Source organism: Schaalia sp. 19OD2882 (assembly GCF_018986735.1).
Lineage (GTDB): Bacteria > Actinomycetota > Actinomycetes > Actinomycetales > Actinomycetaceae > Pauljensenia.
Genome location: NZ_CP065521.1, coordinates 1,436,326 through 1,551,668, shown reverse-complemented (window position 1 = coordinate 1,551,668; position 115,343 = coordinate 1,436,326). Strand labels below are relative to the sequence as shown.

The 115,343-nt window shown below is 67.4% G+C and carries 100 protein-coding genes, 1 tRNA gene, 1 other RNA gene and 3 pseudogenes (2 of these 105 only partly in view); 78 read left to right on the top strand and 27 right to left on the bottom strand.

Annotation, left to right across the window (positions count from 1 at the left end):
- On the top strand, positions 1-595 hold the final stretch of the coding sequence (locus I6B53_RS06860) for an RNA polymerase sigma factor (protein ID WP_216763548.1). Its footprint begins 1,028 nt before the window's first position; only the last 595 of its 1,623 coding nucleotides appear in the window; the start codon falls outside the window, past its left edge; the stop codon is at positions 593-595.
- Between the two features lie 424 nt (positions 596-1,019).
- Here I6B53_RS06860 and I6B53_RS06855 read toward each other — a convergent pair whose 3' ends face one another.
- The 3 genes from I6B53_RS06855 to I6B53_RS06845 all read right to left on the bottom strand — a co-directional run bounded on the left by I6B53_RS06855 (position 1,020) and on the right by I6B53_RS06845 (position 2,387).
- Positions 1,020-1,496 carry a YbjN domain-containing protein gene (locus I6B53_RS06855; protein WP_216763547.1) on the bottom strand — a complete coding sequence of 159 codons (477 nt, stop codon included), beginning with the start codon at positions 1,494-1,496 and terminating at the stop codon, positions 1,020-1,022.
- Positions 1,497-1,606: 110 nt separating this feature from the next.
- Positions 1,607-2,053 carry a YbjN domain-containing protein gene (locus tag I6B53_RS06850; RefSeq protein WP_216763546.1) on the bottom strand — a complete coding sequence of 149 codons (447 nt, stop codon included), beginning with the start codon at positions 2,051-2,053 and terminating at the stop codon, positions 1,607-1,609.
- Between the two features lie 115 nt (positions 2,054-2,168).
- Complete coding sequence (locus tag I6B53_RS06845) at positions 2,169-2,387, bottom strand: hypothetical protein (RefSeq protein WP_216763545.1); 219 nt, start codon at positions 2,385-2,387, stop codon at positions 2,169-2,171.
- Between the two features lie 228 nt (positions 2,388-2,615).
- On the opposite strand from I6B53_RS06845, the gene I6B53_RS06840 reads away from it, so the two are divergent.
- From I6B53_RS06840 to I6B53_RS06830, 3 genes are all read left to right on the top strand, one after another.
- Positions 2,616-4,724, top strand: a complete 2,109-nt coding sequence (locus I6B53_RS06840) for a type IIA DNA topoisomerase subunit B (RefSeq protein WP_216763544.1) — start codon at positions 2,616-2,618, stop codon at positions 4,722-4,724.
- Positions 4,725-4,813: 89 nt separating this feature from the next.
- Complete coding sequence (locus I6B53_RS06835) at positions 4,814-5,833, top strand: GNAT family N-acetyltransferase (protein WP_216763543.1); 1,020 nt, start codon at positions 4,814-4,816, stop codon at positions 5,831-5,833.
- A 51-nt stretch (positions 5,834-5,884) separates the two neighbouring features.
- The gene (locus tag I6B53_RS06830; RefSeq protein WP_253953803.1) at positions 5,885-6,925 is read left to right on the top strand and encodes a GNAT family N-acetyltransferase; all 1,041 of its coding nucleotides are present in this window, start codon (positions 5,885-5,887) and stop codon (positions 6,923-6,925) included.
- 88 nt (positions 6,926-7,013) lie between these two features.
- Here I6B53_RS06830 and I6B53_RS06825 read toward each other — a convergent pair whose 3' ends face one another.
- Positions 7,014-9,527 (bottom strand): DNA topoisomerase (ATP-hydrolyzing) subunit A, encoded by a 2,514-nt coding sequence (locus tag I6B53_RS06825; protein ID WP_216763542.1) that lies wholly within the window; start codon positions 9,525-9,527, stop codon positions 7,014-7,016.
- A 70-nt stretch (positions 9,528-9,597) separates the two neighbouring features.
- On the opposite strand from I6B53_RS06825, the gene I6B53_RS06820 reads away from it, so the two are divergent.
- Positions 9,598-10,170: a DUF5998 family protein gene (locus I6B53_RS06820; protein WP_253953802.1), complete on the top strand. Its 573-nt coding sequence runs from the start codon at positions 9,598-9,600 to the stop codon at positions 10,168-10,170.
- Between the two features lies 1 nt (position 10,171).
- Positions 10,172-11,338, top strand: coding sequence for an alkaline phosphatase family protein (locus tag I6B53_RS06815; RefSeq protein WP_253954014.1), 1,167 nt, complete (start codon positions 10,172-10,174; stop codon positions 11,336-11,338).
- 61 nt (positions 11,339-11,399) lie between these two features.
- On the opposite strand, the gene I6B53_RS06810 is transcribed toward I6B53_RS06815, so the two are convergent.
- Positions 11,400-12,170 carry an alpha/beta fold hydrolase gene (locus tag I6B53_RS06810; protein ID WP_216763540.1) on the bottom strand — a complete coding sequence of 257 codons (771 nt, stop codon included), beginning with the start codon at positions 12,168-12,170 and terminating at the stop codon, positions 11,400-11,402.
- A gap of 42 nt (positions 12,171-12,212) precedes the next feature.
- Here I6B53_RS06810 and I6B53_RS06805 point away from each other — a divergent pair, with 42 nt between their 5' ends.
- Positions 12,213-13,256 carry an LD-carboxypeptidase gene (locus tag I6B53_RS06805; RefSeq protein ID WP_216763539.1) on the top strand — a complete coding sequence of 348 codons (1,044 nt, stop codon included), beginning with the start codon at positions 12,213-12,215 and terminating at the stop codon, positions 13,254-13,256.
- Positions 13,257-13,266: 10 nt separating this feature from the next.
- Entirely contained in the window at positions 13,267-14,709 is a 1,443-nt protein-coding gene (locus I6B53_RS06800) for a site-specific DNA-methyltransferase (protein WP_216763538.1), read from the top strand.
- A gap of 19 nt (positions 14,710-14,728) precedes the next feature.
- Here I6B53_RS06800 and I6B53_RS06795 read toward each other — a convergent pair whose 3' ends face one another.
- The gene (locus I6B53_RS06795; protein WP_216763536.1) at positions 14,729-15,007 is read right to left on the bottom strand and encodes an Lrp/AsnC family transcriptional regulator; all 279 of its coding nucleotides are present in this window, start codon (positions 15,005-15,007) and stop codon (positions 14,729-14,731) included.
- Positions 15,008-15,407: 400 nt separating this feature from the next.
- Here I6B53_RS06795 and I6B53_RS06790 point away from each other — a divergent pair, with 400 nt between their 5' ends.
- The 4 genes from I6B53_RS06790 (at position 15,408) to ptsP (ending at position 20,322) form a co-directional block, all read left to right on the top strand.
- Positions 15,408-17,402 carry a glucose PTS transporter subunit IIA gene (locus tag I6B53_RS06790; RefSeq protein ID WP_216763534.1) on the top strand — a complete coding sequence of 665 codons (1,995 nt, stop codon included), beginning with the start codon at positions 15,408-15,410 and terminating at the stop codon, positions 17,400-17,402.
- 51 nt (positions 17,403-17,453) lie between these two features.
- Entirely contained in the window at positions 17,454-18,293 is an 840-nt protein-coding gene (locus tag I6B53_RS06785) for a PRD domain-containing protein (RefSeq protein WP_216763533.1), read from the top strand.
- A 72-nt stretch (positions 18,294-18,365) separates the two neighbouring features.
- A complete protein-coding gene (locus tag I6B53_RS06780; protein ID WP_216763532.1) occupies positions 18,366-18,632 on the top strand; it encodes an HPr family phosphocarrier protein in 267 nt (88 codons plus the stop codon).
- Between the two features lie 4 nt (positions 18,633-18,636).
- Complete coding sequence (gene ptsP, locus I6B53_RS06775; protein WP_216763530.1) at positions 18,637-20,322, top strand: phosphoenolpyruvate--protein phosphotransferase; 1,686 nt, start codon at positions 18,637-18,639, stop codon at positions 20,320-20,322.
- 114 nt (positions 20,323-20,436) lie between these two features.
- Here the strand turns inward: ptsP and pepN are convergent, their stop codons facing one another.
- Entirely contained in the window at positions 20,437-23,007 is a 2,571-nt protein-coding gene (gene pepN / locus I6B53_RS06770) for an aminopeptidase N (RefSeq protein ID WP_216763529.1), read from the bottom strand.
- Between the two features lie 126 nt (positions 23,008-23,133).
- Positions 23,134-25,110, bottom strand: a complete 1,977-nt coding sequence (locus I6B53_RS06765; protein ID WP_216763528.1) for a M13 family metallopeptidase — start codon at positions 25,108-25,110, stop codon at positions 23,134-23,136.
- A gap of 243 nt (positions 25,111-25,353) precedes the next feature.
- On the opposite strand from I6B53_RS06765, the gene glpA reads away from it, so the two are divergent.
- Genes glpA through I6B53_RS06740 form a run of 5 tightly spaced genes read left to right on the top strand, consistent with a single transcriptional unit; the run spans position 25,354 to position 30,607 of the window.
- Complete coding sequence (gene glpA, locus I6B53_RS06760; protein WP_216763527.1) at positions 25,354-26,940, top strand: anaerobic glycerol-3-phosphate dehydrogenase subunit GlpA; 1,587 nt, start codon at positions 25,354-25,356, stop codon at positions 26,938-26,940.
- Positions 26,937-28,181, top strand: a complete 1,245-nt coding sequence (gene glpB, locus I6B53_RS06755) for a glycerol-3-phosphate dehydrogenase subunit GlpB (protein ID WP_216763525.1) — start codon at positions 26,937-26,939, stop codon at positions 28,179-28,181. The genes glpA and glpB overlap by 4 nt, the downstream gene beginning before the upstream one ends.
- Positions 28,181-29,449: an anaerobic glycerol-3-phosphate dehydrogenase subunit C gene (locus tag I6B53_RS06750; protein WP_216763524.1), complete on the top strand. Its 1,269-nt coding sequence runs from the start codon at positions 28,181-28,183 to the stop codon at positions 29,447-29,449. Before glpB ends, I6B53_RS06750 begins: the two co-directional genes overlap by 1 nt.
- Positions 29,450-29,470: 21 nt before the next feature.
- A complete protein-coding gene (locus I6B53_RS06745) occupies positions 29,471-30,244 on the top strand; it encodes an SDR family oxidoreductase (protein WP_216763523.1) in 774 nt (257 codons plus the stop codon).
- Positions 30,245-30,247: 3 nt separating this feature from the next.
- Complete coding sequence (locus tag I6B53_RS06740; RefSeq protein ID WP_216763522.1) at positions 30,248-30,607, top strand: hypothetical protein; 360 nt, start codon at positions 30,248-30,250, stop codon at positions 30,605-30,607.
- Here the strand turns inward: I6B53_RS06740 and arfB are convergent.
- Entirely contained in the window at positions 30,604-31,044 is a 441-nt protein-coding gene (gene arfB / locus I6B53_RS06735) for an alternative ribosome rescue aminoacyl-tRNA hydrolase ArfB (RefSeq protein ID WP_216763520.1), read from the bottom strand. The two genes, I6B53_RS06740 and arfB, sit on opposite strands and share 4 nt — an antisense overlap.
- Before the next feature lie 58 nt (positions 31,045-31,102).
- A pseudogene (gene trpB / locus I6B53_RS06730) lies at positions 31,103-32,311 on the bottom strand (tryptophan synthase subunit beta); the annotation flags it as partial.
- A gap of 615 nt (positions 32,312-32,926) precedes the next feature.
- Between trpB and I6B53_RS06725 the strand changes: the two are divergent.
- Positions 32,927-34,009, top strand: coding sequence for a DUF4349 domain-containing protein (locus I6B53_RS06725; RefSeq protein WP_216763517.1), 1,083 nt, complete (start codon positions 32,927-32,929; stop codon positions 34,007-34,009).
- A gap of 425 nt (positions 34,010-34,434) precedes the next feature.
- On the top strand, positions 34,435-37,740 hold the full coding sequence (gene ileS, locus I6B53_RS06720; RefSeq protein WP_216763516.1) for an isoleucine--tRNA ligase: 3,306 nt from the start codon (positions 34,435-34,437) through the stop codon (positions 37,738-37,740).
- 136 nt (positions 37,741-37,876) lie between these two features.
- Here the strand turns inward: ileS and I6B53_RS06715 are convergent, their stop codons facing one another.
- Positions 37,877-38,908, bottom strand: a complete 1,032-nt coding sequence (locus I6B53_RS06715; protein WP_216763514.1) for an LppP/LprE family lipoprotein — start codon at positions 38,906-38,908, stop codon at positions 37,877-37,879.
- A gap of 396 nt (positions 38,909-39,304) precedes the next feature.
- Between I6B53_RS06715 and I6B53_RS06710 the strand changes: the two genes are divergently transcribed.
- From I6B53_RS06710 to I6B53_RS06635, 17 genes and pseudogenes are all read left to right on the top strand, one after another.
- Positions 39,305-39,967: a hypothetical protein gene (locus I6B53_RS06710; RefSeq protein WP_216763513.1), complete on the top strand. Its 663-nt coding sequence runs from the start codon at positions 39,305-39,307 to the stop codon at positions 39,965-39,967.
- 1 nt (position 39,968) lies between these two features.
- Positions 39,969-40,271: a hypothetical protein gene (locus I6B53_RS06705; protein WP_216763511.1), complete on the top strand. Its 303-nt coding sequence runs from the start codon at positions 39,969-39,971 to the stop codon at positions 40,269-40,271.
- 14 nt (positions 40,272-40,285) lie between these two features.
- Positions 40,286-40,783: a hypothetical protein gene (locus I6B53_RS06700; RefSeq protein WP_216763510.1), complete on the top strand. Its 498-nt coding sequence runs from the start codon at positions 40,286-40,288 to the stop codon at positions 40,781-40,783.
- 271 nt (positions 40,784-41,054) lie between these two features.
- Positions 41,055-41,201: a hypothetical protein gene (locus tag I6B53_RS06695; RefSeq protein ID WP_216764519.1), complete on the top strand. Its 147-nt coding sequence runs from the start codon at positions 41,055-41,057 to the stop codon at positions 41,199-41,201.
- Positions 41,202-41,246: 45 nt separating this feature from the next.
- Positions 41,247-41,385: pseudogene (locus tag I6B53_RS11090) on the top strand (ISL3 family transposase); the annotation flags it as partial.
- A 497-nt stretch (positions 41,386-41,882) separates the two neighbouring features.
- Positions 41,883-42,114 (top strand): annotated as a pseudogene (locus I6B53_RS11085) (IS110 family transposase); the annotation flags it as partial.
- A 200-nt stretch (positions 42,115-42,314) separates the two neighbouring features.
- Positions 42,315-43,988, top strand: coding sequence for a folylpolyglutamate synthase/dihydrofolate synthase family protein (locus tag I6B53_RS06685; RefSeq protein ID WP_216763507.1), 1,674 nt, complete (start codon positions 42,315-42,317; stop codon positions 43,986-43,988).
- Positions 43,989-44,079: 91 nt separating this feature from the next.
- Entirely contained in the window at positions 44,080-45,072 is a 993-nt protein-coding gene (gene dhaK / locus I6B53_RS06680) for a dihydroxyacetone kinase subunit DhaK (protein ID WP_216763506.1), read from the top strand.
- Positions 45,073-45,079: 7 nt separating this feature from the next.
- Positions 45,080-45,718, top strand: coding sequence for a dihydroxyacetone kinase subunit DhaL (gene dhaL, locus I6B53_RS06675; RefSeq protein WP_216763504.1), 639 nt, complete (start codon positions 45,080-45,082; stop codon positions 45,716-45,718).
- On the top strand, positions 45,715-46,449 hold the full coding sequence (gene dhaM / locus I6B53_RS06670; RefSeq protein ID WP_216763502.1) for a dihydroxyacetone kinase phosphoryl donor subunit DhaM: 735 nt from the start codon (positions 45,715-45,717) through the stop codon (positions 46,447-46,449). The genes dhaL and dhaM overlap by 4 nt, the downstream gene beginning before the upstream one ends.
- Positions 46,450-46,660: 211 nt before the next feature.
- The gene (locus I6B53_RS06665) at positions 46,661-48,481 is read left to right on the top strand and encodes a cell wall-binding repeat-containing protein (protein ID WP_216763501.1); all 1,821 of its coding nucleotides are present in this window, start codon (positions 46,661-46,663) and stop codon (positions 48,479-48,481) included.
- Positions 48,482-48,592: 111 nt separating this feature from the next.
- On the top strand, positions 48,593-49,051 hold the full coding sequence (gene ndk, locus I6B53_RS06660) for a nucleoside-diphosphate kinase (protein WP_216763500.1): 459 nt from the start codon (positions 48,593-48,595) through the stop codon (positions 49,049-49,051).
- A gap of 71 nt (positions 49,052-49,122) precedes the next feature.
- Positions 49,123-52,671 (top strand): chromosome segregation protein SMC, encoded by a 3,549-nt coding sequence (smc, locus tag I6B53_RS06655; RefSeq protein ID WP_216763499.1) that lies wholly within the window; start codon positions 49,123-49,125, stop codon positions 52,669-52,671.
- Between the two features lie 79 nt (positions 52,672-52,750).
- Entirely contained in the window at positions 52,751-53,074 is a 324-nt protein-coding gene (locus I6B53_RS06650) for a hypothetical protein (RefSeq protein ID WP_216763498.1), read from the top strand.
- Positions 53,075-53,154: 80 nt separating this feature from the next.
- Complete coding sequence (gene ftsY, locus I6B53_RS06645) at positions 53,155-54,441, top strand: signal recognition particle-docking protein FtsY (RefSeq protein WP_216763496.1); 1,287 nt, start codon at positions 53,155-53,157, stop codon at positions 54,439-54,441.
- 143 nt (positions 54,442-54,584) lie between these two features.
- Complete coding sequence (ffh, locus tag I6B53_RS06640; RefSeq protein ID WP_216763494.1) at positions 54,585-56,204, top strand: signal recognition particle protein; 1,620 nt, start codon at positions 54,585-54,587, stop codon at positions 56,202-56,204.
- A gap of 68 nt (positions 56,205-56,272) precedes the next feature.
- Positions 56,273-57,388, top strand: coding sequence for an amidohydrolase family protein (locus I6B53_RS06635; protein WP_216763492.1), 1,116 nt, complete (start codon positions 56,273-56,275; stop codon positions 57,386-57,388).
- A gap of 18 nt (positions 57,389-57,406) precedes the next feature.
- On the opposite strand, the gene I6B53_RS06630 is transcribed toward I6B53_RS06635, so the two are convergent.
- The gene (locus I6B53_RS06630) at positions 57,407-58,336 is read right to left on the bottom strand and encodes an inositol monophosphatase (protein ID WP_216763490.1); all 930 of its coding nucleotides are present in this window, start codon (positions 58,334-58,336) and stop codon (positions 57,407-57,409) included.
- Positions 58,337-58,560: 224 nt separating this feature from the next.
- On the opposite strand from I6B53_RS06630, the gene rpsP reads away from it, so the two are divergent.
- From rpsP to I6B53_RS06570, 12 genes are all read left to right on the top strand, one after another.
- The gene (gene rpsP, locus I6B53_RS06625; RefSeq protein WP_216763489.1) at positions 58,561-59,019 is read left to right on the top strand and encodes a 30S ribosomal protein S16; all 459 of its coding nucleotides are present in this window, start codon (positions 58,561-58,563) and stop codon (positions 59,017-59,019) included.
- Positions 59,020-59,021: 2 nt separating this feature from the next.
- Positions 59,022-59,261: an RNA-binding protein gene (locus I6B53_RS06620; RefSeq protein WP_216763487.1), complete on the top strand. Its 240-nt coding sequence runs from the start codon at positions 59,022-59,024 to the stop codon at positions 59,259-59,261.
- A 218-nt stretch (positions 59,262-59,479) separates the two neighbouring features.
- The gene (gene rimM, locus I6B53_RS06615; protein WP_216763486.1) at positions 59,480-60,004 is read left to right on the top strand and encodes a ribosome maturation factor RimM; all 525 of its coding nucleotides are present in this window, start codon (positions 59,480-59,482) and stop codon (positions 60,002-60,004) included.
- Positions 60,004-61,371, top strand: coding sequence for a tRNA (guanosine(37)-N1)-methyltransferase TrmD (gene trmD, locus I6B53_RS06610; RefSeq protein WP_216763478.1), 1,368 nt, complete (start codon positions 60,004-60,006; stop codon positions 61,369-61,371). The genes rimM and trmD overlap by 1 nt, the downstream gene beginning before the upstream one ends.
- A gap of 176 nt (positions 61,372-61,547) precedes the next feature.
- On the top strand, positions 61,548-61,904 hold the full coding sequence (gene rplS / locus I6B53_RS06605; protein ID WP_216763476.1) for a 50S ribosomal protein L19: 357 nt from the start codon (positions 61,548-61,550) through the stop codon (positions 61,902-61,904).
- 101 nt (positions 61,905-62,005) lie between these two features.
- Positions 62,006-62,752 (top strand): signal peptidase I, encoded by a 747-nt coding sequence (gene lepB, locus I6B53_RS06600; RefSeq protein ID WP_253953801.1) that lies wholly within the window; start codon positions 62,006-62,008, stop codon positions 62,750-62,752.
- Between the two features lies 1 nt (position 62,753).
- Positions 62,754-63,437, top strand: a complete 684-nt coding sequence (locus I6B53_RS06595; protein ID WP_216763475.1) for a ribonuclease HII — start codon at positions 62,754-62,756, stop codon at positions 63,435-63,437.
- Between the two features lie 7 nt (positions 63,438-63,444).
- Positions 63,445-63,753, top strand: a complete 309-nt coding sequence (locus tag I6B53_RS06590) for a DUF2469 domain-containing protein (protein ID WP_216763474.1) — start codon at positions 63,445-63,447, stop codon at positions 63,751-63,753.
- Between the two features lie 324 nt (positions 63,754-64,077).
- The gene (locus I6B53_RS06585) at positions 64,078-64,494 is read left to right on the top strand and encodes a YraN family protein (RefSeq protein WP_216763473.1); all 417 of its coding nucleotides are present in this window, start codon (positions 64,078-64,080) and stop codon (positions 64,492-64,494) included.
- On the top strand, positions 64,491-66,047 hold the full coding sequence (locus tag I6B53_RS06580) for a YifB family Mg chelatase-like AAA ATPase (RefSeq protein WP_216763472.1): 1,557 nt from the start codon (positions 64,491-64,493) through the stop codon (positions 66,045-66,047). The genes I6B53_RS06585 and I6B53_RS06580 overlap by 4 nt, the downstream gene beginning before the upstream one ends.
- Positions 66,034-67,221 carry a DNA-processing protein DprA gene (gene dprA, locus I6B53_RS06575; RefSeq protein ID WP_216763470.1) on the top strand — a complete coding sequence of 396 codons (1,188 nt, stop codon included), beginning with the start codon at positions 66,034-66,036 and terminating at the stop codon, positions 67,219-67,221. Before I6B53_RS06580 ends, dprA begins: the two co-directional genes overlap by 14 nt.
- Positions 67,218-68,153: a tyrosine recombinase XerC gene (locus I6B53_RS06570; protein ID WP_216763469.1), complete on the top strand. Its 936-nt coding sequence runs from the start codon at positions 67,218-67,220 to the stop codon at positions 68,151-68,153. Before dprA ends, I6B53_RS06570 begins: the two co-directional genes overlap by 4 nt.
- Here I6B53_RS06570 and I6B53_RS06565 read toward each other — a convergent pair.
- The gene (locus I6B53_RS06565; RefSeq protein WP_216763467.1) at positions 68,126-68,770 is read right to left on the bottom strand and encodes a M23 family metallopeptidase; all 645 of its coding nucleotides are present in this window, start codon (positions 68,768-68,770) and stop codon (positions 68,126-68,128) included. The two genes, I6B53_RS06570 and I6B53_RS06565, sit on opposite strands and share 28 nt — an antisense overlap.
- Before the next feature lie 398 nt (positions 68,771-69,168).
- On the opposite strand from I6B53_RS06565, the gene rpsB reads away from it, so the two are divergent.
- The 9 genes from rpsB (at position 69,169) to I6B53_RS06520 (ending at position 77,455) form a co-directional block, all read left to right on the top strand.
- Complete coding sequence (rpsB, locus tag I6B53_RS06560) at positions 69,169-70,026, top strand: 30S ribosomal protein S2 (RefSeq protein ID WP_216763465.1); 858 nt, start codon at positions 69,169-69,171, stop codon at positions 70,024-70,026.
- 23 nt (positions 70,027-70,049) lie between these two features.
- On the top strand, positions 70,050-70,877 hold the full coding sequence (gene tsf / locus I6B53_RS06555) for a translation elongation factor Ts (RefSeq protein ID WP_216763464.1): 828 nt from the start codon (positions 70,050-70,052) through the stop codon (positions 70,875-70,877).
- Positions 70,878-70,990: 113 nt separating this feature from the next.
- Positions 70,991-71,713: a UMP kinase gene (gene pyrH / locus I6B53_RS06550; protein WP_216763462.1), complete on the top strand. Its 723-nt coding sequence runs from the start codon at positions 70,991-70,993 to the stop codon at positions 71,711-71,713.
- Positions 71,714-71,727: 14 nt separating this feature from the next.
- Complete coding sequence (frr, locus tag I6B53_RS06545; protein WP_216763460.1) at positions 71,728-72,285, top strand: ribosome recycling factor; 558 nt, start codon at positions 71,728-71,730, stop codon at positions 72,283-72,285.
- Positions 72,285-73,181 (top strand): phosphatidate cytidylyltransferase, encoded by an 897-nt coding sequence (locus I6B53_RS06540; RefSeq protein WP_216763459.1) that lies wholly within the window; start codon positions 72,285-72,287, stop codon positions 73,179-73,181. Before frr ends, I6B53_RS06540 begins: the two co-directional genes overlap by 1 nt.
- Entirely contained in the window at positions 73,178-74,404 is a 1,227-nt protein-coding gene (gene rlmN / locus I6B53_RS06535; protein WP_216763458.1) for a 23S rRNA (adenine(2503)-C(2))-methyltransferase RlmN, read from the top strand. Before I6B53_RS06540 ends, rlmN begins: the two co-directional genes overlap by 4 nt.
- A complete protein-coding gene (locus tag I6B53_RS06530; RefSeq protein WP_216763457.1) occupies positions 74,404-74,955 on the top strand; it encodes a DivIVA domain-containing protein in 552 nt (183 codons plus the stop codon). The genes rlmN and I6B53_RS06530 overlap by 1 nt, the downstream gene beginning before the upstream one ends.
- Positions 74,955-76,208, top strand: a complete 1,254-nt coding sequence (gene dxr / locus I6B53_RS06525; RefSeq protein ID WP_216763456.1) for a 1-deoxy-D-xylulose-5-phosphate reductoisomerase — start codon at positions 74,955-74,957, stop codon at positions 76,206-76,208. The genes I6B53_RS06530 and dxr overlap by 1 nt, the downstream gene beginning before the upstream one ends.
- The gene (locus I6B53_RS06520; RefSeq protein ID WP_367880376.1) at positions 76,205-77,455 is read left to right on the top strand and encodes an RIP metalloprotease; all 1,251 of its coding nucleotides are present in this window, start codon (positions 76,205-76,207) and stop codon (positions 77,453-77,455) included. Before dxr ends, I6B53_RS06520 begins: the two co-directional genes overlap by 4 nt.
- Before the next feature lie 15 nt (positions 77,456-77,470).
- Here the strand turns inward: I6B53_RS06520 and I6B53_RS06515 are convergent, their stop codons facing one another.
- Positions 77,471-78,508, bottom strand: coding sequence for an aldo/keto reductase (locus I6B53_RS06515; protein ID WP_253953800.1), 1,038 nt, complete (start codon positions 78,506-78,508; stop codon positions 77,471-77,473).
- Between the two features lie 105 nt (positions 78,509-78,613).
- On the opposite strand from I6B53_RS06515, the gene ispG reads away from it, so the two are divergent.
- The 4 genes from ispG (at position 78,614) to def (ending at position 82,719) form a co-directional block, all read left to right on the top strand.
- Positions 78,614-79,753 carry a flavodoxin-dependent (E)-4-hydroxy-3-methylbut-2-enyl-diphosphate synthase gene (ispG, locus tag I6B53_RS06510; protein WP_216765382.1) on the top strand — a complete coding sequence of 380 codons (1,140 nt, stop codon included), beginning with the start codon at positions 78,614-78,616 and terminating at the stop codon, positions 79,751-79,753.
- Between the two features lie 18 nt (positions 79,754-79,771).
- Complete coding sequence (locus tag I6B53_RS06505; RefSeq protein ID WP_216763455.1) at positions 79,772-80,266, top strand: hypothetical protein; 495 nt, start codon at positions 79,772-79,774, stop codon at positions 80,264-80,266.
- A gap of 124 nt (positions 80,267-80,390) precedes the next feature.
- Positions 80,391-82,226: a proline--tRNA ligase gene (locus I6B53_RS06500; protein WP_216765381.1), complete on the top strand. Its 1,836-nt coding sequence runs from the start codon at positions 80,391-80,393 to the stop codon at positions 82,224-82,226.
- A 1-nt stretch (position 82,227) separates the two neighbouring features.
- Positions 82,228-82,719, top strand: a complete 492-nt coding sequence (gene def / locus I6B53_RS06495; RefSeq protein ID WP_216763453.1) for a peptide deformylase — start codon at positions 82,228-82,230, stop codon at positions 82,717-82,719.
- A gap of 73 nt (positions 82,720-82,792) precedes the next feature.
- Here def and I6B53_RS06490 read toward each other — a convergent pair whose 3' ends face one another.
- The gene (locus I6B53_RS06490; RefSeq protein WP_216763452.1) at positions 82,793-83,848 is read right to left on the bottom strand and encodes a LacI family DNA-binding transcriptional regulator; all 1,056 of its coding nucleotides are present in this window, start codon (positions 83,846-83,848) and stop codon (positions 82,793-82,795) included.
- 193 nt (positions 83,849-84,041) lie between these two features.
- Here I6B53_RS06490 and I6B53_RS06485 point away from each other — a divergent pair, with 193 nt between their 5' ends.
- From I6B53_RS06485 to aspA, 9 genes are all read left to right on the top strand, one after another.
- Entirely contained in the window at positions 84,042-85,553 is a 1,512-nt protein-coding gene (locus I6B53_RS06485) for a sugar ABC transporter ATP-binding protein (RefSeq protein ID WP_216763450.1), read from the top strand.
- On the top strand, positions 85,550-86,530 hold the full coding sequence (locus I6B53_RS06480) for an ABC transporter permease (protein WP_216763449.1): 981 nt from the start codon (positions 85,550-85,552) through the stop codon (positions 86,528-86,530). Before I6B53_RS06485 ends, I6B53_RS06480 begins: the two co-directional genes overlap by 4 nt.
- Positions 86,531-86,590: 60 nt before the next feature.
- The gene (locus I6B53_RS06475; protein ID WP_216763447.1) at positions 86,591-87,706 is read left to right on the top strand and encodes a substrate-binding domain-containing protein; all 1,116 of its coding nucleotides are present in this window, start codon (positions 86,591-86,593) and stop codon (positions 87,704-87,706) included.
- 231 nt (positions 87,707-87,937) lie between these two features.
- Complete coding sequence (locus I6B53_RS06470) at positions 87,938-88,438, top strand: DUF3145 domain-containing protein (protein ID WP_216763445.1); 501 nt, start codon at positions 87,938-87,940, stop codon at positions 88,436-88,438.
- 33 nt (positions 88,439-88,471) lie between these two features.
- Positions 88,472-88,852 carry an acyl carrier protein gene (locus I6B53_RS06465; RefSeq protein WP_216763444.1) on the top strand — a complete coding sequence of 127 codons (381 nt, stop codon included), beginning with the start codon at positions 88,472-88,474 and terminating at the stop codon, positions 88,850-88,852.
- A 100-nt stretch (positions 88,853-88,952) separates the two neighbouring features.
- Positions 88,953-89,666 (top strand): succinate dehydrogenase, encoded by a 714-nt coding sequence (locus tag I6B53_RS06460; RefSeq protein ID WP_216763442.1) that lies wholly within the window; start codon positions 88,953-88,955, stop codon positions 89,664-89,666.
- Positions 89,667-89,776: 110 nt separating this feature from the next.
- Positions 89,777-91,675, top strand: coding sequence for a fumarate reductase/succinate dehydrogenase flavoprotein subunit (locus tag I6B53_RS06455; protein WP_253954013.1), 1,899 nt, complete (start codon positions 89,777-89,779; stop codon positions 91,673-91,675).
- On the top strand, positions 91,672-92,421 hold the full coding sequence (locus I6B53_RS06450; protein WP_216763440.1) for a succinate dehydrogenase/fumarate reductase iron-sulfur subunit: 750 nt from the start codon (positions 91,672-91,674) through the stop codon (positions 92,419-92,421). The genes I6B53_RS06455 and I6B53_RS06450 overlap by 4 nt, the downstream gene beginning before the upstream one ends.
- Positions 92,422-92,530: 109 nt before the next feature.
- A complete protein-coding gene (gene aspA / locus I6B53_RS06445) occupies positions 92,531-94,039 on the top strand; it encodes an aspartate ammonia-lyase (RefSeq protein ID WP_216763439.1) in 1,509 nt (502 codons plus the stop codon).
- Positions 94,040-94,226: 187 nt separating this feature from the next.
- On the opposite strand, the gene I6B53_RS06440 is transcribed toward aspA, so the two are convergent.
- The gene (locus tag I6B53_RS06440; RefSeq protein ID WP_216763438.1) at positions 94,227-94,676 is read right to left on the bottom strand and encodes a DUF3052 domain-containing protein; all 450 of its coding nucleotides are present in this window, start codon (positions 94,674-94,676) and stop codon (positions 94,227-94,229) included.
- Between the two features lie 202 nt (positions 94,677-94,878).
- On the opposite strand from I6B53_RS06440, the gene aceE reads away from it, so the two are divergent.
- Positions 94,879-97,620 (top strand): pyruvate dehydrogenase (acetyl-transferring), homodimeric type, encoded by a 2,742-nt coding sequence (aceE, locus tag I6B53_RS06435; RefSeq protein ID WP_216763437.1) that lies wholly within the window; start codon positions 94,879-94,881, stop codon positions 97,618-97,620.
- 129 nt (positions 97,621-97,749) lie between these two features.
- Here the strand turns inward: aceE and I6B53_RS06430 are convergent, their stop codons facing one another.
- The gene (locus I6B53_RS06430) at positions 97,750-98,391 is read right to left on the bottom strand and encodes a thymidine kinase (protein ID WP_216763436.1); all 642 of its coding nucleotides are present in this window, start codon (positions 98,389-98,391) and stop codon (positions 97,750-97,752) included.
- A 156-nt stretch (positions 98,392-98,547) separates the two neighbouring features.
- Here I6B53_RS06430 and I6B53_RS06425 point away from each other — a divergent pair.
- A tRNA-Val gene (locus I6B53_RS06425) sits at positions 98,548-98,621 on the top strand.
- Between the two features lie 472 nt (positions 98,622-99,093).
- Here I6B53_RS06425 and I6B53_RS06420 read toward each other — a convergent pair.
- From I6B53_RS06420 to lipB, 6 genes are all read right to left on the bottom strand, one after another.
- The gene (locus tag I6B53_RS06420; protein WP_216763435.1) at positions 99,094-99,759 is read right to left on the bottom strand and encodes a DUF6318 family protein; all 666 of its coding nucleotides are present in this window, start codon (positions 99,757-99,759) and stop codon (positions 99,094-99,096) included.
- 128 nt (positions 99,760-99,887) lie between these two features.
- Positions 99,888-100,463 carry a hypothetical protein gene (locus tag I6B53_RS06415; RefSeq protein WP_216763434.1) on the bottom strand — a complete coding sequence of 192 codons (576 nt, stop codon included), beginning with the start codon at positions 100,461-100,463 and terminating at the stop codon, positions 99,888-99,890.
- Between the two features lie 293 nt (positions 100,464-100,756).
- Positions 100,757-101,428, bottom strand: a complete 672-nt coding sequence (locus tag I6B53_RS06410) for a DUF6318 family protein (RefSeq protein ID WP_216763432.1) — start codon at positions 101,426-101,428, stop codon at positions 100,757-100,759.
- A gap of 220 nt (positions 101,429-101,648) precedes the next feature.
- Positions 101,649-103,232, bottom strand: a complete 1,584-nt coding sequence (locus tag I6B53_RS06405) for a class I adenylate-forming enzyme family protein (RefSeq protein WP_253953799.1) — start codon at positions 103,230-103,232, stop codon at positions 101,649-101,651.
- On the bottom strand, positions 103,229-104,377 hold the full coding sequence (gene lipA / locus I6B53_RS06400; RefSeq protein ID WP_216763430.1) for a lipoyl synthase: 1,149 nt from the start codon (positions 104,375-104,377) through the stop codon (positions 103,229-103,231). Before lipA ends, I6B53_RS06405 begins: the two co-directional genes overlap by 4 nt.
- The gene (gene lipB / locus I6B53_RS06395) at positions 104,374-105,093 is read right to left on the bottom strand and encodes a lipoyl(octanoyl) transferase LipB (RefSeq protein WP_216763428.1); all 720 of its coding nucleotides are present in this window, start codon (positions 105,091-105,093) and stop codon (positions 104,374-104,376) included. Before lipB ends, lipA begins: the two co-directional genes overlap by 4 nt.
- Before the next feature lie 98 nt (positions 105,094-105,191).
- On the opposite strand from lipB, the gene I6B53_RS06390 reads away from it, so the two are divergent.
- Positions 105,192-106,082, top strand: coding sequence for a Nif3-like dinuclear metal center hexameric protein (locus tag I6B53_RS06390; protein WP_253953798.1), 891 nt, complete (start codon positions 105,192-105,194; stop codon positions 106,080-106,082).
- A complete protein-coding gene (locus I6B53_RS06385) occupies positions 106,079-106,813 on the top strand; it encodes a zinc ribbon domain-containing protein (RefSeq protein WP_216763427.1) in 735 nt (244 codons plus the stop codon). The genes I6B53_RS06390 and I6B53_RS06385 overlap by 4 nt, the downstream gene beginning before the upstream one ends.
- Positions 106,814-107,105: 292 nt before the next feature.
- On the opposite strand, the gene I6B53_RS06380 is transcribed toward I6B53_RS06385, so the two are convergent.
- Positions 107,106-107,927 carry a YaaA family protein gene (locus I6B53_RS06380; RefSeq protein ID WP_216763425.1) on the bottom strand — a complete coding sequence of 274 codons (822 nt, stop codon included), beginning with the start codon at positions 107,925-107,927 and terminating at the stop codon, positions 107,106-107,108.
- A 343-nt stretch (positions 107,928-108,270) separates the two neighbouring features.
- Here I6B53_RS06380 and rnpB point away from each other — a divergent pair.
- Positions 108,271-108,645, top strand: an RNA gene (gene rnpB / locus I6B53_RS06375) — RNase P RNA component class A.
- A 111-nt stretch (positions 108,646-108,756) separates the two neighbouring features.
- On the opposite strand, the gene I6B53_RS06370 is transcribed toward rnpB, so the two are convergent.
- From I6B53_RS06370 to map, 3 genes are all read right to left on the bottom strand, one after another.
- The gene (locus tag I6B53_RS06370) at positions 108,757-109,461 is read right to left on the bottom strand and encodes a hypothetical protein (RefSeq protein ID WP_216763424.1); all 705 of its coding nucleotides are present in this window, start codon (positions 109,459-109,461) and stop codon (positions 108,757-108,759) included.
- A 524-nt stretch (positions 109,462-109,985) separates the two neighbouring features.
- Positions 109,986-110,735: a polyphosphate--glucose phosphotransferase gene (ppgK, locus tag I6B53_RS06365; RefSeq protein WP_216763422.1), complete on the bottom strand. Its 750-nt coding sequence runs from the start codon at positions 110,733-110,735 to the stop codon at positions 109,986-109,988.
- Between the two features lie 126 nt (positions 110,736-110,861).
- Positions 110,862-111,749: a type I methionyl aminopeptidase gene (gene map, locus I6B53_RS06360; protein WP_216763421.1), complete on the bottom strand. Its 888-nt coding sequence runs from the start codon at positions 111,747-111,749 to the stop codon at positions 110,862-110,864.
- Positions 111,750-111,944: 195 nt separating this feature from the next.
- On the opposite strand from map, the gene panB reads away from it, so the two are divergent.
- The 3 genes from panB to pheT all read left to right on the top strand — a co-directional run.
- Positions 111,945-112,772 carry a 3-methyl-2-oxobutanoate hydroxymethyltransferase gene (gene panB, locus I6B53_RS06355; protein ID WP_216763420.1) on the top strand — a complete coding sequence of 276 codons (828 nt, stop codon included), beginning with the start codon at positions 111,945-111,947 and terminating at the stop codon, positions 112,770-112,772.
- A 110-nt stretch (positions 112,773-112,882) separates the two neighbouring features.
- The gene (gene pheS / locus I6B53_RS06350) at positions 112,883-113,968 is read left to right on the top strand and encodes a phenylalanine--tRNA ligase subunit alpha (protein WP_216763419.1); all 1,086 of its coding nucleotides are present in this window, start codon (positions 112,883-112,885) and stop codon (positions 113,966-113,968) included.
- 1 nt (position 113,969) lies between these two features.
- A protein-coding gene (gene pheT, locus I6B53_RS06345) for a phenylalanine--tRNA ligase subunit beta (RefSeq protein WP_216763418.1) crosses the window boundary here: on the top strand, positions 113,970-115,343 show its 5' portion. It continues 1,272 nt past the right edge of the window; the window shows 1,374 of its 2,646 coding nt (coding positions 1-1,374); it begins with the start codon at positions 113,970-113,972; the stop codon falls past the right edge of the window.

The window sequence follows — 115,343 nt, the reverse complement described above, 5'->3', positions numbered from 1 at the left end:
GGTCGAAAAGTTCGACTACACGAAGGGCTACAAGTTCTCGACCTACGCCACGTGGTGGATCCGTCAGGCGATCACTCGCGCCATGGCCGACCAGGCCCGCACCATCCGCATCCCCGTGCACATGGTGGAGGTCATCAACAAGCTGGCCCGCGTCCAGCGGCAGATGCTCCAGGACCTGGGGCGCGAACCCACGCCGGAGGAACTGGCCAAGGAACTCGACATGACCGCCGAGAAAGTCGTCGAGGTCCAAAAGTACGGGCGCGAACCCATCTCGCTGCACACTCCGCTGGGCGAGGACGGCGACTCCGAATTCGGAGACCTCATCGAGGACTCCGAGGCGGTGGTGCCCGCAGACGCCGTGTCCTTCACGCTGCTCCAGGAGCAGTTGCACAGGGTCCTCGACACCCTCTCCGAGAGAGAGGCCGGTGTGGTGGCCATGCGCTTCGGCCTGGGTGACGGCCAGCCCAAGACCTTGGACGAGATCGGCAAGGTCTACGGGGTCACTCGAGAGCGCATCCGCCAGATCGAGTCAAAGACCATGTCGAAGCTGCGCCACCCCTCACGTTCGCAGGTGCTGCGCGACTACCTCGACTGAGACCACGCAAACGCCCTGCACCCAACACGGGTGCAGGGCGTTCGTGTGTGATGACGTGGAGCGTGGAAGACTCGCTCGTGGGTGTTCCGCCCCGTTCTCGTGCGGATGATCCCGTACACGGTGCCCAGCGGGGAACACAGGGTTCGGGCCGGGACCGAGCGGGCCGGACAAGCACGCAAAAGCCCCTTGAGTTCGCAGAGCCCTTCCGGGCCCTCCGGGAGGCAGGGGCGCAGGTGCCTGCGCCGAAGGGACAGTACGCCCCGCCTCCGTCAAGCGTTGTCAACCACCGTGAGACGCTGGCTGATGTGCGGTCCTTTCGTGGGCGAGGCCCATCCGGGCCAATGGTGGCTGGGGACAGGCGCCGCACAGTGGTTCAGTCACCGCTGGCGCGACCGGGACCTCGCGCACCGTGGAGAGGCGCGATTCAGTCGGTGATCTGTTGGATCCCGAAGCGTTCGCGGACCTTCTCGTAGAGCTGGTTCGAAGTGCCGATCGCGCAATGGACGTGCTGGAGCAGCTGGCCGTCGGAGGCTCCGTGCTCGTAGTCGATGTTGACCTCGGCGTTGACATAGAGCTGACCGTCGTCACTCCACGTGTGGTAGGCCTTGGGCCAGATCTTGTCGCGGTGCCAGTCCTCGATGAAGGTGCGCAACTCGTCGACGTACTGCTCGGGCACGGGCTCGCGCATGCGAGAGGTGATGTGGAGAATCTCCTGGTCCTTGCCCGTGAGGATGAAGTAGAAGCCCGAGTAGCCCCAGCGGCCACCAAGATCACCGTCGTCGTCGACGAAGTAGTGCCACTCCTGCCTGTCGAAGATGTCCTTGAGGCGATCCTGGCTGATGGCGGCGACGGGGTTCTCCGGCTCAGCGGGAGAGGAGGAGAGGAAGTCGAACAGACCCATTGTCGAAAGGTCCTTTCAATTCGGGTGCCGGGCGGCCGTCAAGGGCGGTCCGCTCATGTGGGTGGTTGTTCGGTCAAGCGGGAGGAACCCGAGGCCGGGGGATGGGGGCGTCAGTTGCCGAGTTCCGTGGCGAGTGCCTTGAAGAACTGCTGCGAGGTGCCCAGGGCGCAGGAGACGTGCTGGTAGATCTGCTTGTCCGTGGCACCGTGCTCGTAGTCGATGGAGACCTCGGTGTACAGGCGGATGCGTCCCTCGTCGTCGATGCGGTGGTAGCACTTGGGCCACAACTTGCCACGGTGCCAGTTCGTGATGAACTCGCGGACCTGCTCGAGGCGATCCATCGGCAAGGAGCCGTGCCAGCGACCGCTGATGATCAGGATCTCCTTGTCCTCGCCGCGCAGCATGAAGTGGAAGTTGTCGTCATCCCACATGCCGCCCAGGTCGCCGTCACTGTCGACGTAGTAGTGCCACTTTTGTTCGTCGAAGACGGCCTTGATGCGGTCCTGGGTGACGATGGGGACACCGGAAGCGGGCGGACGGGATGCGAAAAGGCCCATGGGATCAATCTCCTAACACTTGCATTGATCACAAACCTACACGGCGACCTGTGTTCCCTGCCACCCGACGAAGGAGGGAAGTTGACTCGTGGCCGACCACGTCCGCGCTGGTCAGTCAGTCCTCCACGAGGAGGTGGCGCTCGTCGACGACTTCGAGTGCCTTCAGGCGCAGGGCGTCGATGTGATTGCGCGCGTGGTGGGCGCAAAAGTGCAAGTTACCCGACGCCATCGTCGCGCGCACCCAAGCCCGGGCTCCACACATGTCGCAACGGTCCGCAGCGGTCAGGACCGCGGAGTTGGCATTGGGGCGTTCGAGCGTGGAGCGTGCGTTCATGCCTCCATCAGATCACGTCCCGCCCTCGTCAGCGCGTCCCATCCGCCCGGGTTCGCCCTCGGCGCAACCGGCTCGCCCGTACCGAAGGACGAATCTCACGGGAACGCCGACGAATCTCGCGGGTGGTGAGATTCGTCCGTCAGCGCAGAGCCGACGAGTTCCGACACGAAGTCCGCGTTCCTCGCGTGGGGTGGGGCAGATGTGAGAGGGGTTTCCTAGGATGTCCGGGTGAGTCCAGCAGCGTCATCCGACTACAACGCCCGGCACCTCTCCGTCCTGGAGGGACTCGAGGCCGTGCGCAAACGCCCCGGCATGTACATCGGCTCGACCGACCACAGGGGCCTCATGCACTGCCTGTGGGAGATCATCGACAACGCCGTGGACGAGGCCCTTGAAGGACATTGCACAACCATCGACGTGCGACTGCACCCGGACCACTCGGCCTCCGTGGCCGACAACGGCCGAGGCGTCCCCGTCGACGAAGTCCCCGGGGTGGGCCTGTCAGGAGTCGAAGTCGTCTACACCAAGCTGCACGCCGGAGGCAAGTTCGGCGGCGGGTCGTACTCTTCCTCCGGCGGCCTGCACGGTGTGGGCGCCTCCGTGGTCAACGCCCTGTCCGCACGAATGGACGTCCAGGTCGACCGCGGTGGAAAGACCCACCAGATGTGCTTCCGCCGTGGAGAACCCGGAGAATTCGACGACTCGCGCCAGCGCACCCCGAACTCGCCCTTCACTCCCTTCACCGACTCCTCGGCCCTCAAAACCGTCGCCAAGGTGAAAAGGGCGGTGACCGGCACCCGAGTGCGCTTTTGGGCAGACTTCCAGATCTTTCCCTCCACCGAAGGTTTCGCCTGGGACACCCTGCTGGCGCGTGCCCGCCAGACCGCCTTCCTGGTGCCGGGCCTGACCATCAACTGCTGGGACGAGCGTGGCGACGAGGTCCTGCACGAGTCCTTCCGCTTCGACGGAGGTGTGGTGGACTTCGCCGACTGGCTGGCCACCGACGGTCCTGTCACCGACACGTGGCACATCACCGGAACGGGCACTTTCACCGAGACCGTCCAGGCACTGGACCCCGACTCCGGGCACCTGAAGGCCACCGAGGTCGAACGCACCTGCGAGGTCGACTGCGCCATCCGGTGGGGGATCGGCTACGACACCCACTCCCAGTCCTTCGTCAACATCATCGCCACCCCCAAGGGTGGGACACATGTCGCCGGCTTCGAACAGGCCGTGCTCAAGGTGCTGCGTGCCCATGTCGACAAGAATGCCCGCAAGCTCAAGGTCGGCCCCAAGGACGGACGGCCCGAGAAGGAGGACGTCCTGGCCGGCCTGACCGCGGTGGTCACAGTCCGCTTCCCCGAACCCCAGTTCGAAGGACAGACCAAGGAGGTCCTGGGCACCCCGCAGGTGCGCACGGTGGTCGCCAGGGTCGTGGGGGACTGGCTGGACGCGAAGTTCGCCTCCTCAAGGCGTGACGACAAGCAGCAGACGCAGATGCTGCTGGAAAAGGTCGTCGGTGAGATGAAGGCTCGCGTCTCGGCACGTATCCACAAGGAGATCTCCCGACGCAAGAACGCACTGGAGACCTCGTCCCTGCCGGCCAAATTGGCCGACTGTCGGATGGAGGACGTCTCCCAGACCGAACTGTTCATCGTCGAGGGCGACTCCGCGCTGGGCACGGCCAAGGCCGCCCGCAACAGCCAGTACCAGGCGCTCTTCCCGATCCGTGGAAAGATCCTCAACGTCCAGAAGGCCTCCACGGCCGACATGCTGGGAAACGCGGAATGCGCCAACATCATCCAAGTCATCGGTGCGGGTTCGGGTCGCACCTTCGACCTGGACCAGGCGCGCTACGGCAAGGTGATCCTCATGACGGACGCCGACGTGGACGGCGCCCACATCCGTACTCTGCTGCTCACCCTCTTCTTCCGCTACATGCGCCCCATGGTCGAAGCCGGCCGCGTCTACGCGGCCGTGCCACCCCTGCACCGCATCGAGGTCCAAGCCAAGGGCCGCAAGAGCCGTGAGCTCATCTACACCTACTCCGAGGACGAGATGCACCGGACCCTGGCCTCCCTGCGCAAGTCCGGGCGCACGTGGAGGGAACCCATCCAGCGTTACAAGGGTCTGGGCGAGATGGACGCCGACCAGCTGGCCGAGACGACCATGGATCGTCAGCACCGCTCCTTGCGTCGCATCACCTTGGCCGATGAGGCCTCCCTGCGTGAGGCCGAGGACGTCTTCGAGCTGCTCATGGGCTCCGTCGTGGGCCCCAGGAAGGACTTCATCGTCGACGAGGCCGCTCATCTGGACCGTGACCGGATCGACGCCTGAACGCCCGTCCTCTCCCATTGCGCTTGCACTCGCGCACGTTGCGCGGGACTTTGGACCTGTTCGGCGTCCTCAGCCCGTAGGATGAGCCCATGACCGGACTAGCGCAGCGCCTCGACCCGCCCTCGTCCGTTCGCCGCCCAGGAAGCCACCTCGGGCTGCGCTGGCGACCGTTGATCGCCGGTGACGCGCCCGGCGTGTACGACCTGTGCCAGCGGACGGAGCGGGCGGACGATGCGATCAGGCGCACTGCGCCCCTTGTCGTGGCCAACATGGTCGAGGGCGCCCACGGCACCGACGTCTACGAGACCATCGTGGGTCTGGACAGTCAACGCACCATCGTGGCGGCGGCATGGGTGAAGATCCTGCGAGACATCCCCGAGGCCGCGATCGCCGTGGTGGGTGCCGTCATCGACCCGAAGTGGCGTGGCAGGGGAGTGGGACGCTCCCTCCTGCACTGGCAGGTCGGACGCGCCCGCCAGTTGTTGGTCGAGGTCCACGGGGCAGACAGTGAGCTTCCCGCATCGATCGTCAACTACGTGGACTCCCACATGGCCGACCGGCGCCGCCTCCACATCGCCGCAGGATTCTCGGCCAAACGAACCTTCCAGCTCATGTACCGTGAACTCGAGGGCGGCGAAACCATGCCGAAGGTGCCCGATGGATACCGTCTGGTCACTTCTGACCGTGTGCCCGTCGAGGTCATTCACGACGCACACATGGCGGCCTTCCTCGACCACTACCGCTCCCACCTTCGGGGGCGCTGGTGGAAGGACGCGCTGCCCGACCTGGAGAGCCGCTGGTCATGGATCCTGCTGGACGGGCAGGGCGAGGTCGCCGCCTACTCCTTGGCGGGACGCCCCACCGCGAAATGGGCGGCCACCGGCAAGCCGGAGGCCTACGTGTACCTGGTCGGCGTGCTGCCCGGACACCGTGGACGCTCCCTTGCCTCAGTGGTCCTGGGCGCCACCGTGGCCTCCGCGGCGGCCAGTGGCATGCCGAAGATCGGCCTGGACGTGGACACGAAGTCCGCATCGGCCGCCCACGCGATCTACGAGCACTTCGGTTTCGTGGACGAGCGGGCCGAAGTCCTCTACGCGATCGACCTGTGAACCCCCGCCCTCCATGCCCTGACCGCCGATTCGACCCGGAAGGAGGACGCCGTGCCTGAACCGACCACCGGCTCCCTGCCATTGGCCGTGCGTGCCAATGCGCCGGCGGACGTTCCCTTCCCGGTCAGTGCCCACGGGGTCGAGTGGAGCGAACTCACCGTCGAACACCTGCACCCGTTGGCCAATCTCGTGGCGCGCATCGAGGCCAGGGACAACCCGCCATTTCGGACCTCGCCGGACGAAGTCTTCGAGATGCTCTCCAGCGGAACCCAGTGGCGTGGGGTGGCAGGTTTTGCCACGCGCGGCATGGCCAATGGGCGCATGGTGGCCTTCGCGCAGGTGGAGTTGCGTTTCCCGGGGCATGTCGAGTGCGTGTGCCAAGGCGGGGTGGACCCGGCGTTCCGCCGTGTGGGCCTGGGGGCCTCGCTGGTGGCGTGGCAGGAGATGGCGGCGCGCCAGATGCTGGCCGGCATTCCCGGCAACGGGCCCGCACAGATTGTCGCCCAGGTCGAGACCGGCCAGGAGGACCACGAGGAACACCTGAAGGCCCGTGGATTTCGCTGGGCGCGCACCTACTACGAGTTGCGCGCCGACCTGCGCGTCCTGCCGCAGATGCCGGACTTGGGACGCTGGCTGGAGGTGGAGCCGTGGGGCCCCCAGTGGGAGGAGCCCACCCGCCACTTGGCGAACCGGATCTCCGAGCAGGAGTGGGGACGCCGTCCGATCACCGCCGAGCAGTGGAGCATGGGGCGCACGGCCTTCGTTCCCGAATGGTCCTTCGTCGCCGTGGACAAGAAGGGGGACCGGCCACGTGTGGCGGGTTTCCTCATGGCTTCCCGCTACGTCCAGGACTGGGCCGCCCTGGGATGGCGTGAGGGGTACATCGACCAGATGGCCGTGGACCAGGACTACCGTAATGCGCACGTCGTGGACGCCCTCGTCGTGTCCTCCATGCACGCCCAGGCGGCTGACGGCATGGACCGTACGGGGGCGGGATTGGGGTCGGCGAACCATTCGGGCGCGTTGGCCGTCTACGACTACCTGGGCTTCCGCACGGTGGGCCAGTCGCGTCTGTACGCCATCGAGATCTGACAGGGGCGGGACAGGCGGTGGCCCCCGCGTCCCCACGGCAAAAGGCGAGGGCGGGGCGCCCTCGCCTTCGCACTGCCAGCGCCGGACCTCAGCCCAAGGTGGCGATGGGCAGGGATATCGGTGAACCCGAGCCGTCGCGGCGGGCATCCTCGGCAGGAAGCTCCACGGCGCTGCCGTCGGCTGAGGCCGCACGGGAGGGCCGGGGGCCCACCCACGCGATGTCCAGACGGTCCTCGCCTCGCAGGAAACGCTGGGCGCGCACCCCTTGGCCACCGCGACCCTTGACGGGGTAGAGCTCGAAGGGCGTGACCTTGACCGTCGTCTGGCCCGTTCCAGGCAGCGCTCCGGCGGCCGCCGCCACCGTGACGACCACCGCCTCCTCAGCCTGTTCGACCACCCAGAAACCAATGGCCTCGGCCCCCGCAGAAAGCTTCATGCCGGCCATGCCTGCGGCTGTGCGACCCTGCGGGCGCACCTTGGCGGCGGGGGTCCGCAGCAACTGCGCATCCGAGGACACGAAGACCAGGTCCGCATCCTGCGAGCACACGGACAAGCCCACAAGGCGGTCACCGGCCTCCAGGGCGATGATCTCCCACTCGTCGCGTTGGAGCGCGTCGGGCTTCAGGCGTTTGACGACCCCTTGGGCGGTGCCCATGGCGACGACCGAATCGCCGTCGGGGTCCAGCAGGCCCACGGCGGGGGAGTCGGTGTGCAGCAGCAGCCGCGCGGGGGTGGCCGCTGCCAGCGACAATCCGGTCTCAAAACGAGGCAGCGCCGGCAGGTCCAGCACGTCGAGCCTGTGGGCCACGCCGTCCGCGGTGACCACAGCCACCTGGGAGCGGGCCGTCGACGCGATCTGGGCGCGCCACCCGTCGTGCGCGGCGCGCGTCCCACCCGGTTCGAGCGGGTCGGCGCCTTGGATTCGGGCTAGAGCACCGGTGGCCGACAGGACCACAGTGCACGGCTCGTCCGCGATCTCCAGGTCCAACCCCTTGCCAGAACGTGGTGCCGCCGGCAGGGCTGCCGCAGCAAGGGCGGAGGTGGGCATGCCCGCCCCGACCGTCCCGGCGACCCCGGCCGCCGAAGAGGCGGCCACGCCCTCGGCCCCCGTGGAGGTGAGCAGGACGGTGCGTCGCGCAGTCCCCAGCCGCGCGCTGACCTCCTGCATCTCGGACTTGACCAGCGCGTGCAGCAGTGAGGTGGAGGCGAGAATCTCCTCCAACCCGGCGATGCGTGCACCCAGGTCGTCGCGTTCGGACTCCAACTCGAGCCGTGAGAACTTCGTCAGGCGACGCAGGCGCAGCTCCAGGATGTGGTTCGCCTGGACCTCCGACAAGTCGAAGGCCGTCATGAGGCGCCCGCGGGCACTGTCCACGTCCTCGGAGGAACGGATGATGGCAATGACGTCGTCGATGTCGAGCACCGCGATGAGCAGGCCCTCGACCAGGTGCAGGCGGTCACGGAATTTGCCCAGGCGGAACTCGCAGCGCCTGCGGGTCACCCCGATCCTGTGGTCGAGGAAGACTCGGAGCATTTCCTTCAAGCCCAGCGTGCGCGGCTGGCCGTCGACCAGGGCCACGGCGTTGATGGAGAAGGAGTCCTCCAAGGGGGTGCGCTGGTAGAGCTGTTGGAGGACGGCCTCCGGGTTGAAACCGTTCTTGACCTCGATGACCAGACGAAGGCCGTGGACCCGGTCCGTGAGGTTCTGGACCGAGGAGATGCCCTTGAGGCGGCCGGCGGAGACGTTTTCCTTGATCTTCTCGATGACCTTCTCCGGGCCGACCATGTAGGGCAGCTCCGTGACCACCAGACCGACTTTGCGGGCGGTCACGCGTTCGATCTGCACCTTCGCACGGGTGCGGAATGCGCCGCGGCCCGTCTCATAGGCCTCACGCACCCCGTCCAGGCCGACGATGACGCCACCTTCAGGCAGGTCCGGGCCGGGCACGTAACGCATGAGCTCCTCGGTGTCGGCCTCCGGATGGTCCAGCAGGTGGCATGCGGCCGCAATGGTCTCGGCCAAGTTGTGGGGGGCGATGTTGGTGGCCATGCCCACGGCGATGCCCGAGGCGCCGTTGACGAGCAACTGAGGAAAGGCCGCTGGCAGGACCTCGGGCTGCATGAACTGGTTGTCGTAGTTGGGGACGAAGTCGACGGTGTCCTCGTCCAGGCCGGCCACCAGGTCCATGGCTGCGGGCGCCAGGCGCGCCTCCGTGTAGCGGGCGGCCGCCGGACCGTCGTCCAGGGAACCGAAGTTGCCGTGCCCGTCCACCAGCGGCACCCGCAGGTTGAAGGGTTGGGCCAGGCGGACCAGGGCGTCGTAGATCGCCGAGTCGCCGTGCGGGTGGAGTTTGCCCATGACCTCACCGACGACACGCTGGGACTTCACGTGCCCGCGGTCGGGGCGCAGCCCCATCTGGTCCATCTGGAACAGGATGCGCCGCTGGACGGGTTTGAGACCGTCGCGGGCATCGGGCAGCGCGCGCGCGTGGATGACCGAGACCGCGTATTCGAGGAACGAGGTGCGCATCTCCGCCGAGACGTCGATCTCGGAAATGTTCTCCTCGGAGTCCAGAGGCAATGGTTGGTCCTTCACACGCATGGACTCCATTGTCCACAGGGCGCCCGCACCTGCTTCGACTCCCACGCCGTCTCAAGGCACAATGGGCCACGTGAGTCCATGGCACGACATCGAGCGCATCGGCTTCTACCCGCAGGTCGTCCAGCGCACCTTGCGCCGCGTCCTCGGCGGCGTCGAACCCGAGGTGGTCCTGCACCAACTCGACGCCGGTTTCGACCGCGGGTCGATGTTCCGTCACCTCACCCTCATCGCCGTCTCACGCCCGGCACCCGAGGCGCCTCACGGGCGCAGCGGCCGCGTGCTGGTCCACCTGCACGTCGATGAACTCGAGGACGGGGGAGCGTCCGTGGCCACGGCCATTCACCCGCTGACCAAGCTCAAGGGTCTGGCCCTGAGCGAAGTCGTGCCCTCCCCCGTGGACGGATCCGCCGCCGAAGAGGTCACCGTGTCCCTGGACCTGGGCGGAGTGCGCCGCACGGACCTTGAACCCGCGCACTGCGACGACCCGGAGTGCGCGGCGGACCACGGCTACACGGGAACCACCGTTCCGGACGACCTCGTCATCCGAGTGAGCGCCACAGCCGACGGCGAGGATTCCCTGGCCCGCGCGCACGCCCTCGTGGACCTGCTGTGCGCAGAACTGACCGGGAACCCCCGTGCCTGACCTGCCCGAGCCGGCGGCCCTGCCGCTTCCCGACCTGACCCGTCTGGACCTGCCGGGGGCCAGCCTGCCCGGACCGGGAGACCTTCGCCTGACCGACGTCCTCGGAGCCCTCGTCGCCTGCCTGGACCCCAAGCTGCCCGGCGCTCGCCCAGAAGCCGCCGAACACATCGGCCTGGACAGCGGCGAGCAGGCCCTGGTCGTCATGGTCGACGGGCTGGGCCTTGTGCCGCTTCGCGAACACTACGGGCACGCACCCACACTGCGGCGCCTGCGATCGGCGACCCTGCACGCCCACACCGTCGCCCCCTCGACCACCGCCGCCGGCATCACCGCGCTGGCCACCGGCGCCTACCCCGGGGCCACGCGAATGGTCGGCTACAGCGTCGCCCACGGGTCGGGAGTCATGAACCTCCTCGCCTTCGAAGGCGGGCCCGATCCACGACAGTGGCAGCCCGTCGCACCGATCTTTGAGAGGCTGGACCAGGTGGGGGTGGCCTCGGCGGTCGTCTCGCCGCCGAGCTTCGCCGGTTCTGGCCTGACCAGGGCCGCCCTTCGTGGGGCGCGCCACGTACCCGCCGTGAGCTGGGAGGACCGCTGCGCTGCGGCCCTGAGGGAACTGCGAGCGGGCACACCACTGGTCTACCTGTACTGGTCGGACATCGACCATGCCGGCCACGGGCACGGACTGGCCTCCAACCAGTGGGTGGAGGCCCTCGAGCACGTCGACGCCGGGCTCGCCTCCCTGCTGCGACGCCTTCCCAGCCGCGTGCGCGCCGTGCTGACCGCCGACCACGGCATGGTCGACGTGCGCCGCGAGGACCTCACTGACGTGGCCGCCACCCCTGAACTGGCCGAGGGAGTGCGGATCATTGCCGGCGAGACGCGCGCGGTCCACGTCCACTGCGAGCCGGGGCGGGCCGACGAGGTCGAGGAGCGGTGGCGCGCCTTCCTGGGAGAGGAGGCGTGGGTGGTTTCCGGCCCGCACGTTTCGGCCCTGCTGGGCCCGGGCCCCGGCTGCGACCAGGTCGGGGACTTCCTGGTCCACCCACGAGGGCGGCGAGGCGTCGTCGACTCGCGCACCCAGAGTGAAGGGGCGATCTCGCTGGTGGGAGTGCACGGTTCGCTGACGGAAGACGAAATGCTGGTGCCGGTGGTTCGCCTGGCCTGAAGGCTCACGGGCGGACCGGGGGGACGCGGGTCGACCAAGGCATGGGGTGTGGCCGGGCCGCTCAGCGGTGCGCGTCGATCCACGGGTCGACGAGGTCGTGGTAGACCTGAGGCGCGTCGCGCCTGATGCAATGACCCACCCCGTCCACATCGACTCGGGTGACCAGAGGATTGGCCTGCGGGCGGGGATCCCCGGCGAAGAACCCGTCCCTGTCGTACAACACCAAGGTCGGCACCTGCAGGCGCCCCAGCGGGTCCGAAGGGATGAGCGATTCCAGGTGGAACCCCTCGAACAGGCCCACGTCCATCTTGGCCTTGGCAAGCGCCCACGCCTCGATCTCGGTGTCGGACCACGGGGTCTGCCGCTTCATGCGCGCCTTCTCGCCGTCCAGTCGCTCCGCGAAGCCGGTGAGCTTTTCGATGTGCTCCTGGTTGAAGTTCGCTGGTCGCGCCGAATCCGATGACAGAGCCGGGTCCTCCAGGACCAGGGCGCGCACCAGGTCCGGTCGTGCCAAGGCGGCCAGGGTTCCGATCCGGCCACCTTGGGAATGACCGACGAGCACCGGCGGTTCCGGCAGGGACTCGAGCAGGCCGAGCAGGTCCTCGGTCCACACCCTGTCGGTGTGCGCCCGCTGGTCGGCAGTGAGGCGAGGAGAGTCGCCGTGGCTGCGCATGTCCGGACACAGGATCCACCACGCGGCACCCCAATGAGCCACGGCGTCGGGCCAACACCGCCCCGAATCCGTCAGTCCGTGCGCCAGCACCAGCGTTGCAGCACCCTCGGTCCCACCGCAGTGGACCATCATCCCTGTCGCCGTCGTCATCGTGTCCATGGGCAGATCGTAGTCTTCGGGAGTGTGGCTACACTCGCGCACATGAGCGCCCTCGTCACACCTCCGAAGTCCCGGCCGGGAGACGGAATAGCCGTCCTGTCACCCTCCCTGGCCGGACCGGCACTGGGGCCCCAGGTCCACGACCAGGCCATGCGCCGCCTCGAGGAGGCCACCGGTCTGCTCCCCGTCGAATTCCCCACCACCCGTGACCTGCGCGCAAGCTTTGCCGCACGTGCCGCCGACGTCGAGGCGGCCCTGCGTGATCCGGACATCACGGCAATCATCGCCACCGTGGGAGGCGACGACCAGGTCGGCGTCATCGGCAGGATCGACCCGACACTCGTGCGCGAACACCCGACGACCTTCCTCGGCCACTCCGACAACACGCACCTGCACCACCTCTGGCGTTCCAACGGGGTCCGCTCCTACTACGGGGGCTCCACCATGGTGCACATCGGGCCGGGACCGGCCATTGACCCCGTCCACCTGGCTTCCCTGCGGGCCGCCCTCGTCGACGGGGGCCGCCTGGAGATCACCGAGCCCGGAAGCTCCGAAGACTTCGGCGTCGAATGGAGCGACCCACGGGCACTGGTGGAAAACGGTGGACGCACGTCCACCGAACCCTGGAGGTGGGCAGGTGAGGCCACCGTCACCGGGCCCACATGGGGCGGGTGCATCGAGACCCTGACCGAGGTGCTGCTGGCCGACCGGGCAGGTGTGGCACCGGGTGACCTGGACGGTGCCGTCCTGCTGCTGGAGTCCAGCGAAGACATCATGCCCACCAGGGCACTGCTGCGTTTCCTTCGCGCCCTCGGGGAAAGAGGCCTGCTCGCAGCCGCCGGAGCCGTCCTGTTCGCCCGGCCACCAGTGTCCAACTTCGACCACGTGCCCTCCGGCCGGGTCCGGGAGCGCATGCGGGCCGAACGCTATGACACCGTCGTCGAAGTGGTCGGAGCCTACAACCCCGACGCCCCGGTCGTGTGCGGCGTCCCCTTCGGACACACCAAGCCCCAGTGGATCCTGCCCCACGGGGGCGCGATCACCGTCGACGCGGGCCGCAAGCGCCTGTGGGCCGACTACGACTGAGGCTCGCACGGTGACACAGGAGGAGCACTACGGGCTCACATGGCCGGGGAAGGCGGCGGCAGCCGCGTCGGCTCGCACATGTGCCGACGCCGTGCTGGTCGACGTGCCCGAAGAATCCGAACCCGGGCCCGACGGCGCCCCCTCTGCCCACCTCTTCGTCGAGGGAGACAACCTTGACGCCCTCAAACTGCTCACCCCCCACCTGGCCGAGTCCGTGGACCTGGCCTACATCGACCCGCCCTACAACACCGGATCCGACTTCGTCTACGACGACTCCTACGCCCTGACCCGCAGACAGTACCGCGCCATGTCGGGCGATCGCGCCAGCGAGGAGGAAGGACGGCGCCACAGCGCGTGGCTGTCCATGATGCTGCCCAGGCTCATGGTCGCCCGCAACCTGCTGGCCCCCAGTGGGGTCCTGCTGATCTCCGTCGACCACAACGAAGTCGCTCAACTGCGACTGGTCGGCACGGAAGTCTTCGGTCCGGGTTCCCTGGTGGGAGACTTCACGTGGGTCTCGAACCTCAAAGGACGCCAGATCAGCGGCGTCGGACCGGCACGTACGCATGAGTCGATCCTGTGCTTCGCGCGCGATCCCGCCAGAGTCGGACGCTTCACCGGCGACGCGGCCGAACTGCGCAGAATCATGCCGGCCGTCTACAAGAGCCCGTCCTACACCGTCGAACACGACGCGCGCGGCCCCTATGTGCGAAAGAACGAACTGCACAACACGAATTCCCGCTTCAACGAAGTCACCGCCCCCACCATGGTCTACCGCATCCACTACCAGGCGGAGACCGGCCGGGTGCGGGTCAGTGACATCGACGACCCGACGACCTTTCCCGGGTTCGTCACCGCCATGCCGCACCCGAATGCGCGCGAAGGCATCTCCTGGCACGCATGGAGGTGGTCGCGCTCGCGGGTACTCGCCGACCACGAGGACCTGGACTTCCGCGTGGTGGACGGGCGGCTGCGCATCTGGACGAAGGTGCGCGATGTGGCCGGCACCGCCCTGAAGGACTTGGTCATCGGCCCTTCGACATCGACCGGGAAGGCCGAACTGCAAGAGCTCGGGCTCAAGGAGGTCTTCGAGACCCCCAAGCCGCGAGTGCTGTTGGAGACCCTTGTGGGCTCGATCGCCCCGAAGAATGCGCTGGTCCTCGACTTCTTCGCGGGCTCGGGCACCACCGGTGCCGCGGTGATGGCGCTCAATGCCCGCGACGGGGGTACTCGGCGTTTCGTCCTGGTCCAACGGGCCGAGGCGGTGGCCGCCGGCTCACATGCCGAGCGCGCCGGTTTCGCCGACGTGGCGGCGATTGCGCGGGAGCGGTTGCGGCGGGACGCCGAGTGCCTTTCAGCAGCGACCGGGCAGGGGGCGGGGCGCAGGGCAGATGGGGCCTCAAGAGCCCTGGACCTGGGGTTTCGCCTGCAGCGGGTGGCTCCCAGGGCCTGAGGCGCCGCCCTCGTCCTCGTCAGCCCAGGCCGATGTGGAAGGCCTCCTCCAGGTCGGCCGAGGCGAAGGATCGGAAGGCGATGTGTGTACGCATCTGGCGGATTCCCGGGACTTTGCCCATGCGGTTGGACACGACTTCGGCCAGGTCCTCGTGTTGCCTGACGCGGACGAGTGCGACGAGGTCGATGTCGCCGGTCACCGAGTAGACGACGTCCACGCCTTCGAGGTCGGCGATGGCGGAGGCGACCTCGGGAATGGAATCGACGTCGGCGTTGATGAGGACGATGGCGCTGAGCACGGGGACTCCTTCGTGTGGGCGGCGCGGTACCTGCTCCGATCCTCCCATGTCCGAACCTCTTCCCACGAGATTCGTCCGTCACCCCGTGAGATTCGTCCGCCAACGCGTCCAGGACGGATTTCGGCAGAAAGGAGGGCGAGGCTCGCGGCAGGGGAGGGGCGGAAACGAGGGAACAGTTGGCGGGTAAGGGGGTTGTCGGGAGGGGACGAGGGCGGTATGGTTGCCGCAACGTCCGCCGTCGTGGTGGACGCGCAGGGTTGCTACTCACACCGAGGCAAGACCTGGGATGACACATTGTGGCGTCGACCCAGGTCTTTTTTGTTGCCCTGCAACCCTCCACACACATGTCCACGCACACCACGCGACTCGAGGCCGAGCCGCTGAGAAAGGGCACAGACACATGGCCACTGAATCCCAGATCGCACAAGCGGTCCTGGCAGGAGTGGGAGGCGCCGACAACATCGTCGGCTTCACCCACTGCGCCACACGACTGCGATTCGAACTCGCCGACGTCGCCCGCGCCGACACCGACGCCCTCGACGCCGCCGATGGTGTCCTCGGTGTGGTGCCCCAAGGAGGCAACCGACTCCAGGTCGTCATCGGCGGAGCCGTCGCAGGCGTGTACGCCGCCATGCAGAACCTGCCCGGCATGGGTGCACAGATGAGCGACGCCGAAGTCAAGGCGGCCGCACGCTCCAAGGCGCGCGGGAAGTTCGCGTGGGCCGACGCCTTCTTCGAGTACCTCTCCGACTCCTTCCGGCCCATCCTCGGCGTGCTGCTCGGCGCCTCCCTCATCATCGCCTTCACGGCGGTCCTGGACGCTCTGCACATCGTTGACTTCCGTGCAGACGACAAGAGCGCCTCCTGGGTCTTCGTCGACACCATGTGGCGAGCGGTCTTCTACTTCCTGCCGATCATGGTCGCCTACAACGCGGCGAAGAAGCTCGACATCGACCCGTGGCTCGGAGCCACCGTCATGGGTGCCCTCATGACCCCCGATTTCATCAAACTCGGGAACAGGGAACACTTCCCAGACCTCACCTGCGTCACCAACACGACGCTCGGCACGGACGACTGCACGGCCCACATCTTCGGTCTGCCCCTGCAGATGAACGACTACGGCGGCAACGTCTTCGTCCCGCTCATCATGGTCGCGGTCCTCGCCCTGCTCTACAAGGGTCTGAAGAAGATCATCCCGACGAACGTCCAAATGGTCTTCGTCCCCTTCATCTCCATGCTCGTCATGATTCCTCTCACCGCGTTCCTCCTCGGCCCAATCGGCGTGTGGCTCGGAAACGGACTGGGCGCGGGCCTGGCGTGGATGAACACGAACGCCCCCTTCGTCTTCGCGATCATCATCCCGATGGTCTACCCCTTCCTCGTCCCGCTCGGCCTGCACTGGCCGCTCAACGCCCTCATGCTCGTCAACATCCAGAGCTTGGGATACGACTTCATCCAGGGTCCCATGGGTACGTGGAACTTCGCTTGCTTCGGCGCCACCGCCGGCGTCCTCTTCCTGTCCCTGCGGGACAAGGACAGCCAGATGCGCCAGACCGCGACCGGCGCCCTCGCTGCGGGTCTCCTGGGCGGTATCTCCGAGCCCTCGCTGTACGGCATCCACCTGCGCTTCAAGCGCATCTACCCGCTGATGTTGGCAGGATGCGCCACCGGTGGCATCACGATCGCGATCCTGGGTCTGTCCAGCGGCGGCGTGAAGACCGGCGCCTTCGCATTCACCTCGCTGCTCACGATTCCCGTGTTCAACCCCATGTGGGTCTACGGCGTCGCCATTGCTGCGGCCTTCACCGTCGCATTCTTCCTCGTCGTCACCTTCGACTACCGGACCAAGGAGCAAAAGGCCGCAGCCCGGGCCGCCGCAGTCGGTTCGGCTCCCGTCCACGCTGTTGTCGAGGACGAGCCGGCCTCGACCCCGGCCAACCCGACCACGGCAGTTGCCGCACCCGTGGACGGTGAGGTCATCTCCCTGGAGGACTCGGGTGACAAGGTCTTCGCCTCGGGCGCCCTGGGCACCGGCGTGGCCTTGGTCCCCACATCCGGATCCATCTGCGCACCCGTCAGCGGACGCCTGGCCACCGTGGCCAAGACCGGCCACGCATTCGGCATCAAGACCGACGACGGTGTCGAGATCCTGGTCCATGTCGGCATTGACACCGTCCAGATGGACGGCGACGGCTTCGAGGTGGTCGTGTCCAAGGGACAACGCGTCAGGGTCGGTGACCTGCTGGCGACCGTCGACCTCGCAAAGGTCGAACAGGCAGGATACGCGACCACTACCCTCATGACCGTGACCAACTCCAAGGCTCTGACATCGGTCCAACCGCGGATCGGCGGCCGGGTCAGGGCCGGCGAGATGGTCATCGACGTCCAGCGCTGACCCGCAGTCCACCTGAGCGCCACGGCCACGCCCGGAAAGGAGGGACCCCACATGGAACTGCTGCGTGTGTTCAACAACAATGTCGTGCTCGCCCGCAGACAGGACGGTACTGAGGTCATCCTCACCGGGCGTGGCCTCGGCTTTCAGGCAAAACCGGGTCAGAAGGTCGACGACACGAAGATCGTCCGCGTCTTCGTGCCCAGCGACGGCCGAGATCCCGACCACATGGGACAACTTCTGGCCGAGATCCCGCCCGAACACGTCCAGATGGTCGTGACGGCCATGCGCGAGGCCGGAATCGAGGACTCCTCCAGCCCGACCTTGGTCCTCGCCCTGGCCGACCACCTGGGCTTCGCCCTCGCTCGCGCCCGCAAGGGTGACGTCATCGAGTACCCACTGACCGGCGAGGTCCTTCACCTCTACCCGGAGGAGTACGCCAAGGCGCTTGCCCTTCTCAACGCCCTGGCCCCCCAGTGCGACGTGCCCCTGCCGCGCGCGGAGGCCACCGCATTCACCCTGCACCTGGTCAATGCCGGCTTCTCGGGCGGAGACCTGTCATGGACCTACACGATGACAGGAGTCATCCAACAGATCCTCGACGTGGCCGCCACCGGACTGGGAGTCACCCTGGACCCGGAGTCCATCAGTGTCGGCCGGTTCATCACCCACCTTCGATACCTATTCGTGCGCGTGCGAAAGGACGAGCAACTGCGCGACCACGTCGGAAGCGTCGTCCGTTCCATCCAGGAGGCCTGTCCGCAGGCCAGCGCCTGCGCGCACACCATCGCCCAGCTGCTTGAACTGCGTCTTGGCGATTCCCTGTCCGAGGACGAGGTCGCCTACTTGAGCCTGCACCTCGCACGACTTTCCGCCCCCGCCCCACAAAAGTGACCCAGCGCCCGTACGATGGGCGACAGGGTCCTCCTGTCCAACGATGGACAGACCTCAGCGAAAGGAACCAGCATGATTTCTCGCACCGTCACCGTCGCCTCCTCCGTCGGCCTGCACGCACGCCCGGCAGCCCTGCTTGCGGAAGCCGTCGACGAGTCCGGCGTCGACGTCGTCATCAGCTTCGACGGTGAGGAAGCCGACGGCGCCTCCCTGCTCGAGATCATGACCCTCGGCGTCAAGCACGGGGACGAGGTCACCCTGTCCACCGAGGACGACAACGCCGGGGCAGTCCTCGACTCTCTGGTCGAGCTGCTCTCGCGCGACCTCGACAAGGAGTGAACTCGTGAGCGCCGAACACCGGATCCTTCACGGGATCGGGGTGTCCGCCGGCACCGCCTGCGCCCCCGCCGCCATCGTCCAGGCCGCCCCCGGCGTGGACACCTCGGAGCCCGCCAGCACCGATCCGGCCGCCGACGGCCAGCGCGTCCGCGCAGCCTTGGCCGCAGTCTCGGTGGGACTCAAGGAACGGGCAGCCAACGCCCCCGCCGAGTCGCGACCGATCCTGGAGGCCACGGCCAAACTTGCGGCCGACCGTGGCCTGGCAAAGGCCGTCGACAAGAAGCTCAAGAAGGGGCTTGGAGTCACCGCCGCCGTTCACGCGGCCGTCGAGGAGTACGCCGAGATGCTCAAAGCGCTCGGCGGCTACATGGCCGAACGTGCCACTGACCTCTACGACGTGCGTGACCGCGTCACCTGCGAACTGCTGGGAGTACCCGCGCCGGGTGTGCCCCAGGTCGACGGACCGGTCATCCTGGTCGCCCGCGACCTGGCGCCCGCCGAAACCGCGACCCTCGACCCGGAGGTCGTCCTCGGCATCATCACCGAGGTCGGAGGACCGACCTCGCACACGGCGATCCTTGCCGCCCAACTCGGTATTCCCGCCGTGGTCAAGGCCACCGGGATCCTGGAGGTCGACAACGGCGACATCCTTGCCCTGGACGGAGGCGTCGGTGAAGTCATCGTCTCGCCCAGCGACGAGGAGGTGGAGCTGCTCGACGAACGTTCACGGCGCCGCGCCAAGGCGCTGGCCGGCTCCTCGGGCGAGGGTGCCACCTACGACGGCTACAAGGTCAAGCTGTTGGCCAACATCGGCACCGTCGACGACGCCGCGAGGGCCGCAGTGGTCGACCTGGAAGGGGCGGGGCTGTTCCGCACGGAGTTCCTCTTCCTGGATCGCGCGGACGCCCCCAGCTTGGAGGAGCAGACACAGACCTACACGAAGGTCCTCGAGTCCTTCGGGGAACGCCGGGTCGTCGTGCGCACGCTGGATGCCGGCGCCGACAAGCCGCTGAGCTTCGCGGACCTGGGCGAGGAGGAGAACCCTGCCCTCGGCAGGCGCGGACTGCGTCTGTGCCAGGTGCGCGAGGACCTCATCGACACCCAGCTGGCCGCCTTGGCTGCCGCACACGCGCGTACCAAGACCGACTTGTGGGTCATGGTTCCCATGGTGTCCACGATGGAGGAGACCAAGTGGTTCGCCGACAAGGCCCGGGCCGCAGGTCTGCCGAAGGTCGGCATCATGATCGAGGTGCCCGCCGCCGCGATCAGAGCCCACCAGTTGTTGGACATCGTCGACTTCGCCTCCATCGGTACGAACGACCTCACCCAGTACACGATGGCCGCCGACCGGATGGACGGGGAACTTGCCCCGCTGCTCAACCCGTGGCAGCCGGCCGTCCTGCAGATGATCAAACTGGCCTGCCTGGGGGGCCGCTCCACCGGCAAACCCATCGGCGTGTGCGGCGAGGCCGGCGGCGACCCGCTGCTGGCACTGGTCCTCACAGGCTTGGGGGTTGCTTCCCTGTCGATGGCACCGAGCAAGGTCAATGCGGTGCGCGCCGCCCTGCGCATGCACGACCTGGCCACGTGCCAGCAGATGGCGGCCTATGCGGTGGATGCCCCCACCGCGGAGCAGGGCCGGGAGAACGTCCTCAAACTCGTCTCCCCGGCGATGCTCGCCCTGGTCTGAACCGGGGCCGGTCCACCCCGTGACACGGGGGAGCCCCGCTCCCACCACCGGCAACAGTGGGGGAGCGGGGCTCCTTCATGTCCGCACCGAGCCCGCTCGGGGCGGCGGCACCTTTCAGGCGTCGGCCGCCTGGACCGACTCCTGACGGCGTGCCACGGCCACCCGCTCGCGGATGATGCGCACCAGCGAGCCGGGGGCCTGCGGGTGCTCGGCGATCCAGGCCTCGCCCCGCGCGCCCAGATCCAGGCCCTCGACATAGCCCGCCAGATCCGAGGGGAACATGAGGGTGACGATGTCTTCGGCGGTGTGGAAGGTGTTGGCCGCCCACACGCTCTCCAGCGAGGTGAAGTAGTCGTCGACGAAACGGGTGTACTCCTCCGGGGTGGTGCGGGCCTGCGCCCAGAAGCCGGAGACCATCGCCCAGCGGGTGTCATTGGGGATGGAGGCATCGCGCAGGATCGACTCCCATGCGGCGTACTTGACGACCTCGTCGGCGCGGGCGGCACGGGCAGCGGCGGCGTTCTGACGCCCGGTCATCGTGTCGTCCTCGGCCTCCATCGCCTCGACATCGGCCATGGAGGCGGCGCCCAGACGCATGAGGTTGAACAGGAGGACCCAACGCAGATCCACGTCCACCTCCAGACCTTCCAAGGTCTCCGTGCCGTCGAGAAGGGCGCGCAGCCACGCGGCCTGGTCGGCGTCGGAGGCGTTGCGGGCGGCTGCGCGGACCAGAATCTGCTGCTGGTCGGAGCCCTGGGGGGCGACCTTGGCCAGCAGTGCCAGACGCTGACCCACTGACACCTGGGCCGAGGCGCGCGACGCGGGTGCCACGAAGGTGCGGACGGTCTCGTCCACGTGACGCAGAAGAAGGGTCAGCATCGGCATGTTCGTCTCCACCGGGATGGCGGACAGAGCCAGCTCCAGGTAGGCCGAGGCAGCCATCTCACCGTCACGCGTCATGTCCCACGCGCACGCCATGACGACATTGCGGGTCAGGGAATCGGTGAAGGCGGTGATGTTGCCCACGGCGAAGGCCAAGGACTGCTCGTCCAGGCGGACCTTCGCGTAGGCCAGGTCCCCGTCGTTGACGAGGAGGAAGTCGGGTCGCTCGGCTCCGGCGAAGGAGGCGACTTCGGTGGAGGCGCCCTCGACGTCGAGCTCCTCATGGAGAACCCGCTTGAGGGTTCCGCCCTCGTCCAGGGAGTACCCGGCCACAGCCAGACGGTGGGGACGCAGGGAGGATCCTTCGGAGAAGGACTCCTGCTCGACGCTCACGCGGACGATGCGCCCGTCCTGGCCCACTTCGATCGTGGGGCGAAGAAGTGTCACACCGGCCTCTTCCAGCCACACCTTCGACCAGGCGGACAAGTCGCGACCGGAAGCCTTCTCCAGTTCGGTCATGAGGTCTGCCAGCGTCGCATTGGCGTAGGAGTGGGCGCTGAGGTACTCGTGCAGGCCGGCGAGGAAGGCGTCACGACCCACGTAGGACACCAGCTGGCGCAGCACCGCGGCCCCCTTGGCGTAGGTGATGCCGTCGAAATTGACCTCGACATCGGCCAGGTCGCGGATCTCGGCCATGATCGGGTGGGTGGTGGGCAGCTGGTCCTGCTTGAGGCCCCAGTCCTTGCGCAGCATGAAGCCGGTCCACGCATCCACGTACTCGGTGCCTTCGGCCAGGGCCAGGTGGCTCATGAACTCGGCGAAGGACTCGTTGAGCCACAGGTCATTCCACCACTTCATGGTGACCAGGTCGCCGAACCACATGTGGGCCAACTCGTGCAGGATCGTGTTCGCGCGGGTCTCCAGGTCGGCCTCGGTGGGGCGCGTGCGGTACACGTACTGGTCGCGGAAGGTGACACATCCGGCGTTCTCCATGGCGCCGGCGTTGTATTCGGGTACGAATATCTGGTCGTACTTCGTGAAGGGGTAGGCAATGCCGTACTGCTTCTCGAAGAAGGCGAAGCCCTTGCGCGTGGTGTCCAGGATGCGTTCGGCGTCCAGGTGCTGTTCCAAGGAGGCGCGGCAGTACACGCCCAGTGGGATCTCGCGGCCGTCGGCGCTCGTCAGCGACGAGGTCTGGCCGACGTAGGGGCCAGCGACGATGGCGGTGATGTAGGTGGACATCACCTCGGTGGTGGCGAAGTGGTAGGTCCAGCGCTCCACTCCGTCCTCGCCGGTGTGGACCTCCGGGGTGGGGGTGGGGGCGTTGGAGAAGACCTTCCACCCGGCCGGGGCGGTCACGGTGAAGCGGAAGGTGGCCTTGAGGTCGGGCTGTTCGAAGGAGGCGTAGACGCGGCGGGCGTCGGGCACCTCGAACTGCGAGTAGCAGTAGGCCTGACCGTCGGCGGGGTCGACGAAGCGGTGCAGGCCCTCGCCGGTGTGCATGTACTGACAGTTCGCGTCGACCACCAGGGTGTTGTGCGCGGCCAGTCCGTGCAATTCGATGCGCGAGTCCTTGTGCGCATCCACGCCCACACCTTCGCCGTTGAGGGTGATCGAGTGGATGCAGGAGGACACGAGGTCGACGAAGGTGGAGGTGCCTTCGGTGGCGTCGAAGGTGACGGTCGTGGTCGACCGGAAGTCGGTGTCCCCCTGGGTGAGGTCGAGGACGACGTCGTAGTGGGAGACGCTGACGAGGGAGGATCGCTGTGCCGCTTCGTCGCGCGTGAGGTTCAGGCCCGGCATGTGACACCTTTCAGACGTGAGGACCATTCGCTGTGCTCTCCGCGGGGAGGGCACGTCCTGTCCATGCTCGCACGCCGGGCCCGGGCCGTGCACATCGCGAGGGTGCGGGCGGCCTCACAGTGCGGGTCACCAGATGCGCACACGCTCCTCGGGGGCGATCCACAGGCCGTCCCCTTCGTGCACGTCGAAAGCCTCGGCGAAGGCGTCCATGTTGGCCACCACTTGGTTGCACCGGAATTCGGCGGGCGAGTGGGGGTCGACGGCCAGCATCTGTCGGGCGAACTCCGGGCGTGACTTCGAGCGCCACGCGTGGGCCCACGCCGTGAAGAAGGTGCGGGCGACCTGCTCATCCACCTCTTGTCCGCGTGCGCCGAGCACGTCGAGGCACGCCTTCCACGCGATGGACAAGCCGCCGAGGTCCCCGATGTTCTCGCCCACGGTCAGAGCCCCGTTGACGTGCGGGTCATCGGCGGAGCCCGTCCGCAGATCCGCGGGGATCAGCACGTCGTACTGGGCGACGAGGGCGGCCGTGCGCTCTTCGAAGCGCTGCCGGTCCTCCTCCTGCCACCAGTCGACCAAGGCGCCGTGACCGTCGTAACGGGAGCCCTGGTCGTCGAAGCCGTGTCCGATCTCATGGCCGATGACCGCTCCGATGGCACCGAAGTTGGCGGCGTCGGGCGCCTCGGGGTCGAAGAAGGGCGGCTGGAGGATGGCGGCGGGGAAGACGATCTCGTTCATCGTCGGGTTGTAGTAGGCGTTGACCGTCTGCGGCGTCATGAACCATTCGGTGCGGTCGACGGGGTGGGCGAGTTTGGCGAAGTCGCGGTCGCGTTCGTGTGCGGCGCACATGCGCACTCCTGCCACCAGGTCCTCGCCAAGTTCCAGGTCGGATCGGTCGGGCACCGTGGTGGGGTAGCCGATCTTCGGGGTGAAGGAGGCGAGTTTGTCCAGGGCCTTTGCCTTGGTGGCCTCACCCATCCAGTCGAGGGCGCGGATGGAGTCGTCGTATGCGCGCAGCAGGGCTTCAACCAGTGCGTCCATGAGCTGCTTGGACGAGGGCGGGAAGTGGCGCTGGACCCACAGCAGGCCGAGTTCCTCACCCAGGGTCGCCTCGACCAAGGACAGGGCGCGCTTCCAGCGGGCCCGCTTCTCGGTGGTGCCGGCCATGACGGTGCCGTGGAAGGCGAAGTGGGTGTCCACGAAGTCGGGTGAGAGCAGGGGAGCACGTGAGTCGACGACGTCGGTGAGCATCCAGACCCGCAACAGGTCGGGATCGCTGGCGGCCCACAGGGCGGCGATTCCCGTGAGGAAGTCGGGCTGGTGGACGTTGATGACGGTGTCGGCGTCGATGTGCGTGTCGAGGCCGAGGCCCTTGGCCCATCCCTCCCAGTCGAAGCCGGGCGCGAGGGTGGGAAGGTCGGCCCACCTCATGGGGTTGTCGTGTGCCAGCGGGTCCCGGTTGGCGACGGCATCGCGGTGGTGGGAGGCGATCGCCTTTTCCAGGTCGACGACCGCCGCCGCTGTCGTGGCGGCGGTGGCGGCCATCTCACCTCCGAGCAGGGTGAGCAGTTGTGTCAGGTAGTTGCGGTAGGCGTCCAGGACCTCCGCGTGGGTGGGGTCACGGTAGTAGGCCTCGTCGGGCAGGCCGATGCCGGACTGGGTGAAGGTGAGCATCGTGACGTCGGGGTCGTGTGGGTCGGATCCGACCCACACGCCGACCAGGCCCGCGGAGCCCCAGCGCTGGAGACGGCCCAGTGCCACGGCCAGGTCCTCACGGGTGGTGGCTTCGGCGAGCACCTGCCGTTCGGCATCGAGGGGAGCAGCTCCGGCTGCGGCCACGGCCTCCTCGTCCATGAAGCGCGACCACATGGTGGCGATGAGGGCTGGCCCGTGACCGGAAATGGTGCCGGCGGCGGCTTCCTCGCAGATGGCCTTGGATCGTTCCTCGGAGGAGTCTCGCAGGGCGTGGAAGGCGCCGTCGATGGGGCGGTCGGCGGGGATCTCGTGGGTGGCCAGCCACTGGCCGTTTACGTGGCGGAACCAGTCGTCCTGGGGGCGCACGTCGGAGCAGGGAACGGTCGTGTCAGGGGTGGGCTCGCTCATGGGCACACCCTAGTGGTTCTCCGGCGCGGCTGCGGTGGAGGAGCGCGTGTGCTTCACGCGGGGGCATTGCAGGTGCAGGAGGGCCAGGTCGAGACTGTGCGAAAGTGACAGCTGTCAGCACCCGACGCGTGCACGTACGTTCACAAGGTGCGAAGCGAACGTGCAAGTCGGGTGGGTGGCGGGAGGATTGGTGGCAATGGGCGGGCAGCGGAGCCCGCCGACGAACCGTTGAGGGGGACGGGAGTGAGGACCATCAAGACCGACGTCGTCGTCATCGGCGGCGGCTCGACAGGTGTGGGTGTCGTCAGAGATGTGGCGATGCGAGGCTTCGGCGTCGTCCTCGTCGAAAGAGGCGACCTGTGTCACGGAACCTCGGCACGATTCCACGGACTGCTGCACTCGGGTGGACGCTACATCGCCTCCGACCCCGAGTCGGCCACGGAATGCGCCGAGGAGAACCTCATCCTCAAACGCATCCACCCCACCGCCATCGAGGACACCGGAGGCCTCTTCGTCACCACCTCCGTCGACGACGAGGACTACGCCGACCAGTTCCTCGCCCGCGCGGCAGCTGCCAAGGTCCCCGCCAACGAAATCAGCCCCTCGCAGGCACTGCGACGCGAACCCCGACTGGACCCCGGCCTCAAACGCGCCTTCGAGGTCGCCGACGGCGCCGTCGACGGCTGGCAGATGGTCTGGGGGGCCGCACGTTCGGCCATCGCCCACGGGGCCACGGTCCTGACCTACCACCGTGTCACCAGGATCCTGCGTGCCGACGACCACGTCGAAGCCGTCATCTGCCACGACGAACGCGGCGGCGAGGACGTGCGCATCGAATGCGCATTCGTCCTGAACTGCGGCGGCCCTTGGGCGGGAAGGATCGCCGAAATGGCTGACTGCCACGGCGTGGAAGTGGTGCCCGGTGCGGGCATCATGGTGGCGATGAACCACCGCCTCACCCAGACGGTCCTCAACCGCTGCGTGTGGCCGGCGGACGGCGACATCCTCGTGCCCGACCACCCCGTGTGCATCATCGGCACCACCGACGTCAAGGCCGACGACCCCGACAACCTGCCCATCCTGCCCGAACAGGTCCAACAGATGCTCGACGCCGGCGAAACCATGATCCCGGGCTTCCGCAAGTTCCGGGCCATCCACGCTTGGGTCGGGGCCCGCCCCCTGGTCAAGGACTCCCGCGTGGCCTCCACCGACACCCGCCACATGGCGCGCGGCATGAGCATCATCGACCACACGACCCGCGACGGGGTCGCCGGCATGCTCTCCATCGCCGGCGGCAAACTCACCACATACCGGCTCATGGCCGAACGGATCGTGGACATCATGTGCGACCAGATGGGGGACAAGCGCCCGTGCACCACCGCCGACGAAGTGGTGCCCGGCGCCGAAGGGCGCCCGCTGCACACCATCGGCCACCGCCTGTACTCGGTCGAGCACACCCAGCGCGCCCCCGGCGACGAACAGATCGTCTGCGAATGCGAACTGGTCACCCACAAGATGATCGAGAAGACCATGGACGCGGTGGCCGGAGGCCAACTCGACGACGTGCGTCGCCAGAGTCGACTGGGCATGGGGCCCTGCCAGGGCGGTTTCTGCTCCCAAAGGGCCACCGGCATCTCGCACGAACGTGGGGACATCGACGCCGACCGGGCCAACGGCCTGCTACGACTGTTCCTCAAGAACAGGTGGATCGGCCTGTGGCCGATCCTCAACGGCGCCCAGGTCAAACAGGCGGCGCTGGACAACTGGATCCACGAGGGCACACTCGACGTCGAACACGTGCCCGCACCTGCCGAGGAGGTCGTCCGATGAGGGACGTCGTCGTCATCGGCGCAGGCCTTGCCGGCCTGGCCGCCACCATTCGCCTGGCCGACGCGGGAGCAAAGGTCACCTTGGTCACCCGAGGCATCGGCGGGCTGTCACTGGGACAAGGCACCGTCGACATCCTCGGCTACTCGCCCGAACGCGTGGTCGACGTGCCCGCCGCCGTGACCGCCCACGCCGCCGCACACGCCGAACACCCCTATGGCCTGACCACCTGCGACCAGGTCATCAGCGCCGTCAAATGGTTCGCGGACCTCATGGGCCCGGAACTGCTCGTGGGAGAGACCACCCGCAATGTCCTGCTGCCCACTGCCGTGGGCGCGCTGCGACCCACAGCCCTCATCCAACCCTCCATGGTCGCAGGAGTGCTCGACGGGCGCCCCCTCGTCGTCGTCGGACTTCGGCGCCTCAAGGACTTCCCGGCCGCCCTCGTCGCAGACAACCTGTCCAAACAGACCTACCCCGGCGGCACTGCCATCACCGCGCGAGCCGCATGGGTGGACCTGGAGATCCGACCGGGGGAGAAGGACTCCAGCGGACTCGTCCACGCCCGCGCCTTCGACGATCCCGAGAACCTGCGCCGCCTTGCCCAAGCTCTCACACCCCTGGTCCGCGAGGGCGAAGTCGTCGCCCTGCCGGCCGTGCTCGGCCTGGACAACAGGCACGCCTGGCATGACCTCACCCGCATGATCGGCCACAACGTCTTCGAGATCCCCCTGCAACCACCTTCGGTTCCCGGCATGCGACTGGACCGAGCCCTGACCGCCATGGTCAAGCAGCGCGCACGCCTGATCACCGGAGTCTCCGTGGTGGGCCACCAGCGCCAGGGCAAGACCCTGACCTCCGTCACCGTCGACTCCGCCGGTGGCGGTCGCACCATCGAGGCGCGCCACGTCCTGCTGGCTGCAGGCGGCTTCGAGTCGGCCGCCCTCGAACTGGATTCGCGGGGCAAACTACGTGACACCGTCCTCGACCTGCCGGTGTGGGCACCCGACGGGCCCCTTCTCCACGGTGACTTCTGGGGGCCCGACCAGCCCCTCTTCCGCGCCGGATTCCGCGTCGACGACCAGATGCGCGTCCTCGACGAGGACGGCGCCCCCGCCCTCGACAATGTCCACGCCGCCGGAGGGAACCTGCGCGGAGCCACCAGGTGGCGTGAGAAGTCCGGCGAGGGCATCGCCCTAGTCAGTGCCCTGCGAGCAGCCGACGCGATCCTCAGGAGCCTGTGATGACCATCGAACAGTCCATGACCCACTCCGATCCCATCGATGTCGTCGGCGGCCACCTGGCCCTGCGCGGAAGCCTCGACGCCTGCGTGAAGTGCACGATCTGTGAGACCCAGTGCCCTGTCGCCCGCGTCACCGACCTCTTCCCCGGACCCAAGTTCGTGGGCCCCCAGGGCGAGCGCTACCGCAAACCCGGAGTCGTCGTCGACCACTCGATCGACTACTGCTCCTCCTGCGGCACCTGCACCCTCGTGTGTCCCCAAGGAGTCAAGGTCGCCGAGATCAACCACCACGCGCGCACCGCCATGAAGCAGGAGATCGGCATCCCCTTGCGCGACCGCCTCATCTCGCGCACCACCCTCATGGGTGCCGCGATGACCCCCATGGCTCCCATCGCGAACTGGGCGCTGACCGTCAAACCCATCCGGCTGGCAGTCGAGGCCGTCGTCGGCATCCACCGCAGCGCCCCCATGCCCAAGGCGGCCGGACGCACCTTCGAAGGCTGGTTCAAGAAGCACACGCCGCTGCCCAGCTCCGGCACGAAGGGGCAGGTCATCTTCTTCCACGGGTGTGCAGGCCAGTACTTCGAAGTCGAGACCTCCATCCACTCCGTCCTGGTCCTGGAACACTTGGGCTACGAGGTCCTGGTCCCCAAACACGGGTGCTGCGGCTTGGCCCTGCAGTCCAATGGCCTGTACGACGACGCCCGCAAGTACGTCTCCCGCCTGACCGCCGACCTGCGAAGCGTCAACAGGGGAGCACCCATCGTCACCTCGTCGGGTTCCTGCGGCGGAATGCTCAAGCACGAGGCCCACGAGATCCTGGGCATCGACACCCCTGAACTCAAGGACGTGTCCGTGCGCACCCGCGACATCTGCGAGTTCCTCATGGACCTGTACGACGCCGGAGAACTCGACCTCAATTTCCGGCGCATCGACGTGACCATCCCGTATCACGCCCCCTGCCAGTTGAAATCCACCGGCATGGGCATGCCCGCCATTGAGCTCATGCAGTTGGTCCCCGGTGTCGAAGTGGTCGAGTCGAACCAGCCGTGCTGCGGCATCGCCGGCACCTATGGCCTGAAGAAGGAGAAGTACGACATCGCGCAGGCGGTCGGCAAACCGGTCTTCGACTTCATCAAACAGGTCAACGCCGAACTGGCGGCCTGCGACACCGAGACCTGCCGATGGCAGTTGCGCACGGCCACGGGCGCCAATGTCGTCCACCCGATCTGGCTGATCCACAGGGCCTACGGTCTGCCCAACGGGTGAGCCGTGAGGGACAATGGGGGAATGGACACCACTGCAGCCTCCGGCCCCCAAACCCTTCCCCGACGCGCGGTCGTCACCGGCGCCTCCACCGGAATCGGTGAGGCCACCGTCCGTCTCCTGCGTGCGCACGGCTGGCACGTGGTCGCCGTCGCACGACGCGCCGAACGCCTGATCGCCCTGGCCAAGGAGACGGGCTGCGAGTGGTTCGCCGCAGACCTGACCGTGCAGGACGAAGTGGACGCCATGGCGCGCGAGGTGCTGGCAGGCGGCCACGTCGACGCCCTCGTCAACAATGCCGGGGGAGCGCTGGGAGTGGACCGGGTGGCCGACGCGGAGGTGGCACTGTGGCAGCAGATGTATGAACGCAATGTCATGACGGCCCTGCGCACGACACGCGCCTTCCTGCCCGGCATGCGCGAGCGGGGCGGCGACGTCCTGTTCCTGACCTCCACCGCTGCACACGACACCTATCCCGGTGGCGCCGGGTACGTGGCCGCCAAACACGCCGAGCGGATCATCGGCAACACGCTTCGTCAGGAGCTGGTCGGTGAACCGGTGCGCATCGTGGAGATCGCGCCAGGAATGGTGCGCACCGAGGAGTTCTCGCTCAACAGGCTGGGTTCGCCCGAAGCCGCCGACAAGGTGTACGAGGGCGTGGCCGAGCCTCTGGTCGCCGAGGACGTCGCCGAGGCCATCGTGTGGGCGCTGGAGCGCCCGCAGCACGTGAACATCGACCTGATGGTCGTGCGACCGGTCGCCCAGGCGACGAACACGCTGGTGCACCGGAAGGTCTGAGCCATGTCGGCTGCTCGGATCCTTCTGGTCATCGCGCTGGTCGCCGTGGGGGTCTTCGTCCTTGACAGGCTTGCCCTGTGGGCGGAGGCCAAGGGATGGGTCTACTGGCGGCGCAGGTCCTCGTCCTCGTCGGGGTCGGCTTTCAGTGCGATCAGTGAGATCTTCGTGACGGGTGATTCGCACGTCTCCCAGGAGGCGCAGGCGTGTGCGAGCCGCGTGCTCGAGGTCGATTCCGGCGCTCCTCCGAGGCCCCAGGAAAGCGCGCAGACACTCCTCGAGGTCGACACGGGCGCTCTTGTGAGGCTTGGGGAGGCGCCCCCGAACGCCCCCGCCTCGGAGCCTTCTCGGCCGGGCGTGGGCTAGTCGGCGCTCGGTCGGCGCCGTTGGGCCTTGAGGTCTGACCGCATGCGTTTGGCATGGAGACGGCGCAGCGTCGACGCCTTGGTCCGCTTGGTCGCCCGACGTGCGACGGTGGGGGCGATGCCGGCCCGCAGCAGAGCCGACAGACGTTCACGGGCGGCCCTACGGTTGGCGTACTGGGATCGGTTCTCCTGCGCGCTGACCATCAGGACGCCGTCCACCAGGCGGTCCTTGAGGGCGGCCAATGCGCGTTGTCTCTGACGGTCGTCGAGGGCGCGGGTCCGGGCCACGTCGAAGGAGAGCTGGACGCGCGAATCCGAGGTGTTGACCCCTTGTCCGCCCGGGCCCGACGAATGGGAGAAACGTTCGACCAATTCGCCGGCGGGCAGCACCAGGCCCTCCGGGCAGCCCGGCCCCGGGTCGATGCGCAGATCCTCCATGAAGAGCAGTGTGCGCCCTTCGCCACAGCAGTGTCGACCCGGAGCAAGCACCTCCTCACAGCAGGTGGGCGACCTGTTCCATGTCCTTGTCGCCACGGCCGGACAGGTTGACCAGCAGCAGGGGAGTGTCGGCATCCGGGAGGCCGGTTGTGGACACATCTGCCTTGGCCGCGCCGGCCCGTCGGTGCTCACATGCGATCTTCAGGGCATGCGCCAAGGCGTGGGAGGACTCCAACGCCGGGATGATCCCCTCGTGGCGACTCAGCGCCTTGAAGGCGTCCAGGGCCTCCTCATCCGTGATGCCCACGTAGTGCACGCGTCCGGACTCGGCCAACATGGCGTGCTCGGGCCCCACCGACGGGTAGTCCAGGCCCGCCGAGATCGAGTGGGAGGCGATGACCTGCCCGTCCTCGCCCAGCATGACGAAGGAACGCATCCCGTGCAGCAGGCCGACCCGGCCGGCGCAGATCGGCGCGCCGTGCTGACCCGAGTCCAGTCCCTTGCCAGCGGGCTCCACTCCGATCAACTCCACCTCGGCATCGTCCAGGTAGTGTGCGAAGGCCCCGATCGCGTTCGAGCCGCCTCCCACGGCGGCGATGACCGCATCAGGCAGACGACCGAAGGTTTGCAGGAACTGGGCGCGCGATTCCCGGGAGATCACCGCTTGGAACTCGCGGACGATGGTGGGGAATGGGTGGGGTCCTGCCGCAGAGCCCAGAAGGTAGAAAGTGTCCTCCAGGCGCGAACACCATTCCTCCAACGCCACGTCGATTGCGTCCTTGAGTCCGGCGCTGCCGCGGGTCACCGGGACCACGGTGGCGCCCATGAGTTCCATGCGTTCGACATTGGGCCTTTGACGGGCCACGTCGTGGGCTCCCATGTGGATCACGCATTCCATGCCCAGCAGAGCCGCGACCATGGCGGTGGCGGTTCCGTGCTGTCCCGCGCCCGTTTCCGCAATGAGGCGCGTCTTTCCCATCCTCTTGGCCAGGAGGGCCTGACCGAGGACGTTGTTGCCCTTGTGCGCACCCCCGTGCGCCAAGTCCTCACGTTTGAGGATGATTCGGGCGCCACCTCCCAGGGGCAGGTTGTGACACTCGAAGAGGGGAGTCTCTCTCCCCAGGAAACTCCGGCGGAGCTCGTCGAGTTCCTGGTGGAATGCCGGGTCGCCCATGGCGTCGACGTAGGCGGCTTCAAGTTCGTCGAGAGCCGGGAGGAGGAAGTCGGGGACCTCCTGACCTCCGAATCGACCGAACCAGGCGGGAAGGAGGGTCTTGCGCGGAGTCGGGGCCTCAAGTCCGTCGATGTTTCCGGTGGGGATGTGGCCCGCAGTGGGGGCGGCGCCTGTCATTCGAGGATCGGTGGATGTCGAGGTGGTCATGTCTGGGCCTCCGGGGTGGTTCGGTGCTCTCCGGTTCTCCGGTCCGGGGCGGGCCCTGCACGACGAAGCGCCCGCCATCGGTGGCGAGCGCTCAACGGGTGTGACGACGAGGGGCTCACCGACAGGTGAGCCACCAGGAGCGAACTGTGCAGGTCGTCATGGCACTCACCATACGCATGTGAGTGGGACCGGCGGCACCGGGTGTCCGCCATGCGGATGGCAGGGCCGGGCCGCCCCCGCCGCCCATTGCGCACACAATGTGGGTCATCGGTGCTTCGCGCCGCTGGCGACAGTGGCGGAATTCCGGGGTCTTGGGTGTGTGGTGGCCGCTGCGACCGCCGGAATCGTGTGCGATGCGTGGGGCGGCCGGTGATCCCGGGACAGTTCCGAATAGGTCACGGAGTGGCAACAAGGGCCTCCTGCGGTTGAGGGAGTCCGAGACCTCGGTCACTCTGGTGAGCATGAAGGGGCGCGGCCCCCGGAAGCTGAAAGGAGACGCGTATGCGCGCAAGACTTGCCGCAGCGGCACTGGCCGTGGCCTTCGTCCTGTCGGGGTGCGGCGGGGTCTTCGGCCCCACGAATGAACGATTGGAGTCGACCAACACGTCCTCTCCATCCACTGCGAGCGAAGATCGCACCCTCAGGCCCGAGCCCGCCGGTGGCACCACGGTTCAGGACGAGGCCGCCGGCGGTTCCACGCCTGCAGAGCCCGGGGCTGCCGTCAAGGAACGCGCAGTGGTCGTCACCGGTTCGGCCTCCGTGCGAGTCGACTCGCCCCAATCCGCCATGGCCGAGGTCGCCCAGTGGGTGGCCGACAATGGAGGCAGGGTCGATTCCACCAATGTGTACGGCAGTGACTCACGCGCGACGGCCAGCCTGACCGCGCGGGTTCCCGCACAGACCTACGACACCCTCATCGACCACCTGCGGCAGGTCGGGACCATTGTCGAACAGTCGACCAACGCACAAGAGGTCGGCGCACAGGTGGCAGACCTCGATGCCCGCATCGAAGCCCTCGAAGGTTCGATCGCGCGCCTCAAGGAGTTCATGGCTGGAGCCAAGACCACCACGGAACTGCTCGAGGTCGAAAAGGAACTGGCCACCCGTCAGGCCGAACTCGACTCCCTCAAGGCGCAGAAGACCTATCTGTCGGACCAGATCGCCATGTCGACTCTGATCGTCTCCTTCACGGGTGAGGTGCGCCCCGGCGACCCGGACCGCAACATTTTCCAACGATCCTGGGACTCCTTCAGCAGCTCCATGGGAACACTCATCGAAGGCTTGGTCATGCTGGCTCCGTGGCTGGTGGTACTGGCGGTGATCGTCGGCCCGCTTGCGGCTTGGTCGCGCCGGCGCGCTCGTCGCCGCGTCACCCAGGCGGCCCTTGAAGCATCGCCCACCCCACTCACCCCCGGGGCCGTGCCCGGATCGGCCCCGATGACGCCGGTCGACCCGGCGCCGGGTGGGCCCCAAGGGGTGCAGACCATCGGGGCGGGGGCGCCCGCGCCGGCGGCTCAAGTCGTACCGCCGGCTCAGCCCGCACCCACCCCCGCTGACTCCGGGGAGTCCTCGCCGACCCAGTGACCTGTGCGTCGAGGGCGCGACCCAATGCGCGGGTCACGCCCTCGTCGCATCTGGCACCCGCATGGCCCCTTGGGAGAACCGGGAGGTCGCCCTCGGGCAGCGCGTCACCGCCGTGCCCGCGAGGATCGGATCGCAAGTGAGTCCAAGAGCACTCGCCCTGATGCGTGACCGGTCGCTCCAAAGGGCTACAGTGGGCGCACGACGTCGATCCGGCCCCGTGCGGGGACATCACCGGGGAGTCTCCGGAAGAACAGGGCCGGGTAAGGTGCCCGGCCCCCACTAGAACCGGACGGGTGGGCCCGACACAGCCTCCAATCAAGCGGCCCCGCCCTCGGGAGAGGACAGGGCAAGCGGGGTGGTACCGCGGGAACCGACGAGGTCGGGACTCGTCCCTGTGAACGGGAGACGATCCACGCGAGGACACGATGACACAGAGCACCCCCGCCCCCAAGCGCGGCGCATACCCCCGCCACAGGGACACCGAGGTCGAGGCCAGTCCCTCCTTCCCGTCCCTTGAACGCTCCACCTTGGCCTTCTGGGCCGCCGACGACACCTTCCGCCGCTCCGTCGAAATGCGCGATGCCGGCACTTGCGGCTCGAATGAGTTCGTCTTCTACGACGGCCCGCCCTTCGCCAACGGCCTGCCGCACTACGGGCACCTGCTGACCGGCTATGTCAAGGACGTCGTCGGGCGCTACCAGACGATGAAGGGCCACCGGGTGGAACGCCGCTTCGGATGGGACACGCACGGCCTGCCCGCCGAACTCGAAGCCCAGCGGATCCTCCAGATCGACGACGTCACCGAGATCACCCGCGAAGGGGGACTCGGAATCGGCGCATTCAACGACGCCTGCCGTTCCTCCGTGCTGCGCTACACCAGTGAATGGGAGGACTACGTCACCTGCCAGGCGCGTTGGGTCGACTTCCGCAACGACTACAAGACCTTGGACCCGGACTACATGGAGTCCGTCATCTGGGCGTTCAAGACCCTGTACGACAAGGGCCTGGCCTACCAGGGGCACCGCGTCCTGCCCTACTGCTGGCACGACCGCACGCCACTGAGCAACCACGAACTCAAGATGGATGACGATGTCTACCAGGACAAGCAGGATGACACCGTCACCGTCGGCATGCGCTTGACCGAGCCGCTGCTGGCCGGGGCCGAGGTGGGTGAACTGGTGCTCATCTGGACGACGACCCCGTGGACCTTGCCCTCGAACCTGGCGGTGGCCGTGGGGCCGGACATCGACTACGTCGTCGTGCGTGTGGCCGCCGACATGGACTCGCCCGTGGCCGGACAGGACGTGGTCCTGGCCGAGGCGCGCCTTGGCGCATATGCCAAGGAACTGGGACAGAGCCCCGAGGTCCTGGCACGCCTCAAGGGGACGGAGCTGGCCGGGCGCCGCTACCACCCGATCTTCGACTACTTCGACGACGCCGAACACCGGGCTGTGGGCGCGGCCCCCGGACCCGACGGCTGGACGATCATCCCCGGCGACTACGTGTCCACCGAGGACGGGACCGGCCTGGTCCACATCGCCCCCGCCTTCGGTGAAGAGGACATGTTCGTCTGTCAGGAGCGCGGCATCCTTCCCGTGATCCCTGTGGACGACGGCGCCTGTTTCACCTCCGAAGTGCACGACTACGCCGGCATGCACGTCTTCGACGCGAACAAGCCGATCATCACGGACCTGCGTGACGGCAGCGGGCCGCTGGCGCGCGTGGACGCCTCACGGCGCGCAGTCCTGGTCCAGCGCAAGTCCTACGTGCACAGCTACCCGCACTGCTGGCGATGCCGAAAGCCCCTCATCTACAAGGCCGTCGGGTCATGGTTCGTCAAGGTCACGGCGTTCCGGGACCGCATGGTGGAGCTCAACCAGGAGATCACGTGGGTGCCAGAGCACACCAAGGACGGCATCTTCGGCCACTGGCTGGCCGGAGCCCGCGACTGGTCGATCTCGCGCAACCGCTTCTGGGGTGCGCCCATCCCCGTGTGGGTGAGCGACGACCCGGCCCACCCGCGTACGGATGTGTACGGCTCCTTCGCAGAGCTGGAGCGTGACTTCGGGGTCGAGGTCAAGGATCTGCACCGACCCTTCATCGACACCTTGGTGCGGCCCAACCCGGACGACCCGACGGGCAAGTCGATGATGCGGCGCATCCCGGACGTGCTGGACTGCTGGTTCGAGTCCGGGTCGATGCCCTTCGCCCAAGTGCACTACCCCTTCGAGAACACCGAGTGGTTCGAGTCGCACTACCCGGGTGATTTCATCGTCGAGTACATCGGCCAGACCCGCGGCTGGTTCTACACCTTGCACGTGCTGGCCACGGCCCTGTTCGACCGGCCGGCCTTCACGAATTGCGTCTCCCACGGGATCGTCCTGGGTGATGACGGACGCAAGATGAGCAAGTCGCTGCGCAACTACCCGGATGTGTCGGAGGTCTTCGCCACCTACGGGTCGGATGCCATGCGGTGGTTCCTCATGGCCTCGCCCGTGGTGCGCGGCGGCAATCTCATGGTGACGGAGGACGCCATCCGTGACACCGTGCGGCAGGTGCTGTTGCCGGTGTGGAACACCTGGTATTTCTTCTCCCTGTACGCGGGCGCCGCGAACGGGGGAGCGGGGTACGAGGCCTCTCGACTGGATCTCTTCGATGCGGTGCGGGTGGCCGCCCTGCCGGAGATGGACCGCTATCTGCTGGCCCACACGCGCAGCCTGGCTGACGACGTGCGCGAGCTGTTGGACGTCTACGAGATCGGCGGGGCATGCGACCGGGTGCGTGAGCACCTCGAGGTGCTGACGAACTGGTACGTGCGCACCCAGCGTCAGCGTTTCTGGGACGAGGACGCCGACGCCTTCGACACGCTGTACACGGCCCTGGTGACCCTCATGGAGGTGGTGGCGCCCCTGCTGCCGCTGCTGTCGGAGGAGATCTGGCGCGGCTTGACCGGCGAGGAGTCGGTGCACCTGGTCGACTGGCCGGTTCTGCCCGAGACCTGCGCGGACGACGCACTGGTGGCCCGCTTGGACGAGGTGCGTCAGGTGGTCTCCGGCGCCCACGCCCTGCGCAAGACGAACTCGCTGCGCGTGCGCCAGCCGCTGGCTGCCATGCAGGTGGTTTCGCCCGCCGCCCAGGCCCTGTCCGTCAGTGTGGATCTGGTGGCCTCGGAGGTCAACGTCAAGTCGGTGACCTTCCTGACCCCGCAGGAGTCGGGCATGGCCGTCTCCACCGAGCTGTCCTTGAACCCGAGGGCATTCACGCCTGCGGTGCGCAAGGTCACCTCGGCGCTCTTCGCCGCCCAGAAATCGGGCGCGTGGGAGGTCAGCGAGGACGCGTCGAGTGTCGTCTTCCCGGGTGTCGAGGTCGACGGCGTTCCGGTGGCGCTCTCGGGTGACCAGTTCTCCTTGGTGACGAAGGTCGATGCCGCCGAGGGCCAGGTGGCTCAGGTGCTGGCCTCGGGCGCCATCGTCGCCCTGGACACGGAACTGACCCCCGAGTTGGAGGCCGAGGGCTACGCCCGTGACGTGGTGCGTGCCGTCCAGGACGAACGCAAGAACGCGGGTCTGCACGTGGCCGACCGTATCGACCTGGGCCTTGCGGTTCCCTCCGACCGGGTCGAGGCCGTGCGCACGTGGAGCGAGATGATCGCCAAGGAGACCCTGTCGGTCTCCTTGGAGGTTGTCGAGGCCGCTGACGGCAAGCTGGCAGTGGCGGTCGCGAAGCACTGACCGGGGGTCGACGAGGCCGGTTGCGGCCTTGCAGACCTTGAAGGACGTGGCATGCGCGACTTTGGATCGCTTGCCAATGGGACGGACGAATCTCACCACCGGTGAGATTCGTCCGTCACTTCGTGAGATTCGTCCCTCAGAAGAACTGTGTCTGGGTCCGGTTGATGAAGGCACCGTGGCCGGTCTCAGTGTTCCAGCAGGTCAGGCCCGTCTCGGCCGAGCCGCAGACCATCGAACCGAAACTCAGGACCTGCCCGTAGTCCAAGGACGGCAGGGAATCCTGGACGTGCCACGCCGGGGTTGCCTCACTCTGCGCGCCCACGGCCGCATCAGCCGAGCCGATGGAGTGCACAGCCCAATTGGTCATGCCGCCGGTCTGCCCGTAGGTCTTGTCCTGCTGGTAGGACTTGACCAGGCACCGCCCTTGGCCGACCGTCAGATCACACACGATATTGCCTGAGGGAGTGGTGAACACGGCGGTGCGCTGGCGATTGAAGGGAGTCGCCCCGGCCTCGAGGACCTTGGCAGGAGCCTGCGCCTGGGCAGGGGCTGCGCGGCCGGCCCCCGGCCAGGCGCCCGGCACGGGCGAGGGCAGGTCGTCGTTCTTGCGGGGCTCGGCCTCGGCAGGAACGGTCCCGGTGATCGTCGCCCTTCCGTCGGGGTTCATGAGCAACTCGACGGTGGTTGAGCCCGTGGGCTTGGCCGGGTCGTCGTCCTTCTGAGCGAAGGGGAAGGTGAGCGACAGGGTGTCAGGAGCCTTGCGCAGGATCGCCGGCTGGTAGGCGAGGGGCTTGGCAGTGGCAGTGCCGACGTAGGTGCCCTCGTGGAAGAGCATGATGTGCCGCGGCCCGGACACTGCCCCACTGGTGTTCGACAGGACGATCCAGCTGACCGGCGAACACGGGTCGTAGGTGTCCACCGGAGCCTCCTTCAGGTCCCACCGCAGGGGATCGCCCAAAGGCAGGTCGGGCCACGCCTGCGCCACTTTCGGCCCCCATGTGGCAAGCGCTTGGGCGCCGGTGAGGTTCGCGCACGCGGAGTCGGAGGCGGCCTCGTCGGGTGCCGACTGGGTGGTGCTGGCGCCGGAGGCGGCCGACTGGTCGGACGAGGACGAGGGCGCCTCCGAAGGGCCTCCGTCAGATGGGGCGCACCCGGCAAACAGTGCCACGGCGAGCAAGAACGTGGCAGCTCGACACGCACGTCGAGGCGCCGATCGACCCGTCATGTGGTCCCTCCGGAGTTGATGGGGCGGAGTCTGGTCGCACCATGGTCTCATGAATGCGCACGCCCGCAGCCATCCCCCCCCGGGCCCGCCCCTCCCAACGAGCACCGCACCCGACCTCAAGCATCACAGGGCACCCGCCAGCCACCCCGATGAGAGGACCTCATGGCCTTGCCTGTTCCTCGTCCGCTGCCACCAACATTCGAGACGCCAAGAGCCTCGGTGTCGACGAATCCGCCAACATCCGTCATCCTTCACCTGGATGAATAGGAGTTCGGTCACTCTTTGCAGCATTCCCATTTCAGCATTCGACCTGCGTGGACAGGTCAACAGGGAGGGCGAATGATGGATCTGGATGTGAGTCCCGTTGAGGTTGTGCGCTCAGCGATGGAGGCTGCGGAAGTCATGCGCCTCATCAATGAACAGGCCCCTGAACGTTCGACAGGAACAGACGAGGCGGACATCGTGACGTCGACTGTTGATCGTGACGGCCATCTCGTCGGAATGGAGATTGCGGAGATGTGGCGGACCGGGCTCGCGCTCGATTCTTTCTCGGCGCACATTGTGACCGCTCTCGACGATGCTCAAACCGCGCGCTTCTCCAGCGCGTCGCATTCCTCCACTCCGTTCAACATGCCGAGCGTCACGAAGAAGGAACCGTCTGAGTTCTTCGAAAGCAAGATTGCGGAATCCACTGCAGGGCCCTCGTTCGGCCCGACGGTCGACATTGCGGACCTCGCTGAGGACTTCATCGCACATTCTCAACAAATGCGCGCGCGACAGGACGCGCCACCCGAGCGAATGATTGGCAACGTACGAGTGTCCAAGCATGCGGGGCCGGTCGCGTCCATCGGGCTCGATGAGCAATGGGCGCTCGGACGTGGCCCGGAAATCATCATCAATGCGATCATGATGGAGGTGCGGCGGACGGAACCCGAAGGCCCGGAAGATGACATTCTATTCGCCGCAATGTCCGCCATGAGCCGACTAGCAGAAGGGAACTGATGTGGATCCTGAACTCAAAGCATGCACCGAGGCGATCGATTCCGAAGCCAGCGTGTGGAGAACGGGGGCGGCCGCCTGTTCGGGCGTCGGCACGGCAGGAAACGCACTGAGGCTCACAGGCTTGAAGGCGGGAATATTCTTCCCCGTCGTGTCTCAATACAACGAAGTATGCGATTTTGTTTCTGCTCAGGGCGCGCGAGCGAACACTTTGATGACAGCGGCAGCTGATGCCTTGAACCGAAATGCGACCGCTTATCGGAATCGCGACGCCGATACCGCCGCTTCAATTGAAGGCGCATATTAGAAGGGAGCGACCCCATGAGTTTCAACGTCGGAACGTACGAGGCCACCATCAACGAACTCAATCTGAACGTTGAGCGCGTCAGCACGAAGGGCGAGGAATTACGAACAGCTGTTGTCTCGGCACTCGATTCGCCTTTGGTCATGGACTGGATGGCCGATCTTGTCGTCAACGCTTCCAAGTCCGTCGTCAACGCAACCAAGGCTCTCCTGAAGAAAGTCGGAGAGTTCCTCGAGTGGGCCGCCGTACCGGGTCTCTTCTTCAATCGTGCTCACGGCTGGGTGACAGACGCCGAAGCGCCCATGATTGACATTTCCGACGCCACGAGCCCAAGCCATCTCATCAGCACCGAGAAGTGGAAGGGCGCCGCGCGCGAGGCTCATGTTCAGGCGGTGTCCGACCAGCCGGGCGCGGCTAAGGCCATTGCAGGTGTCGCAGCTTGTGGTACACTCGCGTTGTCTCCTGTGGGCTTGGGGTCATCGCTTTGGACTGCGGAGTCACAGCGGCTGAGTTGATTGCCGCAGGTACCCTCCTCGGCGTGACACTCGTGGCATGCGGAGCCTCGATCATCGAGATGAAGAATGTGCTTGCAGATTTTCCAGGTCAAGAGTGGCCACTTGCCGTTAAGGAATGATTGGTATGGATCTCCTCGCACCGGCCCTACTTTACGGTCTCCCCATTGCCGCAATCTTCGCGATTGGCGCATGGTCGGTCGTCAACAACAATCCTCGTAAGAAGGCACAACGGGATCACTACCGTACGACGTACGGGCTCTCGCTCGAGCGAATGCTCGCCGAGAGCCCCGTTGACCGAGCCGAGGTCCGCAAACTGCGCGACTCCTCGAAGTCCGGCGAAATGGCCGCAGTTCACTACGTCATGCAATGGGATCCCGTCCCGCTCGACGTCGCAGTCCAGTTCGTGCGCGCACTGTAGAGGCCCGACGGCTCAATCAGCCGCCTCTGACCCGACTTGCGCCACAACGGCCCCACCGAAGCCATCAATTCGTCGCCTCGAACACCTACGCGGCATCGCCCAAGGGTTCCGAAGCCGCGCCAACCACATCACCCGAAGCCTCCTCGAAACCGGCGGCTTCAGACCCCATCTACAACACCCCTGAAACGCGAAGAGCCCCTGAACACGAATGGCCCTCGAAGGTGCGAGAAATCCCTTCCACATCTCGCCCACCGCCAACCAGTACGACGCCACCCGCGCGGTCGAGCTGGCCTTGGCCGACCACGGGAAGCCGTTCGGCCGCCCTCTGCCCCACGCTTGCCCGACGGACCCTGACACGGGCGACGTGGTCCCGGTGGCGACCATCGTGACCGACAACGGAGGTTCGCAGTTCTCGTTCCGCTTCGAGGCGTTCATCGCCCGTGACCTTGTTGGTGGTTCTGGATGGTCCGGTGCCCGGTCAGTGGTCGTGGGCATGATGTCTTGCCCCTGTCCATGGATGATCCGGGGGTGTTGTCACCCGCGACCACGGGCGCTGGTGACCGCTGATTGGGGGAACGGCCGACTCTTGTGGGTTGGGGTCTTGGGTGACGTGGGTGCGGGACAGGTACGCCCTCTCACTGGCCATTGCCCGCCAAGGAGGCGCCCATGGAGGTGGGAGACATCGAGGTCTTCGTCGGTATCGATGTCGGCCAGGCCGAGCACTGGGCCACGGCTTTGACCCAGGGCCGAAAGAAGCTGTTGGACATGGCCCTGCCCAACCACGAGGCCCGCCTGGGCGAGGTCTACGAAGGCCGCCCGGACCATGCCCCACACCCTGAGAGCCATCAATGCCACCGACGAGGACGCCGCGCTGAGGGTGCTCACCGGCTTCGATCGGGACCTGGCCCGCCAGCTCATCGCCCAGCACGCCATGATCGGCAACGCCACCCTCTACGACCCACCACCAGCCCAACCACCAACCACCGCCGCTTGACACGCCACACAGGAGCACCCCCCGGGCCCGCCCGGCACGGCCGGGACGGCTCGCCCGCTTGGGTCAAGGGGACACATAGACTGGTTGACCGCAACCACGGCCCACGGTGGGAGGAACACATGTCAGGCGGACACCCCGCATTCTTCGGTGACGACCACACCAATGACGACGACCGTCCGGGAGTTCCGTCGGACCTGCTGCCATACCTCGAAGCCGCCGACCTTCCCGACGACGAGGACGGTGCCGAGGGCGGCGTCGACGCGGAGGAGGCGGCTGAGGACGAACGCTTGGCCGCGCTGCGCGCCCTCGTCGCCCACGACATGGTGACCGATCCCGAACTGCTCGCCGAACTCCAGGGCGCCCTGCCCGAGGGTGAGGAATGGGTCGAGGACATCGAAGCGGACCGCGCGGAGCGCGAACAGGCCCTGGCCGGGGCGGCCGACGAGGCCGCCTTGGCCGTCGAGGTCGACCGCATCTATCGTGACATCCTCACCCGAGCCCCCGAACACAGGATCCAGCCCTCACTGCAGCGCGTGCGCGCGGTCCTCGACATCCTCGGCGACCCGCAGGACGCCTTCCCGAGCATCCATGTCACCGGCACGAACGGGAAGACTTCGACCACTCGCATGATCGACGCCCTGATGGGCGCCTGTGGCTTGCGAACCGGACGCTTCACCTCACCCCACCTCAGTGACGTGCGTGAACGCATCGGAGTGGAAGGCGAGCCCATCAGCCGCGCCGGTTTCGTCGCCGCTTGGCACGATGTCGCCCCCTACATCGACATGGTCGACGCCTCCAGTGTCGAAGGCGGCGGCCCCAGGCTCTCCTTCTTCGAGGTCTTCACGGTCATGGCACTGGCCGCCTTCGCCGACCACCCCGTGGATGCCGCCGTCATCGAAGTCGGCATGGGGGGCCTGTGGGACGCGACCAACGTCATCGACGCGGGTGTCTCGGTCATCATGCCGGTGGCCAAGGATCACGAGAAGTGGCTGGGTGCCAGTCTGCGTGAGATCGCCACCGAGAAGGCCGGCATCATCAAGGCCGGGCAGATCGTCGTCGTGGCCGCTCAGGAGGACGAAGTCCTGGAAGTCATCGAAGAGCGTGCCCGCGAGGTCGATGCGGTCGTACGCCTGGAGGGACGCGACTGGCAGGTCCTGGAGCGCCAAGTGGGGGTCGGTGGGCAGCTCGTCACCGTACGCACACCCTCGGCCGTCTACGAGGACGTCTTCGTGCCGCTGCTCGGCGCCCACCAGGCACACAACGCCGCCGCCGCCCTCGTCGCCGTCGAGTCCTTCCTCGGAGGACGCACCCTGGACCCGACCCTGGTCGAACAGGGAATGGTCTCGGCCACCTCTCCGGGCCGTCTGCAGGTCGTGCGCTCCTCCCCGACCATCGTCGTGGACGCGGCGCACAACCCGGCAGGTGCTCGCGCCTTGGCGGACGCCGTCGAGGAGAGCTTCGACTTCCGCCATGTCGTCGGCATCTACTCCGCTATGGGGGACAAGGATGTCGAGGGCGTCCTGGCCGAGATGGAACCCCACATCGAGCACCTCGTCCTGGTCGAGATGCCGGGGGAGCGCGCCATGGACTTGGAGGACCTGCATCGCATCGCCGAGGACGTCTTCGGACCCGACCGAGTGCAGGGCGCAGGCGACCTCGTCGAAGCGGTCGACACGGCGGTCACCTGCGCCGAGGCCGCCACCGACCCGGCCGATCGTGCGGGGGTCCTCGTCTTTGGGTCGGTCCTGCTCGCGGGGGCCCTCCTGGACATGGTCCAGGCGCGACGCCGCTGATCAGGACCACCGTTCCCGTGGTCGCCGACGCCCACTGGTGGCACGATTGGACACGGTTGCACGACCATTCGAACTGATGCAAGGAGGCACCATGAAGAAGCTGGTCAATGACGTCCACGAGGTCGTCAAGGAGACCCTCGAAGGATTCGGACTTGCCCACGCGGACCTGGTCACCGTCCACCTGGACCCCGACTTCGTCACCCGCGCCACACCCAAGGAGGAAGGCAAGGTCGCTCTGGTCTCGGGGGGCGGCTCCGGTCACGAGCCCCTGCACGCCGGCTACGTCGGACTGGGAATGCTGGACGCTGCCGTGCCCGGCGCCGTGTTCACCTCACCGACCCCTGACCCGATCCTGGAAGCCACCAAGGCCGCCGACCACGGCGCAGGTGTGCTGCACATCGTCAAGAACTACACCGGCGACGTCCTCAACTTCGAGACGGCCGCGGAACTGGCCGAGATGGAGGACATCCGCGTGACCAGCGTCGTTGTCAACGACGACGTGGCCGTCGAGGACTCCCTGTACACGGCGGGCCGCCGCGGCGTGGCCGGCACGATCCTCGTCGAGAAGATCGCCGGCGCCTCCGCAGAACGAGGCGACGACCTGGACACCGTCACCGCCATCGCCACGAAGGTCAACGCCTCCATGCGCTCCATGGGACTTGCCCTGGGCCCGTGCACGGTGCCGCACGCCGGCAAGCCCTCCTTCGACCTGGGCGAGGACGAGATCGAGATCGGCATCGGCATCCACGGCGAGCCAGGCTACCGGCGCGGCGCCATGGAGAGCGTCGACGTCCTGGTGGCCGAACTCTACGGCAAGGTGCGCGAGGACCTGGGGCTGGTTGCGGGCGAGCGCGTGGTCACACTGGTCAATGGCATGGGCGGAACCCCCGGTTCCGAGCTGTACATCTGTCACCGCGCGTTGGCCGCCCTGTTGGAGGCCGACGGGGTGCAGATCGTCCGGTCGCTGGTCGGTGACTACGTGACCAGCCTGGAGATGCCGGGCGTGTCGATCACCCTGCTCAGGGTCGATGACGAATTGCTCGACCTCTTCGACGCCCCTGTGGCAACCCCCGCCTGGAAGTGAGGAACGAATGAGTCTCGACGCCCGATGGGCGCACGCCTGGATGCGCCGCACGCGCGCCGTCATCGCCGACCAACGGCAGTACCTGGTCGACCTTGACCGCCAGATCGGCGACGGTGACCACGGTGAGAACCTGGACCGTGGCTTTGCCAAGGTCGAGGAGGTGCTGGCCGCCGCCCCGGACATCGGCGTCCAGGAGGTGCTCAAGACCGTCGCCAAGACCCTCATGTCCACCGTCGGCGGTGCCTCCGGCCCCTTGTACGGGACGGCGTTCCTGCGTGCGGCGAAGGCCGTGACCTCCGACGAGGTCGAGGCCGCCGGGGTGGCCGCCCTGGTCGCGGGGGCGCTGGACGGAGTCCAGGCGCGCGGCAAGGCCGTCGAGGGTGAGAAGACCATGGTGGACGCTTGGGCGCCGGCCCTGCGCGCCGCCCAGGAGGCTGCGGCTGGAGGAGCCTCCCCGGAGGAGACCTTGGCGCGCGCCGCCGAGGCCGCCGAGGCCGGAGCCAAGGCCACCGAGCCCATGCAGGCGACCAAAGGGCGCGCCTCCTACTTGAGGGCGCGCTCCATCGGCCATCTGGATCCGGGCGCGGTGTCGACCTCCCTGATCCTCAGGGCGGCGGCCGACGCCGCAGCGGAGGGGGAGCAGTGAGCCCGCAGGTCACCCTGGTTCTCGTCTCACACTCGCGGACCTTGGCGGCCGGAGCCGCGGAACTGGCCGCCGAAATGGCGCCTGACGTGCGGATACTGCCCGCCGGCGGCACTGACGAGGGTGGGATCGGCACTTCCTGGGACAAGATCGAGGCGGCCATGCGCGAGGGACTGGACGCGGGGGACGCAGTCCTGTTCCTCACCGACCTCGGCTCCTCGACGATGACCGTGGAGGCGGTGCTGGAGACCCTGGAGGAGGGCGAGGACGCGCGCTTCGTCGACGCCCCCTTCGTCGAGGCGGCCCTCCTTGCCGCAGTGGAGGCGCAGGGTGGGGCGGATCTGGACGCAGTGTCGCAGAGCGCCCTTGCCGCTGCCGCCCAGTGGTGCTCTCCGTGCGCTGGCACGACCTCGGCCGAGGGCGAGGCCCCGGGGATGCAGCGCGTCGGCGCCGATGCTCCGATGGACAGTGCCGCTGCCGAGGGTGACAGGGCGCGACGCGTGGCCGTGGTCGCCGACCCCATGGGGCTGCACGCCCGACCGGCCGCACTGCTGGTCAAGGTGGCAGACCAGTGGGATGCGGAGATCACGGTCAATGGCGCCGACGCCGGATCCATGTTGGAGATGATGAGTCTGGGAGTGCACCAAGGGGACGAGGTCGTCGTGGAGGCCAGCGGTTCCCAGGCGATTGAAGCCGTGGACGCCTGTGTCGCCTTCATCGAGGGGCGGGCCTGAGCGCCGCACCGGAACCCGTCCTCGACCCTTCAAAGATGGGATGTGTGTGGTTCAATGGTCCGCGGTCACAGAACTTGTACAAGCTCGACATCGCCCAGCTTCGGAGGACCACATGCGTCGTTTGCTCACTCTTGCCCTCGGTCTCGCCTTGGCACTGGCCCCAGCAACCCACGCGCTGGCTTCGCCGCCCGAGACGAACCGAGGGCAGGGGGTGAGTCCGACGTCCCACCGGGCCCCCGCCGCACCGTCAGCCGATGAGGTCACCAAGGTCCTCGACACGAACAAGGACCTCTTGAGGGCCAAAGGACTGTCCGGAACGGTCAGGGTGCGCGGATTCGACGCTCCCGACGACGGGGTGGAGGTCACCTACACGATCCTCACCTCCCGTCCCACGGGAGCAACGGCCGCCATCGCAGTCCCCCTGGAAGGGGGGCGCAAGTGGGCGGTGCCGAACTTCCCCCAAGGTCCCGTGGGCGAGCCCGCTTCGCAAGTCGTGGTCGAGGACCTGGAACGCCGTGCGGAGACCTTCGTCAAGGCCGGCACGGACCTGCAGTGGCAAGGAGACGTCCAAGGGGCGGTGAGCCCCATTGCCGAAAGCACCATCATTCACCGCACCCAGCGCAAGCCCTACGCGGTGACCTGCGGCGTCTTCGTGACCATGATGATCGCCGGTTGGGACTACCAGCACTCGACCTATGCGGCTGACCAGAACACCCGCCAGCACACGTGGGTCGACCTGCCCGGCGACATCAAACAGTCGGGCCTGGGCCAAGCCAACCGCATCGCCCGCTTCTTCCACGCCCGCGGGCAGCTGTGGCAGATGACGAACCCCTCGCAGCTGCGCGCCGGGGACATCGTCTTCTACTCGCCGGTGGAGGCCCCCAATGACCGCCGCTCCCCCGAAAGCGGCAATGGGGCCTACTTCGGGAACGTCTACCACGTGGCCCTGCACTTGGGTGCGGGCCGTGTCATCCACTCCTGGGGCCGCGCCTCGGGTGCGGGCGTCGTCGAAGGAGACCTCAACACCAGTGGCATGGCCAATGTCGTCCTCGTGGCCAGGCCCCAGTGGAAGACTGACCTCGGCTCTTCCGAAAATGCGGACGCCGGCGCCCCCGCCTCGACGATTCGGCGCCTCGCCGGAGCCGATCGCGTCGCCACCTCCGTCGCCGTGGCCGAGGCTTCCCCCGAGTCCACAAGCGCCGTCCTTGCCACGGGGCGCGACCACGCCGACGCCCTCGTGGCCGCAGGTCTGGCGTCCCGCTCCGCCTCTCCCATCTACTTGACCACCGCGCGAGGAGGCATCGAGGACCACGTCCTGGAGTCCATGCGCGGGCGAGGAGTCTCCACAGTGACGATCGTCGGTGGAACCGGTGCGGTGCCGGCCTCGGTGGAGTCCTCCCTGCGCAAGGCGGGCATGGATGTGCGTCGCATCGCCGGAAAGGACCGTTTCGTCACCGCCGTCGAGGTCGCTCGACAGACAGCGGCAGTGTCGGGCGACAAACCCACCCGGGTGCTGCTGGCCGACGGACGCGGATTCGCCGATGCCCTTTCCGCGGGAGCCGTCTCGAAACGAGCCTCAGCGGTCGTCCTGCTCACGGACGGTTCCACGCTGCCCAGGACCACCGCTGCCGAACTTCGCGCCAATGGGGACAGAAAGGTGGTGGCCGTCGGCGGAGCGGCGGTGTCGGCGGCTGAAAGTGCCCGCATCCCCTTGGCGCAGCGCATCGCCGGTGCCGACCGTTACGCCACCGCCGCGCAACTGGCTGTGACGTACCCGGGCAGCGAGCAACGGGCGGTCCTGGCCACGGGCACGGACTTCCCTGACGCGCTGACCGCATCCGTCCTGGCGGCCCAGGGGAACGCGAATCTGCTGCTCTCTCGTCCCGACGCGCTGCCCGTGTCCTCCATGGACCGGGTCAAGGAACTGGACGCGCCCGCTCGGATCGACGTGGTCGGCGGCCCCGGCGCCGTCGGCTGGTCGGCAGTTCGTCCCGTCTTCGCCGAACTCGGCGTGCGGGACTGGGCCTCCTGATCCTGCAATCGTGTGACAAGAGCCGGGCGGCATGACACCATGAACTCAGCTCTGGGTCGAAGGGCCCATGTGCGGTGCTGCCGCATCCAGCTGACGTGAAAGGTGTCGACGATGCCCACCCCTGACCTGCTCGATCCCCAAAAGGAACACACCCTCGTCCTCGTCAAGCCCGACGGCTTCCGCCGGGGGCTCACCGGAGAGATCCTGCGACGCATCGAAGCCAAGGGTTATGTGCTCAAGGGCCTCAAGATCAAGCGGGCCAGCGAGGAACTGCTGACCGAGCACTACACCGAACACAAGGACAAGCACTTCTTCACGGACCTGTTGACGTACATGACCTCCGGCCCCATCGTCGCCGTCATCGTCGAGGGTGACCGTGTCATCGAAGGAGTCCGCAGTCTCATGGGCGCCACCAACCCGACCTTGGCCGCCCCGGGCACCATCCGCGGCGACCTGGGGCGCGACTGGAACGAACCCGCGGTGCACAACCTCGTCCACGGGTCCGACTCGGTGACTTCGGCCGACCGGGAGATCGCCCTGTGGTTCCCCGAACTCGGCTACCGCGACTGAGGCGCTCTCGCGCCGTCCTGAGTCGGGGGTTCTCGCGCGAATGAGGCGCGGGAACCCCTTATTCTGTGGGAGTGCACCTCAAGACCCTGACGCTGCGAGGATTCAAGTCCTTCGCAGGAGCCACGCAAATGCGGCTCGAACCAGGGATCACCTGCGTGGTGGGCCCCAACGGGTCCGGCAAGTCCAATGTCGTCGACGCCTTGGCGTGGGTCATGGGGGAACAGGGTGCCAAGACCCTGCGCGGCGGCAACATGGCCGACGTCATCTTCGCCGGCACCTCCACCCGCCCGGCATTGGGGCGCGCCCAGGTCGAACTGACGATCGACAACTCCGACGCACTGCTGCCCATCGACTACTCGGAGGTGACGATCTCCCGGACCCTCTTTCGCGGAGGCGGCTCCGAGTACTCCATCAATGGCGCGCCCGCGCGACTCCTCGACATCCAGGAGCTGCTCTCGGACACGGGAATGGGCCGCCAGATGCACGTCATCGTCGGACAAGGCCAACTCGACGCCATCTTGTCCTCAAGTCCCGAGGAACGCCGGGCCTTCATCGAGGAAGCCGCCGGAGTCCTCAAACACCGCCGTCGCAAGGAACGTGCATTGCGCAAACTGGCCGACATGGACGCCAACCTGGTGCGCGTCCTGGACCTGACCAATGAGATCCACCGACAACTCGGACCATTGGCCAGGCAGGCGAGGGCAGCCCGCCGCGCACACCTGGTCCAGGCGGCGATCAGGGACGCCCGGGCCCGCATCCTTGCCGAGGACGTGGTCGCCGCACGCGAACGCCTGGCAGCCCAAGGCAGTGACGAGAAGGCGCGGCTTGCTCACCAGGAGGCCTTGGAGGCACAGGTGGGTGTCGCGCGAGTCGAGGTCGCCGAACTGCGTGAAGCGGGAAACGCCCTGGCCCCGCTCGAAGACAAGGCGGGTCTCGAGTGGCAACGGGCCACCACCTTGCACGAACGCCTCGCAGGGACCCTGCTGGCCGCCATGGAACGCGTCAAGGTGCACTCCCGGGCCGAGGCTCCGCCCAATGGTGACGATCCCGAGGAACTCGAGGAACGGGCCCGCGCAGCCCAGGACGAGGACGCCGAGGTGCTGCTGCTCGTCGAAGGCCAACGCAGCGCCCTCGACGAGGCGGTGCGTGCGAAGGAGCGCGCCGAGGCCGACGACGAGGCCGCCTCCCGTGAACTCGCCCGAGTCAACCGGGTACTGGCCGACCACAGGGAGAAGGTGGCCCGCCTCACCGGGGGAGTGGCCACCGCGGCCTCACGTCTGGAGGCCGCCCGCAACGAAAGCGAGCGGGCCGCTAGGGCCCTGACTGACGCCCAGGCGCGCCAGCAGCAGGCCGAGAGCGCCCTTGCCGCCATCGGAGATGTTCGGGCGAGCGCCGACAGCGACGAGGACTCCGAGGCGGCCCTCGCCCACAGCCGGGCCACGGCTGTGCGGGACGCCGCGCGGGCGCGCGTCGACGCGCTGCTGGCCGAGGAACGCGAGGCCCGGGCCGAACGTGCACGTTGGGAGGCCACACGCGACACCTTGGCCGGTGCCCTCTGTCCCGAGGACGCCACCGCCGACCTCTTGGGTCGGCCGGGCGTGCGCGGCGCCCTCATGGAACACTTGGACGTCCGGCCCGGCTGGGAGGATGCGGTGGCGGCATTCCTGACCCCCTTCACCGACGCCGCCGTGGTCGAGGACCTCTCCGATGCGGTGGCGCTCCTGCGCACGGCACACGCAACCGACTCGGGCCGCATCCGCATGACGGTCGCCGGAGCCGCAGACACAACGCCGGAGTCCCCCCGGTCCCTGCCGGCAGGGGCCATTGCGGCCGTCGACCTGTGCCTCGCCCCCGCTGACTTGGCGGGCCCACTTTCACACCTGCTGCGTGGGGCCGTCGTGTGTGAAAGCCTGGACGAGGTCGAGAACCTGCTGCGCATCGACGGGGTCGAGCAGGTGGCCACCCGTGCAGGGGACCTCTTCAGCCGCTGGTCGGCCACCGGACAGGGGGCGGCCTCGGCCAGTTCTCTCTCGCGCCGCGCCTCCCACGAGGACGCCGCCGGCCGCGCCGAGCGGGCAGCCCTGCGTGAGCAGCAGGCTGCGACCGCCCTCGTCGAGGCCAGCACCGCGCTGGACCGGGCCGTCAAGGCCGCCAACGACGCCCTCCGCCACCTGCGCGACGAGGACGCCACTCGCGCCAAGGCCGCGCAGGAACTCGCGAGGGTCGCCTCGGCCGCCCAAGCCGCCGAAGCCGAGACCGAAAGGGCCCGGCAGGTCCTCGATCGGGCGCGGACTCAGGTGACCTGGGCCCAAGGGCAGGTCGAGGAGGCGCAGGTGCGCCTGGAAGCCTCCGCCCCCGAAACGCCCGGGGAAGACCTCGCACACGCCCAGGAGGCCGCCCGGAAGGCGGCCGCGGCCGCACGCGCCGCACGTGAGGCAGAAACCAGGGCCCGCCTGTCGTTGCGCGCCACCGAGGAACGCTCCCGACAGGTCCAGTCCCGTGCACGCACCCTGCGGCAAAACGCTGCGCGAGAGAGGGAGGAACGTCAACGACACGCCCGCCGCGAGGCCCGGCGACTGTCCGAGTTGACCTTGTCCGAGGCCGTGGCGCGCGGAGCCCGGCTCACCTTGGAGGCTGCCGCCAGGACCCTCCAGGCGGCAACCCGTGCTCGTGACGAGATCGCAGCGCGTCGGGCGAGCCTGGTCCGGACCACCTCCACGGCCAGGGCGCGCCTGGACGACCTCGTCGAACAGGCGAGGCTTCTGCGCGACGAGACCCACCGGGACGAGATCGCCCGCGCCGAACTGCGTCTGCGACTCGAACAGGTCGAACAGCGCGCCATTGACGACATCGGCGTGGAGGCGGACGTCCTCGTCGAAGAGTTCGGACCCCACAACCTGGCCCCCTCGGATCTGCTGGACCCCGATCGCGACCCGGACGATCCGGTGATGGTCGGCTACTCGCGCGCCCACCAGGAAAAGGCCCTCCAACGCGCCGAACGGGAGCTGGCGCGGCTCGGTCGGGTGAATCCTCTGGCTCTGGAGGAGCACGAGGCCCTGTCCAAACGCCACGAGTTCCTCGTCAGCCAGGTGCAGGACCTGAAGAAGTCGAAGGCGGATCTGCTGCACATCGTCGAGGACGTCGACCGCCTCGTCCAAGAGGCTTTCGCCAGCGCCTTCGAGGACACGCGGACCCACTTCGCCCAGACCTTCGACACGCTCTTTCCCGGCGGGGTCGGCGACCTGGTCCTCACCGATCCGCAGGACATGTTGACCACGGGCATCGAGATCGAGGCGCGCCCTGCCGGCAAGAAGGTCAAGAGGCTCTCGCTTCTGTCCGGCGGTGAGCGCTCCCTCGCGGCCCTGGCTTTCCTCGTCGCCATCTTCCGGGCGCGCCCTTCCCCTTTCTACGTCATGGACGAGGTCGAAGCGGCGCTGGACGACGTCAACCTGACGCGCCTGATCGAGGTCTTCACCCAGTTGCGGCGCACCAGCCAACTCATCATCATCACCCACCAGAAGCGGACGATGGAGGTGGCCGACGCCCTGTACGGGGTCACGATGCGCGAAGGGGTGACCCGCGTGGTGTCGCAGAGACTGGCCGTCGATCGCAGTACGTGACCGACCTCATCTGTCTCGATTCGGTCACGATGCGTGTCCGGCAAGGGGCTCGTGTGGCATGAGGTGCGAAAGTGAGCCCATGCAGTCAGTGATGTTCATGTCCGTCCTTCTCCTGGTCCTCGTCGCCCTGGCCCTGGGGATGCTTGCCGTGCTCGCCCTGTCACGTCGAAGCGCCGCGGACTGGCGGACGATCGTGCGCGAGAACGTCGACCACGTGGCCGACCGCGCCCAGCATTCCTCCGTCTCCGACCTGGAAAGGGAGTCCCTGGAGGACGCCTTGGGCTTGAACCCTTCGGCCGAGTCCGCCTACTTCGATCCGACGACGCTTCCCGGTTACGACCGCCTGGAGGCGGTCACCGTGCGCATCCACCGCGCCGGAATGGAGCTGCGCAGTCGCGCCTGAGGCGGCGACTGCCCGCGCGCCCCACATGGCGTATGTGACACGGGTGGTGGGCCCGTGCCCGTGTGAGGGATGATTGGCCCATGCAACCGATCATCGACTTCTTCCAGGACCCGACCGGCATCGCCGTCGGGATGGGTGCGTTCGCGGCGATCCTCGGCGGCGGTGTCTGTGCTCTTCTCATGCGCAGAGGCGGCGCCCGGCCGCCCTCCTCGGCCGACTTCGACGGCAGCGGCCTCGAAGCGCCCGCAACCAGCGGCGGCGAGGAGCTGACTGGCGACGAGGGCGGGGAGCTCTCATCAAGCACGTCCAAGGCCGGACCTGCCGCGGGGGCGCCAAGCACCGAGGAGCCTCAGGTCGCGGACCAGGCTGACGATGCAGGGGCACCCGAGGTCGAGGCTGCCCGGCTCGAAACCCCTCAGGTCGAGACCCCCGAATCCCTTCCCTCCCGCATGACCCGCCTTCGTGGGCGCCTTGCCCGCTCCGGCGCCTTCGGCAAGGCACTCTTGTCGATCTTCTCGCGCGGAGACCTCAGCGAGGCCGACTGGGAAGAGATCGAGGACTCACTACTGGTTGCAGACCTGGGCCTGGAAGCCACCGACGAACTCATGGAGGCCCTGCGCACCCGCGTCAAGGTCGAGGCCACCACCGACCCGGCGCGGGTGCGCGCCATGCTCGTCGAAGAACTCCTGACCCTGGTCGGGCCCGACACGGACCGCAGCCTCCACCTCGACCCGCATGAGACGGATTCGGGCAGGGTGCCCGCCACCGTCCTCGTCGTCGGTGTCAACGGGGCGGGCAAGACCACCACCGTCGGCAAACTCGCCCGTGTCCTTCTCGCCGAGAACCACTCCGTCCTGCTGGGCGCCGCCGACACCTTCCGAGCCGCCGCAGCAGAGCAACTCACCACGTGGGGCCAGCGTGTCGGCGTCGAGGTCGTGCGTTCCGAGCGTGAAGGGGCCGACCCGGCCTCGGTCGCCTTCGACGCCGTCAAGGTCGGCGTCGAACGCGGCGTGGAGGTGGTCCTGGTCGACACGGCCGGTCGCCTGCAGACCAAGGCGACTCTCATGGACGAGCTCGGCAAGGTCAAACGCGTCATGGAACGACACGCCCCCGTCGACGAGGTCCTGTTGGTCCTGGACGCCACCACCGGACAGAACGGTATGCGCCAGGCCCAGGTCTTCGGCGAGGTCGCAGGCGTGACGGGCATCGTCCTGACCAAACTCGACGGCTCGGCCAAGGGCGGCATCGTCGTGTCCGTCCAGCGAGAGCTGGGCGTCCCCGTGAAGTTCGTGGGCCTGGGCGAGGGGGCCGACGACCTGGCTCCCTTCGACCCGAGATCCTTCGTCGAAGCCATCGTCGGAGCCTGAAGCCCGCGCCATCACCACTCGATCCGGCCACCGCGGTCCCGCCCTCGTCACCGGGGAGCGGGGCCGCCGTGCGTTAGGCTGGTCCACAGTCCGTTCCGCCCCGACACGGGCGGAAAAGCCCCCCGACCCGGGAGACCACACACGTGTTCGGCAACCTCTCCGACCGCCTGAGCGAGTCCTTCAAGCAGTTGCGTTCGCGCGGCGTCCTCACCCAGCAGGACGTCGACCAGACGACCAGCCAGATCCGACGCGCCCTCATCGACGCTGACGTGGCCCTGCCGGTCGTACGCGAGTTCACCGCCCGCGTGCGGGACAAGGCGCAGGGAGCTGCCCGGTCAAAGGCCCTAAACCCCGGCCAGCAGGTCGTGCGCATCGTCCACGACGAACTGGTCGAGATTCTTGGTGGTGCCACCCGCGAATTGCACTTCGCCCAGCGTGGCCCCACCGTCTTCATGCTTGCAGGCCTCCAGGGCGCCGGAAAGACGACCTTGGCCGGAAAACTCGGCAAGTGGTTGCGCGAGGAGGGAAAATCCGTCCTGCTGGTCGCCTCCGACCTGCAGCGGCCCAACGCCGTCACCCAGCTGCAAGTGGTGGGTCAGCGCGCCGGCGTCCAGGTGTGGGCCCCCGAGCCGGGCAACGGAGTCGGCGACCCGGTGCAGGTCGCCAGGAGCGGCCTTGACCAGGCCATCACCACCGGCGTGGACGTCGTCATCGTAGACACGGCCGGCCGCCTGGGTGTCGACCAGGAAATGATGGACCAGGCCATTGCCATCCGCGAGGCCGTCAGCCCGCACGAGATCATGTTCGTCCTGGACGCAATGATCGGTCAGGACGCGGTGAGCACCGCCACCGCCTTCCGCGACGGAGTCGGCTTCACCGGCGTCGTCCTGTCCAAGCTCGACGGCGACGCGCGCGGCGGCGCCGCCCTGTCCGTGCGTGGAGTGACGGGCGCGCCGATCCTCTTCGCCTCCACCGGAGAGGGCCTGGACGACTTCGAGCGTTTCCACGCCGACCGCATGGCGGGACGCATCCTCGACATGGGTGACGTGCTCACCCTGATCGAGCAGGCCGAAAAGCGCATGGACGCCGAGGAGGCCCAGAAGGTCGCGGAAAAGGCCCTGTCCGGCCAGCTGACCCTGGACGACTTCCTCAGCCAACTCCAGCAGGTCCGCAAACTCGGCTCCATGAAGAAGGTCCTCGGGATGATCCCCGGCATGGCGCAGATGAAGGACCAGCTGGACAACTTCGACGAGCGTGAGGTCAATCGGATCGAAGCCATCGTCCGGTCGATGACTCCGGCAGAGCGTTCCGACGTGTCGATCCTCAACGGGTCGCGCCGCGCCCGTATCGCCAAGGGCTCGGGAACCACCGTCGCCGAGGTCAACGCGCTGGTCAAGCGTTTCGAAGGGGCCCGCGCCATGATGGGCAACCTTGGCGCCATGGGTGGAGCAGTGCCGGGACTGGGTGCCATGCCCGGCCAGGGGGGGCGCGCCAAGCAGAAGGCCCAGGCGCGGCGCGCCCAGGCGGACCGCAAGAAGATGAAGAAGGCGGGCCGCTCCGGCAACCCCGCCAAGCGCCGCCAACAGGAACTCGAGGCCCTGCTGCCCAAGGACGAGCGCCAGGACCGATCGGCCGGAGGCCCTGCCCGGGCAGGCTCCGCCTTCGGCGCGATGGCGCCCTCGACGGGTCAGGCGAGTGCGGGGGCACGTCCCTCGATGGAGGACCTGCCCGAGGACGTGCGCCGCATGCTCGGCCAACTCTGAGCGGCACGCCCTTTCGCGGGCACGCCGCAGCGCCCTCGTCCCCCGCATCCCGAGCACCAGGAGGCCCCGTGATCCTCGAAGGACAGTTGCTCACCCCCACTCCGGACGGATCCTCCACGTGGGTGCAGGGTCGGTGGACGACCAAGGGCGGCATCCTTCGCGCCCTGTCCGAGGACGAGGCCGGGGCCGCGGACCTTCGCGGCTGGATCACTCCCGGCTTCGTCGACGCCCACTGTCACATCGGGATCGGCCCGGATGGGGCAGTGGGCGCCGCCGAGCGCGCCGCCCAGATGCGCGCGAACCTGCGAACCGGGGTCCTGGCGGTGCGCGACTGCGGAGTGCCCGTCGACAACTCGGAGCTCTCCCACGCCTCCGGCGTACCCGTGTTGATCCGCTGTGGGCAACACGTCGCCCGCGTCAAGCGCTACATCCGCGGCCTTCCGCGCGAGGTGGAGCCTGCCGAGCTTGCGGCCGCAGTGTCCGCCGAGGCTGCCAGGGGCGACGGGTGGGTCAAACTCGTCGGGGACTGGATCGATCGTTCACGCGGCGTCGACGCCGACTTGGATCCGCTGTGGCCGCGCGAGGCCCTGGTCGACGCCGTGGCCGCCGCCCACGAGGCCGGCGCGCGGGTCGCAGTCCACTGTTTCTCCCACCGGGTTGTCGACGACCTGTTGGAGGCCGGGGTCGACGACATCGAGCACGGCTCGGGAATGGACACCGACCAGATGGCCGAGGCCGCCTCTCGCGGCACCCTGGTCACGCCGACCCTCGTGCAGGTCGACCTCTTCGACCGGTTCGCCGCGGCCGCGGGCACGAAGTATCCGGTCTACGCCGCCACGATGCGCGCAATGTTCGAGCGCCGCCGCGACCAGCAGGGCGAACTCTTCTCCTCCGGGGTGGCGATCCTGCCGGGCACGGATTCCGGCGGCTACCAGGACCACGGCATCCTGCCCGACGAATTGCGCGCCTGGGTGGCCCTCGGCGTGGATCCGACACGTGTCCTGGACCTTGCGACATGGCGCGCTCGCGAGCACCTGCACCTGCCGCCAGTGGCGGAAGGGCACAGGGCGGACCTGCAGGTCTTCTCGGAGGACCCGTCGACCCGGCCCGAGGTGTGGGGCACGCCGAGCGCCGTCCTCGTCGCGGGCGCCCTCGTTGCCGGAAGTGAGGCCGAGCACCGCTGACCGCGGGTGCGCCTTTGCTCAGCGGGAGGACAGATCGGCCACGACCTCGCCCATGACCTCCCGGGCGGTGGCAAGGTCCAGGCCCGCCCCGGCCGCAAGGATCACGGGTCGCAACCCGTGGGGCAGCACACCCTCGGGGTCCACGTCCTCGATGCTTCCGCCGGCGACCTCGACGATGTGCGTCCCGGCGGCCATGTCCCACGGGCCGAAGGAGAATCCCATCATGCCGCCCAACCAACCGGAGGCGACATGCGCCAGGTCCAGGGCGGACGCTCCCGTGCGGCGGGTCGACTGGTGTGCGTGGACAATGCGTGCGAAACGCTCGGCCACCGTGTGCGGGTCGGGTCCGAACAATGAAGGGCCCGGGTAGTAGCAGATCAGGACCGCTTCGCGCTCACTGGTAGCGCCCTTGGCATCGAGTTCACGGACATTGCCCTGACCGTCCTCGTACCAGGCTCGCGTCGAGTCGGCCACCCACGCCTCACGCAACATGGGGGCGACGATCGCTCCGGCGACCCGTTGCCCGTCGAGTTCCACACCGATCGACGTGCAAAACCACGGCATGCCGCACGCGAAGTTCGACGTGCCGTCGATGGGGTCGACGATCCACCGCACCCGGTCGGCGAGTCCGTCGAGGGCGTCGACGGCCTGGCACCATCGGGAGGAGGTCGGCTCAGGGGCAACCTCGGGGCGCGCAGGGTGAGCGGCTGCGGTGAGGACCGTTTCGCCCGTCTCCTCGCCGAGCACGTGCGAGCCGGGCACCGCGACCCCCAGGAGGTGGTGCAGAGCTGCCTCCACGGCCTTGTCGTGGATGGTGACGGGATCATGGAAGTCGTGTTTGGTGTCGAAGGAGGTTCCCTGGCGCACGTGTGCCCGCAGGTAGGGGGCGGCGGCGGAAGCGGCTTCGAGGGCGGCGTGGGCAAGGTGGGTGTCCAGGGCGGTGTCCATGGAACCATTGTGCCCCGTGACGGATCCGACACCCATGAAAGGGTTTCGAGCGGGCGGGAACTTGGGGCGAGGGCATCGGACGTGGCAGAATACAGGGCTGTACCCGCATCCGTGGACGACCCTCTCACGTCTCGGCATGCGTGTCCCGGGACGGACGCCTGCCTGTGTTTCCCACCTGGCCGGCGCGAGCCCCACCCCGAATCGAAACAGGAGTGACCACACAAGTGGCAGTTCGCATCCGCCTGAAGCGCATTGGCAAGATCCACGCGCCCGTCTACCGAGTCGTCGTCGTCGATGCGCGCAAGAAGCGCGACGGTCGCGTCATCGAGGAGGTCGGTCTGTACGACCCGACCCCCAACCCCTCCACCATCCGCATCAAGTCCGACCGCGTCCAGTACTGGCTGGGTGTCGGCGCGCAGCCCTCGGACCAGGTTCGCAACCTTTTGGTCCTCACCGGCGACATCGCCCGTTTCCACGGCAAGGAGGATGCGGTCTCCCGCGTCAAGGTCGCCGAGGACACGAAGGCCGCCGAGGCTGCCGAGGCCGTGAAGGCCGCCGAGTCCGCTGCCGAGAAGCGCAAGGCCGACGCCTCCGCCAAGAAGGCCGAAGCTGAGGCCGCTGCCGCCGCCGAGGCTGCCGAGGCTCCGGCCGAAGAGGCCGACGCTCCCGCTGAGGACGCCTGATCATGCTCGCCGACGCGTTGGAGCACTTGGTCAGCGGAATCGTCGACCATCCGGATGACGTGCGTGTGAACGCACGCAGCCAGCGCCGAGGACAGCTGCTCGAGGTCCGGGTCAACCCGGAGGATCTGGGTCGAGTCATCGGTCGAAACGGTCGCACCGCCCGCGCCCTGCGCACCGTCATCGGAGCGCTCTCCACGCGTGGCCCGGTCCGTGTCGACGTCGTCGACACCGACAGGGAGTGATGCGCGAGCGCACTGCAGATCAGCTGAAAGGCCCGGAGGAAGTGGACCCCCACTCCTTCGGGCCTTTCTCCATCGCCGATCCGTTCGCGCGGGACTGGAGGTGCAACGGGCCGAGATTCGTCCTACATGGAACGAAGGACGAATCTGGAGAACGGATGGACGATTCTCGCGGGGTGGGGAACGGTTGGGAGGGGGAGGGCGCCCGTAGAATCTAGGGCATGAGACTCACCGCCGCCGTCATCGGCCCGGCCCACGGCCTGCGTGGAGAAGCGATCCTCGACATCCGCACCGACGACCCCGACTTGGTCGTTCCCGGCGCCGTCCTCGACACCACCTCCGATGCGCATCCGAGGCTCACCGTCGAATCCGTACGTAGCCACAAGGAACGCGTCCTGGTGGCCTTCGAGGAGCTGCTCACCCGCGAGGACGTCGAAGCCGAACGTGGCACGAAACTCCTGGTCGAGGAACGAGACGAAGACGACGCCTGGTACCCCCACCAGCTCAAAGGGCTGTCGGCGCTCACGGTGCAGGGGGACGAACTCGGCACGGTGACCGGCCTGCGACCGGGGGCCGCCCAGGATCTGCTGCTCGTGCGCACCGCCGACGGGCGCACGGTGATGGTCCCCTTCGTCACCCAACTGGTCCCGGTCGTCGACATCGTGGGCGGGCGAGTGGTCATCGACGCCCCCGGTGGGCTCTTTGACGACGACGTCAGCGACGGCGCGGACGGAGGCGCCCGCTGATGCGCATCGACCTGGTCTCCATCTTTCCCGACTACTTCGCCGCACTGGACCTGTCCCTCATGGGCAAGGCGCGCGAAGCCGGCCTCGTCGACGTCGCCGTGCACGACCTGCGAAAATGGACCGAGGATCGCCATCGCACGGTCGATGACACGCCGTATGGCGGAGGAGCCGGGATGGTTATGCGCCCCGACGTGTGGGGACGCGCCCTCGACGAAGTCCTCGACCATCCGCTTCCCGCAGCCGACGAGGGTGGGGCGCCTCCGCGCCGAGTCCTTGCAGTCCCCACAGCCGCTGGTGTCCCCCTGACCCAACGCATGGCCGAAGACCTCACCGGCGCCGACCAGATCGTCGTGGCCTGCGGACGCTACGAAGGCATCGACCAGCGGGTCACCGACCACTACCGTTCCCGCGAGTACGAGGTCGTCGAATACTCGATCGGCGACTACGTCCTCAACGGCGGGGAGGTGGCCGCCCTGGTCCTGGTCGAGGCCGTCGTGCGCCTGCTGGACGGAGTGGTCGGCAACCCGGCCTCCGTGGTGGAGGAGTCGCACAGCGCCGAAGGACTGCTCGAACACCCGGCCTACACCAAACCGCGCTCATGGCGCGGACTTGAGGTGCCCGGCGTCCTCCTGTCCGGCAACCATCGGCGCATCCAGGACTGGAGGCGCGACCGCAGCCTCGTGCGCACGGCGCACCGGCGCCCCGACATGCTCGACCGACTCGACCCGAATGGCTTGGACGTGCACGACCGGGAGATCCTTGCCGGCGCAGGTCAAGTGGTGCGCCCCAGACGTGCCCGCATCCGCATCCGCCTGGCACGCCCCGACGAGGCCGCCGCGGTGGCCACTCTGGCCGCGCGCACCTTCCCGGCGGCCTGCCCGCCGCACCTGCCACGCCAAGCCGTCGAGGACTTCATCTCCGAGAACCTCACGGAAGAGGTCTTCGCCCAGTTGCTCGCCGAACCCCGCGACAACCGGATCCTCCTGGTCCACGAGGACCTCCCCGGCGCCACCGAGCCGATCGGCTACACCTTCACGGCTCTGGGCGGCGCCCACGCCATGCCCACTGAGATGGTGCGACCCGGAAAGATCGAGATGGGGGCCGCTTACCTGTCGAAGTGCTATGTCGACGAGGACTGGCGGGGCTCGGGAATCGCAGGAGCCCTGCTGGAACGGGCAGTGGCCGACGTGGCCACTCGCGGGCGCAACTCTCAGGTGGTTCTCGGGACGAACGTCGGCAACGGCAGGGCGATCCGCTTCTATCGGCGCCACGGCTTCAAAGTGGTCTCACGTCGAAAGTTCATCGTGGGGGGCGTGGTCAACCTCGACGAGGTCCTGGTGCGCAACATCACCGCCACCCAGCGGTAGGACGGGCCTGCGCGCCTTTGGGCGCGGGGCGGCCCCTGTGGCACACTTGGGAACCGGTCCGACGCGGCGCAACCTGCCGCAGGGGGACGCCACGGCGCCGGACCGTCATCATGACGCAGGCTCGGCCTGCCGAACCAGACGTGACTGACCTGCGGCAGGTGCGTCGAGGAGAAACAATGCAGAAGCTGGACGCCGTCGACGCGGCCTCCCTCCGTGACGACATCCCGTCCTTCCGTGCCGGCGACACCGTCAAGGTGCACGTCAAGGTCATCGAAGGCAACCGTTCGCGTATCCAGGTCTTCCAGGGCGTCGTCATCGCCCGCCGTGGACATGGCGTGTCCGCCACCTTCACGGTCCGCAAGGTCTCCTTCGGTGTGGGCGTGGAGCGCACCTTCCCGGTGCACGCCCCGACGATCGATCACATCGAGGTCGTCACCAAGGGTGATGTCCGTCGCGCGAAGCTCTACTACCTGCGTGAGCGCCACGGCAAGGCGGCCAAGATCAAGGAGCACCGTTCCGGTTCCGCCGAGTGATCTCGGAACGAGAACGTGGCAGGGCCCGGTGTCGCGAGAGTGCGGCGCCGGGCCTTTCCATTACGGTTGGACCGGACCCGGAACGCGGGTGAAGGAGGACGATGAGCGAGACACTAACCACGGATGAGACTCAGATGCCACTGCATCTGCCATCCCGTGCGGATCTGCGTCGAGAGGCGCGGGCGCATTCGACCTCGCCTGTCGTGTGGCTGCGTGAGATCGGCGTCATCCTGCTCCTTGCCGTGGTCGTGTCGACTCTTCTGCGCCTCTTCGTCGTCCAGGTCTTCTGGATCCCCTCCTCGTCCATGCGCGAAACCTTGGTCGAACAGGATCGCATCGCCGTGGGACGTCTGAGTGCGTGGACCGGCGACGTGAAAAGGGGAGACGTCGTCGTCTTCCGCGACGACCTCGACTGGCTGGGCCCCTCGCCCAGCCCCGCGTGGTGGGAGACCGTGGGCGAATTCCTTGGGATCCTGCCGGGCGGCTCGCGTGAGACCCTGGTCAAGAGGGTCATCGGCGTGGGTGGCGACCATGTCACCTGCTGTGACGCGAATGGCCGTCTGAGTGTCAACGGCGTGGCCGTGGACGAGCCCTACTTGGCGGGAAGAGGCGGCGCCTCTTCTTTCGACTTCGACGTCACCGTGCCTGATGGGCACCTGTGGGTGATGGGTGACAACCGGTCGAATTCCGCCGATTCCCGCTACCACATGGGAGCCTCGGACTCTCCGTTCGTCCCCCTGTCCTCGGTCGTGGGGGTCGCGGGGGCGATCGTGTGGCCGGCGGACCGTTGGGCACTGGTGGGTCACCGCGACGTCTTCGCGGCGGTTGCGAACTCGCCGCAGAGCTGACATGGGTGTGCGTCCCACTGCCAGTCGCGAGGTCGAGTTGGACCTCGCCGCCCGTCACGGGATCGTCGCCGGCATCGACGAGGTCGGGCGCGGTTGCCTTGCGGGTCCGGTGACGGTGGGTGTCGCCCTCGTCGACGAGGGCGTGGGAGCGCCCCCCGAGGGACTGACCGATTCCAAGGCGCTGTCGGCCCGCCGGCGCGAGGACCTGGTGGAGCCGGTGCGCAGGTGGGTCCTCGACCACGAGCTGGGGTGGGCCAGTGCGGCCGAGATCGACGAGATCGGGGTGGTCGCCGCCCTGCGCCTTGCTGCACGGCGTGCATTGGCCGCCCTTGTCGGGCGCGGGCGGCTGCCCGGCGTCGTCCTCTTGGACGGCTCCCACGACTGGTTGAGCCTCTCGCAGGACCTCTTCACCGCGACTGACGCGCCGACCCTGCCGGGCGGGCCCGAAGTGGACGCGCTGCCCGTGGTCACTCGCGTCAAGGCGGATCTGGAGTGCGCGGTGGTTTCTGCTGCGTCGGTCTTGGCGAAGGTGGCTCGCGACGACCACATGTGCGCCCTGGACGACCCGGGGTACGGGTGGGCGTCGAACAAGGGATATGCCAGCGCAGCCCATGTGGAGGGTCTTGCCAGGCTGGGACCCGCCGGGCAGCACCGTCGGTCGTGGAAACTGCCCGGCGTGGCATGATGGTCGGGTGAACGAGGACATCGAGAGTTACGAGAATGCGCTGGAGCTGGAGCTCTTCCGCGAGTACCGCGACGTCATCGGCCTTTTCAGCTACGTCGTCGAGACGGACCGCCGCTTCTACCTGTGCAACCAGGTGGATGTGCAGGCGCGCCCTGTCGGACAGGACGTGTTCTTCGAGCTGACCCTCACCGATGCGTGGGTGTGGGACATCTACCGCTCCTCTCGTTTCGTGCGTTCGGTGCGTGTCATCACCTACAAGGACGTCAATGTCGAGGAGCTGTCCAAGCCGGACCTCGACTTCCCCGACCGCGCCTGACCCTGGTCCGCGACAGGCTCCCGCACACGATGCTGCTCGCCGTTGCGGGCGTCGGCTCCCCGAAAGCCCGGAATCCGGCCATTTTCGCCGTATCACCAATGCGTCGATGGAACACATTGTGTGCACAATGGTCGTGCCGGAAACTCCCTGTCGACACTGCACATGCCGGCCGTTCGCCCGTGTGCGGCGCCTGCGTCCACAGGAGAGAGTGCGGCTGGTCCCAGTCCACAGGCGCCGCCACCTGCGATGCATTGTCCACAGGACGGTGCGGCCAGGGCTGACAGGTGCCCCGCGCCCTGCCACCGTGGAGGTGGAGGTGATTCGATGCAGCTTTCACACAGGAAGGCCCTGGGGCGGGCGGGGGAGGAACACGCCGTCGCCCTGCTCAAGAGCGCCGGCTACGAGGTCGTCCAGAGGAACTGGCGCGACGGGCGGCGAGGAGAACTCGACATCATCGCCGAAACGCCGGAGACGACTGTCGTCGTCGAAGTGCGCACCCGGATCGGAGACCTTCACGGCACACCCCTGGAATCCGTCGACGAGCGCAAGATGCGACGTCTACGTGGTCTTGCAGCTGCTTGGGCGCGTGAACACGCCTGCAAGACACATTTGCGCATCGACGTCATGGCCTTGACCGTTCCTTCCACCTCACGACAAGAGGCAGTGCGCCAGTGCGAGGCGGGCACGGTCGACCTGGACTCACTGGGAGTCCACCTCCAGTGGATCGAGGCCTTGCAATGAGCACTGCGCCGGTGGCGACGACGCACGCAGTGGCCCTGGTGGGACTCGACGGGCATGTCGTGGACGTCGAGACCCATGTGGGGCGCGGCTTGCCGGGCTTCACCTTGGTGGGACTGCCCGACGCCTCCCTGCGCGAGGCGAAGGAGAGGGTGCGTTCCGCCCTGCAGTCCTGCGGTCTGGAAAAGGCCGACCAGAAGCTCACCGTCAACCTTTCGCCCGCCGGTCTGCCCAAGTCCGGGTCCGGATTCGACTTGGCGATCGCCACTTCCGTCCTGGTGGCCACACGGAAGGTGCCGGTGGCGCCCTTCGACGGGTGCGTCCTGCTGGCCGAGGTCGCCCTGGACGGCTCCTTGCGGCCCGTGCGCGGAGTCCTGCCGGCCCTGGCAGCTGCCGCCGTCGCCGGGATGGGGCGGGCCGTCGTCGCCTCCGGCAATGCCTGCGAGGCCGCCATGGTGCCCGGCATCGAGGTGCGCGCCTACGAACACCTGGCCGACCTCGTGCGCGACTGCGGAGCCGAAGCCCATCGCCCGGTCGTCCTGGGCACCCCCGCGGGCGGCGTCGACCGACCCACTGCGCAAGCCAATGCCTGTGAAGGGCTCGACCTGGCACAAGTGCGCGGTCAGGACGTGGCCATCGACGCACTCGAATGCGCAGCAGCAGGCGGACACCATCTCTTCCTCCTGGGCGAACCCGGAGCCGGCAAGACCATGCTCGCCAAACGCCTGCCGACGATCCTGCCGCCCCTGGACGACGCCACCGCGCTGACCACGACCGCCCTGCACTCCGTGGCCGGCGTCCTGCCGGAGAACGCCGCACTGGTGCGCACGCCACCCTTCCAAGCCCCCCATCACGCAATGACAATGCCCGCACTGGTAGGAGGAGGCTCACCCTTGGCTCGACCCGGCGCCGTGTCCCTGGCCCACGGAGGAGTCCTCTTCCTGGACGAGGCCGCCGAATTCGCCCCCTCCGTCCTGGACGCCCTGCGCCAGCCCCTCGAGTCCGGCGAAGTGACGATCCACCGAGCCCGAGGACACGCCCGCTATCCGGCGCGATTCCAACTGGTCCTGGCCTCCAACCCGTGCCCCTGCGGCGGTGGGACCAGGGCGAAGGCCTGCACATGCACCTCCTTGGCCAAGCGACGCTACATGTCGCGCCTGTCCGGGCCCCTGCTGGACCGTGTCGACATCACCGTGCACATGCGTGCCCCCACCCGAGCCGACCTCTTCGCCAGCACCCCCAGGACGTCGGCGGACTCCCGCGAGAAGGTCGCCGCCGCCCGGGCCCGAAGCGCCCAGCGACTCACGGACACCCCATGGACCCTCAACTCCCAGCTGCCCGGGTCATGGCTGCGTGAGCACTCGGGGACACCGCGCCCCCTGCTCACACTGCTCGACGAGGCCGTGGATCGCGGAGACCTGTCCATGCGTGGCCTGGACAGGGTCCTCCGGCTCATGTGGACCTTGGCTGACCTTGAGGACACCTCACGCATCGACGAGACGCACTTGGCGTTGGCCCTCGCCCTGCGAACAGGAGGACCCCATGACATCGCCTGAAACTCCGGGAGTTCCCGCGGACGTGTGGTGGAGCTGCGTGGCAGAACCCGGCGACGCCCACGCGCGGGCCCTGCGACTGGCTCTGGGCGACGAGGAGGCCCGGCAGTGGGCCGGCGCCCACACGCCAGGCCCCCTGCCCGAAGTCCTCACCGCGAGCGCCTCCTGGAACCAGTGGCGTGCGGCGTGGGAAAGATGGGCCCCTCGCGGCAGGCCGGGTGAGGCCGAACGGGAGCTGGAGATGCTCGACGCCGTGGGAGGACGACTCATCCGGCCAGGGGAGCCGGAGTGGCCCACCGGCGTGGACGACCTCGACCAGCCGCCGAACCTCCTGTGGCTGCGTGGCCACCTGCCACGCCGACCGACCGCTGCCGTGGTTGGAGCCAGGGCCGCCACGCAGGTGGGTGCGCGCACCGCCCACGACCTCGGCGTGGAACTCTCCCACGAGGGCGTCCTCGTCGTCTCAGGTGGGGCATTCGGCATCGACATCGCGGCCCACCGGGGGGCCTTGGACGAAGGGGCACCCACTGTCGTCCACCTCGCCGGTGGCCTGGCCAACATGTACCCCGTGGCCCATGAGGATCTCTTCGAACAGGTCGTGGCGCAGGGCGGGGCACTGGTCAGTGAGGTCCCGCCCACGTGGAGGCCCGCCAAATGGCGCTTCCTCGAACGCAACCGTCTCATCGCCGCCCACTGCCACGCACTCGTCGTCGTCGAAGCCGCCATGCGATCAGGCGCCCTGGCCACTGCCAGACGCGCCATGGATCTCGGCCGCGAAGTCGGAGCCGTGCCCGGCCCGGTCACCTCCCCCGCATCGGGAGGCTGCCATGAACTCATCCGGCGCGGAGGCACGCTGGTGCGTGACAGCCGCGACGTCCTCGAAATGCTTGCCCCGGTCGGAGGTGCCACCCACGACATGCGCGAGGTCACCGAACCCCTCTTCGGCACGCCGGTGGACAACGACCGGGGCACGGACGCACTTCCCCCGGACCAACGGCGCGTATGGGAGGCACTGCCGGCGCGGGCAGGCACCGATCTGGCGCGCCTGTCCCGGGCCGCAGGGATGGCGCCACGGCAGGTCCTGACGGCCCTGGCGCGCCTCGAACTGCGCGGACTCGTCCGCGCCGACCCGCGCGGCTGGGCCCGGGTTCGCAGCCTGCCTAGCATGGGGGCATGACGCCCCGACCGCCCCTTGCCGCATGGGAAGAACACCTGCGCGCCGGCAAAGGACTGAGTTCGAACACTGTGAGGGCCTACACCCATGACGTGGCCGCATGCCTGGCACACCTCGGCCTGGAGGTGGACTGCGACGCCGAAACTCTGGAAAGGCGCCTGACCACTCGCGCCATCCGCTCGTGGCTCGCCGCCGGAGCCGACGCGGGGGCCAGCCGCGCGACCACCGCACGTCACGTGGCCTCCATGCGAGCCTTCACCGCATGGGCCCATGACCACGATCACCTGGCCTCCGACCCGGGACTTCCGCTGGTTGCGGCTCGCGCGGACCAACACCTCCCACAGGTCGAAGACGTCCAGGGCGCCAGACGCCTCATGGAGACCGCCCGAGCCGAGGCTGCGGACCACGACCCCGTCATCGTGCGCGACTGGGCGATCCTCGAAGTCATCTACTCCAGCGGCATCCGTGTGGCAGAACTGTGCGCACTCGACCTTGATTGCCTGGACCGCAGCAACGGGACCCTGCGCGTGCGAGGAAAGGGGGGCAAGGAACGCACGGTGCCCTTGGGGGAGCCCGCGCTCGCGGCCCTGGACCGGTGGATCCACCGGGCCCGCCCCGCCCTCGTCGTCGGCCGCAAGAATTCCACCCTGCCGGGCTCCACCAACGCCCTGTTCCTCGGGGCCATGGGTGGGCGCATCGACCAGCGAGTCGTGCGCACGATGATCCATCGCGCCTGCGCCACTGCGGGGGTCAAGGACCTGGCTCCCCACGCATTGCGCCACACGGCCGCCACCCACATGCTGCAGGGCGGTGCCGACCTGCGCGCCGTCCAAGAGCTGCTCGGCCACGCCTCTGTGGCGACCACCCAGCGTTACACACATGTGGACGCACTCCGCTTGAGCACCATCTACCGGCAGGCGCACCCCCGCGCCTGAACCCGTTCCCGGACGGGGTCCGGCTCCGCCCTCGTCGACGCGGCCATCCGCCGCGCACCCGTGAAGGCCGCACTCACCCCTCCCAAGGACCCCTCCCAAGGCTTGAGGACGACTTTCGGCGCCAACATCCGCAGGGGGTCCACGTAGTGGGTGCGTGAGGTCTTGGCGCCCCAGTGCAGGGCGCCGGGGGAGTGGCCCTCCTCGACCACGGCCACTTGCTGCCCGCGTGAGACCATCTGCCCCACGACGACTGTCGCCTTCACCGGCTCATAAGTGGAGCGGATCGCACCGAGTGGCCCCATGTGTTCGATGGACAGGACTCCGCGTCCGGCAAGGTCACCCGCATGGACGACCCTTCCCTCGGCCGGTGCCACCACGATCGAGCCGACCGGCACGTCCAGGTCGACCCCGCGGTGCCCCGCAAGCCACGGCATGTCCGGCGGGTCGAAGGCGCGGACCACCGGCACCGGGTGACCGGTGGGCCACGACCAGGTGGCGCGCGCCGCCACGGCGTGCGTGGGCAAGGGGGAGGGGGCCAGGGCAGCGCACACCATCGCCAAGAGGGCGAGCATCTGTGCAAACGCCCGCCGTTTCCGCGTGTAGGTTTCGTGGCCCATGAGGTGATCCTGGGGCGCTCGGGCCCATGGGCACCATCCACTCGCAGGGTGCCTGTGGACGGCGCCTCGATGGTCGAACGACTCTGTGGAACAGCCGCGTGGCGGGAACCGCCTGTGGACGGCAGCGGGACCGGACTCACAGGAGCCCTGTCCGAGATGCCCGTGGGCGTGGGATAGACTTCCTCCTGCGCCTGCCTGCGCAGGTGACTTCGCGTGCCATTTCCGCACACTCCGCCTCGACGCGGCACGGGTGCGGGGCGCGTCCGGCAACGGTCCCCTTGGGGGAGTCGGACGGTCATGGCACCAGGGCCCCGGCCGGGACTTCCGGGACGAGGGCGACAACCGAACACCAGGGGCCAAGCCCCGAGAACCTGCCCCGGGCAGGGAAAGGACGATCAATGGCAGTCGTCACCATGCGTCAGCTGCTCGAGTCCGGCGTCCACTTCGGACACCAGACCCGCCGTTGGAACCCGAAGATGAAGCGCTTCATCCTCACCGAACGCAACGGCATCTACATCATCGACCTGCAGCAGACGATCGCCGACATCGACATCGCCTTCGACTTCGTCAAGGAGACCGTCGCCCACGGTGGATCCATCCTCTTCGTCGGCACGAAGAAGCAGGCCCAGGAGGCCGTCGCCGAGCAGGCACAGCGCGTGGGCATGCCCTACGTCAACCACCGCTGGCTGGGCGGCATGCTCACCAACTTCTCCACCGTCGCAAAGCGCCTCCAGCGCCTCAAGGAGCTCGAGCAGATCGACTTCGACGACGTGGCCGCCTCCGGCCACACGAAGAAGGAACTGCTCATGATGAGTCGTGAGAAGGACAAGCTGGACCGCACCCTGGGCGGCATCCGCGACATGGCCAAGGTCCCCTCCGCCGTGTGGATCGTCGACCCGAAGAAGGAGCACTTGGCCGTCTCCGAGGCCCGCAAGCTCAAGATCCCGATCGTCGCCATCCTCGACACCAACGCCGACCCGGACGAGGTCGACTACCGCATCCCCGGCAACGACGACGCCATCCGCGCCGTCGCCCTGCTCACCCGGGTGATCGCCGACGCCGTGGCCGAGGGGCTGCTGGCCCGCTCCGCCGCGCGCAAGCCCGCCGGTGACGAGGCCGCCGCCCCTGCCGCCGAGCCCCTGGCCGAGTGGGAGCGCGAGCTGCTGGAGGCCTTAGAGGCCCCCGCCGCCGAAACCACCGAGGCCCCCGCGACCGAGACCCCGGCCGAGCAGGCCGAGGCTCCCGCCCAGGACTGACTCGACAAGAGAGGAAACCAGTGATGGCAAACTTCACCGCAGCCGACGTCAAGGCCCTGCGTGAGCAGACCGGCGCCGGAATGCTGGACGTCAAGAACGCCCTGACCGAGGCCGACGGCGACACCGAGAAGGCTCTGGAGATCATCCGCCTCAAGGGCCTCAAATCGCTGTCCAAGCGCGAGGGCCGCCAGGCCTCCGCGGGCCTGCTCGCAGCCAAGGTCGAGGGCTCCGTCGGTGTCCTGGTCGAGGTCAACTCCGAGACCGACTTCGTCGCCAAGAACCAGAAGTTCATCGCCTTCGCCGCCGAGATCCTCGAGGCGGCCCTCGCCTCGGGCGCTGCCGACGTCGAGACCCTCCTTGCTGCCCCGATGGGCGGCTCGACCGTGGGCGAGAAGGTCAACGAGATGGCCGCCGTCATCGGCGAGAAGCTCGAGATCCGTCGCGTCGTGCGCGTCGAGGGCGACAACGTCGACCTCTACCTGCACCAGACCAGCCCCGACCTGCCCCCGCAGGTGGGTGTCTTCGTCGTCACCGACGCAGCCGGCGCCTCCGTGGCCCACGACATCGCCATGCACATCGCCGCCTACATGCCGGCCTACCTCGACCGTGACTCCGTCCCGGCCGAAGTGCTCGACAAGGAGCGCGCCACCCTGGAGAAGATCACCCTGGAGGAGGGCAAGCCCGAGGCCATCGTCCCCAAGATCGTCCAGGGTCGCCTTGAGGCCTTCTTCAAGGAGAACTGCCTCGTCGACCAGGCCTTCGCCAAGGACCCCAGTCAGAGCGTCGGCAAGGTGCTCGCCGCGGCCGGCGCCACGGTCACCGAGTTCGTGCGCGTGCACGTCGGCTCCTGACCAACCGTTGACGGCCCCGCCTTCCGGCGGGGCCGTCGCCGCACGTGGGCGGCCCGGGCCGCCCACGTGCCCCCGCCCTCGTCAACACCCCACGAGCCCATGGAGGAACTTCCGTGAACAGTCAGCGTCGTGTCCTGCTCAAACTCTCCGGTGAGGCATTCGGAGGCGGCTCCGTCGGCCTCGACCCGGTCGTCGTGCGCGACGTGGCCGGACAGATCGCCGCGGCGGTCGACTGCGGAGTCCAGGTCGCCGTGGTTGTCGGAGGTGGCAACTTCTTCCGCGGCGCAGAACTGTCCCGCTCGGGACTGGACCGCTCACGCGCCGACTACATGGGCATGCTGGGCACCGTCATGAACGCCCTGGCCCTGCAGGACTTCATCGAGCAAGCCGGCGTTCCCGCCCGAGTCCAGAGCGCCATCGCCATGCAGCAGGTGGCCGAGCCCTACATCCCGCTGCGCGCCATCCGCCACATGGAAAAGGGCCGCGTCGTCGTCTTCGGCGCGGGTGCAGGCATGCCCTACTTCTCCACGGACACCGTGTCCGCCCAGCGTGCCCTGGAGACCCACTGCGACGAACTGCTCGTCGCCAAGAACGGCGTGGACGGAGTCTACGACTCGGACCCCCGCCAGAACCCCGATGCCAAGCGCCTGGAGTTCCTCACCTACGCCGACGCCCTGACCCAAGGACTCAAGGTGGTCGACGCTGCCGCCTTCGCCCTGTGCCAGGACAACGGACTGATCATGCGGGTCTTCGGGATGTCCGAATCCGGCAATGTCACATCGGCCCTACTGGGTGAGAGAATCGGTACGCTTGTGTCGGCACAGATCGAGAACTGACGAAGGAGCCCCACGTGATCGACGACATTCTGCTCGAAGCCGAGGAGAAGATGGACCGCGCCATCGAGGTGGCCCGCGTGGAGTTCGGACACATCCGGACCGGACGCGCGAACTCCGCCATGTTCGAACAACTCCTCGTCGACTACTACGGTGCGCCGACCCCCATGCAGCAGCTGGCCTCCTTCCAGATCCCCGAGGCCCGCACTGTCCTCATCTCCCCCTTCGACCGCACCGCCACGCAGGAGATCCTGCGGACCCTGCGCGAATCCGACTTGGGCGTGAACCCCACCGATGACGGCAATGTCATCCGCGTCGTCCTGCCGGCCCTGACCGAGGAACGCCGCAAGGAGTACGTCAAGCAGGCCAAGGCGAAGGCCGAGGACGCCCGCGTGTCCGTGCGTGGAGTGCGCCGCAAGGCCAAGGACTCCCTGGACCGTCTGAAGAAGGACGGCGAGGCAGGCGAGGACGAGGTCGATCGCGCGGAGAAGTCGCTGGAGGCTACGACGAAGTCCCACGTGGACCAGATCGACAAGCTGCTCGCCGCGAAGGAAGGCGAGCTCCTCACCGTCTGATGAGTCGAGACCCGTCCATCCACCTTCCTCACGGGCTGGTCCACCCGGCACCGAGACAGGACCGCGTGGCCCTGGCCACGACGGGACGCGCAGGCAGGAATCTACCTGCAGCCATTGGCACCTCCGTGATCCTCATCGCCCTGGTGGTCGGTTCGCTGGCGGTCAACGAGTCGGCGTTCGTGATCCTCGTGGGCGTCCTGGCCCTAGTGGGCCTGTGGGAACTCGGCGGTGCCTTCGTCCGGGTCGGCATCCGCATGGCGCTGGCCCCCCTGTACGTCGGGGGGGTGGGCATGCTCACCTGCGCGTGGACGCTCGGCCCGGAGGCCCTGGTGGTCTCGCTGTTCCTCACAGTGCTGGCGGTCATGGCGTGGCGCCTGCTGGACGGTCGCAGCCCGGCGAGGGTCAGTGACGTCACCGCCTCCGTGTTCGCGGCCGTGTACGTGCCCTTCCTGGCCTCCTTCGTCATCCTCATCCTGCGGGACTTCCACCAGCCGTGGCTCATTGCCGTCTACGCGGGCATCACCGCCCTCAACGACCTCGGCGGCTGGGGTGCGGGAGTCCTTTTCGGCAAGCACCCGATGGCCCCGCGCCTGTCCCCGAAGAAGTCCTGGGAGGGGTTCGCCGGGTCGGTGCTCGCCTGCACGGGCGGCGCCGTCTTGGCCTTCTGGCTGCTCGGCGCCCACTGGTGGTGGGGGATCCTGGTCGGCGTGGTCATCGCCGCCGTCGGCACTCTCGGGGACCTCACGGAGTCGCTGCTCAAACGCGAGGTGGGACTCAAGGACATGTCGAATCTGCTGCCCGGACACGGCGGCCTCCTCGACCGGGTCGATGCCATGCTGGTCACCGCACCGGTCTTCCACTTCTTCTTCGTCCAGGCCTTGGGAGTGCCCGCATGAACCGCCAGCCTCGTCCTCGTCGAGAGGTACGGCCGACCGACCAACCGCCTGAGGGTGCCCTGACCCCCGACGCCAAGCCGGTCCTGTCCTTCACGGCGAAGAGACGGGGCAAAGCGCCCGCCCACTTGGCGGACCTCGACCTTGCCGGTCGCAAGAAGGTGGTGGCCGAGGCGGGTCTTCCGGCCTTCCGTGCCGACCAGCTCTCGCGCCACTACTTCGAACACCACCTGAGCGACCCCGACCTCATGTCAGACCTGCCCGCATCGGCATCGGAGCTGGTGCGCACGACCTTCTTCCCGAGACTCGTCACCGAAGCCACAGCACTGAGTGCCGACGGCGGAACGACGATCAAACACCTGTGGGAGCTGCACGACGGAGCCCAGGTGGAGTCGGTCCTCATGCGCTACAGCGACCGCACAACCGTGTGCGTGTCCTCGCAAGCCGGATGCGGCATGGCCTGCCCCTTTTGCACCACAGGCCAGATGGGCCTGACCCGCAACCTCTCCACTGCGGAGATCGTCGACCAGGTGCGCCAGGCGCGTGCGGCCTGTGCACGCGGCGACCTGGCGGGTGGGCCCACTCGCCTGTCCAACGTCGTCTTCATGGGCATGGGCGAACCGTTGGCCAACTACAGGGCCGTCATCGGCGCCGTGCGCCGCCTCGTCGACGATGTGCCCGAAGGCTTCGGCATGTCGGCTCGTGGGGTCACCGTCTCCACGGTGGGTCTGGTGCCTGCGATCGACAAACTGGCCGCCGAAGGACTGCCGGTGACCCTTGCCGTGTCCCTGCACGCCCCGGACGACGACCTGCGTGACGACCTCATCCCGGTGAACTCCCGCTGGAAGGTCGGCGAGCTGCTCGATGCCGCACGCCGCTACTTCTTGGCCACCGGCCGGCGCGTGTCCATCGAATATGCACTGATCAAGGACATGAACGATCAGGTGTGGCGCGCGCAACTGCTGGCCGAAGAACTCAATTCGCGCGGAAAAGGATGGGTGCACGTCAACCCGATTCCGTTGAACCCGACCCCCGGTTCCATCTGGACCGCATCGACTCGCCGCGCGCAGGATGAATTCGTCCGCACGCTGCGCCACAATGGGATCTCCACCACGATCCGCGACACCCGCGGGTCCGACATCGACGGGGCGTGCGGCCAGCTCGCCACCGCAGTGCGCGACGGAGGCCGCCGCGCCGGCTCGACCGCCACCGAGGAGGGGAACTGATGTCCAACGCTTTCCCGCGCGTGAGTTTCTTCCGGCACGGGTACGACCCCGCCGGGGTCGACGAGTTCCTCGAGGACGCCCGTCGCGCGTACGAGGGCGGAGTGCCGGCTGAGCACTTCAGTTCGGACCAGGTGCGTCAGGCCACCTTCAACCTTCGTCGCCGCGGGTACGACATTGCCGCCGTCGACGCCGCCATGTGCCGCCTCGAGGCCGCGTTCGTCGAACGCGACCGCGCCACCCATGTGGCTGTCAACGGCGAGAAGGCATGGTTCGACAAGGTTGCCGACCGCGCCACGACCCTGTACCCGCGTCTGTTGCGTCCCCAAGGGGAACGTTTCGCCCATCCCAAGCGTGGTCGCGGCTACGACGCACAGGAGGTCGACGAGCTGCTCGACCAACTGGCCGCCTACTTCGACGACCGCGGAGAGATCACTGTCGACGAGGTGCGTCATGCGGTCTTCCGTCCCGCACGAGGGCGCCGCGCCTACGCCGAGGGGCCGGTCGACGCCTACCTTGGTCGCGCAGTCGAGATCATCCTGGCGGTCAGTTGATGCCCGCCGAGGCCTCGCACCGGGACGTCGTCCTGCTCGGCTCGACAGGTTCCATCGGCACACAGGCCCTGGACGTCATCTCCTCCCACCCGGGTCGCTTCCGAGTGCGCGCGTTGGCGGCCGGAGGCGCGGATGTGATGGCCCTGGCCAGACAGGCCCTGAGCCACCGCGTCGAGGTCGTCGCTGTCGCCACGACCTGTGGCGCGGAGCTTCGGGACGCCTTGGCGAACCTGCGTCGTACGGAGCCGTCTCTGGCGCCGGCCCTGCTGCCCGAGGTCCTCGAAGGCCCTGAAGCCGTGACCCGGGTGGCCGGATCCTTCCCCGAGGCGGTGGTCCTCAACGGCATCACCGGGGGAGTGGGACTTGGCCCGACCCTGGCGGCCCTGGAGGCGGGCAGTACCCTGGCGCTGGCGAACAAGGAGTCACTGGTCATCGGCGGAGCCTTGGTGAGGAAGGCAATGCGTCGCCCCGGCCAGGTGGTGCCTGTCGACTCCGAACACAGCGCCATCGCCCAGGCGCTGCGCTGCGGCGTGCACGAGAGGGGTCTGACTTCGCCGGTGGTCACGGGCCGCAGTGAGGTGGCCGACCTGGTCCTCACGGCCTCCGGCGGCCCGTTCCGCGGCCGCAGCCGCGCCGACCTGCGCGGAGTCACCGCAGCGCAGGCGCTGGCCCACCCGACGTGGGACATGGGGCCGGTGGTGACGGTCAATTCTTCGACTTTGGTCAACAAGGGTCTGGAACTCATCGAAGCCCACCTGCTTTTCGACGTGGAGCCGCATCATGTGCTCACCGTCGTGCACCCGCAGTCCATCATCCACTCGATGGTCACGTGGAAGGACGGCGCCACCATCGCCCAGGCCTCGCCACCCGACATGAAGTTGCCGATCGCCTTGGGCATGACCTGGCCCGAAAGACTGGACCGGGTGGAGACCCCCTTGCGGTGGGACGCCACCCAGGCGTGGACATTCGAAGCCGTGGACGCCGCCACCTTCCCGGCGGTCGACTTGGCTCGCTCGGCCGTCGCTGCCTCGGACACCCACCCGGCCGTCCTCAACGCCGCCAACGAGGTCCTCGTCGACCGCTTCATCCACGGCGCACTCGAATGGCTGGACATCGTCGACATCCTCACCGAAGTCGTCGAGGCCCATGACGGGATCGCCGACCCGGACCTGGCCGACGTCCTCGGAGTCCAGGAGTGGGCCGTGACACAGGCGGGGGCCAAGGCCGACGCCCGGAGGGGGAGCCTGTCGTGACGCACCTTCTGGGTCAGACTTGGGGCATTGTCTTCATGGTCATCGGCCTTCTGGTCTCCGTGGGCCTGCACGAGGCCGGCCACATGTTCTTCGCCAAGCGATTCGGCGTCCCTGTCCCGGAGTTCGCCATTGGTTTCGGCCCACGCCTGTGGAAACGCACCGTCGGAGAGACGACGTACTCCTTGCGCGCCGTCCCCCTGGGAGGTTTTGTCCGGATCCCCGGAATGTTCCCGCCGGCCCGTGAGACAACGGCGACCACCGATCGCAGGGGACGGCTGACTCTGGCCGAGGAGGCGCGGCGCCAGTCCATGGAGGAGATGCCGCCGGGAACCGAGGGGCGTCCCTTCCACTGCCTGCCTGCGCGCCGAAAGGTCGTCGTCATGTTGGCGGGTCCTGCGATGAACCTGCTGCTCTCCGTGGCGCTGACGGTCGGCGCACTGGTCGGCATCGGCGTGTCGGAGCCGACGACCACGGTGGCCGAAGTGGTTCCCACCGTGACCACCTCCACCGGTGAGGTTCCCAGCCCCGCCGCGCAGGCCGGCATCCTTCCCGGTGACGTGGTGACGGGCGTCGACGGGATGGACGTACAGTCCTGGAGCCAGGTCGTGGAACACATGCGTTCCAGCGCCGGCAAGGAAGTCTCCCTCGTCCTGCAGCGGCAAGGCCAGCCCGTCCAGGTCACACTCACTGTCGCCGCCTCGACCGAGGGCTACGGGATGGTCGGCATCGTCTCCGAGATCGGCCAGCATTCTGCGAGCCCGGCGCAAGTGGGCGAGGCCGTGTGGGGCATGGCCACGGGCACGGCCTCGGCGGTGATCGGCCTGCCCATGGGCGTGTGGAATGTCATCGTCTCCGTGTTCACGGAGGCTCCTCGGGACCGGACGGGCGTCATCTCCGTGGTCGGCGTGGGGCGCATTGCCGGTGAGGTCACCGACTCGGGCACCCAGAGGGGAGGGGAGGGGATCCTCCAGTCCTTCCAGGTGCTCCTGCTGCTGCTGGCGTCACTGAACATGGCTCTGTGCGTCTTCAACCTCATCCCGCTGCCGCCTCTGGACGGGGGCCACGTGATGGGGGCCCTTTACGAGGGCGGGCGACGGATGCTTGCCCGCGCGCGCCGCAGGCCGGACCCGGGGCCGGCGGACACGGCACGACTCATGCCGCTGACCTACGCCACAGGCGCCGCCTTGGTGGCGATGAGTGTGATCCTCGTCGTTGCCGACATCATCAAGCCCATCACCTTGGGGTGAGCCGGCCCTTCCGATTCACCACCTGTGGTGGACGTGGGCCCTGATCCGTTGGTCGTAGAGCTCCTCCAGCGCGGACAGGAACTCCTCCGACAGGTCGGGCAGGGCGGCCGAGCGAGCATTTGCGCGAGCTTGGTCGGCATTGCGGGCGCCGGGGATCACCGTGGTCACCCCGGGCTGCTGGGTCACCCACTTCAGGGCGACTTGGGCGGGCGTGGCCCCCTCCGGTCCCAGCTCGGCGCACAGGCGCGAGAACTCCTGCGCGACCTCGATGCCGACTTCGAAGGGGACTCCCGAGAAGGTCTCACCCACGTCGAAGGCCTCACCGTGGCGGTTGTAGGTGCGGTGGTCGTCGGCTGCGAAGGTCGTGTCCTTCGAGTAACGGCCCGAGAGCAGTCCGGAAGCCAGCGGCACACGCACGATGATGCCCACGCCGCGCTCCCGTGCAGCCGGGAGAACTTCTTCCAGGGGCTTCCTGCGCATGACATTGAGGATGATCTGGATGCTCGAGGCCCCGCCGTCCATCGCCAGGAGCGCCTGCTCACAGGTTTCCACGGAGGCGCCGAAGGCGCGGATACGGGCCTCGTCGACCATGTCGCGCAAGGTCTGCCACGTGAGCGGGTCGCCAAGGACATCGGTCGGTGGGCAGTGCAGCTGGACCAGGTCAAGAGTGTCCACACCGAGCATCCGGCGGGACCTGTCGTTCCACTGGCGCATGGCCTCGGCCGTGTAGTTCTCACGGACTTGCGGCACTCGGCGCCCCATCTTCGTGGCAATGACGAGCCCCGAGTCCGGGTGGGCGGCGGCGAAGGCGCCGACGAGGCGCTCGGAGCGCCCGTCACCGTAGACGTCGGCAGTGTCGATGAAGGTCACGCCCTCGGCGAGGGCTGCGGACAGGACCTGGCCCGCCTGGTCCTCACTCACCTCACCCCAGTCCGCCCCGAGCTGCCACGTGCCGATGCCGATCACCGAGGCCGACCGGCCCGTGCTTGCGATGTGGCGTTGTTCCATGCCGTTCCCGTCCTCGTCGAAGGGCCTTCTTTCGATCTGTCGCATTCGAAAGTCTATGCGCCTCGGGTGTGGTCAGCGGCGCATGGCCCGTGTGTGCTCGCGCAAAGCGGGGTGGGGGATAATGACCGGGTGAGTGAGATTTCCTTGGGCATGCCCGGCGTGCGTGCCACCCCCTTCCCGCGCAAGCAGACCCGCCGGATCATGGTCAGAGACCTTCCGGTGGGGGGCGGTGCGCCCGTCTCGGTCCAGTCGATGACCACGACGAAGACCCACGACATCGGCGCCACCTTGCAGCAGATCGCCGAACTCACCGCCGCCGGATGCGACATCGTCCGAGTGGCCTGCCCGACGGACAAGGATGCCGATGCGCTGAAGATCATCGCCCAGCAGTCCCGCATCCCCGTGATCGCCGACATCCACTTCAACCCCAAGTACGTGTTCACCGCCATCGCGGCCGGCTGCGGCGCGGTGCGTGTGAACCCGGGCAACATCCGTCGCTTCGACGACCAAGTGGCCGACATCTGTCGCGCGGCGAGCGACCACGGAGTCTCCCTGCGCATCGGTGTCAATGCGGGGTCCCTGGACCCGCGTCTGCTGAAGAAGTACGGGCGCACCACCCCGGAGGCCCTGGTCGAGTCGGCCGTGTGGGAGGCCTCCCTGTTCGAGGAGAACGATTTCCACGACTTCAAGATCTCGGTCAAACACCACGACGTCCTGACCATGGTCGAGGCCTACCGTCAGCTCTCCGAACGCGGTGACTGGCCCCTGCACCTGGGAGTGACCGAGGCCGGCCCCGCTTTCCAGGGCACCATCAAGTCGGTGTCGGCCTTTTCCGTCCTGCTCAGCCAGGGCATCGGCGACACGATCCGGGTTTCCCTGTCGGCACCCCCCGTGGAGGAGGTCAAGGTCGGCACGAAGCTGCTGGAGTTCATGGGATTGCGTGAGCGGACCCTGGAGATCGTCTCCTGCCCCTCCTGCGGACGCGCCCAGGTGGACGTGTGGACCCTGGCCGAGGACGTCACCGAGGGCCTCAAACACCTCACCGTGCCGCTGCGCGTGGCCGTCATGGGCTGCGTCGTCAACGGACCCGGTGAGGCTCGTGAGGCAGACCTGGGGGTGGCCTCCGGCAACGGCAAGGGGCAGATCTTCATCAAGGGGCAGGTGGTCGAAACCGTCCCCGAGGACCAGATCGTGGAGACCCTCATCCGTCACGCCGAAGCGCTGGCCGAGACCCTCGGACTCGAGGGTGGGGCAGAGGGCGCCGTCGAGGTCGTGCCGGTCACCCGCTGACCCGAGGAAGGATCGACCATGCGCATTCGCACCGCAGCGCTGCTGGGGGCAGCAGGACTGGCCGCAGTCGTGTGGGCCACTGGATTCCCCTCACGAGTGGGACTGACCAGGTCGCAGGCGGCGATCTCACTACCCGGTGACTTGGTGGTTCCCATGGCCGACGTCATCGTCGACAGGGCGATCCTGGTCGACGCACCCCCCGCCCTCGTGTGGAGGGCGCTCGAACGGGCTTTCGCCCATGTCGAACGCGAGACGGTCCTGTACGAGGAGGCGGGGGACTGCCTCGTCCTGGCAGCGGCCCTGCCGGGTCTGGATGACGAGGACGAGCGCCCTTCGAGCTGCGCGCTCGCTCTGCTGCCCGAGGCCAACGAGCGCACCCGCATCCACTTGCGTGAGCGGCACCTGTCGACCCAGGACATGCCCGCATGGTTGATCAAAGCCGCCCTGGCTGTCGAAGCCCCCGCGGCGATGCTCATGCTCCGCGACATCAAGGCCGCCGCCGAGGCCCTGTGAAGCCGTGCGCAGGCCCTGCGCTCGAATGACCCCCGGAGCGGGGTGCTCTCCGGTCGACCACGGTGGCCAAGGCCTCGACGGTGGGGTTTCGCCGGTGACATCGGCGTGAACTAGGCTGATGGGCGTGCTGAGAAACCTGTCCACGTACTTCCTGCGCACTCTGCGCGAGGACCCCGTTGACGCCGAAGTCGCGTCGCACAAGCTGCTCGTCCGTGCCGGCTACGTCCGCCGCACCGCCCCCGGCATCTACACCTGGCTGCCGCTGGGCCTGCGCGTGCTGCGCAAGGTCGAGCAGGTGGTGCGTGAGGAGATGGACCGCATGGGCGCCGACGAGGTGCACTTCCCGGCCCTGCTGCCCGGCGAACCCTACAAGGCGACCAAGCGGTGGGAGGAATACGGTCCGACACTGTTCACCCTGACGGACCGCAAGGGCGGCGACTACCTGCTGGCCCCCACCCACGAGGAGATGTTCACCCTTTTGGTCAAGGACCTGTACTCCTCGTACAAGGACCTGCCCTGCACCCTTTACCAGATCCAGACGAAGCACCGCGACGAAGCCCGCCCTCGTGCCGGCATCATCCGCGGACGCGACTTCGTCATGAAGGACGCCTACTCCTTCGACCTGGACGAGGACGGTCTGGCCGCCTCCTACCAGGCCGAGCGTGACACCTACGAGCGCATCTTCACCCGACTGGGCTTGGAGTACGTCATCGTCGCGGCCATGTCCGGCGCCATGGGTGGCTCACGCTCGGAGGAGTTCTTGCACCCCAGCCCCATCGGCGAGGACACCTTCGTGCGGTCGGCAGGAGGCTATGCCGCCAATGCCGAGGCCGTGAACACCCCCGCACCCGAGCCCCTGCCCCCGGAGGGCACGCCAGAGGCCGTCGTCCTGCCCACCCCCGACTCCAAGACCATCGAGTCACTCGTCATCCTGGCCAACGAGCTGCACCCGCGCGCCGATCGGGCCTGGACGGCTGCAGACACCTTGAAGAACGTCGTGGTCACCTTGACCCGGCCCAGCGGTGAGAAGGAGCTGCTGGTCGTCGGACTGCCGGGAGACCGGGAGGTCGACATGAAGCGCTTGGAGGCCGCCGTGGCCCCCGCCGAGGTCGAGATGGCCACTTCCGACGAGTTGGCCGCACATCCGGAACTGGTCCCGGGATACATCGGCCCGCAGGTGGTCGGCCCCAACTCTCCACTGCGCACGGTGGACGAGGACGGCAATGCCACCGGCTCCGTACGCTACCTGCTGGATCCGCGCGTGGTTGACGGCACCACGTGGATCACTGGCGCCAACGAGGTCGACATGCACGTCTTCTGGCTGACGAAGGGACGCGACTTCGAGGCCGACGGCACCATTGAAGCCGCCGAAGTTCGCGAGGGCGACCCGGCCCCCGACGGTTCGGGCCCCCTGCACCTGGAGCGCGGCATCGAAATCGGCCACATCTTCGCCTTGGGTCGCAAGTACGCCGAAGCCCTGGGACTGACCGTCCTGGACGAGAACGGCAAGTCCCGTGTGGTCACGATGGGCTCCTACGGCATCGGTGTGAGCCGCGTGGTGGCTGCCTTGGCCGAAGCCAACCACGATGACATGGGGTTGGCGTGGCCGGCGGGTGTCGCCCCCTTCGACGTGCACCTGCTGGCGACCGGCAAGGGTGAAGAGGTCTTCAAGGCGGCTGCCGATCTGGGGGCGGAGCTCGACGGTGCAGGACTGGATGTCCTGATGGACGACCGCCGCAAGGTGAGCGCCGGCGTGAAGTTCGCCGATGCGGAACTGGTCGGCATCCCTGTGGCCGTGGTCGTGGGCCGAGGCTTGGCCGACGGCAAGGTCGAGGTGCGCCTGCGCGCGACGGGCGAACGTGTCGAGGTTCCAGTGGCCCGGGCCGCCGCCCTTGTCGCGCGCTTGCACGCGGACCTGTTGGCCGGACGCACCCCGCAGCTGGTGGGGGAGGGGGCCTGACATGGGGATCCGCGAGATCCGCGTCATCGGTGACCCCGTCCTGCGCACTCTATGCGACCCGGTCACCGACATCGACGCGCGTGTGAAGGCGCTTGTGGAGGACCTGCTGGAGACCGTCGACATGGACGGGCGGGCGGGTCTTGCCGCGAACCAGATCGGGGTGGGGCTTCGGGCATTCTCGTGGAACATCGACGGCGAGATCGGCTACGTCCTCAACCCGCGCCTGGTTGCCCTCTCCGAGGACCGGTTCCAGGACGGCGACGAAGGATGTCTGTCCGTTCCCGAGCTGTGGTACCCGACCAAGCGCGCCTGGTACGCCAGGGTGGAGGGTATCGACCTGGATCGCCGACCGGTGGTGGTCGAGGGCGAGGAACTCATGGGCCGGTGCCTGCAGCACGAATGCGACCACCTGGACGGGCACCTGTACATCGATCGTCTGGACCGGGCCACCCGCAAGCGTGCCCTGCGGGACATCCGCCAGAAGGCCTACTGACTGTCGGGCGCGCCATCTGCGCTTCCGACGAACACGCGGGCCCCTGCCCTCGGCACGGAACGAGGGCGGGGGTTCAGTGTGCGGGGCGGATCTCTCCACTGCCCCGCGCCACCATGCGGGTCGGGACGACGAGGGCCCGGGGGTCCGTGCTGGCGCCGTCGAGGCGGTCGAAGAGGAGTTCTGCGGCGAGGCGCCCGATGAGCCTCGGGTCCTGGTGCACCAAGGTCAAGGGCGGATCGAGGAACTCCGCGAGTGGAACGTCGTCGAAGCCCACGAAGGCGACATCGTGCTGGTGGCCCGTGGCGTGGATGGCGCCGACCACGCCGACGCTCAGCACGTTCTGAGTGGAGAACAGGGCAGTCGGCCGCTCGGGCGAACGCAGAAGACCCTCCACCGCGCGGCGGGCGGATGCGGCGTCGGCCGGAACTTCGATGACAGGGCAGATGGCCGGATCGATGTTGGCGGCCCGGAGCGCGTCGTGGAATCCTGTGAGCCTTGCGGCGGCCGTGGGAACGCAACGGGGCTCCATGACCAGGGCGATGCGGCGATGGCCATGGGCCAGCAGGTGCAGTGTGGCGTCCTCGGCGGCCCTGAGGTTGTCACTTGTCACGCTGTCCACGCGGGGGCCCTCCGGCACGCGATCGACCAGGACCACCGCAATGCCGGCGGCGCACAGGTCTTCGACATGACGTGGGTCGTTGGAGGTCGTGTCGAGGACGATGCCGTCGACGTGGCGGGCCCGGAAGTCCCGCAGGAGGGCCCGTTCTCGCGCGGGGTCTTCCTCCAAACTGGCGGCGATCACGGCCACTGAGCGGTGGGCCGCCACTTCTTCGACTCCGCGGTGGAGTTCACCCGCGAAGGGGTTCGCCACACTGGAGACCAGCAGGCCCACGGTCTTCGTGCGTCCGTCCGTGCGGCGCAGGGAACCTGCGCGCATGTCCACGTGGTAGTCGAGTTCCTCGACGGCGGACCAGACGCGTTCGGCCGTTCGGGAGGACACATTCGGTTCTCCGTTGACCACCCGGGAGACCGTCTTCAGGGCGACTCCCGCCAAGGAGGCGACATCCGTCATCGTCGCCCGTGGCCTCTGGTCCTTCGGGTTGTGTGGGGCAGGAGTCGTTGGAGGCATCGTTACCGGTTCGAGTCCTTTCGAGTCTTGACTGTCATCCGCCATGAGCATAATCTAGTGGCCAAGATGACAACGTTGTCAATCGTTGTCGCTCGCATTGTCCTCTGACGTCCGGCTGCGCATCCCTCTTCCGATTCACCACGTGGATCGTGCGCACTGCGGCGTTCCATCGACCCGAGGAAAGGAGTGGCCCATGAGTGAAGCACCGCTGCTTCAGATGAAGGGCGTGTCGAAGAGGTATCCAGGTGTACAGGCTCTGGACAGGGTGAACTTCGAACTGCGTCCGGCCGAGGTCCACGCGATCGTCGGCGAAAACGGCGCAGGCAAGTCCACCCTGGTCAAGGTGATGGCCGGGATGCTCTCGGATTTCGAGGGCGTCTACGAATTCGAAGGCCGGGACGCTCGCTTTCATTCGATCCGTGACGCCCAGGCCCGCGGCATTTCGGTCGTGCACCAGGAACTCAACATGATGGGTGACCTCACGGTTGCCCAGAACATCTTCATCGGTCGCGAGTCCGCCGGGTTCCTGGTCTCCGACACGGATCTGAACCTCAAGGCCCGTGAACTCATCGACCAGTTCGGCATCGGTGTGGAACCCACCGACAGACTTCGTGACCTCAGTGTCGGCAAGGCGCAGTTGGTCGAGATCGCGCGCGCCATGTCCTTCACCTCGACCAAGGTGCTCATCCTCGACGAGCCCACGGCCGCACTGTCCGAGGCCGAGGCTGCCGACCTGTTGCGCCGGGTGCGCGGGATGAAGGCGGCCGGTGTGGCCGTGGTCTACATCTCGCACCGAATGCACGAGATCATGGAGATCTCGGACCGGATCACCGTGTTCCGCGACGGCGCCCACGTCGGCACACTGGACACGGCGTCCACCGCCATCGATGAGGTCATCGAACTCATGGTGGGGCGGAAGGTCATCAATCCGAAGAAGGAAACCTCCAAGGTCCCACCGGATGCCGAAGTCGTCCTGGAGGCCCGCAACCTCACCTCCACCAAGGTGCGCGGGGTCTCCTTCGACCTGCGCGCCGGTGAGATCCTCGGATTCGCCGGCCTGGTGGGAGCCGGGCGGACCGAGACCATGCAGATCCTCTTCGGGGCGGATCCCAGCGCAAGCGGCACATTGATCGTCAAAGGCAAGGAAGTCCACTTCACCCACCCGCGCGACGCCGTGGAAAAGGGCATTGCCTACCTGTCCGAGGATCGGAAGCGATACGGACTGGTGGTGAATCTGTCCGTCAAGGACAATGTGGCACTGCCCTCCTACGACCTGCTCGCCGGATTCCTCGCAGTACGGGACGGATTGTCGGTCAAACGCGCCAAGGAATTCGTCGAACTGCTGCGCATCAAGACTCCCAGCATCCACCAGTCGGTGCGAGCCCTGTCGGGTGGCAACCAACAAAAGGTCGTCCTGGCCAAGTGGCTCCTTCGGGACATGGACGTACTCATTTTCGACGAGCCCACCCGCGGAATCGACATCGGCGCCCGCGCCGAGATCTACGAACTCATCAGAAGCCTGGTCGAGGAAGGAAAGTCGATCATCCTCGTCTCCTCCGACCTCGACGAAATCCTCCACCTCTCGGACCGTGTCGTCGTCATGTCCGAAGGGGTCAGCACCGGAATTCTCGACATTGCCGAAGCCACTCCCGTACGGATCATGGCAATGGCCACCCACCACGACGACAGGAAGGAACAGCGATGAGCGGCAAGACGCTCCCCGTCCCGAAGGTGTCCAGCGCGGCGATGCAGCAGGTCATGGCACTTGCCGCTTTGGTGATCCTCTACGCATTCTTCGCAGTGTTCGGCAACAGGTTTCTCTCCGCCGACACTTTCGTGTCGATTCTCGACTCGTCCTACTACATCGGCTTCCTCGCCATCGGCATGACCTTCGTCATCATCACCGCCGGCATCGACTTGTCCTCGGGCACCGTCATGGTCGGCGCGGCCCTGGTCGGCGGTGTCGCCTACAACGTGTGGCACCTGCCGATCGCCGTGTCCCTGCTCATCGTCGTGCTGGTCGGTGTGCTCTTCGGCATCGGCAACGGACTCCTGGTCGGATATCTGCACCTGCCGCCGTTCATCGCCACACTCGGCATGCAATTCGTCTCGCTGGGACTGTGCGCCGTCGTGGCAAATGTGCAGACACAGACCTATCCCTCCTTGGGTTCGGACGACGGCTGGTTCAAGAACGTCTTGTACAAGGTGAACAGTTTCCCTGTCGGCATCCTGTGGTTGGCGGCATTCTTCGCCGTCGCATGGTTCCTGCTGCGACGCACGAAACTCGGCCGGTACACCTACGCCATCGGCTCGAACGAGGAAGCCGTTGAACTGTCAGGAGTCGTCGTGCGCACCTGGAAGTTCTGGGTCTACGTGGTCAACGGCTTCTTCTGCGGCCTGGCCGGCGCGATCTACGCCGCCACCTTCTCCTCGATCACTCCACAGACCGGCAATGGTCAGGAGATGTACGCCATTGCGGCCTGCGTGATCGGAGGCACCTCGCTGGCCGGCGGAATCGGTTCCCTGTGGGGGACCATAATCGGCGTCTTCGTCATCTCCGTGCTCAAAACCGGCCTGTTGTCCATGGGCCTGCCCGTCCAGTGGCAGCAAGTCCTCATCGGCGTGGTCGTCATCCTCGCGGTCCTCCTCGACGTCCTGAGGACCCGTCGCCGACGCTCCTGAGCCCTCGGCCACACCCCAAGAATTCGTCCAACCGTCCCTCAACGACGAAAGGCAACACCCATGAAACGCACCATCGCCCTCGCGGCGACCGCACTGGTCGCCCTGGCAGGAGTCACGGCGTGCAGTGACAATGCGCAGTCGGGGCAGGCCTCCGGGGCCGCAGGTTCCAGCGGCAAACCCCAGGTCATCATCATCTCCAAGAGCTACCAGAACCAGTTCTACCAGGCCGCCTTCAAGGGAGCCCAGGCCGCAGCCGACGAACTCGGCGTCGAACTCACCACCAACGGGCCCGACGCTGAGTCGAATGTCTCCCAGCAGGTCGAACAACTCGCCGCCGCCGTCAACCAGCGTCCGGCAGCCATCGCCCTGGCAGCCAGCCAACCCGACGCCGTGCAGGACGTGCTGCTCAAGGCCAAGGAGGCGAAGATCCCCGTCATCGGCTTCGACTCGGGCGTCCCCGGTGACTCCTCCGGGGCAGTGGTCGCCACGGCGACGACCGACAATGTCGCCGCCGGAGCCAATGTCGCAAAGAACCTCATCGGGAACCCGGATGTCCAAAAGGCGCTGGCCAAGGGCACCGAGGCCGCCCCCGCGGTTGTCGGCGTCCTCGCGCAGGACTCCACCTCCGGTTCGATCGTGCAGCGTGTGGACGGGTTCGTGAAGGAAGCCGTCTCCCAGATCGAGGCCCTGCCGGGCATGGCGGGTGCAGTCGACGTCTCCGGTCAGCAGAAGTGGACGATTCCCGCGTCAAAGGCGGCCAAGGTGAAGATCGTCGTCACCGTGCCTCCGACCACGTCCCAGGCCGACATCCAGGCGGCGGCGAACTCGGTCCTGTCGACCCAGGGTCTGGTGGCGATCTTCGCGGCCAACCAGGACGGGGTCAACGGCATGATCTCGGCAACCGCCGATGCCACCGACTTGGACAAGACGTCGGGCAAGTACAAGGACATCTTCGTCGTGGGCTTCGACGCCGGGGCGTCCCAGAAGGCCGCGGTCAAGGACGGCAAGTTCCTCGGGTCGGTCTCCCAGGATCCCTACCAGATGGGCTACAAGGCAGTGGAACTGGCGGTCAAGGCCTCCAAGGGTGAGGCAGTGGCCGACGTCGACACGGGCTCGGTGTGGTACGACAAGTCGAACATCGAGGACGAGAAGGTCGCAGTCCTGCTCTACGACTGACCCGACTCCACTGAGCCCGGACCCGGCTCGGGGCTCCCGGCACAGGCTCGACCCGCAACCACCCGCCCCGACTCGTCGCGACACCCCCGTCCTCGGCACTGGAACGAGGGCGGGGGTCTCGTGCACAATGGAGGGCAACCGTGCGCGGCCGGGCCGTGACTCATGGATGATCACCCGCCGGGTGGTGCGAGGACGTAGGGGAAGACGATCCTCAACCGACTGGAGGTCACGATGAGAGGGACGTACACCCGCGGTGTACTTTTTGTGCACTCGACGCCGCCCGCACTGTGCCCGCACATCGAATGGGCAGCAGGCACGGCGCTGGACCAGGAAATCCACCTCCAGTGGACCCCACAGGAGGCAGCGCCCGGCATGGTGCGCTCGGAAATCGCTTGGGTCGGACCGGCCGGATCGGGAGCCCGCTTGGCATCCGCCCTGCGCGGCTGGGAGCACCTGCGCTACGAGGTCACCGAGGAACCGGCCAACGGCACCGACGGCGGGCGCTGGTCACACACGCCCTCCTTGGGAATCTTCCACGCCCAGATCGACACCGCCGGCAACACGGTCATCCCCGAGGACCGAGTGCGCGCCGCCCTCGAATCCTCCCTCACCGTCGAGGAACTGCGAGAAGGTCTCGATCTGGCCCTCGGACAGGCGTGGGACGACGAACTCGAACCCTTCCGTTACGCCGGAGCCGGAGTGGCGGTCCGCTGGCTCAACCGGGTCAGCTGACCTGCGGTCACGACACCGAGAAAGGACCACTGCATGGGGACGATCGCGGACCTGCTGGGCTACTCCCTGTCGCAGGAACCACCGGCCAACTCCGCCGCAGAGACGGAACCTGGCGGAAGCGACGCCCAGGAGTCGGCCCGCGCCCTGCTCGCCGGCGTCACGGACGAGGACGCCCGCACCCGCGCAGAGCGAGCCCGCGAATCCGTCATGACCGCAGTCCTGGAACACACCGACCTCGACCCCCAGGAGGCGCGAGAAGACCTCGCACTGGCCACCGACCTCGACCTGGACACTCTTGGCCTGTACGCAATCGTGTCCATGGTCGAGCACGAAACCGGCAGTTCCTTCCCCGATGAGCAGATCCGCCAATGGCGCACCCTCGGCGACCTCCTCGCCGCCGCTACTCCCGACTGACCGACCTCCGAAGACGCCCCTGGTCGCAGCTGCCGCAATAGGCTGGTGGGGCCAGGGGCGACAATGCAGTCGCCCCACCTGAGGCAGGGGAGGAGCATCCATGGAGATCCACGGTCGCCTTCCTGTGAAGCGCCGCAAAGTGCTCGTGCCGACATGGGTGGCCAAGGCGCTCATGGCCGCCTCCGGTCTGATGATGGCCCTCTTCGTCCTCGTCCACATGGCCGGCAATCTCAAGCTCCTCCACGATCCGGCGGCCATGGACGCCTACGCCGCGTGGCTGCGCCACGTCGGAGTACCACTCCTGCCCGACGAAGGGCTGCTGTGGGCATTCCGCGCAGTCATGGGTGCCGCACTGGGAGTCCACCTCCTGTGCGCAGCGATCCTGTGGAGACGGGGACTGCGCACCCGTACGCGAGGGGCCAAGGGCATGGCCCTTCGGGCATGGGGTGCGCGCCTCATGCTTCCCACCGGGATCCTGCTGCTGGGATTCGTCGCCGTGCACATCCTTGACCTGACCGTCGGCGCCCTCGTGGCATCCGACACCTTCCGCCACCCCGATCCCGCCCACCACGCCGCCGCCAATGTCGTCGCCTCCCTGTCCAGGCCCGTCATGGCCGCAACCTATGCGCTGGCCCTGGTGGCACTGGGAGTCCACCTCGCCCACGGTCTGGTGCTGGCATGGGCGGACCTCGGGGGCAGCTCCGTGAAGGCTCGCCGCCTTGTCCGCACGTTTGCGTTCCTCCTGGCCCTCCTTGTCGTCGCAGGTGACGGGGCAGTGCTGGTCCATTCACACCTTCAGGGGGTGACGCCATGACCACCGCCGCCCGTCACGCAGCCGATCCCGGGCACGCTCTCGACTCCGAAATGCGCATCCTCGAGGGCGGCACCCTCGACCCGCACGAACCCGACACCAGCCCCGACCTCATGTGGAAGGAATTCGTGGCCAACGCGCGCCTGGTGAGCCCCGGGAACAGGCGGCGTTTCACCGTTGTCGTCGTCGGCACGGGACTGGCGGGGGCAGGTGCTGCCGCTGCGCTGGCGGAGCTCGGATACACGGTGGACGTCGTCACCTTGCACGACACTGCGCGGCGAGCCCACTCGGTGGCCGCCCAGGGCGGAATCAACGCGGCCAGGGCCCGTCGTGTGGACGGGGACGCCCTCGAACGCTTCGTGCGGGACACCGTCAAGGGCGGCGACTTCCGCGCCCGCGAATCGGAGGCTTGGAGGCTCGGACGCGAATCGGAGCGGGTCATCGACCACATGAACGCCTTGGGCGTGCCCTTCGCCCGCGAGTACGGGGGGTCCCTGTCGACGCGTTCCTTCGGCGGCGTCCAGGTCTCCCGCACCTACTACTCACGCGGCCAGACCGGCCAGCAACTGCAGGTGGCGGCGTCCTCGTCCCTCATGCGACAGGTCGCAACCGGACGCGCACGACTGTGGGTGCGACACGAGATGCTCGACCTGGTCCTGGCCGACGGGAGGGCCGCCGGGGTGGTCGTGCGCGACATGCGCACCGGGGAACTGCGGGTCCTGCGCTCCCATGCCGTGGTCCTGGCGACCGGCGGGTACGGGAACATGTGGTACCACTCGACCTTGGCGAAGAACTCCAACGCGACCGCCATCTGGCGCGCCCACCGCAAGGGCGCGCTCTTCGCCTCTGCCTGCTTCGTCCAATTCCACCCCACGGCCCTGCCCGTGTCCGCCACATGGCAGTCCAAGACCACCCTCATGTCGGAGTCCTTGCGCAATGACGGGCGCATCTGGGTGCCGGCGGACCCCGACGAGCAGCGCCCGCCCGGCGATGTGCCCGAAGACGCGCGTCACTACTACCTGGAGCGGCGATACCCGGCCTTCGGCAACCTCACGCCCCGCGACATCGCCTCACGCGCCGCCCGCGAGCGCATCGAGGCGGGGCACGGCGTGGGCCCGCTGAAGAACTCCGTGTACCTGGACTTCCGCGACGCGCTTGAACGCCTGGGCCGCGAGGTCGTGGCGGAACGCTATGGGAACCTTTTCGACATGTACCGCGAGGCCACCGGAGAGGACCCCTACGAGCGCCCGATGCGGATCGCTCCCGGTGCACACTTCACCATGGGTGGCCTGTGGGTCGACCACCAACTCATGAGCAATGTGCCGGGCCTGTTCGTCGCAGGTGAAGCCAATGCCGCGTACCACGGAGCCAACCGACTCGGCGCGAACTCCCTTCTGGCCGCCTGCGTGGACGGCGCCTTCACGATTCCGCTGACTGTGCCCGACTACCTGGCTGGCCTCCTCGGTCAGGACCTTGTGGCCGAGGACGACCAGGCGGTGCGCGCCGGCCTGGAAGAGGTCAACTCCCGGACCGAGGCGCTGTTGGGCGCAGGTGGCGCTGTGCCCGCCAAGGAGTTCCACCGAGAACTGGGTGCGCTGCTGTATCGAAACTGCGGGGTCGTGCGGGACCGGCAGGGCCTCCAGGAGGCCGTGGGGCAGATTGCGGACCTTCGGCGCGCCTTCCACGAGGACGTCCAGGTCACAGGGACATCGGGAGAATGGAACCAGGATCTGGTCGAAGCCGCCCGGGTCGGCGACTACCTGGAGCTGGCCCAGTTGACCTGTGTGGACGCCCTGCACAGGGAGGAGTCCTGCGGTGCACACTTCCGCGCCGAACACCAAAGTGAGGACGGTGAGGCCCTGCGCGACGACGCCTCATGGATGCGTGTGTCCGCTTGGCACTCCAGCGGCTGGGGGGACGAGGGCGGGTCCGCACAGCCGGTCGAGTTCGTGCACCACCAGGAGAACCTGCATTTCCGGACCGTGCAGGTGGCCACGAGGAGCTACCGATGAGACTGAAGCTGAAAGTGTGGCGCCAGAGCGGCCCGCAGCTTCGGGGCCGCTTCGAGAAGTACGAGCTGGACGGGTGCGATTCGCGGATGAGCGTCCTGGAGCTGCTCGACCACCTCAACGAGATGCTCACCTCGCAGGGAAAAGCCCCTGTGGCCTTCGAGTCCGACTGCCGCGAGGGGATCTGCGGCGCCTGCGGACTCACGGTCGACGGGCGCCCGCACGGGTGGCGGGACAACCTGCCCGCATGTCACCAGAGGGTGGGAAAGCGCCGTGACGGAGCGGTCATCACTTTGGAGCCTCTGCGCAGCGGGCTGTATCCGGTGGTGCGTGACCTGGTCGTGGACAGGGGAGTACTGGATGAGGTGACCTTGGCCGGTGGCTTTGCGAGTGTCGACACGGGACTGGCTCCCGATGCGGACACACTGCCCGTGCCCCATGACGTGGCTGAAGCCGCCCTGGACCTGGCGGCCTGCATCGGGTGCGGCGCCTGTGTGGCGGCATGTCCGAACGGCTCGGCGGCCCTCTATGCGGGGGCTCGTGTGGCGCACCTTGCGTCCCTGCCGATCCCCTCCCTGGAACGGGGGCGCAGGGCGAGGGCCGTCGCTGCGGCGGTCGACCAGTGGTTCGGCGCGTGTTCAGGGTACAGGGAGTGCGCGCGTGTGTGCCCGGCAGGTGTCGACTTGGGGGCGACCGCCCTCGTCGCGAAGGAACGCTGGGGTGCCGCCCTGCACCCGGCACGCACCTGAGCCCCGCTCATCTGAAGAAGGACACAATCAGCCGAAATCCCGCCCCGCATGGCACCTCAGTACCTAGCATCATGCGTGGAGTCTCTGTTCGGCGAGGAAAGGAGCGACCATGGACGTGCGCATCGAAGAGGACCTGCTCGGACCACGGGAGGTTCCTGCGGAGGTGTACTGGGGAATCCACACGCTGCGTGCACTGGAGAACTACCGGATCTCCGGCAGGACCATCTCCGACGTACCCGAGATGGTCCGCGCCATCGTCCAGGTCAAGAAGGCCTCCGCACTTGCCAACAAGGAACTGCGGGTCATGGAGCCGCGCATCGCCGAGGCCATCGTCGCCGCCTGCGACCTGGTCCTGCATGAAGGTCGCTGCATGGACCAGTTCCCCATCGACCAGTTCCAGGGCGGGGCCGGCACGTCGGTCAACATGAATGCCAATGAGGTGATCGCCAACCTCGCCCTGGAGGTGCTGGGTGAGGCGAAAGGACGCTACGACATCGTCCACCCCAATGACGACGTCAACCGCTCGCAGTCGACGAATGACGCCTACCCGAGCGCTTTCCGCATCGCCCTGCACCGGGAGGTCGCCCGGCTGAGACGGTCGGTGGACGACTTGGCGGACACTTTCGCCGCCAAGGGGCAGGAGTTCGCCGACATCCTCACCATGGGACGCACCCAGCTGCAGGACGCCGTGCCCATGACCCTCGGCCAGGAGATGATGGCCTTCGCCATCACTTTGCGTGAGGAGGATGATCGCCTGGTCAACAACTCCGACCTGTTGCTGGAGGTCAACCTGGGCGCCACCGCCATTGGCACCGGTCTGAACACCCCTCCCGGCTACCAGGAGAGCGTCATCCGCCACCTGCGCACGGTCACAGGGCTGCCCGTCAAGGGCGCGTCGAACCTCATCGAGGCCACCTCCGACACGGGCGCCTACGTGTCGATGCACGCCACCATCAAGCGCACCGCCGTGAAACTTTCGAAGATCTGCAACGACCTGCGTTTGCTGGCCTCGGGTCCGCGCGCCGGCCTGAACGAGATCAACCTGCCGGAGATGGCCGCAGGGTCGTCGATCATGCCCGCCAAGGTGAACCCGGTGATCCCCGAAGTGGTCAACCAGGTGTGTTTCCACGTCATCGGCAACGACCAGACGGTGACCATGGCGGCCGAGGCAGGACAGTTGCAGCTCAACGTCATGGAGCCTGTCATCGCCCAGGCCCTTTTCGCCTCCATCCAGCGGCTCACCAATGCCTGCCGGACACTACGGGAGCGTTGCGTCGTCGGCATCACGGCGAATGAGGACGTGTGCCTGGGATATGTCACCGGTTCCATCGGCATCGTCACCTACTTCAATGACGTCATCGGCCACCACGCCGGCGACAAGGTGGGGCGCAAGGCCGCGGCGGAGGGACGCACCGTGCGTGACGTGGTCCTTGAGCTCGGGCTGCTCACCGAGGATCAGGTCGACCAGATCCTCTCGCCGGAAAATCTTGCTCGTCCTCGTTTCCGCGGCCGCCTGGTGGGCAAGGCCGTGGTGCGGGAGGAGGCAGAGGAGGGGTCCTCGCAGGCCGAAGGGGCGAAGGGGCAGGACGAGCCAGTCGGGTCGCCCTCGCAGGATTGACCCCGCGAATCCGGGCGGGGCGGTCCTGCGGGCGCGCGGGCAGACGTCACGGTGGGCACGAGGGCGGCCCCGCCCTCGCCCCGTGGAGATCACGCAGCGCGCCGAGGAGACGCCGCTGCGCCCTCGTCACGAAAAGGTCCCACAGGGGTCGCGGACGGACTTCCTGCCGGCACGAGAGAAACGGGACTCAGCGCCCTCGTGGACGGGCTGTGAGACGGATCCCCGCCCACGCCTGACCGACCGACGCCGCACAAGTAGAACTGAGCCCAGCCACCTTCGCAGCCTCCTCGACGTCGGCCACTGGAACGGCGCCGGGACGCGACGGCTTGGGGATGAGGACCCACACCTGGCCGCCGTCGTCAAGGTTCGTCATCGCATCGACCAGGACATCCGCCAAGTCATCCTCCTCGGCGTCCTCCGAGCGCCACCAGACGATCGCCCCGTCGACCACATCGCCGTGATCGACATCGACCAAGGGCTCGCCAGTGGCCGTTTCAATTGCTGTTCTCAGGGCTTCATCGCAGTCGTCATCGACATAGAACTCCTGGACGACCTGGCCTGGGGTGAATCCGAGTCCCGGGAATCCAGCGGCTGCTTTTCCATTCGGCGCGGCTGCGCCATCTGCTTCAGACGTCACGTGCCAATGGTAGGGCACGCCTCGGGCTGAAGTGGCCCACTCGACGGTTGAGGATCGCCGCCTGTGCTCAGTGCAATGAGTCCTTTCTCATGGGCCGGAAGTCCCGGTCAGGCTCGCAAACGTTCGAGTGAAGCGAGACAATGGACCCCGTACGCACGATGACGTGTGCAATCCACGCGTCCAGATGGAGGAAGAGGTATCCGTGAGCACCACGAGCGAGAGCCATCCTGTCGTCAACGGTCTGCTCCGGCAGGTCCCGGACAATGATCCAGCAGAGACCGCCGAATGGGTGGAATCCCTGTCGGGTCTCATCGACGAGAAGGGCGGGCCGCGGGCCAGGTACATCCTGCTGCACATGCTCGACCGTGCCCGCCGTGCCGGAGTCCAGCTCCCACAGGAGTACACGACCCCTTACGTCAACACGATCCCGGTCGAGGACGAACCCTACTTCCCCGGTGACGAGGCCCTTGAACGCCAGTTCCGCCGGTGGATCCGCTGGAACGCCGCCGTCCAGGTCACACGTGCGCAGCGCCCCGGCGTCAAGGTCGGCGGACACATCTCCTCCTACGCCTCCGTGGCCACCCTGTACGAGGTCGGTCTCAACCACTTCTTCCGAGGCAAGGACCACCCGGGCGGCGGTGACCACGTCTTCTTCCAGGGTCATGCCTCGCCCGGCCCCTACGCTCGCGCCTTCGTCGAAGGACGCATGAGCGAGGAGCAGATGGACGGCTTCCGCCAGCAGGTCTCCACCACCAAGGGCCTGCCCTCCTACCCGCACCCGCGCCAACTGCCCGAGTTCTGGGAGTTCCCCACAGTGTCGCTGGGCCTGGGGCCGGCCGCCGCCATCTACCAGGCGTGGTTCGACCGCTACCTGCACATGCGGGGCATCAAGGACACCTCCCAGCAGCACACGTGGGCCTTCATCGGCGACGGCGAGATGGACGAGCCGGAGTCGCGAGGCATGCTCCAACTGGCCGCCCAGCAGAGCCTGGACAACCTGACCTTCGTCGTCAACTGCAATCTTCAGCGCCTGGACGGCCCGGTGCGCGGCAATGGCAAGATCATCCAAGAGCTCGAAGCCTTCTTCAAGGGCGCCGGATGGAACGTCATCAAGGTGATCTGGGGCCGAGGTTGGGACCAGCTGCTGGCAGCCGACAAGGACTCTGCGCTCGTCCACATCATGAACGACACCCTGGACGGTGACTACCAGACCTTCAAGGCCAACGACGGCGCATACGTGCGTGAGCACTTCTTCGGACGCGACCCCCGCACCAAGGCCCTGGTGGCCGACTGGACGGACGAGCAGATCTGGGCTCTGCAGCGTGGAGGTCACGACTACCGCAAGGTCTACGCCGCCTACAAGGCCGCAATGGAGCACACCGGCCAGCCGACCGTCATCCTTGCACACACGATCAAGGGCTACATCCTCGGGTCGAACTTCGCGGGCCGGAACTCGACCCACCAGATGAAGAAGCTCACCCTGGACGACGCCAAGGCGCTGCGCGACCGCCTGCAGATCCCCATCACGGATGAGCAGCTCGAGGCCGACCCGTACAAGCCTCCCTACTACGCGCCGCCGGCCGACCACCCGGCCCTGCAGTACATGAAGGAACTGCGCCACAAGCTCGGCGGATGGGTGCCGGAGCGCCGCTACGAGCGCGACCCGAAGTTGCCTGAGCTTCCCACCAAACCCTTCGACTCACTGTCCAAGGGGTCGGGGCAGCTCGAGGTGGCCACCACCATGGCCTTGGTGCGTCTGCTCAAGGACCTGCTCAAGGACAAGAACGTCGGCCGCTACTTCGTGCCGATCATCCCCGACGAGGCGCGCACCTTCGGTCTGGACGCCATCTTCCCCTCGGCGAAGATCTTCAACACGCACGGCCAGAGCTACACGGCCGTCGACGCAGACCTCATGCTCTCCTACAAGGAGTCCGAACAGGGCCAGGTTCTGCACACGGGCATCACCGAGGCCGGGTCGGCGGCCGCTCTGCAGGCCGTGGGCACCGCCTACGCCACGCACGATCTGCCGATGGTGCCCTTCTACATCTTCTACTCGATGTTCGGCTTCCAGCGCACCGGTGACTCCTTCTGGGCGGCTGCCGACCAGCTGGCACGAGGTTTCGTCATCGGCGCCACCGCCGGCCGCACGACTCTGACCGGTGAGGGACTGCAGCACCTTGACGGGCACTCGCCTCTGATTGCTGCGACGAACCACGGCTTCATCACCTACGACCCGGCTTACGCCTACGAGATCAAGCACATCGTGTGGGACGGCCTGCAGCGCATGTACGGCCCGGCTGACGGGCGCGACCCGAACGTCCTGTACTACCTCACTGTGTACAACGAGCCGATCCACCAGCCTGCCGAGCCGGAGAATCTGGACCGTGAGGGCCTGCTCAAGGGCATCTACAAGGTGGCGGAGCACTCGGGAGTGGGCCACAAGGTGCAGTTGATGGGCTCCGGCATCTCCCTGCCGTGGCTGGTCGAGGCCAGGAAGATCCTTGCCGAGCAGTGGGGCGTGGACGCCCAGGTGTGGTCGGTGACCTCATGGTCGGAGCTGCGCCGCGACGCCTTGGAGGCTGATGAGCACAACTTCCTCCACCCGGATGAGCCCGCGCAGGTGCCCTTCATCTCCACCCGCCTGGGCGGGGCCGAGGGACCGTTCATCGCCTCCACCGACTACGACAAGATGGTGCCCGACCTGATTCGTCAGTGGGTGCCGGGCAAGTACCACGTGTTGGGAGCGGACGGCTTCGGCCTGTCGGACACGCGTCGCGCGGCGCGCCGTCACTTCCACATCGACGCCGAGTCGATCGTCCTGCGCACTCAGCAGGCTCTGGTGGAAGAGGGCGTCATGGACCGGTCGGTCCTGCGTGAGGCGATCAACCGCTACGACCTGTTCAACTGCTCGATCGATGCTGCTGGCGACACGCATGAGGACTGACCTTTGTCTTCGCTGATCGCCGATTGACGAGGGCGACGGCCCCGGGACCCGACGACGGTCCCGGGGCCGTTCCCGTCCTCGTGCATGAAAGGGACGGGTGCTGCGGCTGGTGGGCCTGTGAACGCGGCCTCAGGCCTGACGCGCTGCCCTGTACGGCAAGGAGCCACCCGCGTCCAGGTAGCAGCGCGGGCACAGTGACTCGTATCCGACCTCGACTCCGTCGATCGCCACCTGTTCCCCGTCGAAAACGAAGTTTTGGCCGACCCTACGGCCGTTGAACATGGCCTTGCGGCCGCAGCGGCAGATGGTTTTGAGTTCTTCGAGGGAGTGTGCGACCTCGAGCAGGCGCCGTGACCCGGGAAAGGATCGAGTCTGGAAGTCGGTGCGGATGCCGTAGGCGAGTACGGGAATGTCGAGTTCGACTGTCACCCGCAGCAGGTCGTCGACTTGGGCAGGGGTGAGGAACTGGGCCTCGTCGACCAGCAGGCAGGAGATCGCAGCGGAGGGGATGTCGGGCAGCAGTGCGCTTGAATCATGTCCGCGCACCGCATCGGACATGAGGGCGAAAAGGTCTGTGTCCGGCGCGACCAGCAGGTCCACTTCACGCGAAACTCCGAGCCGCGAGAGGACGCGTGCATCGCCCTTCGTGTCGACCAAGGGTTTGGCCAGAAGGACCCGCTGCCCACGTTCCTCGTAGTTGAAGGCCGCCTGGAGCAACGCGGTGGACTTGCCGGAGTTCATCGCTCCGTAGCGGAAGTACAATTTGGCCACCGGGGCTCCTCTCGTGCCATCCGATGGTACCTGCGAGTGCAGGACGGATGCGATCCATGCACGGCGGCGTGGCTGGTCCAGTCTGGGCGTCGGTGGGCGCAGGGGAGCTTTCCGGTCAGCAGTCGCTATGCTTGTCCGGTGCCCGGTGCGGGCACGGGGCCTGTAGCTCAGTTGGTCAGAGCGCTGCGTTTACACCGCAGAGGTCGTCGGTTCGAGGCCGGCCGGGCCCACCGGTCACGTTTTCGTAGTTCCCGGTGGGTTCGACCGTGACAGCGGCCACCGCCCTACACAACCTCCCAGTCGGAGGGCACGAACGACGCACCTGTCGGTTCGGGCGGACACTGACCCCGAGCGCACCCCATGAACACCTCCTCCATCTGCTCAGGCGTGTAACACCAGAACCCAGAATGATCCACCAAATACGACGGAAGAGAACCAAGCTCCTGCGCTGCAGTCGACTCTGAAGATGCATGTTGAGAAAGGAGGCCGCCCGTTTCGGAGTCTCGCTGCTCAGCCCCAAGCTTGATCTGACCATTGCCTCCAGCACTTACATCCAGTATTGGATCATCGGCCCTTCCTCCATGGTCTCCCGTCGGATCTGTCGTGCCATAAAGCGGAGGCAGAGAGATGAGCAAAGTTGAAGTAATTACCAGTGACCTTGTGGGGCAAGGGAAAATTCTTGGGTTCAGATGTAGGTGCACGTCATTTCTCCTCGATAACACATCCCCACAGGATCCATTTTCCAGAAATCCACTTGCTTTGAATTTCAATCTGATGTTCCCGAGGTCCCCGGCGATCAATTGCGTGATTCTTGAAGAGGGCATGGGGAGATGCCTGCAGAGTTCCGATTAGTGCAATTCTTCCATCATTACCGAGGATTGGACGTTCGGACGGCGAAAGACTATATCGTAGACCGTGGACCCACCCACCCCTTGAGTAAACATTTTTGATTGCCTCAATCCTGCTCTTGCAGAATTTGCAGGAGTTTCCTGAGACTGCTTCGAGTTTTTCGGTGTCGCCCGTGTACCAGGAGTAGGCGACCAGATCCAAGTAGTAGTTCATGAAGGCTTCTGCACCTTCGACGCTGGGGTCCTTGGCGATGGCGGGCAGTACCGGCTCGACCATGTCCGGGTCGTCGGGCTGCAACAAGTACCCGTTCGGGCCCACCACGTAACCACCGGACATCTGAACCTCACCCGACTGCACACCACTGGCAACAGAGTCCAGCGATCCCGCAGAATCCCCGCTCTGGCCATCCCCCGGCCCCTGACACGCGGCCAAGCCCAGCAACCCCACCACCACACACGCCAACACCAAGGGTCCAGCGCCATGTCGAGCCAGCACCCTTGCCTCGCTCTCATTTCCCATGGGCCCTACAGTAGATGCTCAAGGGCTCAAATGGAAGACAACTGAACAAATTCGTTGACAAGTATCCCGCCCTCTTGTCTTCTCGTGAGATTTGTTTGTTGTCTTGTTTTGGGTGGGTGTGGGGTGTGTCAGTGTCCTTGGAGTTCTTCGGCGGTGTCGGTCAGGGCGATGTGGAGGTGTTTGACTTCGAAGGGGGGTGTGGTTTCGACGGTTTTGAGTTTTTCGTGCAGGGTGATGGTGTGTCCGGTCCACGGGTTGGTCACGGTTGCTTGCCACCATGTGGTCAGTGTCAGGTGTGTGGACTCGATTGGCTCTTCATAGGTGTGTTGGTTGGTCATATCCGGGTAGGGGGCACCCGGGTCGTGGGAGACCACCGGGTGGCTGCCGTCGCCGAAGTCGAAGATGAACTCTTGGGCGTGGAAGGTGATGGTGACTGTTTTGCCGAGCATGTTCACCGCGTGTTCCTGGTGGGTGCGGGTGGCGTGGGCCAGTTGGGCGATGCCCACCACTGCCAGGTTCGGGGGCTGCATGACCAGCCCGGCGGGCTCGACCGTGACAGTGGCGAGCGCCCTGCGTGTGATCTGCCAGTCGGAGGGCACGAAGGGCGCATCTGCCGGCTCGGGCGGACACTGACCCCGAGCACGCCCCATGAACACTTCCTCCATCTGCTCAGGCGTGTAACACCAGAACCCAGAATGATCCACCAAATACGACGGAAGAGAGCCAGACTTCGACTCCGCCTCTGGGACCTCCGGAACCTCAGGCTCTCCAGCAGGGCCAGGCCAGCCACCGCCACCAGAGCCTCCTTCTTCTGATTCGAGGTCAACCTCTGGATCGCTCGAGCCGCCTGTACTCACCGACAGATTCGCCGGTGATTGATCTGCGGGCAGTTGCCGTGTCGAAGCTGGTTGAAAAGGGGCAGGAGAAGCCAAAGAAGAGGTGGCCGCCACAAGTGTGATCCAAATGCCGACCGTGAGGAGAAAATGCAATAGATGACTCACCGCTCCCCCTTGACGATTCCCGCGAAGAGAATCCATTCACCGTCAATCCACTTGCTCTGAAGCTGCATGTCATATTCCGTGAAGTCACCATGATATAGGGTGCTATTTTGGTACACGACATGCGAAGACTCTCGCAAAGCGCCAATGAATCCAACGCGACCATCATCCGCAAGAATTGGCTCTTTGAGTAAAGTCATCTCATATGAAAGCCCGTGTTCCCATCCGCCTTTTGCGTAGACGTCCTCGATCGTTTCGATTCGGCCTTTGCAGAATTTGCAGGAGTTTCCTGAGACGGCTTCGAGTTTCTCGGTGTCGCCCGTGTACCAGGAGTGGGCCAGCAGATCCAGGTAGTAGTGGATGAAGGCTTCTGCGCCTTCGACGCTGGGTTCCTTGGCGATGGCGGGCAGGACCGGTTCGACCATGTCCGGATCGTCGGGCTGAAGCAAGTACCCGTTCGGGCCCACCACGTAACCACCGGACATCTGAACCTCACCCGACTGCACACCACTGGCAACAGAGTCCACTGAGCCCGCAGAATCACCACTCTGACCGTCCCCCGTGCCCTGACACGCGACCAGCCCCAGCAACCCCACCACCACGCTGCACGCTGCTACCAAGGGCCCAGCACCGCGTCGAGCCAGCACCCTCGCCCCACTCTCATTTCCCATGCCCCACACGCTAGATACTCAAGGACTCAAATGGAAGACAACTGAACAAATCTGTGGACAACCACCCCCACCGCACCAAGCCAGCTGACGGACGAATCTCGCGAAGGGGCGGACGAATCTCGCGAAGGGGCGGACGAATCTCGCGAAGGGGCGGACGAATCTCAGCGAATGACGGACGAGTCTCGCGAGGGAGGAGTGGAGGAACAGTCGCGGGAGGGGGTCAAGGCTGGAGCAGGGCCAGGGCGGCGGTTGGGTCGGGCTTTCCTGTGGCGGTGGTCGGGATCGCTCGGACTGCGACGATCCTACGTGGGCCTTCCCACGGGGCCAGAACATCTGCCAGTTGAGCGGAGAAAAACGAAGTGGACCATTCCTCGGGGCCATCCTTCTCAGCTGTCGAGGTTGCAGCACCGCCGTCAGCATCGGCGCCGGCCGTACCAACACTGTCGTGGCGCTCCACCGGTAGCGTGCCGGCATCGTTGCCGCCCGCAGGCACAATGACGGCGCCGACCACTTGGCCCCAACGCTCGTCAGGCACACCCACCACCAATGCGTCCCTGACCTCGGGCAGCGCCCGCAGGGCGTCTTCGACCCGCAGAGGCGACACCAGCTCGCCGCCCGTGTTGATCAGGCGCGACGCCCTCGTCTCGAAGTGCACGAAGCCGCCCTCGTCATAGCGCCCCAGGTCGCCGGTGGGCAACCACCCTTCCCGGCCTCGCTCGGCTGCCTCCGCCGTGCTCACCCCGGGCCCGCTGACCTCGACCTCGCCGACGATCCCGGCACCGGTGAGGATCTCGCCCGCTGCGGAAACCAGCCGCAGGTCCAGATGAGGGAAGGGCCGCCCGATCGCGCCCTCGTGCGCGGCCCAGACCTCGGGCGAGCACATGGCTCCAGCCCCGCCGGTCTCGGTCATTCCCCACACGTGGATCGGCGCCAGGCCAGCCGATCGCATCCGTGCATGCAGGGTGGGCGACATCCGGTCGCCGCCCACCAGCGGGCGGGTCCATGACGACAGGTCCGCGCACACGTACTCCTGCGCATCGAGCAACAGGTGACACATGACGGGCACCAGGAACATCATCGAGATCCGGTGCTCCTGGACCGCACGCAGCACCACTTCGGGCGAGAACTCCGGCATGACCACCAGGGTTCCGCCGTGGCACACGGTGTCCATGGTCGTCCCGTTGAACCCGCCGACATGCGACAACGGAGCGCACACGCCAACGACGTCGCGCCCGGGCGTGTACTCGAATCCGTCGCGAAAACTCATCGACGCCCACCACAGGTTCTCGTGGGTGAGCTCGACAGGATGTGGACGCCCCGTGGACCCGGAGGTGTGGACCAGGGCGGCCGTGCGCCCACTACTGGGCAGGGGAGAGTCCTCGGCAGGTGTGGCAGCATCGACGAGGGCGGCCAGCTGCTCGAAGGACAGAGTGCTCACCCCCGAGGAAAGGCCCTCCACCGGGCGGGTGGGACCCAGAACCAATGCCGCCCCGCACCCCTCCAGCAGTTCGGCCAGCAGGGCGGAGGGCAGACGCGGCGACAACGGCACCGAGACGGCTCCAGTCCACGCGCAAGCGATGTGCGTGAGGAAGTGCCAAGCGGAATTCGCGCAGACAAGCGCCACCCGCGTCCCCTCACCGACCCCGAGGCTCCGCAGCACTGTGGTCAGGCGCCGCACGGTCAGCCACGTCTGGGCGACACTCCACATGCGGCCGGTGCCCACATCCACCAAGGACAGGCGCTCAGGGTGTTGGGCGGCAGCCCGACCGAGGAAGCGGGCAGGGGACAAGTCGGGGGCGGTCACGACGCGCAGGTCACCCTTGAAGGAGCGGAGGGATTCGTAGCGCCTGCAACGCCGACAGCCCCGACAGTGCTCGACGAGTTCACAGCACTCGCCGCCTTCGCCCGCTTCGCGGCAGCGCGGGCCGCCCGACGAGCCTGCAGGTTCTCCAGGACCACGCTGGCCTCCTGCAGAGCCGAACCCTGCTCGTCCAAGTGCGCGAGATGCTCCGGGATCGCGAAACCGCGAGCCCTCATGCCACGCGCCCACAAGTAGCCGGCCCGGTACGAGGAACGCACCAAAGGCCCGGCCATGACGCCTGCGAAACCGATCTCCTCGGCCTCGGCCGCCAACTCGAGGAACTCCTCCAGATGCACCCACCGGTCGATCGGGTGGTGCAGGGGAGAAGGACGCAGGTACTGGGTCAAAGTCAGCAGGTCACAGCCGGAATCCCGCAGCGCCCTCATGGTCTGGCGCACTTCCTCACGAGTCTCACCCATGCCAAGGATCAAGTTGGACTTCGTGACCATCCCCAAGTCGGCCGCGTGGCGGATCATCGCCAAGGAACGCTCGTAGCGGAACGCCGGGCGGATCTTCTTGAAGATGCGCGGAACCGTCTCCAGATTGTGGGCGAAGACCTGCGGGTTCGCTTCGGCAATCAGGTCCACCCCCTCCATCTGCCCGCGGAAGTCGTCCACCAGCAGCTCCACGCCGGTGGAAGGGGACTTCTCGTGGATCAGACGGCAGGTCTCGGCGTAGAGCCAAGCGGCCCCGTCGGGCAGGTCGTCGCGGGTGACACCGGTGATGGTGGCGTAGCGCAGGTCCAGGCCGGCCACGGATTCGGCGACCCGGCGAGGCTCATCCGTGTCGTATTCGGTGGGGCGCCCGGTGGCGATGTTGCAGAAGTCGCAGCGGCGGGTGCACACGCGCCCACCCAACAGGAATGTGGCCTCGCGGTCCTCCCAACATTCGTGGATGTTCGGGCAATTCGCCTCCGCGCACACGGTGTGCAGTCCCTTGGCTTCGGACAGGGCGCGCATGTCCATGTAGTTCTCGCCGGACTTGGCGTACTGGCGGATCCAGTCGGGCTTGTCCTCGATGGGGGTCTCGCGGTTGCGCACCTCGACGCGCAGCAACTTCCTGCCTTCGGGGTCCGGAATGGTGCTCACTGCATTCCTCCTGTCGTGGCTTCCCGCCGGGCGGTGTCAAGCTCGTCCGCACCGTTGACCCACGCCACGGGGGTGCCGGGGCGAGCAAGGCAGGGCTGGATCGAGTCGACCAGCTGAGGGACCAGGGCGCGGGCGGCGCAGGCGAGGTCGGTGTGCACGCCCTCAGTGTGCAGGGACGCCACCGTGGCATCCGCCAAACCGCAGGGGATGATGCCGCGAAATGCGTCACTCATGTCGATGGCGACATTCAGGGCGACACCATGCAAGGTTGCGCCCCTGGCAACCTTGAGGCCCATGGCGCAGATCTTCCGGTCGGGCCCCCCGTCCTCCAGGATCCACACTCCCGCGCGCCCTTCCACTCGTTGGACGGGCAAAGACCACCTCCGGCGCAGGCAGTCGATGACTCCGGCCTCGACGGCGCGAATCCACTTGACGGTGTCCACGGGCTCGGCCAAGCGCACCACGGGATAGACGACGACCTGCCCGGGGCCGTGCCAGGTGGCTGAGCCCGCGCGGTCGGTGTGGATGATCGCAAGGGTGGTGTCCGGTACGTCCTCGGGGCGAGTGTGGCGTCCGGCGGTCCACGTCGGCGTGAACTGGGCGACGACCAGCGCGTCCTCGGCACCTTCGAGGACCTGCCGGTGGAGGCGCCTCTGCAGGGCGTCCACCTCCGTGTAGTCGGTAAGGCCCAGAGGCAGCAGGTCGATGATGCGCACGTGGGGATTGTAGTCCCGCCCTCGCCGCCGGCCCGGACGGGGCAACCGGGTCCCAGGGCGCCCTCGTCACCGTGGCAGCGTCCCCGTACCCTTGGAGGATGGAGCAAAAGGAAATCAAAGGCGAGGCAGTGCCATTGGCGCAGGCCCGCACGTGGACGCTGCGCGACGTGATGGACCTCATGGAGGCCTGGTACCCGGCCAGCACCGCAGAGGAGTGGGACCGGGTCGGCCTGGTCCTGGGAGACCCGGGGCAAACAGTGCAGCGGATTCTCCTGGCCGTGGACCCCGTGGCGGCGACCGCCCGCCAGGCGATGGACAGTGGCGCGGACCTGTTGCTCACACACCATCCGCTCTACCTACGGGGCACGTCCTTCCTGCCGGAGTCGGACCCGAAGGGCTCCCTGGTCGCCTCATTGGTGCGCGCTCGGGTCGCTCTTTTCGCGGCCCACACGAATGCGGACGCCGCAGCAGACGGAGTGGCGCAAGCGCTGGCGGACCTGGTGGGCCTGCGGGACACGTGGCCGCTGGCACCTGCCGGAGTCGACTCCCACGGGCGACCGATCGGCTTGGGCAGGGGCGGCACCGTGGAGGCGAGGACCCTCGGCGAATTCGCGGACCACGTGGCGCGGGTCCTGCCCGCAGGGCCGCACGGCCTGTTCGTCACAGGTGACGAGGCCGCCCCCGTGCGCACGGTCGTCGTCAGCGGCGGCTCTGGCGACCATTTCCTGGCAGACGCGCGCCGCGTCGGCGCCGACGTGTACTTGTGCGCGGACCTTCGCCACCACCCGGCCTCCGAACACGTCGAGGGCGGAGCGCCGGCCCTGTTGTGCGGCTCCCACTGGGCCACCGAATGGCCGTGGCTGCCGGTGCTCGCGGCCAAATTGCGTGAGGCCGCCTCCGCGGCGGGTGTGTCGGTGGAGGTGGAAGTCTCTACGATGGTCACCGAACCGTGGACTTGCCACCGACGAACCTTGGGAGGACTTCAGTGAAGGCTGCGCCTGAAGACCAGCTTCTGCTTCTCGACCTGCGCGCACTGGATGCCCGGGAGTCCCAATTGCGCCACCAGCGTGACTCTCACCCCGCCCACGGGATCGTCAGGGAACTGGCCGGGCGTGCCGAGGACCTCAGCCGCGCGGCGATTTCGCAGAGTGCCGTCATCCATGACGTGGAGCGCGAGGCCACACGCGTCGAGGACGAGATCGAGAAGGTCCGGGCCCGCCGTGAGCGACAGCAGGGACGTGTGGACCGCAACGAGGTTCCTCTGCGTGACATCAGCGCAATGCTGCGCGAGATCGAGCAGATGGACGCCCGCCTGTCGAAGCTGGAGAACGACGCCCTGGACGCCGAGGAACGTTTGGAAGCGGCGCGCGGTGCCCGCGAAGCGATGCTCAGGGAGGCCGAAGCCATCAAGGCCGACGTGGAGAAGGCGAAGGCCCAGTTTCTGGCGGACGTGGCCACGGGTGACGAGGAACTGCGTGCAGTGATTGTGCAGCGTCGTGAACTTGCCGGCCGCATCGGGGAGGCCCTGATGGCTGAATACGACCGTGCGGTGGCCCGCAATGGCGCGCTGGCGGTCGTCGAGGTGCGTGACGGCGTCGTCCAGGCGATGGCGGCAGACCTGTCACCGGCGGAACTCGACGCAATTCGCCGGGTTCCGGCAGATCAACTGTGCTGGACGGAGGACACCCAACAGCTGGTGGTGCGCACCAGCACCCAGTGACACTTTCCCCGATTCGGGTACGGATGGGTTGAGGCCGGGAGCGCAGTCGGATCCCGCACACAATGCCGCTGGCCTCCACGTGGGAGACCTGCTGTCGGCGCAGGTCACAACAGGTTTGAGTGCCAAAGGGGCGAGGGGGCGCCTCCGCATTGTGTGCTAATCGTGACGGCGCCGCACACAATGTGCATGCAAGGGAGCGGAGGCTCTCGGCTTGGGTGCAGGTCAAGCAGGATCAGCCTGTTGTGACAGCGGGATGAGGCTCCTGCATGGTGTGCGGAATCGACGGGGGCGCTCAGGTGGTGACCAGGGTGGCCACGCGGTGAGTAGCACCCGACCTGTGAGCTTTCACGGGACTGACCTCCACGGAGACGGCACGGTGTGCGATCCCCTTGGCATCCACTGTCAAGACCTGAGCACGCAGGTCCTGCAATGCGCCGGCAAGCTGCTCGGGCGAATCCGCATCCACGCCCGCAGCGAGCAGCTGCCTGGTAACCAGGCCACGCCACTTCTTCGCATCGTGCGAGACCACCTGACGCTTCCCGTCGGCCTCACGGACCACACTGAGCTCCACCAGGTGCGAGGGCGGGGCCGTGCAAGCAGCGCGGTAGGGGCCAGACCGGCAGTCCAGGATGACGTGACCGGAGACTTCGAGGGAGAGCGCGTCGGTCAACGGCGCCTTCCAGTGGGCTGCCAGTGTGCCGAGCCCGGGCAACCTCGCGCCCATGGGCAACCTGTGGTCGGGAACCATGTCGGCGGGGGAGAGGATTCCGAACAGTCCGGAGAAGATGCGGACCTGGCGTTCGGCCAGCTCGCCTGCGGGCCCCACGAGTCCGGCAAGGTCCAGGGCCTCGAAGAGAACGCCGGTGTAGACCTCGGCGGCCGGCGCGCATGGAGAAGTCAGCAGGGCAGAGTTGGCGGCAAGCGCCGCAGCGCCTCCCTTGGCTCCGAGTCCCAGGACAGATACCGCCGAGTCCTTGTCCCCCAGACTCTGCAGGCGCATGATCAGGCCGGCTCGCACAGGGTTCAGTCGAGGATGGGACAAGGAATCGAGATCCAGGGCGGGGCCGCTGGTGGGCGCGGTCTTGCCCTCCGAGGGCGGCAGCCAGATGAACACAGCGCCACGATATCGGAGGTGACAGAGCCCAGCGCACTGAGAGGCCCACTCGTGCCCTTTCAACATCCACTGCGCGGGAGACTCCAAGAGGGCGAAGGCGGATCTCGTCGAGCGCTTGTTCCGAGGCTTCTTGTTGACCGATCCCACGCACACAGCGCGATTTGATGAGGCTCGGATGTGGGGCGACCGGCCAGACAGGTCCGGGCGCCCGGACACGGGGATCGACCTGACAGACCTGCTGGCGTCCGGGACCGACTGGTCGACCTTTGACTTTTCGACTCCGTTGGTCATGGAACTGCGTGGGCGCAAGCAGCCGCGCCCGCGCTAGACTGGCCTGCGCGGATGAGACGGTCGGGCGGCCGCGCGGCCCCTTCTGGGGCCTCGAGGAACGTCCGGGCTCCACAGGGCAGGGTGGTGGCCAACAGCCACCCGGGGTGACCCGCGGGACAGTGCCACAGAGAACAGACCGCCACGGGCTTCGGCCCGGGGCAAGGGTGAAACGGTGGGGCAAGAGCCCACCAGCGACACGGGTGACCGTGTCGGCTCGGCAAACCCCACCCGGAGCAAGACCAAGCAGCAGATGCCACGGACGGCCCGTCCAATGTCTGCGGGTAGGTTGCTGGAGGCCTGCGGCAACGCAGGTCCTAGATGGATGGTCGCCACCGCACGCTGGAATCGGCGCGCGGGACAGAACCCGGCGTACAGACCGTCTCATCCGCACTTCACGCACAAGGTGCCCGCCCCACGAACGGTCGTCCTGCCCACCGTGTCGAGCAACTGAGTCGGGCGGACGACCCGGGCCGTGGCACCGGCCACGGCCCGCCCGGCCTCACCGCGGAGACAGGTACACCGTTGCAACCTTGTCGCCGGTGTCGATCGACGGCGTGAACTTCAGTACGAATGGTGACCGGACTTCGTCCGGGAACACAATGAACACGCATTGCCGCCGGTGGTCGAGGTGCTGGTCGGGATGGGTGATCTCCGCGGCGGGGGCCTCGACGCCGCTTGCAGCGACAAGAGTAGGGATGACGTCCACAGGTTCGTCGACGACATTGGCGGTGTAGTCGACATCCCAAGTGACCAGGATCAACACTTGTTCTTCGAACGGTTCGAGCCAATCGAATTCGGTGGACAAGTGCTCGGGGGCGACCGTCACCTCGAACACGGAGACTGTGGCTTCCTTGTGTGGGTCGCCATGGTTCCAGACTGTGCGCCACCGACTGATCGGCGCGGGGTTCTCGTACGACTCTCCGAGCCCGACAGCGGCCGGGACATCACCCACGAGCCCGAGTCCCCGGCTGGAACCTTTGCCGTCATCGTGGATCGGTGAGACCACTTGGTCCTCCGACAGCGCCTGGCCGATCAACCCCGAGTAGGTCTTCGTCTCGATCTCAGTGGATTCCACTGTGATTGTCGGCTCCGAGGTGATTGTCGGCTCCGAGGTGACCGAGTTGGGGGAGGTGCCGCTGGAGACGGCTTTGACGAGCCCTGACACGATGCCCGGCCCGAAGACGAAGAGCAGGATGATCGTCACGCCGATCAAAGTGGAAGACGGCTTCTTCTTCTGTTGCGCGGGTCTGCGTTGCGCCGTGGCGGGGCGCGTCGATGCCTCGTTCCGGGGCAGCGGCGCAGGTGCGGGATGCGGCATCGGCGCGGCTGCCGAGCGAACCGGTGGAGCAACGGTGGCGGGCCGTACGGGCGGTTGGGGTGCTCCGGTGCCAGGGGGACGAGGGTGGCCTTGGGTGCCGGGACGACCTGTCGTCTGACGCGCACGGGCCTGACGGTCACGTGCGGCCTGCTGGGAGACGAAGTCCTGGGGGCCGGCGCCCAGCGCACGCGCTGGTGTTGCTGGCATGGCGGCGGCAAGGACCGACGAGGGCCGCCATGACTCAGCGTCCACGGCCCGCTCCGACCCAGCCGAGGGCTCGCCCTGGCCGCCGGCGTCCCACGGCCCCAGGACCGTGATGACGGGGGTCGAGGAGTACGACGCGCCAAAGGGTGCGAAGGCAGCCGAGTCGAGTCCCAGTCCAAGCGCCGAAGGCAGGTTCTCCCGGCCGGTCATGCCTTGTTCGCGGCCCACACTGCTGCGCCGACGATGCCGGCGGTGTTGAGCAACTGGGCCGGCACCATCGGGGTCTTCAGGTCCAGCAGGGGCATGAACTTCTCATGGTTCTTCGACACGCCACCACCCACGACGAACAGGTCGGGCGAGAACAGCATCTCCATGTGGCTGTAGTAGCGCTGCAGGCGCTTGGCCCACTTCTTCCACGACAGGTCCTGCAGGGTCTTCTGACCGGCCGAGGCGCGCTTTTCGGCGTCGTGGCCGTCGATCTCCAGGTGACCCAGCTCCGTGTTGGGCACCAGGACACCGTCGACGATGACCGCCGAGCCGATGCCTGTGCCCTGTGTGGTGAGGATGACCGTTCCGGGCACGCCTTTGGCGGCGCCGAAGGTGACCTCTGCAATACCGGCGGCGTCGGCGTCGTTGAGGGCCGCGATGGGCCGACCCAAGTGGCGCTGCATGAGCTCATTGACGTCGATGTTCGCCCACGACGGGTCCAGATTCGCGATGAAGGGCACGACTCCGCGAATGATGGGTGCGGGGAAGGCGATGCCCACGGGAACGTCCGGGCCGACCTCCAGCTGTTCGAGCAGCTGGCGGCACACATCTGCCACGGCGTCGGGAGTGGCGGGCTTGGGGGTGTCAATGCGGATCCTCTCGCCGATGAACTCACCGGTGGAAAGGCCGACGCAGGCCGCCTTGACGCCCGATCCGCCGATGTCGATTCCGCAGGCCACTGTCGCCATGTCGTCCTCCTGACCAAGGCGCCCGGCGCCCGACGTACGTTGTCATGACCAAGCGTAGTGGAATGAGCGCGCACAGGGGTGAGGCAGGTCGCACCTCAAGGGGCGGGAGGGCGTGCCGGAGCGTTGTCACGGCAGGGTGAGGATCTCCGCCCCGTCCTCGGTGACCACCACCGTGTGCTCGTACTGGGCGGAGCGCGACCTGTCGGCGGTGACCACCGTCCAGTCGTCATCCCACTGTTCCCACTCGATGGTGCCCAGGGTCAGCATCGGCTCGACTGTGAAGACCATGCCGACTTCCATGACCTCCGCGTGTTTGGGTGCCGCATCGTAGTGGGGGACGATCAGGCCCGAGTGGAATGCTTCGCCGACGCCGTGCCCGGTGTAGTCGCGGACGACCCCGTATTCGAAACGCTTGGCCCATGCTTCGATGACGCGCCCGATGACGTTGATCTCGCGTCCGGGTCTGATGGCTTTGATGCCGCGCAACATGGCCTTCTCCGTGCGTTCGCACAGCAGGTGCGAGGCTTCGTCGACCTGGCCGACCTCGAACATGGCGCAGGTGTCGCCGTGGACGCCGCCGACGTAGGCGGTGATGTCGACATTGACGATGTCGCCTTCCTCCAGTGGGCGGTCGTCGGGGATGCCGTGGCAGATGACTTCGTTGACGGAGGTGCACAGTGACTTGGGGTAGCCCATGTAGCCCAGACACGAGGGGTAGGCCCCGTGGTCGCACAGGTACTCGTGTCCGATGCGGTCCAATTCGTCCGTGGTGACGCCGGGGGCAACGGCCCGGCCGACGGCCTGAAGGGCGCGAGCGGCGATCCGACCGGCCTCGCGGATGCGTCCAATGGTCTCCGCGTCCTTGACGTCGCTTGCGGTGATGACCTCGGGTCCGTCGTGGAACATGTACTCGGGCCGTGAGATGTGCGAGGGCACCTGGCGCGGTGGGCTGATCCGCCCGGGACGCAGGTTGCCCAGTGGGGCGCGTGCAGCAAGTTCGGCAAGGGAGGTCATGGGTCCAGAATACGATCCTCGAGGCGGGGCCGGTTCTGGCACTTTCGGGGACGAGGGCGGGGCATCGCACGGTCCGGGCCGTGCGGCAGCGCGGGCGAGGGCGGGTGGGCGTCCGATCGGAACCCGCGCGCTCTGCGAGTACCCGCGTGTACGTGGAACAATGGCCCACGATCCACTTCCTGCCGAGGAGTCCCCGTGTCGCACCACGACGCACCCACCGTCACCCGCAAACCGCGCTTCCGCGTCCACCACCTGGCCAAAGCGAAGGCTGAAGGACGGCCGGTGACCATGCTCACCGCCTATGACGCCCTCGTCGCCCCCATCCTGGAGGCCGCAGGAGTCGACATGCTGCTGGTGGGAGACTCCTTGGGCAATGTGGTCCTTGGCCATGCGACCACCGTCAAGGTCATCCTGGAGGACATGGAGCGCGCCACGGCGGCAGTCGCACGGTCGGTGAGCACGTCGATGGTCGTCGCCGACATGCCCTTCGGCACCTACGAGGCCGACCCGGTCGCCGCCTTCGACAACGCCGCCCGCCTCATGCGCGCCGGCGCCAACGCCGTCAAACTCGAAGGTGGCGCGGCCCGCGCCGCCACGGTGCGCATGCTGGTCGACGGCGGCATCCCTGTCGTGGCCCACCTGGGCTACACGCCCCAATCCGAGAACACCTTGGGCGGCCCGCGCATGCAGGGCAGAGGAGAGGCCGCCGAACTGATGCTGGCCGACGCCCTGGCACTGCAGGACGCCGGAGCCTTCGCCGTCGTCCTGGAGATGGTGCCCGACGACGTGGCGGGGATGCTCACCAAGGAACTCGCCATGTCCACCATCGGTATCGGAGCCGGCCCCCACACCGACGGGCAGGTCCTCGTGTGGTCGGACATGGCCGGCATGGGGCAGTGGGTCCCCTCGTTCGTGCGCCGCTTCGCCGAACTCGGCCAAGAGCTGCGCAGCGCCGCAGAACAGTATGTCGCCGCCGTGGGTGACCGCTCATTCCCCGGCCCGGAGAACTACAAGGCCCACTGAACCTGCACGTGCGCCGTGGGCACCCGATGGGCGCTTCGACGCAGCGCACTATCATGGTCGCGCGCCCGGGCCCACCGGCGCGGCGCACGACGACGACCAGGAAGCAGGACATGGACGAGCACCCCAGTCAATTGGACCCACGGGACGCAGCGGCGGTCGACGCCGTCGTCAAGCAGGCCCTGGCAGCCTTTGCCGCCGTCCAGGACCTCGACGCCCTCAAGGTCGCGCGCAGCACCTTCCTCGGGGATGGCGCCGCCCTCGTGACCGCGAACAGGACGATTGGTTCCTTGGAGCCCAAGGACCGCGGCTTGGCCGGCAAGAACCTCGGAGGCGCCCGGAAGAAAGTCAGTGAAGCCTTGGCTTCGCGTGAAGCAGTGTTGGCCGCCGAGCACGAAGCCCGGGTCCTCGTCGAAGAAGCCGTCGACGTCACCGGCCCCACCTCCCGCGCCCCGCTGGGCGCCCGTCACCCCATCGAGACCCTGATCGAGGAGATCCAGGACTTCTTCGTGTCCATGGGGTGGCAGATCGCCGAAGGCCCGGAAATCGAACACGAGTGGTTCAATTTCGACTCCCTGAACTTCGACATCGACCACCCGGCCCGGCAGATGCAGGACACCCTGTACGTGGACGGTACCAGCGTGGGCGGCCAGAGCCCGCAGGACGGCAACCTGGTCCTGCGCACTCACACCTCACCGGTCCAGTCCCACGCGATGCTGGAACGCGGGGTGCCCCTGTACATCGCCTGCCCCGGCAAGGTCTTCCGCTCCGACGCCCTGGACGCCACTCACACGCCGGTCTTCCACCAGGTCGAAGGCCTGGCGGTGGACAAGGGGCTGACCATGGCGCACCTGAAGGGGGTCCTCGACCACTTCGCCAAAGCCATGTTCGGCCCGGACGCCAAGGCGCGCCTGCGACCCTCCTTCTTCCCCTTCACCGAACCCAGTGCCGAACTGGACATGTGGTTCCCCCAGAAGAAGGGCGGCGCCGGTTGGATCGAAGTGGGCGGCTGCGGCATGGTCAACCCCAATGTCCTGCGCGCCAACGGCATCGACCCAGAGGTCTACACGGGCTTCGCCTTCGGAATGGGCATCGAACGCACCCTCATGCTGCGTCACGGCATCGCCGACATGCATGACATCGTCGAGGGCGATGTGCGCTTCTCCCAGCAGTTCGGACTCCACGGAAAGGGCCACTGACATGCCCATGGTTCCCCTGAGCTGGCTCGCCGACCACGTCGAGGTGCCTGAAGGCACCGATGCGACCGCGTTGGCCGCCGCCCTCGTCCAGGTCGGCCTGGAAGAAGAGGCCATCCACCCCGCAAAGGTCACCGGCCCCCTGGTGGTCGGCAAGGTCCTCACCTTGGTCAAGGAGACCGCCTCCAACGGCAAGACCGTCAACTACTGCCGCGTGGACGTCGGCGATTTCAATGACGCTCCCGGTACCGGGAAGGAACCCTCGGATCTGCCCAGCCGCGGCATCGTCTGTGGAGCCCACAATTTCGTCGAGGGTGACCTGGTGGTCGTCTCACTGCCCGGCGCCGTCCTGCCCGGCGGATTCGAGATCGCCGCACGCAAGACCTACGGGCACGTCTCCGACGGCATGATCTGCTCGGCCCGAGAACTGGGGTTGGGTGAGGACCACGACGGCATCATCGTGCTGCCCACGGCCCACCCGGACCGCGAGATCCTCGCCCCTGGGTCCGACCTGCTCGGATTCCTCGGTCTGGGCGAAGAGATCCTTGAGATCAACGTGACCCCCGACCGTGGCTACTGCTTCTCCATGCGAGGGGTGGCTCGCGAGTTCTCCCACTCCACCGGCGCCGCATTCCGCGACCCGGGCCTGCCGGGGGTCCTCGTCGGCCAGGTGCCGGCCGCCACGGCGGACGGATTCGAGGTGCGTGTGGACGACGGCTCCCCGATCCATGGGCGCATCGGCTGCGACCGGTTCGTCACGCGCATCGTGCGTGGAGTGGACCCGAAGGCGCCCAGCCCCCGGTGGATGGTCGAACGCCTCGAGGCCGCAGGCATGCGCTCCATCTCCTTGGCGGTGGACGTCACGAACTACGTGATGATGGACTTGGGACAGCCCATGCACGCCTACGACCTGGCGGCCTTGGCCGAGCCGATCGTCGTGCGCCGTGCCGCACCGGGTGAACACCTGGTCACCTTGGATGACGTCGATCGCGTCTTGGACGGCGAGGACCTGCTCATCACCGACTCTCCACAGGGACCGGGCTCTCGCATCATCGGTCTGGCCGGGGTCATGGGTGGCCAGTACTCCGAGGTCGAGGACTCCACGACGGACATTCTGCTGGAGGCCGCCCACTTCGACCCCGTGTCCATAGCCCGTACGGCCCGCAGGCACCGCCTGCCCTCGGAGGCTTCGAAGCGTTTCGAACGCGGCACGGACCCGCAACTGCCGGCGGTGGCCGCCCAGCGCGCGGTGGACCTGCTGGTCGAGTATGGCGGCGGCACGGCGGACCCGGCGGTCGGTGACATGGACCAAGTGGGGGCGGCCACCGTCATTGACATGGCTCTCGACGAACCTGCCCGACTCATCGGAGTCGACCAC

Coding starts and splice junctions, on each gene's coding strand:
- I6B53_RS06855 (WP_216763547.1), bottom strand. CDS start 1,496: ATGGGTCTGTTCGACTTCCTCTCCTCCTCTCCCGCTGAGCCGGAGAAC.
- I6B53_RS06850 (WP_216763546.1), bottom strand. CDS start 2,053: ATGGGCCTTTTCGCATCCCGTCCGCCCGCTTCCGGTGTCCCCATCGTC.
- I6B53_RS06845 (WP_216763545.1), bottom strand. CDS start 2,387: ATGAACGCACGCTCCACGCTCGAACGCCCCAATGCCAACTCCGCGGTC.
- I6B53_RS06835 (WP_216763543.1), top strand. CDS start 4,814: ATGACCGGACTAGCGCAGCGCCTCGACCCGCCCTCGTCCGTTCGCCGC.
- I6B53_RS06825 (WP_216763542.1), bottom strand. CDS start 9,527: ATGCGTGTGAAGGACCAACCATTGCCTCTGGACTCCGAGGAGAACATT.
- I6B53_RS06810 (WP_216763540.1), bottom strand. CDS start 12,170: ATGGACACGATGACGACGGCGACAGGGATGATGGTCCACTGCGGTGGG.
- I6B53_RS06805 (WP_216763539.1), top strand. CDS start 12,213: ATGAGCGCCCTCGTCACACCTCCGAAGTCCCGGCCGGGAGACGGAATA.
- I6B53_RS06790 (WP_216763534.1), top strand. CDS start 15,408: ATGGCCACTGAATCCCAGATCGCACAAGCGGTCCTGGCAGGAGTGGGA.
- I6B53_RS06785 (WP_216763533.1), top strand. CDS start 17,454: ATGGAACTGCTGCGTGTGTTCAACAACAATGTCGTGCTCGCCCGCAGA.
- I6B53_RS06780 (WP_216763532.1), top strand. CDS start 18,366: ATGATTTCTCGCACCGTCACCGTCGCCTCCTCCGTCGGCCTGCACGCA.
- pepN (WP_216763529.1), bottom strand. CDS start 23,007: ATGCCGGGCCTGAACCTCACGCGCGACGAAGCGGCACAGCGATCCTCC.
- I6B53_RS06765 (WP_216763528.1), bottom strand. CDS start 25,110: ATGAGCGAGCCCACCCCTGACACGACCGTTCCCTGCTCCGACGTGCGC.
- glpB (WP_216763525.1), top strand. CDS start 26,937: ATGAGGGACGTCGTCGTCATCGGCGCAGGCCTTGCCGGCCTGGCCGCC.
- I6B53_RS06750 (WP_216763524.1), top strand. CDS start 28,181: ATGACCATCGAACAGTCCATGACCCACTCCGATCCCATCGATGTCGTC.
- I6B53_RS06745 (WP_216763523.1), top strand. CDS start 29,471: ATGGACACCACTGCAGCCTCCGGCCCCCAAACCCTTCCCCGACGCGCG.
- I6B53_RS06740 (WP_216763522.1), top strand. CDS start 30,248: ATGTCGGCTGCTCGGATCCTTCTGGTCATCGCGCTGGTCGCCGTGGGG.
- arfB (WP_216763520.1), bottom strand. CDS start 31,044: ATGGAGGATCTGCGCATCGACCCGGGGCCGGGCTGCCCGGAGGGCCTG.
- I6B53_RS06725 (WP_216763517.1), top strand. CDS start 32,927: ATGCGCGCAAGACTTGCCGCAGCGGCACTGGCCGTGGCCTTCGTCCTG.
- ileS (WP_216763516.1), top strand. CDS start 34,435: ATGACACAGAGCACCCCCGCCCCCAAGCGCGGCGCATACCCCCGCCAC.
- I6B53_RS06710 (WP_216763513.1), top strand. CDS start 39,305: ATGATGGATCTGGATGTGAGTCCCGTTGAGGTTGTGCGCTCAGCGATG.
- I6B53_RS06700 (WP_216763510.1), top strand. CDS start 40,286: ATGAGTTTCAACGTCGGAACGTACGAGGCCACCATCAACGAACTCAAT.
- I6B53_RS06695 (WP_216764519.1), top strand. CDS start 41,055: ATGCTCGCCGAGAGCCCCGTTGACCGAGCCGAGGTCCGCAAACTGCGC.
- I6B53_RS06685 (WP_216763507.1), top strand. CDS start 42,315: ATGTCAGGCGGACACCCCGCATTCTTCGGTGACGACCACACCAATGAC.
- dhaK (WP_216763506.1), top strand. CDS start 44,080: ATGAAGAAGCTGGTCAATGACGTCCACGAGGTCGTCAAGGAGACCCTC.
- dhaL (WP_216763504.1), top strand. CDS start 45,080: ATGAGTCTCGACGCCCGATGGGCGCACGCCTGGATGCGCCGCACGCGC.
- ndk (WP_216763500.1), top strand. CDS start 48,593: ATGCCCACCCCTGACCTGCTCGATCCCCAAAAGGAACACACCCTCGTC.
- I6B53_RS06650 (WP_216763498.1), top strand. CDS start 52,751: ATGCAGTCAGTGATGTTCATGTCCGTCCTTCTCCTGGTCCTCGTCGCC.
- ftsY (WP_216763496.1), top strand. CDS start 53,155: ATGCAACCGATCATCGACTTCTTCCAGGACCCGACCGGCATCGCCGTC.
- I6B53_RS06630 (WP_216763490.1), bottom strand. CDS start 58,336: ATGGACACCGCCCTGGACACCCACCTTGCCCACGCCGCCCTCGAAGCC.
- I6B53_RS06620 (WP_216763487.1), top strand. CDS start 59,022: ATGCTCGCCGACGCGTTGGAGCACTTGGTCAGCGGAATCGTCGACCAT.
- rimM (WP_216763486.1), top strand. CDS start 59,480: ATGAGACTCACCGCCGCCGTCATCGGCCCGGCCCACGGCCTGCGTGGA.
- trmD (WP_216763478.1), top strand. CDS start 60,004: ATGCGCATCGACCTGGTCTCCATCTTTCCCGACTACTTCGCCGCACTG.
- rplS (WP_216763476.1), top strand. CDS start 61,548: ATGCAGAAGCTGGACGCCGTCGACGCGGCCTCCCTCCGTGACGACATC.
- lepB (WP_253953801.1), top strand. CDS start 62,006: ATGAGCGAGACACTAACCACGGATGAGACTCAGATGCCACTGCATCTG.
- I6B53_RS06595 (WP_216763475.1), top strand. CDS start 62,754: ATGGGTGTGCGTCCCACTGCCAGTCGCGAGGTCGAGTTGGACCTCGCC.
- I6B53_RS06585 (WP_216763473.1), top strand. CDS start 64,078: ATGCAGCTTTCACACAGGAAGGCCCTGGGGCGGGCGGGGGAGGAACAC.
- I6B53_RS06580 (WP_216763472.1), top strand. CDS start 64,491: ATGAGCACTGCGCCGGTGGCGACGACGCACGCAGTGGCCCTGGTGGGA.
- dprA (WP_216763470.1), top strand. CDS start 66,034: ATGACATCGCCTGAAACTCCGGGAGTTCCCGCGGACGTGTGGTGGAGC.
- I6B53_RS06570 (WP_216763469.1), top strand. CDS start 67,218: ATGACGCCCCGACCGCCCCTTGCCGCATGGGAAGAACACCTGCGCGCC.
- I6B53_RS06565 (WP_216763467.1), bottom strand. CDS start 68,770: ATGGGCCACGAAACCTACACGCGGAAACGGCGGGCGTTTGCACAGATG.
- rpsB (WP_216763465.1), top strand. CDS start 69,169: ATGGCAGTCGTCACCATGCGTCAGCTGCTCGAGTCCGGCGTCCACTTC.
- tsf (WP_216763464.1), top strand. CDS start 70,050: ATGGCAAACTTCACCGCAGCCGACGTCAAGGCCCTGCGTGAGCAGACC.
- I6B53_RS06540 (WP_216763459.1), top strand. CDS start 72,285: ATGAGTCGAGACCCGTCCATCCACCTTCCTCACGGGCTGGTCCACCCG.
- rlmN (WP_216763458.1), top strand. CDS start 73,178: ATGAACCGCCAGCCTCGTCCTCGTCGAGAGGTACGGCCGACCGACCAA.
- I6B53_RS06530 (WP_216763457.1), top strand. CDS start 74,404: ATGTCCAACGCTTTCCCGCGCGTGAGTTTCTTCCGGCACGGGTACGAC.
- dxr (WP_216763456.1), top strand. CDS start 74,955: ATGCCCGCCGAGGCCTCGCACCGGGACGTCGTCCTGCTCGGCTCGACA.
- I6B53_RS06515 (WP_253953800.1), bottom strand. CDS start 78,508: ATGCGACAGATCGAAAGAAGGCCCTTCGACGAGGACGGGAACGGCATG.
- ispG (WP_216765382.1), top strand. CDS start 78,614: ATGCCCGGCGTGCGTGCCACCCCCTTCCCGCGCAAGCAGACCCGCCGG.
- I6B53_RS06505 (WP_216763455.1), top strand. CDS start 79,772: ATGCGCATTCGCACCGCAGCGCTGCTGGGGGCAGCAGGACTGGCCGCA.
- def (WP_216763453.1), top strand. CDS start 82,228: ATGGGGATCCGCGAGATCCGCGTCATCGGTGACCCCGTCCTGCGCACT.
- I6B53_RS06490 (WP_216763452.1), bottom strand. CDS start 83,848: ATGCCTCCAACGACTCCTGCCCCACACAACCCGAAGGACCAGAGGCCA.
- I6B53_RS06485 (WP_216763450.1), top strand. CDS start 84,042: ATGAGTGAAGCACCGCTGCTTCAGATGAAGGGCGTGTCGAAGAGGTAT.
- I6B53_RS06480 (WP_216763449.1), top strand. CDS start 85,550: ATGAGCGGCAAGACGCTCCCCGTCCCGAAGGTGTCCAGCGCGGCGATG.
- I6B53_RS06475 (WP_216763447.1), top strand. CDS start 86,591: ATGAAACGCACCATCGCCCTCGCGGCGACCGCACTGGTCGCCCTGGCA.
- I6B53_RS06470 (WP_216763445.1), top strand. CDS start 87,938: ATGAGAGGGACGTACACCCGCGGTGTACTTTTTGTGCACTCGACGCCG.
- I6B53_RS06465 (WP_216763444.1), top strand. CDS start 88,472: ATGGGGACGATCGCGGACCTGCTGGGCTACTCCCTGTCGCAGGAACCA.
- I6B53_RS06460 (WP_216763442.1), top strand. CDS start 88,953: ATGGAGATCCACGGTCGCCTTCCTGTGAAGCGCCGCAAAGTGCTCGTG.
- I6B53_RS06455 (WP_253954013.1), top strand. CDS start 89,777: ATGTGGAAGGAATTCGTGGCCAACGCGCGCCTGGTGAGCCCCGGGAAC.
- I6B53_RS06450 (WP_216763440.1), top strand. CDS start 91,672: ATGAGACTGAAGCTGAAAGTGTGGCGCCAGAGCGGCCCGCAGCTTCGG.
- aspA (WP_216763439.1), top strand. CDS start 92,531: ATGGACGTGCGCATCGAAGAGGACCTGCTCGGACCACGGGAGGTTCCT.
- I6B53_RS06420 (WP_216763435.1), bottom strand. CDS start 99,759: ATGGGAAATGAGAGCGAGGCAAGGGTGCTGGCTCGACATGGCGCTGGA.
- I6B53_RS06410 (WP_216763432.1), bottom strand. CDS start 101,428: ATGGGAAATGAGAGTGGGGCGAGGGTGCTGGCTCGACGCGGTGCTGGG.
- I6B53_RS06390 (WP_253953798.1), top strand. CDS start 105,192: ATGGAGCAAAAGGAAATCAAAGGCGAGGCAGTGCCATTGGCGCAGGCC.
- ppgK (WP_216763422.1), bottom strand. CDS start 110,735: ATGGCGACAGTGGCCTGCGGAATCGACATCGGCGGATCGGGCGTCAAG.
- map (WP_216763421.1), bottom strand. CDS start 111,749: ATGACCTCCCTTGCCGAACTTGCTGCACGCGCCCCACTGGGCAACCTG.
- pheS (WP_216763419.1), top strand. CDS start 112,883: ATGGACGAGCACCCCAGTCAATTGGACCCACGGGACGCAGCGGCGGTC.